The 115343-nt window shown below is 43.3% G+C and carries 71 protein-coding genes, 2 pseudogenes and 1 riboswitch (1 of these 74 running past the window's edge); of the genes and pseudogenes, 50 read left to right on the forward strand and 23 right to left on the reverse strand.

Annotated features, from left to right (window positions below):
- The 3 genes and pseudogenes from L1070_RS00005 to L1070_RS00015 form a co-directional block, all read left to right on the forward strand.
- A pseudogene (locus tag L1070_RS00005) lies at positions 1 to 295 on the forward strand (transposase); the annotation flags it as partial.
- Positions 296 to 452: 157 nt separating this feature from the next.
- A pseudogene (locus L1070_RS00010) lies at positions 453 to 1106 on the forward strand (IS256 family transposase); the annotation flags it as partial.
- 285 nt (positions 1107 to 1391) lie between these two features.
- Complete coding sequence (locus L1070_RS00015) at positions 1392 to 2738, forward strand: DUF2254 domain-containing protein (RefSeq protein WP_237123972.1); 1347 nt, start codon at positions 1392 to 1394, stop codon at positions 2736 to 2738.
- Here the strand turns inward: L1070_RS00015 and L1070_RS20285 are convergent.
- From L1070_RS20285 to bioA, 5 genes are all read right to left on the reverse strand, one after another.
- On the reverse strand, positions 2721 to 2849 hold the full coding sequence (locus L1070_RS20285; protein WP_275423217.1) for a hypothetical protein: 129 nt from the start codon (positions 2847 to 2849) through the stop codon (positions 2721 to 2723). The two genes, L1070_RS00015 and L1070_RS20285, sit on opposite strands and share 18 nt — an antisense overlap.
- 409 nt (positions 2850 to 3258) lie before the next feature.
- A complete protein-coding gene (locus tag L1070_RS00020; RefSeq protein ID WP_237123973.1) occupies positions 3259 to 4089 on the reverse strand; it encodes an acyl-CoA thioester hydrolase/BAAT C-terminal domain-containing protein in 831 nt (276 codons plus the stop codon).
- Between the two features lie 57 nt (positions 4090 to 4146).
- Positions 4147 to 4518: a hypothetical protein gene (locus L1070_RS00025; RefSeq protein WP_237123974.1), complete on the reverse strand. Its 372-nt coding sequence runs from the start codon at positions 4516 to 4518 to the stop codon at positions 4147 to 4149.
- Positions 4519 to 4595: 77 nt separating this feature from the next.
- On the reverse strand, positions 4596 to 5933 hold the full coding sequence (locus L1070_RS00030; protein ID WP_070985616.1) for a 4Fe-4S cluster-binding domain-containing protein: 1338 nt from the start codon (positions 5931 to 5933) through the stop codon (positions 4596 to 4598).
- A gap of 130 nt (positions 5934 to 6063) precedes the next feature.
- Positions 6064 to 7353 (reverse strand): adenosylmethionine--8-amino-7-oxononanoate transaminase, encoded by a 1290-nt coding sequence (gene bioA, locus L1070_RS00035; protein WP_237123975.1) that lies wholly within the window; start codon positions 7351 to 7353, stop codon positions 6064 to 6066.
- A gap of 120 nt (positions 7354 to 7473) precedes the next feature.
- Between bioA and bioB the strand changes: the two genes are divergently transcribed.
- Genes bioB through bioD form a run of 4 tightly spaced genes read left to right on the forward strand, consistent with a single transcriptional unit; the run spans position 7474 to position 11121 of the window.
- Positions 7474 to 8517 (forward strand): biotin synthase BioB, encoded by a 1044-nt coding sequence (gene bioB, locus L1070_RS00040; RefSeq protein ID WP_237124237.1) that lies wholly within the window; start codon positions 7474 to 7476, stop codon positions 8515 to 8517.
- Positions 8517 to 9656, forward strand: a complete 1140-nt coding sequence (locus tag L1070_RS00045; RefSeq protein WP_237123976.1) for an 8-amino-7-oxononanoate synthase — start codon at positions 8517 to 8519, stop codon at positions 9654 to 9656. The genes bioB and L1070_RS00045 overlap by 1 nt, the downstream gene beginning before the upstream one ends.
- Complete coding sequence (locus tag L1070_RS00050; protein WP_237123977.1) at positions 9653 to 10441, forward strand: methyltransferase domain-containing protein; 789 nt, start codon at positions 9653 to 9655, stop codon at positions 10439 to 10441. Before L1070_RS00045 ends, L1070_RS00050 begins: the two co-directional genes overlap by 4 nt.
- Entirely contained in the window at positions 10438 to 11121 is a 684-nt protein-coding gene (gene bioD / locus L1070_RS00055) for a dethiobiotin synthase (RefSeq protein WP_237123978.1), read from the forward strand. Before L1070_RS00050 ends, bioD begins: the two co-directional genes overlap by 4 nt.
- 23 nt (positions 11122 to 11144) lie before the next feature.
- Here the strand turns inward: bioD and L1070_RS00060 are convergent, their stop codons facing one another.
- The gene (locus tag L1070_RS00060; protein WP_070985526.1) at positions 11145 to 11357 is read right to left on the reverse strand and encodes a hypothetical protein; all 213 of its coding nucleotides are present in this window, start codon (positions 11355 to 11357) and stop codon (positions 11145 to 11147) included.
- A 78-nt stretch (positions 11358 to 11435) separates the two neighbouring features.
- Here L1070_RS00060 and L1070_RS00065 point away from each other — a divergent pair, with 78 nt between their 5' ends.
- Positions 11436 to 11924 (forward strand): GNAT family N-acetyltransferase, encoded by a 489-nt coding sequence (locus tag L1070_RS00065; protein ID WP_237123979.1) that lies wholly within the window; start codon positions 11436 to 11438, stop codon positions 11922 to 11924.
- A gap of 33 nt (positions 11925 to 11957) precedes the next feature.
- On the opposite strand, the gene L1070_RS00070 is transcribed toward L1070_RS00065, so the two are convergent.
- Positions 11958 to 12479 (reverse strand): TetR/AcrR family transcriptional regulator, encoded by a 522-nt coding sequence (locus tag L1070_RS00070; protein WP_070985524.1) that lies wholly within the window; start codon positions 12477 to 12479, stop codon positions 11958 to 11960.
- A 137-nt stretch (positions 12480 to 12616) separates the two neighbouring features.
- On the opposite strand from L1070_RS00070, the gene L1070_RS00075 reads away from it, so the two are divergent.
- The 20 genes from L1070_RS00075 to L1070_RS00175 all read left to right on the forward strand — a co-directional run bounded on the left by L1070_RS00075 (position 12617) and on the right by L1070_RS00175 (position 65331).
- Complete coding sequence (locus L1070_RS00075; RefSeq protein WP_237123980.1) at positions 12617 to 12814, forward strand: hypothetical protein; 198 nt, start codon at positions 12617 to 12619, stop codon at positions 12812 to 12814.
- 64 nt (positions 12815 to 12878) lie between these two features.
- Complete coding sequence (locus L1070_RS00080; protein WP_083330504.1) at positions 12879 to 14471, forward strand: ABC-F family ATPase; 1593 nt, start codon at positions 12879 to 12881, stop codon at positions 14469 to 14471.
- A 249-nt stretch (positions 14472 to 14720) separates the two neighbouring features.
- Entirely contained in the window at positions 14721 to 15203 is a 483-nt protein-coding gene (gene purE, locus L1070_RS00085) for a 5-(carboxyamino)imidazole ribonucleotide mutase (RefSeq protein ID WP_237123981.1), read from the forward strand.
- A 1-nt stretch (position 15204) separates the two neighbouring features.
- Entirely contained in the window at positions 15205 to 16353 is a 1149-nt protein-coding gene (locus L1070_RS00090; protein ID WP_237123982.1) for a 5-(carboxyamino)imidazole ribonucleotide synthase, read from the forward strand.
- Positions 16354 to 16406: 53 nt separating this feature from the next.
- Positions 16407 to 17339, forward strand: coding sequence for a putative sulfate exporter family transporter (locus L1070_RS00095; RefSeq protein WP_237123983.1), 933 nt, complete (start codon positions 16407 to 16409; stop codon positions 17337 to 17339).
- Positions 17340 to 17573: 234 nt separating this feature from the next.
- On the forward strand, positions 17574 to 20057 hold the full coding sequence (locus L1070_RS00100; RefSeq protein WP_237123984.1) for a prolyl oligopeptidase family serine peptidase: 2484 nt from the start codon (positions 17574 to 17576) through the stop codon (positions 20055 to 20057).
- A 112-nt stretch (positions 20058 to 20169) separates the two neighbouring features.
- The gene (locus tag L1070_RS00105) at positions 20170 to 21633 is read left to right on the forward strand and encodes a metallophosphoesterase (protein WP_237123985.1); all 1464 of its coding nucleotides are present in this window, start codon (positions 20170 to 20172) and stop codon (positions 21631 to 21633) included.
- A 192-nt stretch (positions 21634 to 21825) separates the two neighbouring features.
- Positions 21826 to 22608, forward strand: a complete 783-nt coding sequence (locus L1070_RS00110; RefSeq protein ID WP_237123986.1) for a sporulation protein — start codon at positions 21826 to 21828, stop codon at positions 22606 to 22608.
- An 877-nt stretch (positions 22609 to 23485) separates the two neighbouring features.
- Positions 23486 to 33553 (forward strand): non-ribosomal peptide synthetase/type I polyketide synthase, encoded by a 10068-nt coding sequence (locus L1070_RS00115; protein ID WP_237123987.1) that lies wholly within the window; start codon positions 23486 to 23488, stop codon positions 33551 to 33553.
- A gap of 2 nt (positions 33554 to 33555) precedes the next feature.
- Positions 33556 to 43452 (forward strand): non-ribosomal peptide synthetase, encoded by a 9897-nt coding sequence (locus tag L1070_RS00120; RefSeq protein ID WP_237123988.1) that lies wholly within the window; start codon positions 33556 to 33558, stop codon positions 43450 to 43452.
- The gene (locus tag L1070_RS00125; protein ID WP_237123989.1) at positions 43452 to 55526 is read left to right on the forward strand and encodes a non-ribosomal peptide synthetase; all 12075 of its coding nucleotides are present in this window, start codon (positions 43452 to 43454) and stop codon (positions 55524 to 55526) included. Before L1070_RS00120 ends, L1070_RS00125 begins: the two co-directional genes overlap by 1 nt.
- Positions 55527 to 55585: 59 nt before the next feature.
- The gene (locus tag L1070_RS00130) at positions 55586 to 56548 is read left to right on the forward strand and encodes a TauD/TfdA family dioxygenase (protein WP_237123990.1); all 963 of its coding nucleotides are present in this window, start codon (positions 55586 to 55588) and stop codon (positions 56546 to 56548) included.
- Between the two features lie 112 nt (positions 56549 to 56660).
- Positions 56661 to 58028, forward strand: coding sequence for a serine hydrolase domain-containing protein (locus L1070_RS00135; protein ID WP_070985513.1), 1368 nt, complete (start codon positions 56661 to 56663; stop codon positions 58026 to 58028).
- Positions 58029 to 58236: 208 nt separating this feature from the next.
- On the forward strand, positions 58237 to 58788 hold the full coding sequence (locus tag L1070_RS00140) for a DUF697 domain-containing protein (RefSeq protein WP_070985512.1): 552 nt from the start codon (positions 58237 to 58239) through the stop codon (positions 58786 to 58788).
- Between the two features lie 71 nt (positions 58789 to 58859).
- Positions 58860 to 59033: a hypothetical protein gene (locus L1070_RS00145; protein WP_170829132.1), complete on the forward strand. Its 174-nt coding sequence runs from the start codon at positions 58860 to 58862 to the stop codon at positions 59031 to 59033.
- Positions 59034 to 59164: 131 nt separating this feature from the next.
- The gene (locus L1070_RS00150; protein ID WP_237123991.1) at positions 59165 to 60823 is read left to right on the forward strand and encodes a cyclic peptide export ABC transporter; all 1659 of its coding nucleotides are present in this window, start codon (positions 59165 to 59167) and stop codon (positions 60821 to 60823) included.
- Positions 60820 to 61992 (forward strand): prohibitin family protein, encoded by a 1173-nt coding sequence (locus L1070_RS00155; RefSeq protein ID WP_237123992.1) that lies wholly within the window; start codon positions 60820 to 60822, stop codon positions 61990 to 61992. Before L1070_RS00150 ends, L1070_RS00155 begins: the two co-directional genes overlap by 4 nt.
- A 315-nt stretch (positions 61993 to 62307) precedes the next feature.
- Positions 62308 to 64152: a glycoside hydrolase family 16 protein gene (locus tag L1070_RS20290; RefSeq protein ID WP_275423219.1), complete on the forward strand. Its 1845-nt coding sequence runs from the start codon at positions 62308 to 62310 to the stop codon at positions 64150 to 64152.
- A 186-nt stretch (positions 64153 to 64338) separates the two neighbouring features.
- The gene (locus tag L1070_RS00170) at positions 64339 to 65016 is read left to right on the forward strand and encodes a hypothetical protein (protein WP_237123993.1); all 678 of its coding nucleotides are present in this window, start codon (positions 64339 to 64341) and stop codon (positions 65014 to 65016) included.
- Between the two features lie 63 nt (positions 65017 to 65079).
- A complete protein-coding gene (locus L1070_RS00175; protein WP_070985508.1) occupies positions 65080 to 65331 on the forward strand; it encodes a hypothetical protein in 252 nt (83 codons plus the stop codon).
- Between the two features lie 106 nt (positions 65332 to 65437).
- Here L1070_RS00175 and L1070_RS00180 read toward each other — a convergent pair whose 3' ends face one another.
- A complete protein-coding gene (locus tag L1070_RS00180) occupies positions 65438 to 66064 on the reverse strand; it encodes a cohesin domain-containing protein (RefSeq protein WP_237123994.1) in 627 nt (208 codons plus the stop codon).
- A gap of 67 nt (positions 66065 to 66131) precedes the next feature.
- Positions 66132 to 68192, reverse strand: a complete 2061-nt coding sequence (locus L1070_RS00185; protein ID WP_237123995.1) for a dockerin type I domain-containing protein — start codon at positions 68190 to 68192, stop codon at positions 66132 to 66134.
- A 320-nt stretch (positions 68193 to 68512) separates the two neighbouring features.
- Here L1070_RS00185 and ggt point away from each other — a divergent pair, with 320 nt between their 5' ends.
- On the forward strand, positions 68513 to 70255 hold the full coding sequence (gene ggt, locus L1070_RS00190; RefSeq protein ID WP_237123996.1) for a gamma-glutamyltransferase: 1743 nt from the start codon (positions 68513 to 68515) through the stop codon (positions 70253 to 70255).
- A 188-nt stretch (positions 70256 to 70443) separates the two neighbouring features.
- Here ggt and L1070_RS00195 read toward each other — a convergent pair whose 3' ends face one another.
- The 5 genes from L1070_RS00195 to L1070_RS00215 all read right to left on the reverse strand — a co-directional run bounded on the left by L1070_RS00195 (position 70444) and on the right by L1070_RS00215 (position 76492).
- Positions 70444 to 71148: a transporter substrate-binding domain-containing protein gene (locus L1070_RS00195; RefSeq protein WP_237123997.1), complete on the reverse strand. Its 705-nt coding sequence runs from the start codon at positions 71146 to 71148 to the stop codon at positions 70444 to 70446.
- Between the two features lie 126 nt (positions 71149 to 71274).
- Positions 71275 to 71826 carry a DUF4136 domain-containing protein gene (locus L1070_RS00200; protein ID WP_237123998.1) on the reverse strand — a complete coding sequence of 184 codons (552 nt, stop codon included), beginning with the start codon at positions 71824 to 71826 and terminating at the stop codon, positions 71275 to 71277.
- Positions 71827 to 71890: 64 nt separating this feature from the next.
- Complete coding sequence (locus L1070_RS00205; protein ID WP_237123999.1) at positions 71891 to 74683, reverse strand: ATPase; 2793 nt, start codon at positions 74681 to 74683, stop codon at positions 71891 to 71893.
- Positions 74680 to 75231, reverse strand: coding sequence for a hypothetical protein (locus L1070_RS00210; RefSeq protein WP_237124000.1), 552 nt, complete (start codon positions 75229 to 75231; stop codon positions 74680 to 74682). The genes L1070_RS00205 and L1070_RS00210 overlap by 4 nt, the downstream gene beginning before the upstream one ends.
- Complete coding sequence (locus L1070_RS00215) at positions 75218 to 76492, reverse strand: hypothetical protein (RefSeq protein WP_237124001.1); 1275 nt, start codon at positions 76490 to 76492, stop codon at positions 75218 to 75220. The genes L1070_RS00210 and L1070_RS00215 overlap by 14 nt, the downstream gene beginning before the upstream one ends.
- Before the next feature lie 150 nt (positions 76493 to 76642).
- Here L1070_RS00215 and nhaD point away from each other — a divergent pair, with 150 nt between their 5' ends.
- From nhaD to L1070_RS00230, 3 genes are all read left to right on the forward strand, one after another.
- Positions 76643 to 77890, forward strand: a complete 1248-nt coding sequence (gene nhaD, locus L1070_RS00220; protein ID WP_070985499.1) for a sodium:proton antiporter NhaD — start codon at positions 76643 to 76645, stop codon at positions 77888 to 77890.
- A 119-nt stretch (positions 77891 to 78009) separates the two neighbouring features.
- A riboswitch (Lysine riboswitch) is annotated at positions 78010 to 78184 on the forward strand.
- A gap of 86 nt (positions 78185 to 78270) precedes the next feature.
- Positions 78271 to 79617: a lysine-sensitive aspartokinase 3 gene (gene lysC / locus L1070_RS00225; RefSeq protein ID WP_237124002.1), complete on the forward strand. Its 1347-nt coding sequence runs from the start codon at positions 78271 to 78273 to the stop codon at positions 79615 to 79617.
- Between the two features lie 206 nt (positions 79618 to 79823).
- Positions 79824 to 81146: a sodium-dependent transporter gene (locus tag L1070_RS00230; RefSeq protein WP_237124003.1), complete on the forward strand. Its 1323-nt coding sequence runs from the start codon at positions 79824 to 79826 to the stop codon at positions 81144 to 81146.
- A 55-nt stretch (positions 81147 to 81201) separates the two neighbouring features.
- On the opposite strand, the gene L1070_RS00235 is transcribed toward L1070_RS00230, so the two are convergent.
- The gene (locus tag L1070_RS00235; protein ID WP_237124004.1) at positions 81202 to 83352 is read right to left on the reverse strand and encodes a DUF5916 domain-containing protein; all 2151 of its coding nucleotides are present in this window, start codon (positions 83350 to 83352) and stop codon (positions 81202 to 81204) included.
- Between the two features lie 248 nt (positions 83353 to 83600).
- Between L1070_RS00235 and L1070_RS00240 the strand changes: the two genes are divergently transcribed.
- The 4 genes from L1070_RS00240 to L1070_RS00255 all read left to right on the forward strand — a co-directional run bounded on the left by L1070_RS00240 (position 83601) and on the right by L1070_RS00255 (position 87456).
- Positions 83601 to 84959, forward strand: a complete 1359-nt coding sequence (locus L1070_RS00240; protein WP_237124005.1) for a DASH family cryptochrome — start codon at positions 83601 to 83603, stop codon at positions 84957 to 84959.
- The gene (locus L1070_RS00245; RefSeq protein ID WP_237124006.1) at positions 84956 to 85114 is read left to right on the forward strand and encodes a DUF2256 domain-containing protein; all 159 of its coding nucleotides are present in this window, start codon (positions 84956 to 84958) and stop codon (positions 85112 to 85114) included. The genes L1070_RS00240 and L1070_RS00245 overlap by 4 nt, the downstream gene beginning before the upstream one ends.
- The gene (locus L1070_RS00250) at positions 85107 to 86681 is read left to right on the forward strand and encodes a cryptochrome/photolyase family protein (RefSeq protein WP_237124007.1); all 1575 of its coding nucleotides are present in this window, start codon (positions 85107 to 85109) and stop codon (positions 86679 to 86681) included. The genes L1070_RS00245 and L1070_RS00250 overlap by 8 nt, the downstream gene beginning before the upstream one ends.
- Before the next feature lie 151 nt (positions 86682 to 86832).
- Positions 86833 to 87456 carry a LysE family translocator gene (locus L1070_RS00255; RefSeq protein WP_237124008.1) on the forward strand — a complete coding sequence of 208 codons (624 nt, stop codon included), beginning with the start codon at positions 86833 to 86835 and terminating at the stop codon, positions 87454 to 87456.
- 13 nt (positions 87457 to 87469) lie between these two features.
- Here the strand turns inward: L1070_RS00255 and L1070_RS00260 are convergent, their stop codons facing one another.
- Complete coding sequence (locus L1070_RS00260; protein WP_237124009.1) at positions 87470 to 88054, reverse strand: hypothetical protein; 585 nt, start codon at positions 88052 to 88054, stop codon at positions 87470 to 87472.
- Between the two features lie 277 nt (positions 88055 to 88331).
- Complete coding sequence (locus tag L1070_RS00265) at positions 88332 to 89057, reverse strand: transporter substrate-binding domain-containing protein (RefSeq protein WP_237124010.1); 726 nt, start codon at positions 89055 to 89057, stop codon at positions 88332 to 88334.
- Between the two features lie 310 nt (positions 89058 to 89367).
- On the opposite strand from L1070_RS00265, the gene L1070_RS00270 reads away from it, so the two are divergent.
- The 5 genes from L1070_RS00270 (at position 89368) to L1070_RS00290 (ending at position 95807) form a co-directional block, all read left to right on the forward strand.
- Entirely contained in the window at positions 89368 to 91407 is a 2040-nt protein-coding gene (locus tag L1070_RS00270; protein ID WP_237124011.1) for a winged helix-turn-helix domain-containing protein, read from the forward strand.
- 17 nt (positions 91408 to 91424) lie between these two features.
- Entirely contained in the window at positions 91425 to 92153 is a 729-nt protein-coding gene (locus L1070_RS00275; RefSeq protein WP_237124012.1) for an NAD(P)H-binding protein, read from the forward strand.
- Positions 92154 to 92325: 172 nt separating this feature from the next.
- Positions 92326 to 94467 carry an ATP-binding protein gene (locus L1070_RS00280; protein WP_237124013.1) on the forward strand — a complete coding sequence of 714 codons (2142 nt, stop codon included), beginning with the start codon at positions 92326 to 92328 and terminating at the stop codon, positions 94465 to 94467.
- Positions 94468 to 94587: 120 nt separating this feature from the next.
- Positions 94588 to 94803: a hypothetical protein gene (locus L1070_RS00285; protein WP_070985487.1), complete on the forward strand. Its 216-nt coding sequence runs from the start codon at positions 94588 to 94590 to the stop codon at positions 94801 to 94803.
- 14 nt (positions 94804 to 94817) lie between these two features.
- Positions 94818 to 95807, forward strand: a complete 990-nt coding sequence (locus tag L1070_RS00290; protein ID WP_237124014.1) for a sterol desaturase family protein — start codon at positions 94818 to 94820, stop codon at positions 95805 to 95807.
- 16 nt (positions 95808 to 95823) lie between these two features.
- Here the strand turns inward: L1070_RS00290 and L1070_RS00295 are convergent, their stop codons facing one another.
- Positions 95824 to 96636, reverse strand: a complete 813-nt coding sequence (locus L1070_RS00295) for an AraC family transcriptional regulator (protein ID WP_237124015.1) — start codon at positions 96634 to 96636, stop codon at positions 95824 to 95826.
- A gap of 139 nt (positions 96637 to 96775) precedes the next feature.
- On the opposite strand from L1070_RS00295, the gene L1070_RS00300 reads away from it, so the two are divergent.
- The 3 genes from L1070_RS00300 (at position 96776) to L1070_RS00310 (ending at position 101169) form a co-directional block, all read left to right on the forward strand.
- Positions 96776 to 97168, forward strand: coding sequence for a hypothetical protein (locus L1070_RS00300; protein ID WP_237124016.1), 393 nt, complete (start codon positions 96776 to 96778; stop codon positions 97166 to 97168).
- A 16-nt stretch (positions 97169 to 97184) separates the two neighbouring features.
- Positions 97185 to 97694 carry a GNAT family N-acetyltransferase gene (locus tag L1070_RS00305; protein ID WP_237124017.1) on the forward strand — a complete coding sequence of 170 codons (510 nt, stop codon included), beginning with the start codon at positions 97185 to 97187 and terminating at the stop codon, positions 97692 to 97694.
- Between the two features lie 325 nt (positions 97695 to 98019).
- The gene (locus tag L1070_RS00310) at positions 98020 to 101169 is read left to right on the forward strand and encodes a TonB-dependent receptor (protein ID WP_237124018.1); all 3150 of its coding nucleotides are present in this window, start codon (positions 98020 to 98022) and stop codon (positions 101167 to 101169) included.
- Positions 101170 to 101270: 101 nt separating this feature from the next.
- Here L1070_RS00310 and L1070_RS00315 read toward each other — a convergent pair whose 3' ends face one another.
- Both L1070_RS00315 and L1070_RS00320 read right to left on the reverse strand, forming a co-directional pair.
- Positions 101271 to 102548 carry a hypothetical protein gene (locus L1070_RS00315; RefSeq protein WP_237124019.1) on the reverse strand — a complete coding sequence of 426 codons (1278 nt, stop codon included), beginning with the start codon at positions 102546 to 102548 and terminating at the stop codon, positions 101271 to 101273.
- A 226-nt stretch (positions 102549 to 102774) separates the two neighbouring features.
- Positions 102775 to 104871, reverse strand: coding sequence for a hypothetical protein (locus L1070_RS00320; RefSeq protein ID WP_237124020.1), 2097 nt, complete (start codon positions 104869 to 104871; stop codon positions 102775 to 102777).
- A 74-nt stretch (positions 104872 to 104945) separates the two neighbouring features.
- Between L1070_RS00320 and L1070_RS00325 the strand changes: the two genes are divergently transcribed.
- Positions 104946 to 106679: an MFS transporter gene (locus L1070_RS00325; RefSeq protein ID WP_237124021.1), complete on the forward strand. Its 1734-nt coding sequence runs from the start codon at positions 104946 to 104948 to the stop codon at positions 106677 to 106679.
- Positions 106680 to 106921: 242 nt separating this feature from the next.
- Here the strand turns inward: L1070_RS00325 and astB are convergent, their stop codons facing one another.
- On the reverse strand, positions 106922 to 108274 hold the full coding sequence (astB, locus tag L1070_RS00330; protein WP_237124022.1) for an N-succinylarginine dihydrolase: 1353 nt from the start codon (positions 108272 to 108274) through the stop codon (positions 106922 to 106924).
- Positions 108275 to 108416: 142 nt separating this feature from the next.
- On the opposite strand from astB, the gene L1070_RS00335 reads away from it, so the two are divergent.
- From L1070_RS00335 to L1070_RS00350, 4 genes are all read left to right on the forward strand, one after another.
- Entirely contained in the window at positions 108417 to 108767 is a 351-nt protein-coding gene (locus L1070_RS00335) for a metalloregulator ArsR/SmtB family transcription factor (protein WP_237124023.1), read from the forward strand.
- Between the two features lie 15 nt (positions 108768 to 108782).
- Positions 108783 to 109793 carry an ArsJ-associated glyceraldehyde-3-phosphate dehydrogenase gene (locus tag L1070_RS00340; RefSeq protein ID WP_237124024.1) on the forward strand — a complete coding sequence of 337 codons (1011 nt, stop codon included), beginning with the start codon at positions 108783 to 108785 and terminating at the stop codon, positions 109791 to 109793.
- 5 nt (positions 109794 to 109798) lie between these two features.
- Positions 109799 to 111016: an organoarsenical effux MFS transporter ArsJ gene (arsJ, locus tag L1070_RS00345; protein ID WP_237124025.1), complete on the forward strand. Its 1218-nt coding sequence runs from the start codon at positions 109799 to 109801 to the stop codon at positions 111014 to 111016.
- A gap of 363 nt (positions 111017 to 111379) precedes the next feature.
- Positions 111380 to 113563: a phosphatidylinositol-specific phospholipase C domain-containing protein gene (locus L1070_RS00350; RefSeq protein WP_237124026.1), complete on the forward strand. Its 2184-nt coding sequence runs from the start codon at positions 111380 to 111382 to the stop codon at positions 113561 to 113563.
- Between the two features lie 62 nt (positions 113564 to 113625).
- Here L1070_RS00350 and htpX read toward each other — a convergent pair whose 3' ends face one another.
- Together htpX and L1070_RS00360 are read right to left on the reverse strand one after the other, a co-directional pair.
- Positions 113626 to 114483, reverse strand: a complete 858-nt coding sequence (gene htpX, locus L1070_RS00355; RefSeq protein ID WP_237124027.1) for a protease HtpX — start codon at positions 114481 to 114483, stop codon at positions 113626 to 113628.
- A gap of 183 nt (positions 114484 to 114666) precedes the next feature.
- Positions 114667 to 115194 (reverse strand): NAD(P)H-dependent oxidoreductase, encoded by a 528-nt coding sequence (locus tag L1070_RS00360; protein WP_237124028.1) that lies wholly within the window; start codon positions 115192 to 115194, stop codon positions 114667 to 114669.
- 147 nt (positions 115195 to 115341) lie between these two features.
- On the opposite strand from L1070_RS00360, the gene L1070_RS00365 reads away from it, so the two are divergent.
- Positions 115342 to 115343, forward strand: a 2-nt sliver of a protein-coding gene (locus L1070_RS00365) for a LysR family transcriptional regulator (protein ID WP_237124029.1). Its footprint extends 901 nt past the window's final position; a 2-nt sliver of its 903-nt coding sequence is all that appears in the window; the start codon is cut by the window's right edge — 2 of its three bases fall inside, at positions 115342 to 115343; the stop codon falls past the right edge of the window.

Below are 115343 nucleotides of genomic sequence, written 5' to 3' on the forward strand. Positions count from 1 at the left end.
TCCAAGAAAACACATGCCAAAGGGTTTACCTTTTGAGCTTAAAAGCTACCTTGAACTTGTTGAACTCACAGGGAAATGTATACGTACAGACAAACGGGGCTACATAGCACAACACCAAGCACCAATCTTAGAGAGATTAAACATCAAAGCAGAGAATTGGCTCAAACTGACCACCCAATTTGAACAGGTGTTTAAAGGTGCTGTAGGCAAAGAAAGAGCACTGGATATGTATTTTGAACGAGCCACTCTGAAGCGACGACGAAATATCAACAGTAGCAAAGCGTTACTGGCCTAATCGACAATTACTTCACTAAATAATATGTTCAGATGCAAAAAAGAAAGTGTCCACTCCCCCGTTAGTGAGACACCTGTAAACTAGAGTTTTCCAACTTTGCTGGTAGTGTTTAGAAATCTGTGTCATTTCAGTATTATATATAAAACAGGAATGACACATGACCAAAGACTTCGATTTAGAACAAGCCATTAAAGCCCTTCAGTCAGGGCAAGACCTGACAGGCAAAGATGGCTTTTTAACCCCTCTTATCAAACAGATCACCGAAGCTGCCTTGAAAGCAGAGCTGGAACAACACCTTGTAGATGACGAGCAGCCTAACCGTAAAAATGGTTCCAGTAAGAAAACCGTTAAATCTTCAGTGGGCACTTTCGAACTGGATACTCCGCGTGACCGTGCAGGCTCATTTGAGCCAAAGCTAGTTAAGAAAAACCAGACTAAGTTAACTGATGAGATTGATCGTAAGATCTTATCCATGTTTTCGCTCGGCATGAGCTACCGTGATATCCGCGGCCATGTTGATGATATGTATGGCATTGACGTTTCTGAGGCTACCATCACAGGCGTTACCGACCGTTTGATACCCGAGTTGAAAGAGTGGCAGCAGCGACCGTTAGATGCGCTGTATCCGTTTGTCTGGCTTGATGCTATCCACTACAAAATTAAGGAAGATGGCCGCTATGTCAGCAAAGCGGTGTATACGATATTGGGCTTGAACGTCGAGGGCAAAAAGGAGTTGCTTGGCTTGTACCTATCCGAGTCAGAGGGTGCGAACTACTGGCTATCTGTGCTAACGGATCTGCATAACCGTGGCAAAAAATCTTGGACAGCCACTCCAACTTGTTGCTGTAGAATTTGTAGAGTTTAAGTGGACAGCCACCCCAACTTGGCCACCCCAACTTGGCAGGTATATGGCTAACGGGGGCCATTGGTATTTCGGTCGCTTATAGCCGATATGAGATTGCGATTGTTCTGAGCTTAGTCGGGAATATGGTTTTTCCGCTATTAGGGCGTTTTAAAGGAAAATTAAGTGAGTAGCACGGTGTGAAATGAATTCATCTATGCTTTAACCTGTTATCTGTCATTCGGTTTCAAAAATATGATTATTCTGAAAAGATTAGCCTACACCTATAGAGAAGTGTTAAATAGTATCGCGTTTTACCCTAGTTTGTTATCGACAGCAGCGTTATTGCTGGCTGTAGCTTCTATATCTATCGAAAATTTGGCAGTTATCAAACAGGTGAAAGAACATCTCTCTTTTGTTCTTGTAGAAGATCCCAATAATGCTCGTACGATACTGAGCGTATTAATAGGCAGCATCATCTCATTAGCAGTATTCAGTTTTTCTATGGTCATGATTGTACTTAACACTGCTAGCAGTAACCTGTCACCGAGGATGCTTCCAGGCATTATTACAAAGAACTCACATCAACTTGTCTTAGGTGTATACCTTGGAAGCATTATTTATTCAACAATCGTATTGATCAATGTCGATAAGATAGATATAGAACTCTATGGCAGTAAAGTTCCTTCATTAGGGGTGTTTTGCGCTTTAATATTAGGGTTAATGTCGCTTATATTTTTTGTTTTTTTTATCCACTCGATCTCAAAGGAGATTCAGGTTGACCATGTTCTCAACACGCTTTTTAAGAATACAATGGAAGCGCTTGAAGATTTAATAGAACAGCAGCAAGAATGTAACAACCCGAGTGATGAGCAATTACAAGGGTGGCATGAGATAAAAAGTGTTGTTGAAGGCTACTACAAAGGCATAAAAATTAATAAGCTAAAGAAAATTTTGGAAAAGGAAAGTCTCGCTATTTATGTCTCGGTTAAGCAGGGATATTTTACAGTTAAAGGCCATCCTTTTTTGCGTTGTAATAGATCGTTAAAAGGAAACCCCGATTTAGAAAAGCAAATATTGGATTGTTTTATTTTCTATATTGAAGAGTTCATCAGCGACCACTATAGCTACGGACTGAAACAAATATCTGAGATTGCGGTTAAAGCGATGAGTCCCGGTATTAACGATCCAGGCACCGCAGTGAAAGCAATAGATATGATGAGTATATTACTGATAAAACGCATGTCGCTAGCAGAAGTGGATTGCATTTTGTTAGACCAAGATTCAGAGCCGCTATTGTTTCTTCACGAAGTAAAGTTTGAGGAATTATTGCATGATAACTTTTCTCCAATCAGACATTATGCCAAAAGCGATGCGCTAGTCATGCTAAATGTACTTGAAGCGCTGAAGAATATTCTCTTTGTTGCACGTGAAAATGACAAAATGAGTCAGCAAATATTCTCCTATTTAGATGGTGTTATATACGATTTAAATCGGAATATTCACAATCCCTATGATAGAGGTTTACTAAGAGAGATGCTGCTTTCAATAGTACATATAAATAATTCTCATGAAAATGATATATTACATAAATTCAAATAAGGGCATATCTTTAGTTTTTACAATGTAGGATATAAGCACTTCTAAGGTAGCATCGTAAAAACGCTTCGAGCTATCGAAGTCATTTGCACCGATCATAATGTAGCTATACATTTTATTCTCCTTGAAAAACACCGGTTTTCACTTTGCTACACAGCGGTAAATCATGGACACATATGGACGCTCAGCCGTCGTCAAACAATACTCACAAATCGAGGTGGCTTTTGGTCGCCTCATGTCGTTTTTATCTAATCTATCTTACTTAAAGTATTTACCTGTTGTGCAATAAAAAGCTGCTCTGACACTATTAGGGCTTAACTATGTCTATCAGCGCCTCTAATGAGCTTCGAACCTGCATTCCCAAGAAAGTTATTCACCCACTCGGGCTAGTTTGCCCTTGACCACTACAACCAAACGGGTAGAGGTTAAGTGTCATCATTACTAAGGTTTTGGCAGACTTTACGACATTGAGATGGTTGAGTAATTAAATGGCGCCAACATAATGATGTTGGCCCTTAAATGCTTAAAGCGTTGTGACAATGTGTTGTACAATTGACTGTTTGATTTTTGGCGCGGTTTGTTGGCTAAACCCGTGGCCTGTGGCATAGGTGTCATGCCCTACAGGGTAGGCAAATTCTTTGTTATTTAAGTATTGCTCTATATCTTTTGCCATTTGATACGACGGCCAGACTTGGTCTTTCTGCGCAGAAATCATCAGTAGCGGGCCATTGATTTGTTCAAATTTGAACTGTGACTGCGCCACATTTTGTTTATTCTGCAATGACACGCTAAAGCGCTCCAGTAAATTGGCTTTGTTATCAAGTGCTAAGCCCAGAGCTGGAATGTCTTTGCCTTGGTAGGTCCACGCTGACTTTGCTTGTGTTAATCCGTTCCATGCAACTTTACTGGGTGTGGTAACCACTATTGACTTGATACGTTTATCAAGCGTAGCCATTAAAAACGCAGCTTCAGATCCTCTTGAGCCACTGACAACGCCAATTCTGTTAGCATCTATTTTTGAGTGGGATGCAAGATAATCAATGGCATGAATAAAATACTCTATGGGGATTTGATCAAGTGTTTTGGCAATCCCTGGTGAATCAAAAAACGCAAGTCCAAGCACGGCAACACCGTGAGGTGCAATCATTTCACCGTTAGCTCTACCAGCGCTGAGTCCACCTTCTGAACCGCCAAAGGCGATGACTGCTGGGAGTTTATTTTGTGCTTCAGGTAGGTATAGCTCAGCTACTAAGTTTTTATATTGGACTTTTTCAATCGCGTAGTCAGCGCTTTTAGCGAAGGCTTTTACGAACAAAAATGGGGTAAGTAGTAAAATGGTAAATATTTTACGCATTATAAGTCCTTTTAAAGTTTGAGTTTTGGGTACACTTAAATCCAAGTTTTTATTATCTTACAACGAGCTGTAACTAACAACTATACACAGTAGCGTAAAAACAACACCAAAGGTGTAAGAAAAAATTGCGTACCAGCGGGGGATTGTGACCTTAAACTCATCATCTTTTTGCCTCGCGGCTAATATAAACCCATATGCCCAGCCGATTAGATTATGAGTGATGTACAGAGTCGGCACCAAAACCTGTACTGCAGACAGCGGTAATTTGAATAGGGCAGTAATACTAATTACCATCCAGGTAAACTCAATCAACGATGTGATGATGGCGACTCTGTTGATTGGGACTGAGGCGGTATTAAGAATGTAGCGGGCTTCATAAATAACTACTAAGCCAATCAATATACTTAAGTCGAGGTATAAATTGAGCATTACTTTACGCCTGTATATTTAACTCAATGATAAAAGCGGGATGGAATGGTTTGTACTCATCCCGCCATAACGCCTGTTTACATAGCGTTATATTCATCTTCCCAGAAAAACTTCTCTTGCCCAAACGCGGGCTTTAAATCACATAACCATGTTGCCTTTTCATCATATTTAGCGAAAAAGGGCTGTTGCACCCAATCAGGGTTGCGGGCTTGAATAAAACGTAGCACAAATACCTTTTCACCATTAATATCTGCAACGCCGCTCACCTCTACTTTACCTGGGCCTGCACTCATAGATGGGCCACGAACCGTTCTACTCACGCCAGAGACTTGTTTATAGGCATCGCGAAATATTTCCCACGTTTTATAAAGTGGTATTTCAAAATACCTTTTCGCACCGGTATCGCGTTCGATGAACATGTAGTAGGGGATCATGCCCAGTTGAGTTTGCTCTTTCCACATTTGTGACCACATATCTGCATCAACATTTATATGGTTGAGCAAAGGCGCTTGTGTGCGGATCTGCACGCCGGATTTTCGCAGCAGTCGAATTGCTTCTTTTGTCACTTCAGAGCGAAGCTCTTGCTTGTGATTAATATGCGCCATGATTGACACATGTTTGCCTGCATCAACCAGCTCCTTGAGCAATGCCAGTAGCTCTTTGGCATCAGGGTCTGTCACATATCTAAACGGCCAAAAAGTGAGAGACTTGGTGCCGATACGAATCGTTTTAATATGATCAAAACGCGACTCTTTAAGTGCTTCTAAATACTTACGCAACTTAACGGTACGCATCACCATAGGGTCACCACCGGTCATCAACAAGTCTGTGACTTCTTTATTGGTACTTAAGTAATTGTGAAGTAAATCTGCGTCATTATTATTAAAGCGGGTTGCTTTGCCTACAAACTGTGCCCATCGAAAACAAAATGTACAGTAAGAGTGGCAGTATTGCCCTTGAGAAGGGAAAAATAATACGGTTTCTTTGTATTTGTGTTGGATGCCTTCAACACGCTCGCCTTCAAACTGTGGGACGTTTTTCTCCATCTGCCCGGCTGGGTGAGGGTTGAGTTTGTGGCGGATCTCAGTGGCAAGCTCGAATACTTCATCAGGTGTGTGCGAGCGCTTCAATAAAGCGGCCATTTGCTCGTATGATTCGTCATCTAACATACCGCGTTGTGGGAATGTCAGTTGAAAAATTGGATCATCAGGTACTTTATGCCAGTCAATTAGCTCTTCAATAACAAAGTTATTCACGCGGAATGGAAAGACGTTTGCAACGACCTTCATCTCAAAGCGCAAATGCTCAGGAAGTTTATCTAGTTGTTCAATTTTGTCGATTTGGCGATGTTGATAAACTTTAAACCTTGGCGCTTGATACGCTTGTGCAGGTTGTAAATGAACGGTTTGCTGCATATATCCTCGTACTTTTACTGGTTGCTGTGTAAAAGCAATACATTGTAACAGCTTTTGCCAAGCAAGTTTACCTAACTGTACCAAATAAGCTAACAATTAGGCGAAGCAAAGTGATTTCGCCTAATAACAGTTAATATTGCTGTTGCTCTATAGCTTGGTATATGGCGTTAGCTAAACGCTCGATATCCTCAGTGGGCGTTATGTAAGGCGGCATAATGTAAATCAGCTTGCCAAATGGCCTTACCCATATTCCCTGTTTAACAAAAAACCTTTGTATTTTAGCGACATCAACATTTTTGTCTATTTCAACAACACCAATTGCGCCTAATGTTCTAACATCGACCACTTCATCTAATGCTTCACAGCGCTTTAACGCGCTCATAGCTTGGTTGATACGGGTAATTTGTTGCAGCCAGTTAGTTTCAATCAGTAAGTCAATACTGGCGTTTGCAACTGCACAGGCCAAAGGGTTTCCCATAAAAGTAGGACCATGCATGAGCACACCCGCTCCGCCTTCACTGATACCAATGGCTACTTTTTCAGTTGTGAGTGTTGCCGACAATGTCATTGTGCCACCGGTAAGTGCTTTACCAATACACATAATATCAGGGCTAATATTGGCGTGTTCACAGGCAAATAGCTTTCCAGTTCGGCCAAAACCTGTGGCTATTTCATCCAATATAAGTAACACATCATACTTATCACATAACTCTCTGAGTTTGGTTAAATAAGTAGGGTTGTAGAAATTCATGCCGCCAGCGTTTTGCACAATCGGTTCGATGATGAAGGCTGCAACTTCATGATGGTGTGTATGAAACGCTTGTTCTAACTGTTCAAGTTCGGCCAAATCAACAGGGCCGCCGAACTTAGCCCGTGGCGCGTTTACAAAAACGTGTTCAGGCAAAAAGCCTTGATACATACTGTGCATTGAATTTACAGGGTCGCAGACACTCATCGCAGCAAAGGTATCACCGTGATAACCTTTTTGTGCGGTCATCAACTTATTCTTTTGCGTGTTGCCTTTGCTTATCCAATACTGCAGCGCCATCTTTATTGCCACCTCTACACTCACAGAGCCACTATCAGCGAGAAACACTCGATTTAATGGTTCTGGCGTGATTGCAACGAGTTTTTTGCATAATTCAACTGCGGGCGCATGAGTAATACCACCAAACATAACATGGCTCATAGTTTGGGCTTGTTGAGTAATTGCGCTTACCAATTTAGGATGGTTATAGCCATGAATTGCACTCCACCAAGATGCCATACCATCGATTAACACCTCGCCAGTATCAAGGTATAACTTATTCTGGTCTGTATGTGTTACTCCGTAAGATGGAAGGGGGTTGAGCATGGAAGTATAGGGGTGCCAGATATATTTTTTATCAAATTCTTTATCTATTGCTCGAAAATCACTCATTGGTAAACCTTTGCTAACTGGTTGGCGTTGACAATACTACGCCAGAAAGTAGACTAAGCCAATCACCGTCAAGTTAACTGCATCATTTTTAAGCAGTGATGTTTTACAATAAAAGAGAAAATAACAATGGCCACAGTTCGTCACGATTGGACTCATGAAGAAGTAAAAGCACTATTTGAAATGCCGTTTAATGATTTGCTATTTAAAGCGGCCAGCATTCACCGTGAGAACTTTAACCCCAACGAAGTGCAGATCTCGACACTGTTATCTATTAAAACAGGTGCTTGCCCAGAAGATTGTAAATATTGTCCACAGTCAGGGCATTATAAAACGGATCTAGAGCGTGAGCGCTTGATGGAAGTTGAAAAGGTAGTTGAGCAAGCGCGTTTAGCAAAACAAAAAGGCGCAACGCGTTTTTGTATGGGCGCTGCGTGGTCAGACCCAAAAGACAGAGATATGCCATACATAGAAAAGATGGTGCGCGAAGTAAAAGATCTAGGCTTAGAAACCTGTATGACACTTGGCATGCTAGACAATGATAAGGCCCATGCGCTTAAAGATGCGGGTCTGGATTACTACAACCATAACCTAGATACGTCTCCTGAGTACTACCAGCAAATCATCACAACTCGAACTTATCAAGACCGTTTAGATACCATTGATAACGTACGTGATGCAGGCATGAAAGTATGTTCAGGTGGTATTGTTGGTATGGGCGAGCAAGCAGCGGACCGTTTTGGTCTGTTAATGCAACTTGCAAACCTACCACAACAACCTGAAAGTGTGCCAATCAACATGTTGGTTAAAGTCAAAGGCACGCCGTTGGAGGATGTTGAAGATTTAGATCATTTCGAGTTTATTCGTACTATCGCTGTTGCACGTATTATGATGCCGAAAAGTTATGTCCGTTTGTCAGCAGGGCGTACAGCAATGAATGAACAGATGCAGTCAATGTGCTTTTTCGCGGGCGCAAACTCAATCTTTTATGGCGATAAATTGCTAACTACTGAGAATCCTGAAGCAGATGCAGATATGAACCTGCTTAAAAAGCTAGGCATGAAACCTGAAGAGCGTCACGATTATTCAGATGAAGCGTACGAAGCATCGCTCTCGTCAGCCATTGCGGACAAAGCAACTTCTGAGCTGTTTTACGAAGCAAATTAATGGCGTTTGAGTATATACAACAAAGCTTAGCTGCGCGTAAAGAGCAAACTTTACTTAGAAGTAGGGTATTGGTTCAGCATAGCAATGCGCGCAGCATAACGATTGCTGACAAGTCATATTTAAATTTTGCCAGCAACGATTATCTAGGGCTTGCTGATCAATGTTTAGAGGGTAATCACGGTACCACGGGCAGCAGAAGCTCAGCCTTGGTCACGGGCTATCAGCAAGTACACAAGCAGCTGGAAGGTAGATTGTGCGAGTTACTCGGCTATGAGTCTGCGCTGCTATTTAGCACCGGCTTTAGCGCTAACTCCAGCGTATTAAAAGCGTTGTTTAATGACAGCGCGCCACTGCAAAACTGTGCTATTTTTCAAGATAAACTTAACCATGCCAGCTTAATTGATGGCGCTTTGCAAAGCACCGCAAAGCATATCCGCTTCAATCACAACGATATGGGCCACTTGCGTTCTCGATTAGAAAAATCAGCAGCAAGCAATAAGCTTATTATCAGCGAAGGTGTGTTTTCAATGGATGGCGACAAAGCACCACTGGAAGCTTTGTTTAAGCTCAAGCAGCAACATAATGCATGGTTGATGTTAGATGATGCGCACGCTTTTGGGGTGGTTGGGGAGCATGGTTTAGGCTCTTGTGAGCGCTATCACGAGAAACCAGAAATACTGGTGATCACCTTCGGAAAAGCCATGGCTAGCCAAGGTGCGGCAGTACTGACTAGCAAAGCTGTGGCTGACTATATGTTGCAGTATAACAGGGACTATATTTACTCAACCGCCATGTCACCTTTGATGGTCGATGCCGCTCGTTTTCAGCTCGAGCGTCTAGTGAAAGCTGGCAATGAACGAGCGAAGTTGAATGAAAATATCACCTTGTTTAAATCGCTGGCAGAGCAAGCGAACATCGCATTGATGTCGTCAGATACCGCGATCCAGCCTGTTGTGTTAGGGAGCGCTGAAAATGTTCTCAATGCGCAGCGCGCGTTACAACAAAAAGGCATTTGGCTTGGTGCAATTCGCCCACCCACCGTGCCAGCGAACACTGCTCGGTTGAGGATCACGTTGACCGCGGCACATACGCACGATGATATTCGTTTTCTGGTCCAGCAACTTGAGGGTTTGCTATGAATGCAATATTACAAGATGTGCAACTTGCTTCCTCGAGCCTCAAGCAAAACACTGCACACAGGTTTTCAAAAGCTGCACAGTGTTACCAGCATCACGCTAGAGTACAACAGCAAGCCGCCAAACAACTTTTTACAATGCTGCAAAGTGGTCATGATTACCTATTGGATTTAGGAGCTGGGCCTTTATTACATCATGATAGTCTTGCACGACATGCGTCCCATGTTGTGAATATGGATTTAAGTCATGGTATGTTACAGCAGGGCCATAGCGACGCATGGCGCATATGTGCAGATATGGACCGTTTACCCTTGCAAGAAAAGAGTATCTCTGCGGTATTTTCAAATTTTGCGATACAGTGGAGCAGCTCACCCGCGCAGTTATTTAAAGAGTTGAGCCACGTGTGCAAACCCGGTGCTCAATTGGTTATGTCTAGCGTGTTAGATGGGTCACTCAAGGAGATTGCACAAGCGTGGCAAATGTTAGATAGCCGCTGTCATGTAAATCAATTTCTTAACCTTGAGCAGCTGCAACAGTTTGCAACCAGTGCAGGCTTTGAGGTTAAAACAGCACAACAGGTTTGTTTGAAAGACCGCTTTGCAACGCCCAAAGAGGCGTTTAAATCGGTAAAACATATCGGTGCCAACCAAATCCAGTCACGAGATGGTAAACCAAGCGGCTTAATGGGTAAAAAACGATTTGGCCAGTTGTTGTCTGGTTATCCGCTTGAGAACGAACAGGCCGTGGTAAGTTACGAGGTCGCAATTATGGAGCTTATCAAGCTATGAGTGCATTTTTTATTACTGGTACAGATACCGAAGTGGGTAAAACCCATATCACAGCACTACTGCTAAAGTTTTTAGCACAGCACAAGCGCCAAGCGATTGGCTTTAAGCCCATCGCCGCAGGAGCTGAAGAGGCATTTGGTCAGCTAGTGAATGATGACGCGCTAACGCTTATGGAGTCAGCCAACGTACATGGCAAATACGAGCAAATAAACCCAATTTGCTTAGCGCCACCGATTGCACCACACATTGCAGCCCAGCAAGCAGGTATAGAAATCACCCTAGACGAGCTAAGTCATCACTATCATGAGCTTGCAAAACTAGGTGCTGAGTTCACCTTGGTAGAGGGCGCTGGTGGCTGGGCTTTACCGATCAACGATAGTCAATACTTGTGTGATTGGGTACAAAAAGAACAACTGCCTGTGATCTTAGTTGTCGGGATGAAGTTGGGGTGTTTAAATCACGCTATATTGACCACTCATGCTTTAAAAGCACAAGGTGTAAAGTGTGTTGGCTGGGTTGCAAACCAAGTTGACCCGAACATGGCTAATTTTGACGAAAACCTTGAAAGCCTTCGTAAACGTATTGATGCGCCGTTACTTGCGGTTGCTCCTTACAGTGAAGAAAAAGCAAAATTACAAATTTACGCGGCATTAACGGATTTATTTGGTATTCATTTATAGGCCAACACATGTTGGCCTATATGCTACTCAGTTGATGCGTTTTCGCCATGCTGTTTTAAATAATTAGGTAGTAAATGCTCAACGATTTCTTTGGCGGCAATGGTGTAACGAACACCATTGAACATTACTGATGTGTGTTCATGAATACCTGTGATCCCTGTTAAGGTCCAACCTTCACCGCGCTCAGGGCACAGCACCTTGGTAGTTGGGGGAATAACTTTAAATTCGTCTGACATACAGCACTCCACGTTAGACTTATTTTTGCCTGCTAGTTTATACTATTTTGGCAAATTGCCAATCAGGACCTACCAACAATGCGTTTTACCACATCAAGGCTTGTCCTCAAGTCTATTACCCATAAAGACGCATTGGCATTGTACAGTGTTCTAAACGACCCACTGGTTGCCCAATACAACGATTATGGTGACTCTTTATCTCATGAGCAGATAAAAGACTTGATCCAATGGGACTTGGAGCAGGGCTACTTAGGGTTGGGGTGCCGCATGGCGATTACCAATGCTCAAGGGCTATTGCTTGGCACTGTTGGGTTATATGACTTTGATGCTGATAAGCAAAGCGTAAACATTGGCTTTGAGTTGGCCAGTGTCCATTGGCGGCATGGTTATATGAGTGAAGCTGTTCAGTGTATACTGGTAAATATCGGTCAATTGTTAAATATATCTTCTGATATCAGTGTGTTTGCGCACCTTGATGAAAACAACGAGCGCTCAGCAAAATTACTATTGAAATTGGGATTTAGCAAACAATCTGACAATTTATATCGCAAATTATTAACTGCCTAACCATACTAAATAGCGCTTCTAGAACACATCTTACTATTGGATTGATTGTAGCTTATTACTGAGCAAACGTACCAGTGAATCAACATCCGAATGCTCATCGTTCAAACCTACAATCAAGGTCATGAAATAACAGTCCATCATGATATCGGCTTTATATGAGTCATAGGGTTGACCTTCGAATAGGGTATGCTTGAACGCTTCCAGCTGCTTACTGAAATAGTCGTGCTGCCACAAAATACCACCGATAAGCTCCTTACTAAACTCTCTATTGCTTAAGTAAAATTGATATAGAAATTTAGCATAGTGCCTAAGCCTCAGGCGTGGAGTGTGGAGCTTTTCAGATTGTGCAGCTTGGGCGAGTGTATCCTCGATTTTATCGTGCATAGCAGTTTTTAGAATATCTAACTTGGTAGGAAAGTGAGAAAAAACAGTGCCAGTGGCAACACCTGCCAGTTGAGATATTTGTCGCGTAGTCGTTTGTGCAAAGCCTTGTTCATTAAAAAGCTGCCAACTGGCCTGTAGTATTTTATGTTTGGTTGATGTTTTTTTATTCATTTCATTACCAAATAGTTAGAGTTGAAGAGCATAACATAACGATAAAAAAATACCCAAAACACTTGAAATTGAGCGTGCTCATAAATAATAATGAGCGCGCTCAATTTTGTATTTCTTATCATTATGGAAGGTGTAATATGAATTTCGTAGGTTATGTGTTGTTTTTACCATTTATTGTTTTTTACAGCTACATCTTGGGGCCTGTGCTTAAAGCTGTGTTGATCCCTGGCGGCTTGGCAATTTTACTGCTGATCATGGGGCCGAAGGCGTTTATATATCATATCAAACTGGCCCTTGATGATTACAAGGCAAACAAACCCGTAGAACTTACGTAGTTTTACAGCGCAGATTAGTTTAAAATTGGGTTTTTAGGCTTAGACAACTTCCTAGGAGCCCACTATTTTAAGCGCAGCTAATGTCACCATGCAGTTTGGTGCAAAACCTCTTTTTGAGAATATTTCAGTAAAATTCGGCGACGGCAACCGCTATGGTCTGATCGGAGCAAACGGTTGTGGTAAGTCTACCTTCATGAAAATCCTTGGTGGTGAACTTGAACCTAGCACTGGTAATGTCAGTGTATCTCCAAACACCCGTTTGGCTAAGCTGAATCAGGATCAGTTCGCGTACGAACAATACAGTGTTATTGATACGGTAATTATGGGCCATAAAGAGCTGTGGGCCATCAAAGCTGAACGTGATCGCATCTACGCTTTGCCAGAAATGAGTGAAGAAGATGGCATGAAGGTCGCTGACCTAGAAACTGAATTTGCCGAAATGGATGGCTACTCAGCAGAGTCAAAAGCGGGTGAGTTGCTACTTGGCGTGGGTATCCCTACTGAACAGCACTATGGCCCAATGTCTGAAATTGCGCCGGGTTTTAAACTGCGCGTGCTACTTGCGCAAGTGCTATTTGCAGACCCTGATATCATGCTGTTGGACGAACCAACCAACAACTTGGATATTTACACCATTAAATGGCTTGAAGATGTATTGAACCAGCGTGATTGCACCATGTTGATCATCTCGCACGATCGTCACTTCCTAAACTCTGTATGTACGCACATGGCTGACATAGACTACGGTGAGTTACGCGTTTATCCGGGTAACTATGACGAATACATGTTTGCTGCAACGCAGGCCCGTGAAAAGTTACTGAACGAAAATGCTAAGAAGAAAGCGCAGATTGCTGAGTTACAGCAGTTTGTGTCGCGATTCTCAGCAAATGCCTCTAAGGCAAAACAAGCAACATCACGTGCTAAGCAAATTGATAAAATCCAGCTTGATGAAGTGAAAGCATCATCTCGTCAGTCACCATTTATTCGTTTTGAGCAATCAAAGCAACTATTCCGTAATGCATTGGAGATCGGTGGCCTATCTCAGGGTTTTGAGAACACCTTGTTTTCGGGTGTGGACGCGTTAGTTGAAGTGGGTGAACGCATTGCGGTTATCGGTGAAAACGGTGTGGGTAAAACAACTTTGCTAAATACCCTAGCAGGGCGCTTGGCACCGAAATCGGGGGAGTTTAAATGGTCTGAAAATGCCAACATTGGTTACTACGCGCAAGACCATGCCGATGAATTTGAAAAAGACCTCAATGTGTTTCAATGGATGGAACAATGGCAACAAGAAGGCGATGATGAGCAGGTGGTGCGCAGTTACCTTGGTCGTATGTTGTTCTCACAAAATGACATTAAAAAGTCTGTAAAGGTGCTATCAGGTGGTGAACAGGGTCGTATGTTATTTGGTAAGTTAATGATGCATAAGCATAATATTTTGCTTATGGATGAACCTACCAACCACATGGATATGGAATCTATTGAAGCGCTTAACTTAGCGTTGGAACAATACGAAGGCACTTTGTTCTTCGTTTCTCACGATAGACAGTTTGTATCTTCGCTTGCCACCAGAGTGTGGGAGATCAAAGACGGTAAGGTTATTGATTTCAGAGGCACCTATGAAGAATATTTAGCGACCCAAGAGCAAGCTAAGTAATACTCGAGAAAACCGCGCCAACAGCGCGGTTTTTTTATTTATTTTTAATTTATAAAATGTGCTAAACCGAAATCAGTACGCAGTGACATCGCAACACATAGGCGGTGTTGATCAGCCTTAAAATAATGGTATTACGTGGCTGATTAGGTATAATAGCGCGCAAAAATTTAGGTCATATTGAGTACCCCAATTATTGCTCAAAATGACGTATCGTTACTGTATCGTTTAACTTAACACCGAGGATTTATTATGACGGTTGGCATTATCATGGGTTCAAAGTCAGATTGGCCTACTATGCAGCACGCAGCAGATATGTTGGACAAATTTGGCATCGAATACGAAACAAAAGTTGTTTCAGCACACCGTACTCCTCAACTATTAGCTGACTATGCCTCAAGTGCTGCACAGCGTGGTATCAAAGTGATTATTGCCGGTGCCGGCGGCGCTGCGCACTTACCTGGTATGGCTGCGGCGTTTACTAGCCTGCCAGTACTAGGTGTACCAGTTAAATCAAAAACACTTAATGGCGTAGATTCACTGCTATCAATTTGCCAAATGCCAAAAGGCGTAGCGGTTGGTACTTTGGCAATTGGTGATGCAGGTGCTGCAAACGCGGGTTTGTTAGCTGCACAGATCCTCGGTTGTCAGCAACCAGAGATTTTTGCCAAAGTTGAAGCGTTCCGCAAAGAACAAACAGAGACAGTGTTAGCCAACCCAAACCCTGCTGAGTAATATGAATATTCTTGTTTTAGGAGCGGGGCAACTTGCTCGCATGATGAGTTTATCTGCTACTCATTTAGACCTACATGTGCTTGCGTATGATGTAGGATCAAAGCAGGTAATTGATCCAGTAACTTTTGTAACAACAGATTTTACACTGGAACACGCTATTTCTCGAAGCCATGCCATTACTGCGGAGTTTGAGCACATCCCACATGATGTACTGACGCTGTGCGCGCAAAGTGGCAAGTTTTACCCAGGTGCTGAGGCTATCGCAACAGGTGGTGACAGAGCAAAAGAAAAAGCACTGTTAGATAAAGCCAAAGTTGCTTGTGCACCTTATCAGTTGATCACACAAAAGAGTCACTTTTTGAGTGCGATTGAGCGTTTAGGTATGCCCCTGGTTGTAAAAACCTGTCAGGCAGGCTACGACGGTAAAGGCCAATGGCGTGTTAAAAGCCAAAATGATGTGGAACAGATTTGGTCAGAAATGGCTGAGTTTATCGCCTCTGGTACTGAGCTTGCACCGCATTCTATCATTGCTGAGAAAATGATCCCTTTTGACCGTGAAGTGTCAATCATAGGTGTAAGAGATAAGCAAGGACAGTGTAAAACCTATCCACTGACAGAAAATCAGCATACAAATGGCGTGTTGACCCTGTCTATTGCTGGCAAAGAGAAACACGAAATTGAGCAGCAAGCACAAGATGCATTTAATGCCATAGCAAATGCCTTGGATTATGTTGGTGTATTGGCAATTGAGTTTTTTGATGTGCAAGGCACCTTGCTGGTGAATGAAATTGCGCCGCGCGTTCATAACTCGGGACACTGGACGCAACAAGGGTGCCATGTGAGCCAGTTTGAAAATCATATGCGTGCCGTGGCAGGTTTACCACTAGGTTCAACAGAATTGCTAAGGCCTACGGCGATGATCAATGTGTTAGGGCAGCCTGCAATTGCACATTCAGTACTCGCGGTGCCTGACACCACCAGTCATTGGTACTCCAAAGCGGCCAAACCAGGTCGTAAGATGGGCCACATCAATGTTTCAGGTAAAGATCTTAAGCAATTGGGTGAGCGCTTGGATGAGTTAGCTGCGATTTTGCCCGAACAAGATTATCCCGGCGTTAAAGCCACCGCGCGCAGTTTAATTGGCGCTTAAGTAACATAAAACCGAGCTTTTGGCTCGGTTTTTTTATAAATAGTGATGTCGCTATGCTCCCAATACAAGCTGTTCAATACGTCTTTATTGGCTTATTTATACTAAGCTTTGCACCTTTTGTTAGCCCAACTTTGGCATTGGGGCTTGGTGTTGGCTTTGCTTGGCTTTTGGGCAACCCATTTGAGCAGCTCAGTAACCTGTTGAGTAAATGGTTGCTGAAAGTAGCGGTGATAGGCCTTGGTTTCAACGTTAATATCCTAGAAATCATTGAAGTTGGTCGCAGCTCATTGGTTTTAACCATTGTTAGCATAACAGCCATCATTGGCTTGGGAGAAATCCTTACACAGGCATTTCGACTCAATCGCAATACCGGGGTGCTTATTTCTTTTGGTACTGCCATTTGTGGAGGCAGTGCCATAGCTGCTATGGCGCCGGTGATAAAAGCCAAACAACATGAAATAGCAGTGGCACTAGCCGTGGTGTTTTCTCTTAACGCGATTGGATTAGTGTTATTTCCATGGCTTGGACGTGCACTTATGCTCAGTGATGAGCAATTTGCACTGTGGGCAGCATTGGCAATACATGATACCAGTAGTGTGGTGGCGGCTGCAGCTACATATGGCCCTGTGGCGGTTGGTATTGCCACGACGATAAAACTGACTCGCGCCATGTGGATCATTCCGTATACAGCGGCGGCAGGTGTATTTTGGCGCAGTGAAGAGCGTGCCAGCATTCCACTTTTTATTTTTGGCTTTTTATTGGCTGCGCTGTGTAACAGCTATTTTCCTCATTTTAATGAACTATGGCAGACGCTATACATCGGTGCAAAGCATGTATTAGTTGCAACCTTATTTTTGATTGGCGCAGGGGTATCAAAAGCAGTTATAAAACAAACTGGTTGGCGAGTTTTTGCCATGGCAATCGTGCTATGGGTCATCGTTAGTGCGGTGCTGTTACTACTCATTCTTGACGGTCTAATACAATAATTACGAATTTTTTTGAACTGTTTTATGTTTCTGTAGTCCTATACTTTGAGGCGTGGATAGGCCTCATTTCATAATCGTTGTCCATCAACGACTATGTGAGCGCAGAGAGTATTTGGCCAGTATCACTTACTGGCCTTTTTTTGTCTCGAAACTCGGTCATTAATCTTAAATTACATGAATTTCCACGCCACATTTGATTTAATGGTAACAATATTACAATCAATAAGAAGCGCTATGATCAAACAATCAATCCTTTCGATTGCCGTGGCATCAAGTTTACTGCTCACGGGTTGTCAAACGACTCACCAAGCTGCAAAAAGCAGCGAAACAAAACAAAACTTTCAGCCTGTAGTTGCAACACCTGTAGATTTTGGTGGCGAGAATATCACACTTGAGCAAGCTATGGCGCACCCTGATTGGCTGGGTCGACAGCCAGAAAGCGCCTTTTGGGCAGCTGATAGCAAGACGGTAATTTTTGAGCGCAAGCAACAAGGTAATGAACTTAGGGATACCTTCTCTGTTACTGTTGATACAATCAGTGGCTTTACGCCAAACCAAGTTCAACTTAGCCAGCTACATACCATCGGCGCTGACGATGCAATTTACTCTAAAGACGGTAAATATCAGGCCTACACCTTTGAAGGGAATATATTCTTAAAAACCATTGCTAGTGGCGCAATCACGCAGCTAACCCATAGTTCAGAGCGTGAGTCTAGCCTACAATTTTTACTCACAGGTGAATTATCTTATCGTATCGATAACACCTTCTATAAAATTGACTTAGCGACCGGGCGCTCTGTGGAACTTGTTAAGTTGCACTTGAGTGATGAGCCTGCCGGTTTAAAAGAACCCAGTAGCTATATTGCGAAAGAACAGCACAAGTTAATAGAGTTTGTTGCGTTACAACACAAGAATAAAGTGGATAAGCAAACACGTGCAGAGCAACTTAAAGCGCAAAATAGCACGCTGGCTAACAATCACATCTATCTTGGTAAAGCTAAGCAAATTTTTGATGTTAGTCTTTCTCCGAAAGGTGACAAGCTAATAGCGGTAATTGGTGATAAACGCACTTGGCGAGATGAGGGCGATATCATGCCGAACTACGTCAGCCAAGATGGACATATAGAATCTGTACCAGCCCGACGTAAGATAGCAGATGCGAAAAGTCACTCATCAGAAGTCGTCTTCATCGATCTTTCTAAACAGGCACAAACCACACTGGCATATGACACTTTGCCTGGTTTTGACGAAGATGTACTTGCTGCGGTTAAAAAAGAAAACGCAGCTCGTGATGGCAAAAAGTATGAGTCTAAAAAGCAGCCCAGAGATATCAACCTGCTACGCCAAAGAGGGCAAGACGCGATACAGTGGAACAGCACGGGTGAGCAGGTAGCATTGATGCTTGAAGCATGGGATAACAAAGACCGCTGGATAGCAACAATTGACTTTGCGAAGCAAGCGCTTGTGTCGCAGCATCGTTTACATGATGATGCCTGGATAAACTACGCCCATAATGACTTTGGTTGGTTTAATAACAGCGATACGCTGTATTACTTATCAGAGCAAAGTGGCTATAGCCACATCTATACTAAGCCGTTACAGGGCAAAGCTAAACAACTGACCAAAGGCCAATATGTTGTTTCAGATCTGACCTTGAGTAAAGATGACAATCACATCTATTTTAAGGCAAATATTGAGCATCCTGGGTTGTATGAAATCTACCGTGTAAATACCCAAACGAACCAACGCGTACAGCTCACCAACTTAGATGGCATGACGGATTACAGCCTAAGCCCAGATGAAAGCCAGCTTTTACTTACTCATTCTAAAATCATGATGCCGCAAGAGTTATATGTGGCAAAAGTGGCGCCAAATGCGACAGCTACACGTGTGACAAACACGGTGTCCGAGGCGTTTTTAGAGAAGAAGCTGATAGCGCCAAAAATTGTTGCTGTTCCTTCGAGCCATGGTGAACAGCCAGTGTATGCCAAGGTGTATTACCCTGCAGACTATGTGGAGGGTGAACAGGGTAAAAAGCGCAAAGCGGTTATCTTCAATCACGGTGCAGGCTATCTGCAAAACTCTCACATGGGTTGGTCAGTTTACTTTAGGGAGTTTATGTTCCACTCACTGCTAGCAAGCGAAGGCTATGTGGTCATGGATATGGACTATAGAGCGTCAAAAGGCTACGGCCGTGATTGGCGTACTGCAATATATCGCCATATGGGTAAGCCTGAAGTTGAAGATTTGGCCGATGGTGTAAAATGGATGGTTGAGAATGCGAATGTTGACCAACAAGCCGTGGGAACTTACGGTGGATCGTACGGCGGTTTTATGACCTTTATGGCGTTGTTTACTCAACCTGATTTATTCAAAGCTGGGGCTGCTATCAGACCTGTAACAGATTGGGCGTATTACAATCGCGGTTATACATCGAATATTTTGAACCATCCAGATGTAGACCCAATCGCCTATGAGCGCAGTTCGCCAATTTACTTTGCTGAGGGCTTAAAGAACGAGTTGCTGATCAACGCGCCTATGTTGGATGATAATGTGTTCTTCCAAGATGTTGTTCGTTTAGTACAGCGCTTGATAGAACTTGAGAAAACGGGTTTTGAAACCGCAATTTATCCAGTAGAGCCTCATGGTTTTAGACAGCCATCGAGTTGGTTGGATGAATACCGACGCATTCACAAGCTGTTTAAAGAGAACCTTTAAACAATGAATGATCTTAACGCCAGCATATAAGCTGGCGTTTTTTATACAAAAGCGTGTGAAAATGGCATTGTATATTAGACTCTATACGAGATTTTATTAAAGGAATGCTGCGATGCGATTACCCACACTAATTATCACCTCATCTTTTTTACTTGGCTGCATGGAACAAAGTAACAACCAACCATCAGCATCTAACCAAGATACAACCCCCGTGGCAGCTTATGCCATGCTGGCACCTGGAAAGATTGGACAGACCTTAATATATGGACGGGTTGTTGTCCCGCAGGTGTTGAATGATGACAAGTCCTGCCCAGCCTTACAGGGTGATGATGGACGGATTATTCGAACCAAAAGGCGAAACTTTAGGCCTGATGTAACGTTATTTCCTGTGACTGTATGTGAGGCAGTATTAGCGCCAAATACGAGTTACACAGTACAGGGTAGTACCTTGCGTCTTGCTGAAACGACACTCGCGCCGAAGCACATTCAAGTGTTTGGTGACACTGGGTGCAAGGAAAAAGTGTGCGACAACACTCCTGCCGAGCCGTTCAAAACACTGGCGGATCTAGCTTCACAAAGCAGCAAAGATCTTATATTGCACATGGGTGATTTTAACTATCGTGGCACTTCAGGCAGCATCAGCGCAGACACGTATGCATATGACGCAGGTGATGGAGGGTATGGGGGGCCAACATGTGGGCTTGAAACTACTTACTACAGTCAAAACGCCAACAATAGCCCCAGACCAGACAGCTGGAACAGTTGGCAGGTGGACTTTTTTGAACCTGCTAGCAAATTAATGACAACCGCACCTTGGGTATTTGCAAGAGGAAACCATGAATTATGCTCAAGAGCTGGGGTGGGGTGGTTTTATTTTTTTGGACCCGGGGCGCAATTTGATGACTCAGTTACGCAACAGGCTTGTCCAGATCAAGGGAATTATAATAACCCGCCAAAAACTGCTGCGCCTCATATTGCCATGATAGAACCCTATGGCTTAGAACTGGACGGTTTGAACTTATGGGTATTCGACTCTGCCAATGCCTGTGATGCGCTGGCAACAAATGATTTAACCGCGCAATATACAGCACAGTTTGAACAACTAAACACCTTTGCTGATTCTGACAATGCAACTTGGATGATGACTCACAGGCCCATATGGGGACTTAATAGCGCCACACCTTTGGATACGCTTAATATTCAACTGCAAACCGCACTCGCTAAAACGAAACAAGGTGTATTGCCTTCTCAAGTGGAATTGTCTCTATCCGGTCACATGCATATTTATCAGTCGGTTACATTTGAGCAAAACAGTCAAAGACCACCGCAAATCGTTGTGGGCAATAGTGGCGTTAGTTTGAGCAGCGACAGTGGTAACGAAAGTGTGACTGCCACTATCGATTCGCTGCAGGCAATGACCAATACGCAGGGTAAGTTTGGCTACCTTTCGTTGACAAAAGTCGCTAATACAAAACAATGGACAGGTGAGTTCATAGATACGCAAGGCGCTGTATTTATTACATGTAGTCTCGAAAGTGCCAAGCAAGGGCTACCTGTATGCGATAAAGTTAATTAACCCTTAATGATCACAGGTAAATAGCGCAACAATCATGGCTATAAAAATATTTATTATTGAATTTGATGTGCTCAAACATAGTGTATTCAAAGCTTATACCATGTCTTGTTGCGCTTTAAACTTTGCTATATGACAATACCTTACGAGAAGGTAGACCCACATACACGATATTTTTAATATAGAAGGATGAATATGTCGTTTTTTAAAAAAGTCTTAAGTAGCGTAGGTATTGGCGCCGCGAAGATAGATGCCGTATTAGAACACCACCAAGCAGCTCCAGGAGATGAATTAACTGGGGTGATTAAAGTGGTTGGTGGTAGTGTTGCACAGGAAATCAATAAAATTGACCTGGATGTGGTATGTAATTATACCGTTGAAGTTGAAACAGAAAATGATGACGTTGTCACTGAAGTGCGAGAGTACACTTTGGCGCGTTTTGTGTTGGACGAGAAGTTTACAATTGAGAGCGAACAGCACAAGGAATTTCCCTTTGTATTGGAGCTTTCTGAGGATACGCCACTTACTGTTGGTCACTCTAAAACTTGGTTAGAGACCAATCTCGATATAGATATGGCGCTTGATAAGTCAGATAAAGACTATGTGCACGTGGTGCCAAATACGCTCCAACAGGCGGTAATAGATACATTAGGAAGCCTTGGTTTTAAGTTGTATGAGGCTGACTGTGAAGGTATCGATTCAATGTCTTTTGCAAAGCTTCCATTTGTGCAAGAGCTTGAATTTAAAACCATTGGTGGTCAATTTCATGGTCACTTCGACGAAGTTGAGGTAGTATTTTTTAATCGAGGTGAACAATTGGAAATCATTTTTGAAATTGATCGTAAAGCCAGAGGATTGGTTGGGTTCTTCAAAGAAGCGATGGACTTGGATGAGTCAAAAGCTAGATTACTCATCAGCTTTGATGATCTCCCTCACTTAGCTGATATGATAAACCACCTATTAGAGCAGCACTGCTAGATTAAGGCATCAAACTAATCGGCGGACTTGCCTAACCTGAACTCGGATAAGCTGCATGCTATCGCACTATGCTTTTGTTTATTTCTGCATCTTGAGTTCAGGTGACCTAATTTAATAGCGGGTTTTCACTTAGTACCCTATAGGTCAGCTTTGATAACATTAAACGCTCAACAAGACTCCCCCATAGTTAGAAAATCTACACGTTCAAAAAAGCCAAAGTACATTAATTGTCACATGATTACGGCAATCTCTTAAAAACTAAAAAACGTCTACACGAGCATCGCCGATCTTCAATATCAAATTATTAAAAATTTCATAAGCCTGAAATAAGCTAAGCAAAATAATATAGTTAGGCTACACTTTTCTAAAAACAACGGCTAAAGCTGGTTGATGGCGAAATTTGATTATTTTTACAAGTGGTGTGATCAACACGGACGGCTGGTATAACAACCGTGTAAGACACTGTAATTTACCTAACCTTAGTGATTTTATACTATATAAAGGTAAACTAAATGCACAAAGATTTCCTTGGTGTTAATTTTTTGTATTTATTTCTTTATTAGTTTTCTGGGTGTGGTAACATTCTGTTCTAATAGGTAATTTTTTAGACCGTTAAGTTTTCGAAATTGTTTGTGGTGCCGTAGCAGTTTAATACGAGATTTACGATTTCTGCTTAGCAAATATTGTAATTAACACGATAGTTTTACGTGTTGATTGAAGTAGTTGTAGTAATAAGAAGCAGTTGATTAGAGAACACTTTCTCTGATTATTCTTAGTTAGCACTCAATGGATGTTTTGCATATATGCATTTGTTGATCTAAATGAATTAGTTGATTTTTATCAATTGTAAGATCGTAAATGTGCGGTGTTGCCATTGATGTCACTTGGCGGTAGCCACAGTGATCTATGTGGTAATACGGTACTTATCGTTGATGGGCATGGAATGAATACAAACATAGTAGCGTCTTTAGTTTCATTGGCTAAAACGCGTGGCGATGATGTCGCATATCAATATTTCTTCGAAGATGAGCAAGCAAGCAAAACCCTTACCTACGCACAGCTAGACCAAAATGTAAGAGAGATTGCATCTCAATTAAAGATCCACTTTAAAAAAGGCGACCGAGCCTTGCTGCTTTACAACTCGGGTTTTGAGTTTGTTGAAGCATTCTTTGCCTGTTTATATGCGGGCGTTGTTGCAGTTCCAGCGTACCCCCCGAAGAAAAATCAGAATATTGATAGACTGCGTAGCATTATAGTAGACGCGGGCGCCACAGGTGCGTTGACCACAAGTAGGATCAACGACATCGCAAGACCGCTTTTTGAATCTGAATCAAGCTTGACGGCATTACCCATTTACACAACAGATGTGCGAAATAGCGAGTTTGTTGAACCACTTGCTTGGCAAGACATTGATATTAAAGATAGCGATCTTGCCTTTTTGCAATATACATCAGGCTCTACTGGCAACCCAAAAGGGGTGATGGTCGACCACGCAAATATCATTGATAACGAACAAATGATGAAGCTTGCATTTGGCCACGATGAAAACACGCCGATTGTGAGTTGGCTCCCGCACTTTCATGACATGGGCCTTATCTTTGGGATCATGCATCCTATCTATATCGGTGCACCTGCCGCATTGATGAACCCAACTTACTTTTTGCAAAAGCCAGTACGTTGGTTGAAGTTACTTAGCGAAACAAAAGCTTTAACCTCCAGTGCGCCTAATTTCGCATATGATTTGTGCGTTGATACGGTTAAAGATGAAGAACTCGCTACACTAGATTTATCACACTGGCGCTGTGCGCTCAATGGCGCTGAGCCTGTTCGAGCCAGTACGCTTGAGCGCTTTTATCAAAAATTTAAACGTTGCGGCTTAACGCGTCAGAGCATTTCCCCATGTTATGGCATGGCTGAAACCACATTATTTGCCACAGGTGGACGCCTGTCACAGCTGACCAAGGTACTAAAACTCGATGCGGAGCAAATGCACCAAGGTAAGGCGGTGTTAGCCGAGCAGTATCAACAAGAACAGCCTTTTTACGATTTGCAGGCTGAGGATAACGAACAAGCATACCATGCTATATCTTGTGGCGTGAGCTGGCAAAATCACACAATTGTTATTGTTAACCCAGAATCAAAGCTGCGCTGCGACGAAGGTGAAATCGGTGAAATATGGGTAAAAGGGGCAAGTGTTGCCAAAGGGTATTGGCAAAACGAGCAAGCAACCGAAGAAACCTTTAATGCCTTTATTGCTGATGAGCATGATGGCCCATATTTGCGTACTGGCGATCTTGGATTTATGTATCAAGAAGAGCTTTATGTGACTGGTCGTTGCAAGGATGTGCTGATTTTCAGAGGGAAAAATTATTATCCTCAGGATATAGAGCTGACCGTTACAGAAGCACACGATGCGCTAGATAACAACGGAGGCGCAGCATTTTCGATAACGACCGATAATGGTGAGCAAGGGTTGGTGGTTGTGCAACAGGTTAAGCGCACAGCACTTAGAAAGCTCGATGCACAGCAAATATTTGCAGCGGTGACTCAAGCTATCATCGAGCAGCATGGCATTACCCCTTATGAGCTTGTACTTATTAAACCTGGAAGAGTGTTAAAAACCTCTAGTGGTAAGATTCAACGCCAAGAAAATAAACGCCACTATCTAAATAACGGCTTCGAGAGCGTGGCTCGAAGCCGTGATATACCGCATACACAGGCCAACACATCGTCAGTTTCCGTCAACGGCGCAAGCGCTAACAAAGCAATGCGAGATGCAGTGCAAAAGGTGCTAAAAGAGGTGATAGCGCTTGAGGTGGATAAAGACCCTAAGTCTCTTGATATTGATGCAACGTTTCAGTCGTTGGGTATTGATTCTATGAAAGCTGTGCGTATTTCCGGTGAATTAATGGAAATTCATAACATAGAACTTGAAGCCACAGTGTTATATGAATACCCAAGTATTGCGCAGCTGACGCAATACCTTTGCGAATTTGAGTCGATACAACAGGCATTCCAACACTCTGACAGGCAAGTAAAAAGTGAAAATGAAACGGCTAAGTCAGATATCACTCAACCAGCAAAGCAACAAAACATATCTGACGATGCACAGGGTGATATCGCCGTCATCGGTATGGCATGTCGCTATCCACAGGCAGAGGGCTTAGCTGCGTATTGGCAGTTACTGGTTGATAAGGTTGACGCCATCAGCAAACCCTCTGTAGAGCGCCTTTCATTGTGTCAGCAATTGGATGCACATCGTATGGGCGGCTATCTGGACGATGTCGATTGCTTTGACCCAGCGATGTTTGCGCTCTCCCCAAGCGAAGCGAAATTTATCGACCCCCAGCACAGAATACTACTTGAGACCACTTATCATGCTATGGAAGCGGCGGGCTATCGACCCGAGGAATTAGCGGGCGAAAATGTGGGCGTGTATGTTGGTATTTCACAAAATGACTACTTTCTATTGTCACGACAAGCTCTGTCAGAAAACCCTTATTTAGGCACGGGGACGGCGCTAAGCATTGCTGCTAACCGTTTGTCATACACCTACAACTTTACAGGTCCAAGTGTCGCTGTCGATACGGCGTGCTCGTCGTCTTTGGTGGCTTTACATCAAGCGATGCAAGCGATACGTAATAACGAAATCCCACTGGCGTTGGTATCTGGTGTCAATTTGATCTTAAGTAATGAGGTGACTGATGCCTGTGAAAGCGCACAGATGCTCTCAGCCGACGGACATTGCAAAACTTTCTCACAAAGCGCCAATGGTTATGTACGAAGCGAAGGGGTAGGGAGTGTTTTACTAAAACCTTTGGCTCAGGCTGTAAAAGATAATGACCCAATCTACGGTGTACTCAAAGGCAGTGCAGTCAATCAAGATGGCCGCAGCAATGGCTTAACAGCGCCTAATAGCGGTGCCCAGCAAAAAGTGATCAATGCTGCTTTGGACAATGCGCTTGTTTCAGGTGGCGATGTCCAGTATGTGGAAACTCATGGTACGGGTACAGAGCTTGGAGACCCTATTGAGGTCTCTGCGCTAAATAAAACATATGGTGTTCATAAAACCAGTTCTCAGCCGCTCATACTCGGCTCAACAAAAGCCAATATTGGTCATTTAGAATCTGGTGCGGGTATTGCTGGGCTTATCAAGGCGTTACTGTGTTTAGAAAATAAACAAATCCCTGGGCAAAGATACGTAGAGCAACTTAATCCTCATATCGCGTGGGATAAAATGTCGCTGACGGTAAAAAGTGATCTTACTGCTTGGCCTGAACACCCAGGCAAGGCAGCAATGGCAGGGGTTAGTTCATTTGGATTTGGTGGTACTAACGCCCATGTGATCTTAAGTGAAGCACCTGTGCAAAAGGCTGCCAAGTTGGATTTATCAGCAACAAACACGCCTTATATTTTGCCGTTGTCAGCCAAATCTGAAGCATCACTTGCAAAACTCAGCGATAAATACGCACAAACATTAAGCACCCTCAGTAACGAACAGTTTGATGCTTTAATTTATACCGTAGCGCATAGGCCTTTTATAAAAGGCTTCAGGGCTGGAGTGTACGCAACATCGCGTACGCAATTACTTGAGAACTTAAAACAAGGCGTACACCAAGCATCAAAAGATAGTGCCAACAAACCAGACCTTGTCTTTTTGTTTACTGGGCAGGGGGCACAGTACCACGCGATGGGCAAGGCGCTTTATGATACGCAGCCCGTGTTTAAAGCGGCGATAGACAAATGTGATGCGCTGTTGTCTGACAAGCTCGGTGAGCGCCTGTTGGATGTGTTGTATGGTGATGACACAGATGAACTGTTAGATCAAACTAAGTGGACTCAGGTTGCTATTTTTGCCATTGAATATGCACTGTGTGAGCTTTGGATAAGCCTAGGAATGACGCCAGACAAGCTAGTCGGCCATAGTGTGGGGGAATACGCAGCAGCCTGTATTGCAGGTGTGTTCTCACTGGCAGATGCGATTAAGCTCATAAGTGCACGCGCGCAACTTATGCAGCAACTTGAAGCAACAGGGAGTATGGTGTCAGCCCGTTGCGAAGAGTCGCTGGCTGAAGAGTTAATTAAACCTTTTAGTCAAGAAGCTGCCATTTCGGCCTATCACGGTGAAAGTGGAGTGGTGTTCTCTGGTAGCGATGAAGCCATACAGAAAATTAGTGAGCAACTAACGCAGCGAAGCATAAAATATAAGGCATTGAACACGGCGCGGGCCTTTCATTCTCCGTTGATGCAACCTATGCTTGCAGATTTTAAAGCCGTTGCCGAAACGTTGAATTATGCACCGCCACGCTACGAGTTTATATCGAGCGTAACGGGACAGAGCGAACACGAAGCATTGTGTCAGCCAGCATATTGGGTTGAGCAGATAACCCAGCCTGTTCGTTTCGCTAAAGCGCTTACACCTCTAGCATCGTTTGAATATTGCTGTTTAGTCGAGGTAGGACCAAAACCTGTACTTAGCACCATAGTTCAAGAAAACCTACCAAGAGCAAATTGCGAATACATTAGTGTTTTACATCCCAAAGGTGATGGATTTGAACGCTACGGCGCGGCTATTGCTCGAGCGTTTGAACTTGGCGTGGATCTTAACTGGTCCACAATATACCCCGCTTGTGATGTACAAAGGCAACCCATTCCTAGCTATCCTTTTGCTAAATCGCGCTTTTGGGTCGTGGGGGATTCATCTAATCAAGAGATTGCTGACTCACAAGTACAGCCTCAAGGTTCTACGCAGTCACGCCATGAGGCTATCAGCGGGTTCGTTCTCAATACGTTGTCATCGCTTTTATCTATGCCTGTAACTGATATTGATACTCAGCAGCCTTTGTTAGAAATGGGCGTGGACTCTTTGATGATCATGCAGGCGGTTAGAACTTATGAAAAAGAGTTTTCGTTAGAGTTCAGTGTTAGGCAGTTTTATGAAGAGTTAAGTACTGTTGAGCGCTTAGTCGATTACATAGAACGCCACAGCGACTATCAAAGTACGCCAGAACTGTCGGCACCAACAGAGGTGGTTGCACAGAGTCATAACGACATTACCGCAGCGAGTAACAATTCGACGCATGCTGTAAACGAACAAATTTTGACAGCAATCTGTAAAGAGCAATTGCAGGCTGCGGCAAGCGTTACCTCAGAGCAGGCAAGGTTAAGTGTTGATGCTGTAAGCGCTAGACAACTGCAAATGTTGCAGGGTTTTGCGCTCACACAAACGGCTTCTACAGAGATGCAAACGACAAATCTAGCAACTGCAAAGCCCAAAGTTTCTAAAATCGCCGCTTCGGTAAGCCCACAAAACACCAGTGTGCTGCCAGGTTTTGCATCAAAACAGCTAAGTGCACAGCAAAGCGGTGAGGTTAGCAAAAGTTATCAAGCGCAGTTGGCAAAAAGCTATTGCGAAAAAACCTCTAGCTCAAAACAGCTGGTTGGCGAGCACCGTACACATCTGGCAGACTGCCGTGCTTCGGCAGGGTTTCGGTTGTCGAGTAAGGAAATGCTGTACCCAGTGTTTGGAAAACGCTGCCAAGGTGCGCGTATTTGGGATATCGATGACAATGAATATATTGATATTACCATGGACTTTGGGGTTAACCTGTTCGGTCACAAACCGGAATTTATCACTCAGGCGATGTACGAACAAATCGACTCAGGATTACAGCTGGGTTTGGCAAGTCCTTTGGCCTGCGATGTGGCTAAGCTTATCAGTGAGCTGACTGCTTTAGAGCGGGTTACATTTTGTAATTCGGGAACCGAGGCGGTGATGACTGCGGTTCGTTTAGCCCGTACCCACAGCAAAAAAGACAAAATTGTTCAGTTTAATGGCGCTTATCATGGCCATTATGATGGCACGCTGGCCCACCCAACGCCGGCTGGTGATGATGTTGAGCCAATGTGTTCAGGTGTACGCCATGGGGCAATTGAAGATAATTTAGTGCTTGATTACGGCAGCGAACATGCTTTGGACGTTATTCGTGCTCAAGCGGATTCTATCGCTGCGGTGTTGGTGGAGCCTGTGCAAAGTCGTCACCCTGAACTGCAGCCTTGGGCGTTTTTACATCAGCTACGAGCATTGACCAAAGAGTTGGGGATAGCCTTAATTTTCGATGAAATGATCACCGGCTTTAGGGCACACCCAGGTGGGGTACAAGCATTGCTCGGTATTCAGGCTGATATGGCGACCTATGGCAAGATTGTTGGCGGCGGAATGCCCATTGGTGTGGTTGCAGGCAGTGCACAATACTTAGATTGTATTGATGGGGGGGCTTGGCAATACGGCGACCAGTCATACCCACAAGTTGATACCACGTTCTTTGCGGGTACATTCTGCAAACACCCATTGGCGATGGCGAGCGCAAAAGCAGTACTGAGTGAAATTAAAAAGCGCGGCGCACAATGTCAGGAGCAAATCACTGAAAAGACCACGTATTTAAAACAAACGCTGAACACATTTTTTGAATCTAAAAATATCCCCATTAGTATTGAGTCGTTCGCGTCTTTGTTCCGTTTCAGATTTAACCAAAACTTGGATGTGTTCTTCTATGAAATGCTCAACCGTGGGGTGTTTATTTGGGAAGGCCGTAATTGCTTCTTAAGTGATGCTCACAGCGATGCCGATGTAGAGGCTATCATTCAAGCGGTAAAAGACAGCGTATTGGCGCTTCAACAAGCGGGGTATTTCGGGCCGGTGGACTTGAAGGTGTCCGCTGGGGCTAACGAGTTTGCGCTCACCGAAGCTCAGCAGCAGCTGCTTGCTTTGGCCCTTCGTAGTGAAGAGGGCGCTAAAGCGTATCACCTGCAAGCGACACTCAAGCTCCAAGGCGAGCTTGATAAAGCACAGCTTCAAAACGCGGTTGCTCGAGTATATCACACTGTGCCGATCCTCACTTATGGTGTAAATACCGACAAGCTGTGTCATCAGAGATTGGAAAAGCAAACACCACAACTTGACGTTATTGAACTCGGCCAGGGAGATAAAATTGGCGAACAATTGCAAATGCTGCGCTATAGGCCGTTTGATTTTGAGCGCTCAGGCTTATGTCGTTTTACATTAATTGCAACTGATGAAAACACCCACTATTTAAGTGTGGTTGCCCACCACTTGTTGTTTGATGGCATTGCAATGGCGCAGTTACTTGAGTATGTCGCCAAGTTTTATTGCCAATCTTTCACCGCAACTAGCCAGCAAGTCGTACACTTTAGTGATTATGTTGAAGCCTTGGAAGAGTATCGTGCATCACCAAGTTTTACGGCAGATGAGCAGTATTGGCGAAAGCAATTGGCGGATTGCCCAAGTGTGTCTTTACCAAAAAGTGCTAACAACATTCAAACAACACACTATGCGGTAGATAGCTTAAAGTACATAGTTGGCAGTGATGCTATCAATAACATTGCTACATTGGCCAAACGCCAAGGCTGTGGTCAATTTGCAAGTTTGCTTGCGATATACATGTTGTGGCTGCACAAACTCAGTACAGAATCCGTTGTTACTGTGGCTATTCCCGTATCAGACAGACAATTGCTAGCAGGGAGGCGTGACTCTGCGTTACTAGACCAAGCGCTTGTAGGGTATTGCACCAATATTTTGCCTATCTCAGTGAATGTAGGTGCATGCCAAGACGTTGGAATATTGATAAAAACTGTTCAAGCTCAACTGCTTGATGCGTTTGAACATCAACACTATCCGTATTCGGCACTCACTCAGCAAGCGGTTAATTTACCAGCAACATTGTTTAATTTAGACAAAGTACAGAGCTTGCCTGATTTTACTGGTTTGATGACTCAAGATATAAGTAGTTCGGCTCAATATGGACAATTTGAACTGAGCTGTAATCTAGTTTGTATCGAGCAACAATGGTCATTACACATAGAGTTCAACCAAGGCAAATTTGAACGAGATATGGTTGAGTGCCATGTGCAAAGCCTGATGTCACTGCTAAGTGAATTACAATGTGATGATGCTTTGTCGAGCAGGACTTGTTCATTACTTGGCAAACAGGAATATCATTCGGTGTTGCTTGAGCCATTGCAACACGGTCAACATAAGTTCCCAAGCAATAGCAGTGTTATCAGTGACTTTGATAAAGCTGTAACACGTTTTCCCAAGCACATAGCACTACAAAGCGAGCTACAGAGCCTGAATTATCAGGAGCTTGATGAGCGAGTTAATCAAATGGCTCATTATCTGGCGCAAAAAGGAGTATCGGAGGGACAACTAATCGCCATAGCGTTGCCAAGACGCAATGAATTACTGATCACTTTGCTGGCGGTTATGAAGCTTGGGGCTGCGTACTTACCTTTAGACTTAGCTTACCCAGAATCGCGTATCAAAGACATTCTTGAGGATGCTACCGTCAGCATGCTGATATGTGACAGCCAAAGCGCTGACAGTGTTATCCAGCAAAGCGACTACATCATAGCGGATATCGACAACGATGCGCAGTTGATAGCAGCGCAAAACAGCACGTCTTGTTCGGTAGATTTAACTCCTTCGCATCGTGCGTATGTTATCTACACGTCGGGCTCCACAGGTAAGCCAAAAGGCGTTGAAATTAGCCATGGTGGTTTGGTTAACTTGCTTCGAGCTATGCAAGCTGAGCCTGGAATAAGCGCTAACGACAAGCTGCTTGCCGTTACCACTATCGCGTTTGATATCGCCATGCTTGAGCTGTTTTTGCCGCTAACGGTTGGGGCCACAACGGTCATTGCGAATGAGCAAGTTTGCAGCGACCCACAGGCAATTACTGCACTTATCAAAAACAATGACATCTCCGTCATGCAGGCAACGCCAACGCTTTGGCGACTACTACTCAATACCGAGCCTAGCTGCGTCAACGGGTTAAAGGTTTTGTGTGGTGGAGAGCCATTAGATCAAGCGCTTGCCTGGCAGGTTATGGAAAATGGTGGTGAGCTTTGGAATATGTATGGGCCAACAGAGACAACCATTTGGTCAGCGGTCAGCCACATCAATGATGCTCAACACATCACCATAGGTGATGGCATAGCTAATACCAGCCTGTTTGTTATGGATGAGCAAGCACAAGATCAGGCATTGCCATTACCAATTGGTGTATGGGGTGAGCTGTGGATTGGTGGCGCTGGTGTTGCTATGGGCTACCTCAACAGAGCGGCGCTTACGAGTGAGCGTTTTGTTAATCATAATTTTGCAGCACAACTTCAACAGCGCCTTTACAAAACAGGTGACAGGGCAAGGCGTTTAGCAGATGGTCGTATTGAACTACAAGGGCGACTTGATCAGCAGGTCAAACTCAACGGGCATCGTATCGAGTTGGGGGAAATCGAATACCATATTTCTCAGTTGCTTAGCAGTTCATACGTCAAGGTACTCATTGTTGAGCTGAGTGTCGGTCACAACGCACTGTGCGCTTATTGTCTGGCGTCTGAAGAACAGCAATCACAGTGGACGTTACCTATGCTGCGTCAGCAGCTCGCACAGTACTTACCGAGCTACATGCTGCCTGAATACTTGTGCTGGCTCGAACATTGGCCAACCACGGCCAATGGCAAGCTCGACACGAAGGCGTTACCCGAGATACAGGTGCAGCAGGCGCAAGATGTTGAGATGCGATTGCCACAAACCCCCAGTGAAGAAACGCTATTGCAATGCTATGCAAACATTTTGCAGCGCGAAACCCTAGCTACCACCCAGAGCTTTTTTGACATCGGTGGTAATTCGGTACTTGCCATGCAACTGGTATCAAGTATCAACGCGGCTTTTGGGGTGCGTATAACGGTTGCTGATGTATTTGATTACCCGAGTATTTTGCAACTGGCTCAGCGTATTGATGATTTATTAAGTGCACGAGCTGCCGCAGGTGCTTCTGTGAACGTACAGCAGGTGAGCGATGTGGTAAGCGGCCGTGATATCAGCGACGCGTTAGCGGATCAATCCATGACGGAGATGGACTTGTAATAATGGATAACTTAGCGATTAAAGATTTGTTGGCCGAGCTAGACGGCCTAGGCATCTATGTGTATCTACAAGATGGTAAGTTAAAGCTCAGAACCAAATTAGCCAGTGTGCCAAGTGAACAGCTAGAGCGAATTAAGGCACATAAAGAGCAATTGATTGCTTACATGCAGCAGCACAACAAAAAGCAGGGACGATTATCATCGGCACAGCAGCGGATCTGGTTTATCTCACAATATGAAGGTCAATCCAATGCCTACAATATGGCTGGGGTCGTAAAGCTTTCTGAACCTGTGACTACTATTCAGGTTAAAGACGCAATCGATAGTTTGCTCATGCGCCATGAGGTACTTAGGAGCAATTTTATTTACCATGATCAAGGCACTATCCAGCGCGTAAACGAGCAACCAGAGTTTACTTTGCACACGCAACACGTTGCTCACAATGAAAGTAAGGCTGAGATCATTGAGCGTTTGGATACAGAGCTCAATTACTGCTTTGACCTTGAGCATGATTTGTTGCTTCGCGCGACTTTGTTTGTGGATGAAAGCGCCCAACGAGGACAGTGGCTATATGTTGCGATGCACCATATTGTTGCCGATGGCTGGTCAGTTGGCTTGTTTATTAAAGCCTTGTTGGTTGAACTCAGTGGACAAAGTGATACAACTGCTAATCACGCTTTACAATACTTAGATTACGTACACTGGGAGCAGCAATATCAGCTTAGCGATGATTACCAAAGTCAGCTTAACTATTGGCGTGAACAATTAAATGACCTTGAGCTGTTCGAGTTGCCTACCAGTTATCCACGTACTGCCAGTAAAAATTATCATGGCAGCACGTATCACTTTGAAATTAATAATCAGCAAGTAGCGGCGTTTGAGAAGCAGTGTCAATTATTCGAAGTCACACCATTTGTGGGCTTGTTGAGCGTATTTTATGCCGTATTGCATCGCTATAGTCAAAAGTCAGATATGACTTTAGGCGTGCCTGTGCTGAATCGTTCTATGGCCGAGTTTGAGTCCATGATCGGTTGTTTTATTAATACCTTACCGCTGCGGGTTAAGTGTGAGAGCAACGTAACGCTTCGCGGGCTGTCTGAACAGATCAAAGAGGTGGTCAAGCATGGGCTGGCAAACCAAAGCGCCGCAGTTGAAGATATTATTCGCTCGCAAGATTTAGCCAAATCAAGTGCGCATTCGGCACTGTTCCAAGTGTTGTTTAATTACAATGGCGTTGCACTCGATACCCTGTCGCATGGCGGCTTATCGGCTCAGTTATTCCCTGTTGATAACCATAGCGCTAAATTTGATTTGACCTTGAATATTGCAAATAGCGAGGCTGGTCTCGCCGTTAATATTGATTATTGCAACAGCCTGTTTGATGCACAACTTATTCGAGACTTTAGCGATGACTTTGTGGCGTTAGTTGCTGCATTTTATCAACATGCGGATGATTTTATCGCTCAGTTACAATTGCCAAGTGTTACGAGAGTCAATCAGTTATTAGCAAGTCAAAACAAAACGAGCAACCAATCCGTTGTAGAGACAATGCTAGCCCACGCTCAAACTCAGCCGCATAAGGTTGCCTTGCTTGAAGAGAGTCGGCAGTTAAGTTATGGAGAGCTTGATAGGCAAAGTGCTTTAATTGCAAATTCTATTGGCGCGCTAAGCGAGCTTGTCGCTAACACACCCATAGCCATATTGGTGCCGCGCTCAATCAACAGTGTAGTGGCAATGCTGGCGGTGATGCGTTCAGGTCACGGGTATCTACCGATAGAACAAGGCACGCCTGTTAATCGTGTGATAGAGGTGTTAGAGCAAGCTCAGTGCGACCAGTTAATAATCATTGATGATGCGCCGCTATCCAATGCTGATTTAGAGTCATTAAACAGCGCAAAAGTAAAAATGCATCATTTTGCAAACTTGTGTGAAGGGGATTTAGTCGCCAACCAAGCTGCACATATCGAACAAAACGATTGCGCTTATGTGATGTTTACCTCAGGCTCAACGGGGACGCCTAAAGGCGTGATGGTTTCACATCAAGCACTAAACAATTATGTTGCGGGCGTGAGTGAAGTGTTAGCGTTTTCATCTGAAACTCGCTCGGCGGTGGTAACGGGTCTGGCTACTGATCTATGCTTAACAGGGCTCTATCCGGTGCTCGCACAAGGCGGCAGCGTAGCGTTGATAGCTGCACAGTGTGAGTATCCAGAACCACAACAAATCGTGGCAGAGCTTTGTCACTGTCATGCGAATTTTATTAAGATCACACCATCTTTCGCTAATGAGTTATTGCCACAAATAGCCGAGCTTGAACAAAAACCAAACATAGAGCAGTGGGTGCTCGGAGGTGAGGCGCTCACAGGCAAACTGGTAGAGCAGATCCGTGAAAATTTTCCACAGGCAAATATCATCAACCATTACGGCCCGACAGAAACCTGTGTCGGCGTTACGTGTAACAAGCTTACGTCACAAAGTAGTGAGAATTGGGGGAGCTTTGCCATAGGTAAGCCGCTTTCTCATGTTGAAGTGAGAGTGTTGGATGCCAACCAACAGAGTGTCCCCATTGGAATGCCTGGAGAGCTTTATATTGGTGGCCATAGTGTAGCTTTAGGTTATATCAATGCACCAAAGCTCAGTGAACAAGCTTTTGTGACGTTGGAAAACGATAAACGGTTTTATCGCAGTGGTGACAGAGTCCGGTTGAACCAAGTGGGTGAGATTGAATACCTCGGCAGATTAGATAATCAACCCAAAGTAAGAGGCTACCGCGTAGATCTGGTGGAGATCGAAGCAAAACTTAACGCATTAGCTGAGGTTCAGGTGGCTGCGGTGGTGTGCCAAATGAGCAACGAACAGGCAAGCGTGGTCGCGCATGTTGTTACAAAGCCTAGTGTGTTAAGTGCAAAGCAGCTTAAGCACAGTATCAAGTCTGCGCTTAAGCTACGTTTGCCAGAACCTATGCTGCCAAGCGTAATCGTGCTTCATGACAAGTTGCCTATGCTTGCCAACGGTAAGATAGACCGTAATCAACTGCTACAGCATAAAACAGCTCTGTTGGGCCTTAATGAGGCTGAAAACATCCCACAAACACCGCTGCAAAAAGATCTAGTGCAGTTGTTTAAGCAAATTGTTGTAACTCAAAGCGTGGGAATTCACGATGATTTTTTCGCCATCGGTGGCCACTCGTTGTTAGCAATGCGTTTGCTAAACCAAGTTAGAACCCAGTTGGGTTATGTATTATCACTTAAAGAAATCTTTGCTAATCCAACCGTTGCCGAGCTGGCAAACATCATTGAGTGTCAGAGCAATCAAAGCAAAGACTTGCCACAGAAGTTAGAGGAGCATGCGTTGGTGGGCGAGCACCCATTGTCGTTTTCTCAGCAACGTCTTTGGTTTGTTGACCAGATGCAGGGGCACAGCAGTCAATACAACTTACAGGGCGTTTTTAAGTTAACTGGTCTGTTAGATGTTGATGCACTGACTCGTGCTTTTAAATATGTCATTGAGCAACAAAGTATTTTGCGTTTTAACTACCGAATGGGTTCCAAAGGACAAGCGGTTCAGTATCTCAATGATGCGCTAGAGTTTCGTATTATCGAGCGCTCACTCAGTGAGTATGACGCGCAGACGCAGGCGTATAAACTTGAAGAAATGGTACTGGCGGACTATCAACGAAGTTTCGATTTAACATCAGACTTGATGTTACGCGCGACGTTAATCAAGCAAAGTGAAACTCAGCACTCGTTGATAGTGACGATGCATCACATTGTCTCAGATGGCTGGTCTATAGACTTGTTATGTCGCTCGTTATCACAGGCTTATCAAAGTATTCGCAGCGGCCAACCGCTACCACCAGCGCAGCATTACAGCTATATTGACTATGTATATTGGCAGCGCGAAGGCCAAGGTACACAAAGCACAGCGCGAGACCTTGAGTATTGGCAAGCACAGTTAGCTGATGCGCCTAAGGTACATGAGTTGCCAACGGATCGTGAGCGTAGCAACAAGGTGATTGCAGGCGGTGCGCTGTATTGCCAATACATACCAAGCGCTTTAGTACAGCAACTTAGAGAATTTATAAAGCGTTCAGGTCATACGTTGTTTGTGACGTTACAGAGTGTTTTTGCTTTGTGGCTGAGTCGCGCGTCTAATCAGAACAAAGTTTTAATAGGAACGCCTGTTTCGGGCCGAACCAACACTGAATTTGAAGCCATCATCGGAAACTTCATCAACACCCTTGTTTTAAGTAGCGAGTTTGACGCTCAGACAACATTTGAACAGACCTTAAATCGCGCTAAGGCAACGCTGAACGACGCACTAAACCACCAACAGCTTCCGTTTGATGTGTTAGTTGATGCGCTCGCAACAGAGCGAAGCTTAGCCATTCACCCATTGATGCAAATTGTGTTTCGCGTGAATAATCAAGTCAATGAGGCGCTTAAGCTTGATGGTTTGCAAGTTGATATTGAAGACTCGCAAATACGCAGTGCCAAGCTAGATTTAGAGGTTAGCGTCATAGATGATGGTGAGTGCATGGTCATGGAGTGGCTCTATGATACGGCGCTTTGGGATGAAAATAGTGTCGCGCAGTTTTTTGAGCAATATTGTCATGTGCTTACGCAATGTATTGAAAATCAATTATGTCAGGTCAAGCAGCTGGAGCTATGTTCACCTGCAAAGCAACAACAGTTATTAGCTTATGCACAGGTGTTAGAGGTTGAGTCAAAAAATCAACATTGGCACCAGCGTTTTAGCGAGCAAGCTAAGCGTCAACCCCATGCCATCGCGCTACGAGATGGCGCGTTAACGCACAGCTATGAACAAGTCGATAAGCTATCAAATCAGCTGGCCCAATGCCTTGTAGAAATGGCGTTTGAACCACAAAGTCGGATTGGCATTTTATTACCATCGTGCGCGCAAATGGTGGTTGCGGTACTGGCGATTCTAAAGGCACAGCATGTGTATGTGCCGCTGCATAAAGATATGCCCGCCAGTGGTCTTGCTGACATTGTAGAAGATGCCGACATGGTAATGATATTGGCTTTTAGTGACGAAACTGAAAAGTTGATAGACAGTGGCACAGACTTTTTACTGTTGGATGATATTTTTGATGAAGCGTCTAACTTCAGTGGCTACAGCGACATGCCACTGGACATCGAAAATGGTGAGATAATGGCTCAAACGGGCCACGACGCTCTGTGTTACATCATTTATACCTCAGGCTCCACAGGCAAACCCAAAGGCGTAGCAATTACCCATACAAATCTCAATGCCTACTTGCAACACGCATGTGATCATTATCTTGGCAAGACAGCTTTGCGTGAAGCTGTGGTAAGTACGCCATTGGCTTTTGACGCCACCGTTACGTCATTAATCCCCATGTTAACGAGAGGTGGTACCGTTACGCTCATCAATGAGGGCGCTGAGCAACTATCGTCATTGGTTCAGATCATGTTCTGCGCACCGACCGATAAGCTGTTTAAATTGACGCCTGCACATCTACGTATTGTTCTAGCGCTATCAGAGCGCTTGGAAGCGAGCAACTGTGCGCACACCATGGTGGTCGGTGGTGAAGCATTAAGTGCAGACTTGCTGTTGGCATTGTCAGAAAAGCTCCCGCGCTGTCGATGGATAAATGAGTATGGACCCACGGAGACCACGGTAGGCAGCAGTGTATATGTTGTCGAATCAAGTGATGAGTTGGCGCAACTGACTCAAGCGCAAGATGTACCAATCGGATTGCCAATAGCACAGGCCGGCATGTTGGTTGTGGATCAATATGATCATATTGCCCCTGTGAATGTTGAAGGAGAACTGTTGATATCTGGCCCAGTTTTGAGCCCAGGCTATATCAATCGAACGCAGCTTAACAAAGAAAAGTTTGTTGAACTGACTCTACCTACAAGCAAGGGTGGTGCTATCAAACAGCGCTTTTACAGAACGGGAGATAAGGTACGCTGGCAAGCGGATACCGATGGCAACCCTAGTTATTTACGCTATTGTGGCCGCCAAGATAACGTCGTTAAATTGCGTGGCTATCGCATCGATGTGGGGGCAATATGTCACCATTTACTCACGATACCTGAAGTTGTCGACTGTGCAGTCACATTAGATGACGAGCAAGGTTCGCTGTGTGCACATTATGTATGTGCTAAGCAAAGCCAAGATAGTGAGCAACAATACAAAAGTCATTTAGCGCAGTTTTTGCCCGCTTATATGGTGCCAAGTCAGTTACACCGCGTTGATGCACTGCCGCTTACCAGCAATGGAAAAGTAGATGCTGATGCACTAAAAGAAAGCGTTAAGCTGGTGTCTCGTCAGGTAACAGAGCGCATAGAGCTTACTTCACTAAGCCCGTTGCAGGCGTATCTACTACAGCTATTTAGCGAAACATTAAAACGTGATGACATAGGCTTAAATGATAATTTCTTTGAGCTTGGTGGGCACTCATTGCTGGCTATTCGTTTGATAAGCCATATTCGTGATGAAAAGCACCTTGATGTCACGCTGGAGCAGCTTTTTAAAACCCCAAGCATTTCAACGTTGTCTGAGGCGCTTGAGCATAGCCAGCAGATTGCGTCTGCAGAGGGAATTGTGCCAGTAGTACGAACACAGCGCTTACCTCTGTCGTATGCTCAGCAGCGTTTATGGCTGATTGAACAAGTACAACAAGGCTCCATGCAGTACCATATGCCAGCCAGCTTTAAGTTTAATGGTCAACTGGATATCACAGCCTTTGAACAAGCTTTGCAGGCTATTGTTCAGCGCCATGAGGTGCTGCGCAGTATTATTTTGCCAGGCAGCAGTGGCGAGCAGCCAGAACAGTTGGTAAACGACCAATTTAATGTCCCGCTACAGGTTGTTGACTTATCATCGTTTGATGCGCACACCCAGCAGCAAAAGTGGCAAGAGTTAGTGGCTCACGCTCAGCAACAGCCGTTTGATCTCTCTGCGGACTTGCTCATCAGGGTGCTTCTTGTGCGCTTTACAGAACAAGATCACAAAGTGCATTTCAATATGCATCATATTGCCAGTGACGGCTGGTCGATGGCTATCTTAGTTAAAGAGTTTATTGCTTTTTATCGTCACTTTAGTAATGAGTCAGGCTATCAATTGGCTGCGCAATATGTGCAATCACTGCCCGTTCAATATGCAGATTTTGCCCATTGGCAACGCCAAGAAAAGCATCAGCAAAGCATCACTCAATCATTACGTTATTGGCAGTCGCAACTGAGAGACTATCCACCTTTACATCAATTGCCATTGGATTACCCAAGGCCCGCTGTACAACAGCTATCGGGCGATACATTGGTACAAAACTTATCAATTGAGCAGCTTGCGGCAATTAAGCAACAGTGTGCGCAGCAGGGGGTGACCCTGTTCATGTGGTTACACAGTGTATTTTCATTAACGGTCATGCGTTTTAGTCAAACACGAGATGTGATGACGGGCTCTCCCGTTGCGGGTAGAGAACACAGTGAACTGTCAAACCTCATTGGTCTTTTCGTTAATACACTGGTTATCAGGGCGCGTGCAGACGAGACAATGGGTTTTGTTGACTTTTTAGCTCAGCAAAAGCAAGTCGTGTTGGATGCATTTAAACACCAAGCAGTACCGTTTGAGCAGTTAGTTGAAACCTTAAACCCAGCGCGTGACTTGGGTCACCAGCCACTGTTTCAAATTCTGTTTGCTTTACAAAACAACGAAGTCGTCGACTTGACCCTACCGGGAGTTGAAATAGCGCAGTTGCCCGATGATGGTCATAACATGAAGTTTGACTTAGAAGTAAATGCTATCGAATCTGCATCAGGGATTAGCTTGCAATGGAACTTCGCCACATCATTGTTCAAAAAGTCCAGCATCGCTTTGATGGCAAACTCGTTCAATGTGATGATCAATGCGTTACTAGAGAACCCTCATCGTTCGGTTGATACAGTTCCCGTGATGACTGAACAACAGCAAAGCAAACTGCTACAGGCACATACCCATGAGCAAGTGATTGACGACAATCGCACGATTGTGGAGCGCTTTGAGGATGTTGCAACACGCTACAGTCAAGAAACGGCTGTGATTGGCCCTGATAATACTCAGCTTAGTTTTAGCGAACTTAGAGTGCAGGCGCAAAAATTGGCAGCCCTGATTCACTCACAAGGCGTGAATCAAGGTGACAACATTGCCATTTGTTTACCAGCGTCAAGTGAGATGATCGTTGCGATGCTGGCCGTGTGGCAGCTAGGTTGTGCGTATGTGCCTATCGACCCTAAATTACCAAAGCAACGTATACAGTTTATTTTAAATGACAGTCGCGCTCGTACTTTGCTGGTAAGCAAAGCCTCGTCTGAGTTCGCACTCCAGAGTCAATGCAATGTTGTAGTGGTTGATGATGTAACACGTTGGCAAGGAGTGCCTGTGCTTGATGTACTGCCAAACATAACTGCGCAGACATTGGCGTATGTAATTTACACCTCAGGTACAACAGGCCAACCAAAAGGGGTAGAGATCAGCCATGCAAATCTGGCGTTGTACTTGGCACATGTACGGGAAAATTACCTAAACAATGCGCTCACATGCTCGATAGTCAACACACCATTAGCGTTTGATGCAACCGTAACCTCAATATGGGGCGCGTTGTTACACGGTTTGAGCGTTAAGGTTGTCACCTATGATGACACGCAGTTAGATGTACTGTGTGAGGAATTGTTCTCACCGTCGGCCAAGTTGTTCAAGGTCACGCCTGCACACTTGCAAGGCATCCTCAGTATGAGCGCAGGCAAAGAGGCATTCACTGAGCATACCGTGGTGGTCGGTGGTGAGGTTTTAACCACTAAAGTACTAGAACAACTAAGTTACAGACTGCCCAATGTGTTATGGGTTAACGAATATGGCCCAACGGAAGCTACGGTTGGCACCAGTGTTTACTATGCGCGAACGGCGCAGATCCAAGCGTTAGTTGCCCAGCAGGCGCATAGTGTGCCGATTGGCCGAGCTATTGCAAACACACAACTTGTGGTGCTAGATGAGCAACACAACCCTGTACCACAGGGCGTGGTCGGTGAGTTATACATTGCAGGTGACAACCTCGCCCGTGGCTATTTGGGACAACCCTCATTGAGCGCACAGAAATTTGTATCCTTACCTTTGTCTGCAAATGGCGCGCCAGTGAGGTGTTATAGAACAGGCGATAAAGCAAGGTGGCTGAGTTGTGACGCAGGCAAAGCGGATCAGTTACAGTACTATGGTCGAACAGATCATCAAGTTAAGTTACGTGGTTACCGTATTGAATTAGGTGATATCAGCCATTATTTAAACGCACTACCGGATATTAAAGAAGCCGTTGTAGCACTTAACAGTGATGCATCAAACCTTGAAGCTTATATTGTTCTGACAGCAGGCGACACCCAGCAGTTGGCTGATAAACAAGCCAAAGTGATGAGCGCTCAACAAGCCGCACCATTATTGTCGCAATTGGCCGAACACCTACCCAGCTATATGTTGCCGCAAAAGTTTGTGGTGCTTGCGCAATTGCCGCTGACAAATAACGGCAAGGTGGACGTTAAAGCCCTGCAAGAGATTGCGGCCGAAACGGCCATTGATACCGAAAATGTTGCACCTAGAAATGAGTTTGAACAAGCACTACAGAGTATTTTTGCAGCGCTGCTAAACGTCGAAACTTTAGGTATTACCGACAATTTCTTCGCGCTTGGAGGGCACTCATTGTTGGCAACGCAATGTGTCGCTTTGATAAAAGAGCAGTTAGAAATAGATATGCCCGTGCGGGTATTGTTTGAACGGCCAACGATAGCGGCTTTATCACAATGGTATGCAATTTCTGAGGCGGTGAACAACGCCACACCCAGCGATAGTCAAACTGACACTTCTGAAGAGATGTTTTTGTAATGAATGAGCAAACCTTATTAATTGAAAATCTGATTGGTGAAGCACTGGCCGCAGGTATTACCTTATATGAAAAAAATGGTGGCTTGGCATTTAAGCAAAATGGTGAATTTCCTGATGAGTTGAAGTCTCGTATTGTCGCAAACAAAGCTCAGATCATTGAATATTTTGTACAACAAAAGTTTGCGAAAAATAGCAATAAGAGTAGCAACAAAGATCTGCTTATGGTGTCTCGCAGTGAACCTTTACCACTGAGCTTTGCACAAGAAGGCTTGTGGTTTATAGAGCAGTTACAAGGTTCAAAGCAATATTACATGCCTGTAGAGTTCAAGTTGTATGGCTCAATCGACGTTGGCGTCTTTAAGCAAGCCATTGCTGAGGTGATCAGCCGTCATGAACTGCTGCGTACCCAGTTTGTCGCAGATGGCAAAGGCATCCCGCAGCAACATATACAATCGCAAATAAGTACGCCATTTACGTGGATAAATGCCAGCGAATTTCCATCTTCCTTGCGCCTTGAAAAAGTACAACAAGCGCTGATAGATCATCAACAACAAGGATTTGATTTAGAACGTGGCCCTTTATTGCGTGTACTGTTGGTGTCGGATGCCAATGAACACTGGCTAGCGTTTAATATGCATCACATAATTTCAGATGGCGCGTCAATGGTGCGCCTAGTGATGGAAATAGAAGCTATCTACCGTGCACGTTTGGCGCATGTTGAACCATCTGTACCAGAGCTTGCGATTCAATATGCTGATTATGCACACTGGCAGCGCGACACGCTCAGTGATGAGTATTTGACAAATGCCATAGGTTATTGGCAAAGCCAGTTAGCGGATTTAGACCCGATCCAGTCTTTACCAACAGATAGGCCAAGGCCTGCCGTGCAGGCGTTAGTAGGACAGGTACTACGCCAGCAGCTGAGTGTGGCATTTAAACAAAGCTTACTCGAACAAAGCGCTAAGCAAAATGTTACCCCATTTATGTGGGTGCTAAGCTGCTTTATGTTATTCATTGGCAGGCTCAATCAAGCCGATAAAGTGTTGGTTGGCACGCCCGTTCATGGGCGGATTCACCCTAAACTTGAGCCGCTCATTGGTTTATTTGTTAATACCATAGTGATCCCCGCACAGCTTAAAGAAGACAGCCCCTTTTCTGATTGGCTGCAAAAGCAAAAAGAGCAAATATTGCAGGCATTTGAATATCAAAATATGCCGTTTGATAAGCTTGTGGATGCGCTGCAGTGCAAACGAGATTTAAGCCATCATCCTTTAGTTCAGATCTTATTCACGTTAGAACAAACCCAACAAGACTCATTTACTCTACCTGGGCTTGCCATTGAAGAAGTTCGAGCGCAACAAAGCGATTGTGCGATTAAATGTGATCTTGAGCTAAATGTACAATTGAGCGAGCAAGGGGTGTTGCTTAACTGGAAATTTGATAGCGCCTTGTACGAGCGTGCGACCGTTCAGAATTGGGCAGACAGCTTTGCCTTACTGCTTGAGCATGTCAGCGCTTGTCCAGATACAGTCTGCGCGAGTATTCCCGTAGTGACGTCGCAGCAACAGCAGGCATTACTTGCTCAACCGCAGTGTAACCATGTTAGCTGGCCGAAAAATACAAATCTAGTCAATGTGTTTGAGTCGTGTGTAGAGCGCTTTGGCCAGCGCATCGCACTCACTGATGAAAAGAGTACCTTAACATACGAGGAACTGAATGTACGCGCTAATAAATTAGCTCGGGTGTTGTTGGCACAAGGTGTCAGTAAAGAGCAACTTATCCCAGTCAGTGTGGGTCGCAGTGGGGACCTTGTTGTAACACTATTGGCTATTCTAAAGGCTGGGTGTGCATACGTGCCGATTGCCCCTGACTACCCACAAGATAGAATTGATTACATCATCAATGATGTGAACGCTGCTAGGGAGAGCACCAGCTTACTAGTTTGTGATGAACTCAGTTATACACGCCTTCATACGTTAGCTGACAATGTTATCAACATTCATGACCCTGAAATTTATCGTGGCCTTGACGATACATCGAACCCAAATATCGATATTCAGAGCACACACTTGGCGTACATGATTTATACCTCAGGGACCACAGGGCGACCAAAGGGCGTGCAGATAGAGCATCGTCAGGTCGTGAGGTTGTTATTTACTGAGCCTAGCTTATTCGATTTTAATGAACAGGACGTTTGGACGTTATTTCATTCTTTTTGCTTCGATTTTTCAGTGTGGGAAATGTATGGCGCGTTGCTATTTGGTGGCCGCTTAGTGGTGGTGAGTGCCGAGCAAAGTAAAGACAGTGATGCATTTGCAAAGCTATTAATCGAACAACAGGTGAGTGTACTGAACCAAACACCTAGCGCATTTTATGTGCTACAAAGCGCTATGCTGGCACTGGACGAAAGTCAGCTTGCCAAAAATCAAATACGCTATGTGATATTTGGCGGCGAGGCGCTTGCGCCTGCGAAACTTGCGCCGTGGGCTAAGCGTTTTGCCGATTGCGCGCTTATAAATATGTATGGCATTACCGAAACGACGGTACATGTTACTTATAAACGTATTACTGAACATGAGATATCCCAAGGTGCCAGCAATATCGGGCTTCCCATTCCTACCACATCTTGTTATGTATTAGACAAACAGCAACAGCTGTTGCCTGTGGGGGCGATTGGTGAGCTGTACGTCGGTGGTGATGGGGTTTGTCGTGGTTACTGGCAACGAGCAGAACTCAATGCTGAGCGCTTTATTGCAGACCCCTTTTCAAGTGGTGGCAAGCTTTATAAAACTGGTGATCTAGTTCGCTATTTAGCAAACGGTGAACTGCTTTATATAAGCCGTATAGACGATCAAGTCAAAGTACGAGGCTATCGTATTGAGCTGGGAGAAATTGAGAACCAACTTCGTGGCCACCCGTGGCTTGATGAAGTTGTGGTGTTGCTCAATCGTGATGACACGCTAGGGGCGAGAATTTGTGCTTTTGTGGTTGTTAGCAGCCAAGCACAATTTGATGATTTAACATCGCAGGTGCAGCAATATTTACGCCAGACACTGCCCGAGTTTATGCTGCCAAGTAGTGTAATTGCTGTGTCCGAAATGCCGTTGACCGTTAATGGTAAGGTCGATAAAAAAGCACTATTGGCGCTGGACATCGTGAGCTCATCAAGTGACACGTTTAGCGAACCCAGCACACCCATTGAAAAGCTCATCGCAAACTGCTTTTCTGAGGTGTTGCAAGTGCCTAAGGTTGGTCGCGACTGCCATTTCTTTAGATTGGGCGGCCATTCATTGTTGGCAACGCAGGTCATAACCAGATTACGTGAGCAGGCCAAACTTAATCTCACTTTAAAAGACTTATTTCAGCAACCCAAAGTCAAATCTCTCGCTGCTGTTGCACAGAACAACCAAATTCAGCGTGATTCGGGCTTTGAAATGATACCCATTGATCGTAGCGAGCAATCTATATTGCCGTTGTCATTTGCACAGCAACGTTTGTGGAGTATCGATCAAATTCAACAAGGCAGCCTTGAGTATCATATGAGCGCGGCGTTTACGCTCAAAGGTATGCTGAACATTGATGCATTTTCGCAAGCTTGGCAGGCAATTGTTGCACGCCATGAAGTATTAAGAACCTGTATTGTTAAGCTCCAAGACGGCAAACCGAGACAGAAAATCAATGAGGTACGCGATAACATCGTCAATTATGTTGACGCCAGTGCGCTCAATGAAGAACATAAGAATAGACTGTGGCTAAAGGTGTTGCGTGATGACAGACAAACGCCATTTCGGTTAGACAGTGATGTAATGATCCGCGTTGTGTTGGTGAAGTGCAAAAGTGACGATTACAAACTGTTAGTTAATATGCACCACATCGCATCAGATGCTAAGTCTCTAGACATTCTGGTTGCGGAGTTTACCCATTTTTATCATCACTACGCCCATACTCAGGCGTTGCCAGAAAACTTGAGAAATGCGTTGTCTGTGCAATATGCCGACTATGCACTTTGGCAAAGAAATACCCTAAGCGGTGAAACTCTAGAACAGCATAAAGCATTTTGGGTCAAGCACTTGGAAAGTGCGCCACCTTTACACCAGTTACCGCTGGATAAGCCCAGAACGAAACAACTGGCGACACAAGGCGCGTATGTGACGCAAAGATTCAATAAGGCAACATGTGAAGCTATCCGTGCTCACTGCCAACGTTTGGACATTACCACATTTACTTGGCTACACAGCGCTTATTCGCTATTGATAGCACGCTTTAGCAACAGCCGAGATGTAGTAATTGGGTCGCCTTTTTCGGGTCGAAACCACACGCAACTTGAGCCGTTGGTTGGATTTTTTGTCAATACTTTACCGATCCGAACAGTTTTGACGTCCAATATGAGTTTTGAAGGGCTAGCACTTGCACAAAAGAATTTACTGCAAGAAATACATCAGCATCAACATATGCCTTTTGAGCAAATTGTTGAGCAATTAAAACTCAGTAGAGACTTAAGTCATCAAAGTGTATTTCAGCTAACATTTTCGTTGAATCCCCAGATTGATACGCGATTAAAGCTAGCTGGCCTTGAAACGAGAGCAATAGAAACCTTAGCGGATCAGGTTAAGTTTGATATTGAACTAAGCTGTACCGAAGAGCTGGATGACCAAGGACAATCGCAGTTGCGTTTTACTTGGGCGTACAACACTCATTTGTTTAGTGAACACACCATACATGCCATGAAAAATGCGTTTGCGGTACTTGTAGAGCATATTATTCAGACGCCAAATCGCAACGTGTTTGAATTACCTTTGCTAAACAAAACTCAGATACCCAGCCATATCATTCATGGCAAATATAGCGAGGGTGGCCATGGGCAAACCGTGATTGATCAAATCGCCAGTGTTGCCTTCAATAATGTATCGAAAAATAACATCGCACTGATAGACCCAAATAGTACCCAAACCGCTAGCTATCAATGGTTGCAGCAGCGCAGTACAGAGTTGGCGCAGTATCTACTGGCAAAAGGACTGTTAGCAGAGCAGTGTGTGATGGTCAGTATGACCTCGGGAATAGATCTTGTGGTGAGTATGCTCGCGGTATTGAAAGCTGGTGGCTGTTATGTACCAGTTGACCCGGATTACCCGCAAGCAAGAATCGATTTTATCGCCTCTGACTGTCAGGCAAATTGGTTAATTACTCGCAGTGAAAATATCGATAAATTTTCGTCTACTTACCACGCTGACTGCCACGTATTGTGTATTGATGACTACCACTTAGAGCATGATGTTATGGTTGCCTCTAAAGAGGTTATGGGTTTACCTGTGGTGAAGCCAGAGCAACTTGCATATGTGATTTATACGTCTGGCACTACAGGTAATCCTAAAGGCGTGATGATCCCGCATCAAGGTTTAATGAACCTGTGCCTGTGGCATCAGCGAGCGTTTAGTGTGTCACAGCAAAGTGTTGCCAGTCAAACTGCCAATATTGCGTTTGATGCCGCAGCGTGGGAAATATGGCCTTATTTGTGCAGTGGTGCCGCAGTATTGACCATTACCAGAGACACGTTAAATTCGCCGTTGGCACTATCTGACATGTTGACGCGTCATAAGGTGACACATAGCTTTTTAGCGACCCCAATCGCTGAAGTTATGTTGGCTGACAAAGAATTTTCGCCGCAGTATTTGCATTACTTGCTGGTAGGTGGGGATAAGCTTAATCAAGTGGATGTATCCGATCACCCCTTTATTATTGTCAATAACTATGGACCAACCGAAGCGTCGGTTGTGGCTACCTCGGGTGCTGTGATAACCAAAAATCAAGCGCCTGATATTGGCTCCCCAATAGACAATACGAGTTTGTATATTCTTGATAATTTGCAACAGCCTGTACCTAAAGGCATGGTGGGTGAACTGTACGTGGCAGGAGAAGGGCTAGCCCGAGGGTACTTGCATCAAGCGCAATTAACACAACAACGTTTTGTCACACTTAATTGTGGACAAGGCAAGGCGGTCAGAGCCTATCGTACCGGTGATTTGGTGCGTTGTGTGGATAACGACAGGATTGCGTATATTGGTCGCAATGATGAACAGGTAAAACTACGTGGCTACCGAATTGAACTGGCAGAGATAGAGCAGGTATTACTAAACCATGACTCGATTGATGAATGTGTTGTCCAGATCTGTTCTTCATCTAAGCAGATCAAACAGTTGGTCGCGTTTATTGTTGCTAACGAGAGTACCAAACAGGCATTACAACATGGCGTGAGCCAATTGGTCACCCGTAAACTTCCTGTATACATGCACCCGCATCGCTATGTATTTTTAGCGCAGTTGCCACTAACAGCGCACGGTAAAGTTGATCACAGAGCGTTAAATGAATTGGCCCTCGAGGGTGAACAAGTCGTACAAAACAGCGTGAGTAATATCAGCGAACCACTTGACAGCACACAGGCGCAGCTTTTAAACATTTATCGTGATGTGCTCAACAGTGAGATGTTCTTGGCAAACGATGACTTCTTTGCCCATGGTGGAGATTCAATACTGAGTATTCAAATTGCCAGCCGCGCTCGTGCAATTGGTTTATCAATTTCGGTTGCGGACGTATTTAACTACAGTAGCGTTGAAGCACTGGCCAAACAAGTACCACAGTTAAACACTGGACAAGACGCATTGTCACAAGTACAACCTTATGCTGGCAAGTTTACTGCACTGCCTATCCAGCAGTGGTTCTTTGAACAGCAGTTTTCACAACCGACCCATTGGAATCAGGCGCTGATGCTGTCGCTGGATAAATCGGTGTCTTTACATCACATTGAACAGGTGATGCATACGCTGATAGCTCATCATGACGGCTTGCGTATTGTGGTTGATGGCACACAGCTTGAAGTGGCCAAAGAGGTTGCGCTTGATGAAGTGATGGAGCATATTGATCTTACGTCAGAGCCTAACTGGCGCGCAAAGCTCGTTAAAACAGCTCAGCAACTACAAACGAGCTTTACATTTGAACGTGGCAGTTTATTACGCGCATGCTATATCACAACGCCAGAGGACGAAAGTGCTAACCGACTTCTACTCGTCGCACACCATGTGTTAATTGATGGCGTGTCGTGGCGTATTTTGCTTGAAGACATGCAACATGCAGTTGAAAATGTATTGAGAGCGCGTGCGCCAAAGCTGCCTAAACTCACCACAAATTTAAAGCTTATCAGTGATTTTTTTGCAGCTCAGGGCCAAGTACTGACGCATTTACAAAAGTGGCAGAGCTTGGCGCAACATGCTAAAAGTCCCAGTGTTTTAGCGCTTCCAGACAATAGGAAAACACAACCTGCGAGCTGTGCAAACTACAAGTTTAGCTGTTCGGCAGAGGCAACGAGCACGTTGCTCAAAGAGGCGAATCAAGCCTACGGCACTGGTGTGCAAGCATTGTTGCTCAGTGCATTGCAGTGGTCGATGATGCGCCATTATCAAACCAAGTCCCAGATCATTATGCTTGAGGGGCATGGCCGTGAATTGCTACAGCAACAGTTTGCGAGTGATCGCAGCGTTGGTTGGTTCACATCATTGTTTCCATTGCATTTATTCAGTAACGCAAACAACCTAACAGAGGTTATCTGTAATGTTAAAGAACAGCTCGCCACTACAACTCATATTGCAAGTAGTTATGGCGCGTTGCGATACAACCACTCATCAAAAGCTGTACGTGAGTCATTACACATAGACACCCAAGATAAGATATTTTTTAACTACCTAGGCCAGCTCGATGGCGCGCTTAATAAAACAGGGTTGATAGCGGATGCACAAGAGTCGGTTGGTGACTTACACAGTGATTTAAATCACCTTTATTATGGTCTGCAAATTACAGCAGCAGTAAGTCACTCGCAGCTTACATTATCGTTTGATTTTGATAAGAATCGCATCAGCGAACAGCGCGTTGAAGCATTTTCAGAGCACTTTGTACAAAGCTTGAACGAGGTGGTCGGTCACTGCATGGCGCAAACCGATAGGCACTATACACCGAGTGACTTTAGTTTATTGAAGGATGTGTCAAGGCTTCAGCTACAAAACCTGATAGCGCCATTTGCGAAACAACACATCGAAGATATCTACCCGATGAGCATGTTGCAACAAGGCATGTGGCTGCATGCACAGCGACACACGCAACATGCACCGCCATATCTAGAGCAAGCTGTCATGAGGTTTGAAGGTGAGCTTGATATAGAAGCGTTCGCCTATGCTTGGCAGCAAGTGATTGCTACACATAGCATACTTAGAAGTGCCTTTGTCAATGCAATGGATGAGCCGCTGCAGTTAGTTTTCACACAATGTGAGCTACCGCTGCACATTGATACACCTGTTTTAGCGCAGCAAACCGTAGAGCAAATGTCAGCGTATATTGCCAACATCGCTGAGCAAGAGTATGACGCGGGCATTGATTTAACACACGCACCGTGTATGCGCTTACGTCTTATTCCCTTTGTTGATGATCAATATGGTTTTATCTGGACTTACCATCACTTGATTATGGATGGCTGGTCACTACCCATTTTGTTTGCCAATTTAATGACTTTATACAATGGACGTATAAAGGGGCAGGCAATACAAATAGTAAAAGATAATTATCGTGATTATATTGCTTATCTGTTAAATAAAGACGCAGATGGGGAGCGCGCATTTTGGCGAGATTATCTGTGTCACGCTAGTGAGCCAACCTTATTAAGCGCACATATTGCCACGCATACTCTAAGTGAACCGCAAACAATTAGAGAGCTTGAGGTAGAACTTGAGCCCGAGAAATATGAGCAATTGAGACAGTTTGCTCAAGCTCATGGCTTTACTCTCAATCACGTGTTGCAAGCGGTTTGGGGATACTGGCTTAGCATCTGTTGTGATAAAGACTATGCATTGTTTGGGCAAACCATTTCAGGCAGGCCGAGCGACTTTGTCAATGTGGAGCAAAAAGTTGGCTTGTATATTAATACTCAAGCCGTGAAATTGAATATACCGACCTCAGGCACTGTTACTAATTATATCTCTTCGGTTAAACATAACCATTTGCGCCTAGCAACGTATAGCCATAGCGCGCTGACTTTGGTGCATGACTGTAGCGAGATTGAAAATGGCAGTGAACTATTTGATGCACTGTATGTTTTTGAAAATTATCCAAGCGACCCTTTAGATAATACTGAACATACGCCGTTTAAGGTGATTCAACAGTCACACAAAGATGAGACTCATTACCCAATTACCTTTGTGGTAGGCACTGGGCAACGTTTGTCGTTGACATTGTGCTATGACACAAGTCTGTTTAGCCATTGCACAGCAAAGCAAAGTTTAGAGACCATCCAATGGCTGCTAAGTGCCTTTATCAGCGCGCCACAAACTCAGTTGAACACAATACCTTTAATAGCAAGTGATAAACGCTTTTTAGACATAGATACATTCAGCTTTGCTGTACCAAGCAATTCAGACTTTGTGCCGTTTAGCAACCAGAGCACCATACAGCAAAGGTTTTCTGACATTGTTGTGCGCAGCCCACAGGCCACTGCGATAGAGTATTATGCTGATGACCAGTTACAAACCATCAGCTATCAAATGCTCGATAAAAAGGCCAGTGATTTAGCGTGTTATCTCAAACACCAATTACCAGAGCGCGATGCACAGCCCATCATCGCGGTGTGCTTAGCGCCGAACTTTGAGTTGATAACGGCGATTTTGGCGTGTTTAAAGCTAGGAGCCGCCTATTTACCTGTATCACCACAGCTACCATCCGAGCGCCGTCATTTTATGGTCGATAATGCTAAAGCGGCAGCGCTTATTACTAAGTTAGATGCTTGGCAAGATGAGTTACCTGAATGTTTGTGCATTGACATGCAAAGTGCTGACACTGACGCATTTGAAAACAACAACCTTGAGGGTGTGGTTCATCATCAACACGACGTGTGTTACGTCATTTATACCTCAGGTACGACAGGCGTGCCCAAGGGTGTAATGGTAGAGCAGCGCAGTGTATTGAACTATGTGTCATTCTTGAGTGAGTGTTACACCATCACTGCTCAAGATAACTATTTGCAATTTGCCAGTTGTAGTTTTGATGTGTTTGCTGAAGAAGTGTTTTGTACGCTGTTGAATGGGGCCACGTTGGTGATGAGTGACACCAATCAGCTGTTATCGGCAAGCGGCCTAGCAAAAGTTGCCAAGCGCTGCGAGTTGACTTTGATGAGTTTACCGACGGCCTATTGGCACCAGTTGGCATTAGAGCGTGTTGATTTGGGAGAGCAGTTGCGAGTGATCACCATAGGCGGCGAGCAAATGCAATTGTCAGCGTTATCGGCCTGGCAACGTAATTACGGCAGTCGAGTCCGGTTGATTAATGCTTATGGTCCGACTGAGGCGACTATTTCAGCAACTTTGCAAGATGTCACCAACCACATCAAGGGTGATATTTCCATTGGTAAACCGGTTGCGGGTGTGCAACTGGCAATCTTAGACAGGCACTTAAGAGCACTGCCAAGTTACATATGCGGCGAACTACACATCAGTGGTCACGCCTTGGCTCGCGGTTACCTGGGCGATACTGAAAAAACTAACCGAGCCTTTATTACGTTACCTCACTCCCAACAAAGACTTTATAAATCAGGCGATAAGGTACGTTTGAACGAAAGCGGAGAGATTGCCTTTATGGGTCGATTGGATGAGCAGGTTAAAATTAGAGGCTATCGTGTAGAGCTTGCGGAGATTGAGCGCAATTTGCTGTTGGATAATAAAGTTGCAGCGTGTGCCGTGGTGATCCGTGATGACGCATCAGGCTCAAAACAATTGGTGGCGTGCTTGGTGACTCACAAGCCTGTGACTGAAGCACAAGTTTGTGCTGAGCTTGCATGTAAAGTGCCTGAATATATGGTACCTCAGCATATCGTTTTCCTTGAGGAACTACCGTTAACCACCAATGGTAAGGTTGACCGTAAGCGCTTGGTCGAGCAGGTCAAAACGCTTCAGCAGCATGTAAACACCAAGATGAGTGAAGTACATACCCCGTTGCAAAGTGCGTTATCAAGTCAGCTCAAAGCATTACTGAGTTTAGAGCACATTGGTCTTGACGATGACATATTTTCCCTAGGTGCTCATTCTTTACTCGCGATGCGCTTGGTGGGTCAGCTTGGGCATATATTTAATTTATCTGTGCCTATTGATTTTGTGTTTCAACATCGCACCATCAGAGCGCTCAGCGATGCCATAGAATCGCTTTTACACGCCAAAACGCACAGTAGTGAGCCATCTGCGTTGAGCACTTTGATGTGTTTACAAGCTGGGCAAGCAGGATATGCACCGATTGTATTAATTGCTGGTGCTGGTGGCCTACTCATGGCATTTCAGACACTAGTGCAAAACTTAGATGAACGCATCCCAGTCTATGGTTTACAGCCTGATGAGATTGCTTGTGAGTCTCATATCATAGCGTCGGTTAATGCCACTGCAACTTACTACTTAGATGCACTTAAACAAGCAGGATTGACCGAACAGGTACATTTAGTTGGACATTCATTTGGCAGCTTTATTGCCTATGAAATGGCACAACACCTACAGACGAACCACTTGGGTGTCACTTTGACTGTTTTGGATACACCAGTACCAACATCCCAAGTCGAGCGCTTTGATGATAAGCAGTGCGCGTTGTTCATTCTAGAAAACTTTAACCAATTTTTCTCCTTACAGATGAGCGCCGAGCAGTTATCACATTATCAATCGTTAGACTCACAGCAACAGCTTCAGTGGCTGAGCAACTACTTGGCTCATTCTGGCTATCGTTTTTCAATCGAACAATTGGATAGATTCAGACGGGTGTTTAGCGCTCAGATTAACGCACCAGTTCAGTGTGACTACAAACTGGATGAAACCCCAGCATTGGTGATTAAGGCCAGTGATACATCAAGTTTTGCCGGTGAGGCGTTAAGTTCTGATATGGGCTGGGCTCGGCTTTGTGAGCAAATACAAGCAGTTGAACTGTCATGTAATCATCTAACAATACTTCAGCACGGTAATGCCCGTGAAGTTGCCCTGTTATTGGAAAAGAATTATGTACTCAATTAACAAATGTAAAAAATATGTTCTACATTGTAGGCCTTATCTAACAAAAGGATGGGATTAAAATGGATCAATTACTATCAGTAAAGATGGACAAAAGCTCCGGGGTTATCGATCATCGGATCCATGACCTGTCGTCACAAAAACAAAGTGGTTTAGCTTGGGTGAAGGACCATGTCGAACAGATTAATCACTGGGTTAATTCTGATGGTTTTGCGCTGCTAAGAGGGTTAAATATTGTTAGCAGTAATCAATTTAGCACCATATTGGAAACCATATTTGGTGAGCCTTTGAGTCAATATGTATATCGCTCATCACCACGTACGGCAATGAGAAACAATATCTACACCACAACTGAATACCATGCCGATCAGGTGATCTTACAACATAATGAAAATGCCTATTCAAACCGCTGGCCGATGCGAATGGGCTTCTTCTGTGTTGTTCCGGCAAAAAACGGTGGTGATACGCCGCTTGCAGACAGCCGTGTGGTCTACCAGAACATACCCGAGTCTATACGCGACAAATTTGAGCGCCTCGGTGTGATGTATGTTCGCAACTATGGCGAGATAGATTTGCCTTGGCAGGAAGTTTTTCAAACACAAAGTAAAATGGAAGTAGAGGCTTACTGTAAGGAAAATGATATTGAGTTTGAGTGGCAAGGTGACAGGCTACAAACTCGCCAGCACCGTCCTGCAGTAGCAACACACCCGCAAACGGGCGAAAAGGTTTGGTTTAATCAAGCGCACTTGTTTCACAGCTCCAGTATTGATGGACAAATGCCTGACTTGATGCGCGCCAGTATCGGTGAACAGCGGCTGCCAAGAAATGCTTATTATGGTGATGGTAGTCCCATCGCGGATGAAGATATTCAAGTGATAAATCAAGTCTATAAAGACGCAACATTCTCATATCAATGGCAAAGAAATGACATTTTACTGCTAGATAACATGCTTTATACCCATGGCCGGCAGGCATACAGTGGTGTCAGAAAGGTGCTGGTCGGTATGGCAAAAATTGTTAGTTAAGTATTCACGTACAGACTAACGCGTGCTCAGCTTGTTTACTCAAGCGCGGTTAGGTTTTGTTAGTAGTTATGTAGTTAGCAAATAACAAATACTCATTGAAGGAAACATAAAAATGAAACGGCTAATGCATTCAAGATTTAAAATTATGGTGCTGTGTTTTATCAGTTTGATACTCGCCTCCTGTTTACAGAAAAAGAGTGTTGCGAAAAACACCACCATTACAGCCAGTCAGATAGAAATGATTGAAACCACGGTAAATGATTACTGTAACAAGATGGTATTTTTTGGAACCATCTACGTGACAGCTGCTGATAAAGTTGTATATGAAGCTAACTGTGGACCTCAAAACATGCAGTATGAGGTTGACAACACAGTTGAATCTAAATACCGGATCGGCTCGAACACCAAGGCGTTTGCTGCAGCGATTCTCATGCGCATGTTAGAGGGCAAAGACTTGCGCACTGAAACAATAGGTGATTATTTGCCTTGGTATCCAAAAAACCAATGTGCTGATGTGTCACTACATCACTTGCTTACAATGTCATCGGGCATCGACAATTACAGTGATAACGAGGAGGTGTACGACAACTACGGGTGGCGTCCTTTCCTCTACGACAGTAAAACCAACTTAAATGGCCCTGAAGGCTTCAGTAACCGCTTTTGTACATGTACACAGCAAGGTGATGCGCCTTCTTTTACACCAGGCTCTCAGTATCAATACAGCAACTGTAATTACTACTTGATAGGTAACATTATTGAGCAGCTAGCAGCGGGCCAACAGGGGGATATTAATCGCGAGTTCTGGTTTGAAAATATTTTAAGAGAACAAATCTTAGACCCGCTTAATATGACCGAAAGCGGCACATTCAGTGCTATTGGCATCTACAAAAATATGACAACAGGTTATATCTACAAGGATAACCAATATTTGCCGTTGGCAAATGGTCGTCCACCTGCAATAGGTGGGCCCGCACCATATGAAGATATTTTAGTCAACCCATACAGTAACCCGCTGGTGTTGTACTCGGCAGGTGATATGTATTCAACAGTTGAGGATATGCATAAGTGGGATCAGGCGTTGTATGGCACGCAGGTTTTGGACGATGTGCAAAAGCTGGCGGCATTTGCACCTTACTCAAACACTGGTAGCACAGAATCTTGCGAATATTACGGCTATGGCTGGTTTGTAACATTTATCGACCCGAATCAATACGGAAAGGTGGCTGACTGTCCACAGAACCCCAATGACACAAACTTAAGGCAGTATGAAAAATTCTTACAGTATTCAGGCAGCTATCCATATTCATGGGTCACGAGCTTTAACCGACTGCTAGAGCGAGATCAGTCAGTCATGGTGTTTAGCAATTACGTTAAAACGGGTACTGAATCTGACTGTATTTCAAGTGAGATCAGAAACATCATTTTCTATAGCGATAGCCATAGAAGTACGGCTTGTCAGGGCGTGTTGGACGGGGCCTAAGTTTTTAATTGGGCGAAAGGGAAATAGAGCAGTTGTATTTCGTTTTCAATAAATGTGCTGAAAAGTTTTAGTACATACAAAGGATTACTGTTCACGTCTTACAGAGGTGAACAGTGAAAAAGGGCAAGCTAAAGACTAAGCTTAAACGGCTTTGACGTAGTTTGGTAAGTTTAACAACTGTTTAATTCTAAATCATAGAGGACTTAATATGACAGCGACAAAAACAGCAAAGGAAGAAAAGGCAAACGAAGTGAAGACCGAGCAGGATGCCAATCATGTCGAGGTTGAAAATCGTGAAGCCGTTGCACAGCTAATTGTCGATAAGTATACCAAGTGGTCGTTTGGCAGTGGATTGATCCCAATTCCAGCTGTCGACTTGGTTGCTTTGACAGGCATTCAAATGAAGATGATCGGCGAAATCGCCAAGGTGTACGGTCAATCGTATAGTGAGAACAAACTACGCGGTACGATCACTGCGGTTATTGGTGGTTCATTCCCACAAACCCTTGGCGGTGCAGGTCTGAGCAGCTTTTTGAAAGCTGTGCCTGTACTTGGCACTTTGAGCGCTTTGGCATTTATGCCAGTTGTTTCAGCTGCTTCTTCACATGCGGTCGGCACGACTTTTATCAGACACTTTGAACATGGCGGAACTTTGTTAGACCTTAATCTTACAAGTATTAAGGGCGACATTTCTGAAATGGCAGCGAAGTATCGTAAAGATAAAGGTAATGAAGACGCTCAAGTGAATGCTGCTAGTTAGTAGTAACTTGATAAACCAGCAGATTTCTGCTGGTTTATTTCTCACACACTTGTTAACTTAAGGAATTGAAGATGCTGGTAATACTGTATTTAGGGTTGTGTATTTTATCTGGTTACTGGGGGCGAAATACGTTTGCAGGACCTGTTGGATTCTTTCTGATCTCTTTGGTATTTACGCCTTTAGCAGGTTTGCTAATTTTGTTTTTAGCGAAAAGAAGAGAACCTGTAGAAGAGGAGGAAGAATAGCTAAGCGCAGTGTACGAGTTTGTAGTTATGCAACGCCCAAGCGTAGTACCTACATTAAATTACATGGAATTTAGGCATAGTCTCAGGCACATAACAATCTGCTGAGTACAAAAACAAGAAAAGATAATGAGATGGTATTATACGATTTAATTAGTCGAAATATAAAAATAAAGAGAAGGACCTTCGTTGCTTTAGGCTGTATCTCGGGCCTTGCGAACGCCTTGGTACTCGCTTTAATCAATAATGTAGCTGAGAACATTTCTGATATAAATCGCGAAAATCACATACTTTACTATCTGGCTTTATTCAGTTTGACGATCGCAATTTATGGTTTAACCCAGCAGCGACTCATGACCAAAGCTGCAAGAACAGTAGAACGTGCCATTGCAGGCTTACGTGTCGAGTTGTTTGAGTGTGTGCGTTATACCGAACTATCAACGCTGGAAAAAATCGGTAAAGAACGTATTTTCAATACACTGAGTAAAGAGTTACAGACTATTTCTCAGTCTGCTCAATTATTTGTGATCATTGGTCAATCTATCACGCTGGTATTTTTTACGTCCCTGTATATTGCTTATCACTCGTTTGTGGCTTTTTTGGTCATTTCTGTGTTGATTATGCTTGGTGCCAGCATTCACCGTTTGCGTGCGAATGAAATCCAAAAAAACATGCAGCTTTCATTCGAAAGCGAGAACATGCTGATCCAAAGGTTATCTGATTTGTTAGATGGCTTTAAAGAGGTGAAGCTAAGTGTTCCTCGGGCAGATGATCTAGAGCAAGAGTTTATTGCAGATTCAACGCGTGCCAGAAAAGCCAAAACGACCACCCAAACATTGTTTGCTACGGACTTTGTGCTGTCACAAATCACTTTCTTTGCTGCAACGGGGGCCATGGTGTTTTTAGTGCCAATGTTATCTAACGTTTATACCGAAGTTGTGATCAAAGTGACGACCGCGTCATTGTTTTTAATCGGTCCAATTACCAGTATTGTAGGGGGGATTCCGATTTATACCACAGCTACGGAAGCCGCCAATAACGTATTAGCGCTAGAAAATGAGTTAAAACAAGCTACCCAGCGTGGCAAAAGTAAAGAGGCACGTGCTACAGACATTCGTACCTTTGAGGAAATACGCCTCGAAGGTGCCTACTATCAGCATAATCGTCCAGCAGGAGACAGGCCATTTTTTGTTGGCCCTGTTGATTTGTCTATCAAGCCTGGACAAATCACCTTTATCACAGGCGGCAACGGTAGCGGTAAAACCACGTTCATTCGTATGTTAACTGGGTTGTATGAGCTACAAGGCGGTCAAATCATGCTCAATGGTCACGGTGTGTCCAGTGCTGAATTGGACAGTTATCGAAGCCTGTTTACAGCGGTATTTTCTGACTTTCATTTGTTTAAGCAATTGTATGGCATTCGAGTGAGTTCCCAGCAAGAGATTGATGATTGGTTAGTCTTTTTAGAAATGAATAATAAGGTTAGTGTAGAAAACTCGGAGTTTAGTACCACCGACTTATCCACGGGTCAACGCAAGCGTTTAGCGCTGTTGAGCACTATTTTGGAAAACCGACCGGTGTACATTTTTGACGAATGGGCCGCCGATCAGGACCCAATTTTTAGACGTAAATTCTATGAACAGGTATTACCTAAGCTTAAAGCACGAGGTAATACGGTCATAGCCATAACCCACGATGACGCATACTTCCATTTGGCAGATGTACATTTAAAAATGGTAGAAGGACAACTAATGGAACACCATACCGTTGAAAATGAGGGGGCGCCCTCATGAACATAATTATTCCACCGGATATAGGCTTATTGGTACTGGGCGGAGTTTGCCTAGTAATCGTTATTTCAAACCTGTTCATGCGGGTATTAAAGCGGTACTCCCCCAAGTTACGCAAGCGCATTTTATCTTGGCGTTTTAGAGCAGGTGTCACCTTATTGATCATGCTGTTTTTGATTATTGCGTTGGTGCCTGTTGTATTTATCAAGGTCGACTCGGGTGAAGTAGGGGTGCTATGGAAACGACTTGGCGGTGGTACATACTTGGACAAAACCTTCACTGAGGGTACCGTGCTGGTGATGCCGTGGGATAAGCTGACCATATACTCCAGCCGCTTTCAAACAGCAGACAGGCAAATACATGCAATCACTAATCAAGGTTTGAAGATCACTTTAGATGTGACGGTACGGTATCGACCGGTGGTTGATCACATGCCTTATCTTCATCAACTTGTCGGCCAAGATTATGTCAACGAGATGGTGGTCCCTGAGATAAGCTCAGCAGTACGTGTCATTGTATCGAACTACACTGCGGAAGAAGTGTATGGTGAACAACGAATGGATGTACAAGGCCAGTTACTTGGTAAGGTACTCGAAGAGTTAAAGCTACAGGAACAAACCATACTCAAAGATGCCGCTAGCAACATGAAAGGCCATGCCTTGGTTAACTTAGATGATGTATTGATCCGCAGAGTCAATGTACCTGATAAAGTACATAATGCGATTATCTCCAAAGTTAATCAGCATTATTTGCAGCAAGAATATGACATGCGCTTAGAAGTGGCTCAAAAGGAGGCTAAACGTAAAGAGACTGAAGCGCAGGGTATTGCTGCATTTCAAAAAACAGTGGCAGGCGGCATTTCAGAAACATATTTGAGATGGCGTGGTATTGAGGCGACCATTGAACTTGCCAAGTCTAATAACAGTAAAGTAGTGGTAATTGGCGGCGGCAAAGACGGTTTGCCACTTATCTTGAATACCGAAAATAGCTTGGGCCCTACAGCTGTGCCAACAAGCGCACATGCTACAAGTCAAGCACATCCTAAAGAGGCGGACCCCGCCAAAACAAATGACAGCAGTGGACATGCCAAGACGAACTCGAAAGACAGTTTATATCGCAGTCCAACCGCCAGCGCGCATATTCCACTTGAAGAGGTGGGTGAACCGCGTTAATACGTTAATGCCACCGAGCATCATACCTCGGTGGCATCTTGCTAGGCTCACAAAGTATTTCTATATTTTTTCCTTTTAAAATCAGTGTTTTTTATATTAATTTAAAATTACAATGAATCTTTTACTTGCTTGTGTAAGCGCTTACATGTTACGTTTTTGTAAGTTGCCTGGCTTGTTTGTTTACAACTTTCCGTATCCGGTATGTGGTCTTAGAGAAGTGGTAAAGCTGGGCTTATGAATATAACAACAATCTGTGCTGGCAGTATGGTGAGGTTTGCTTAAGCACAAAATTACAACATGTTAAGGAACCAAAGAATGAGTAAGTATATTTCACGGAACACCCATCTAGTTGCTGTCTCTGCAGTTGCGCTCACGCTGAGTGCCGTTGCGCCTGCGTCGGCATCGGTAGGGAAGCTACTATGGGAAGATAACTTTGATTCATTTAATAACGAAATATGGAATGTTGATATTGGGGATGGTTGCGATCAAGGAATATGTGGCTGGGGTAATCAGGAGTTACAATGGTATCACTCCGATAATGTGTCAATTACTGACATTAGCGGTGAACCTGGTAATCGAGGCTTATTGATTGAAGCACGTAAAGAGAACATTGGCTCTAAGGCGTTTTCGTCGGGCAAGATCCACAGTAAAAGTAAGTTATCAGTTCAATATGGTATGGTTGAAACGCGTATGAAAGTATCAAGCGTTGATACGGGTCTGTGGCCAGCAATTTGGATGTTGGGGACCAGCACTGCATCGTGGCCTGCAAAGGGTGAGATAGATATTATGGAAATGGGGCAGTCAGAGCAGGCAAGAATTGATGCCGGCTTCCCAAATGCCGATATCGACAGCTACACAGGTTCTAACCTGATTTTCTACAGTGATGCTGCCTGTAACAGCGCTAACCCCACGTGTGCTGCAAGCGTAGCGTGGCAAACCGACAACGCACACTTGTCGACGATGCCGCTCACTGACCGCTTTGTTACTTATCGCTTGTATTGGACCGATACTACTATCCGTTTTACGGTTGAAGATCAGGGGATTGAATACGCGATGTTTGATCAGCCCTTTACCATCAGCGAAGAATCAGACGAATTTCAAGCCCCGTTCTACTTGCTCATGAACCTCGCGGTAGGGGGTAACTTTACCGATGCAAAAATGAACCATCAAGTCACAGCGCCACTGCCAGGTAAAATGGTGGTCGACTATGTACGAGTGTACGAGTACAACGGTATGGGTGAGGTTAAAGTGGGTAATAGCAGTGATCCTGAGCAGGGGACATTTGGCGTATTTACCGACTTAACGCAAACAGACAATAAGCTGACAGCAGGTGTTGACTCGGATATTTATGTTTGGAATCAAAATTCAATTTCTCAAGGCAACATTGCTCCATTTGAAGGTGAGCAGGTAATAGCGTGGGACTATAGACCCAATCAATGGTTTGGCGGTGGTATTCAAGCACGTCAGCCAAGTAACATGAGTGCCTTTGCCGAGGGTGAACTGCGTTTTAGAATTAAGATCCCGGCAAATGTCGCTTTCAAAGTCGGTATTAGCGATACCTATACCAATGAAAACTGGCTAACTTTTCCCGCTAATGAAACGAAGTACGGATTGGTTAGAAACGGTGAGTGGGCACAAGCTGTGATCCCGGTGAGTGAGCTGGCTGGGCCTTTAATCGCGCTCCAGTCACTAAAAAGTCACTTTAGTATCCTATCTGTTGATGGACAAATTCCCAAATCGCCGTTTTCTATGGCCATTGACGACATCATTTGGACTGGAGGTGGAGCGAGTACAACGCCAGATAGTGACAATGATGGCGTAAGCGATGAGCTAGATCAGTGTCCAAATACAGCGCCCGGTACTCAAGTAGATGCTAATGGCTGCGCTGTTGTGAGCGCCGAATATGGTATTACACAACTGAACACCCAAAGCGTTCAGTTTTATGTTAATACCAGTGACTGGGCCGATGTGCATTATCAAATTAATGGTGGTGTACAACAAAACGTACGCATGACTCAAAATTCCGGTCGTAACGAGCTGGTTATTGATGGTTTAAAGGTGGGTGATGAAGTGAGTTATTGGTTCACCTACTTAAAATCGGGCGGTGCGGTCGATACAGCGCAGCAAAGTTTTATGATTTCCCCAGCAACTTGGATGTAGTCCTTTTGTAGGCATCCTCAGGGCAGCTATCAGCGCTGCCTTTTTAACTGCTAATCACACCCTAAAATTTCAGCATCAATGTGGTTATACTTTTGTGCCTATTTACTAGTCAGGTATGTTCAGTCTATGATTAAAACTGGCACACCCCATTTATTGGCCAATAAGTAGGAGCGCTTTGATTTAGATATGAAATATGGTTTGTTATTTATACTACTTTTTGCCTGCCACTATTCGTTCTCAGAAGAAGCCTCAGTAGGGCAAACATTCGTGATAAGTTACGTAGAACATGAAGGCATTATTAAATACTATGTGCCATTGTTGGCAAGTGCCTACAAAAAGATTGGCATTGAGCCCAAATTCGAATTAATCAATGATAAAAGAGCGTTGAAATTGCTCGACCAAGGAGCAATCGACGCGGACACCGCTAAATCTTTAGAGTTTGTCGACCATTATCAAAATATCATTGTTGTCCCCACCCCAATCAGTCAAATTGACGTCGTGTTACTATGTCAAAGCAAGCTACCTTGTGACTTATCTGTGTTAAAAGACGCTAACCGCTCATTAGGGATCATTGCAGCGGATGAGTTTTATGCCCAATTGTTAGAAGGAAGTGAGATTAGCATTTTGGAATTGACCAGCTTTGAAACACTTTTGAAAATATTTGATCAAAATAAGATTGATTATGCCATCGTTGTTTTTGATGATTACACCAAAAACACGATGCTGAAATACAATAACCGATTCTTAATTCAGCAGAAAATTGGCTATCATTTGCTTAGCAAGAAGCATCAGGGGTTAGTTGAAAAGTTAGACAAAGCAATCATACAGACCCGCGCAGAAGGTGGTTTTTTAACGGTGCAGTAATGTAGTTAGAAAATACTATGAAAACTGCTACAATGTGGCGCTTTATTGTCAGGGTAATGGTTTATGGAATGTCGTTTACATTGCGGTGCTTGTTGTATCGCGCCAAGTATTAGTTCAAGTTTTCCAAATCACCCCGATGGTAAACCCGCAGGTGAGCGTTGTAAAAACCTCACCGACGATAATCTTTGTAAATTATTTGGCAAACCAGAAAGACCCAAGGTCTGCCATGACTTTAAAGCAACCGAGTGGGTGTGTGGTAACAACTCACAAGAAGCGCTTAGCATACTTAATGAACTAGAAAGTCTTACCAACTAGAGATGTAGCCACACATCGAATTGCCACCATAATGTTAACTCACTAGTTTACCATTACGTAAGAATCCAAGCCGTTATGAAAGTTGTTACGTTTACGTAAAAGTAAATTATTTGTTTCTACCACGACGGATAAACCAGATAAATATGAACGCAATAACCAACAAGCTGAACAATAAAATAGTGGTGGTAAAGGAGATGCCTTGCTGAGGCTGTGCTGGCACTCGGTATTCAGGTTTAAAGTCAAATAATAGAGCAGGTCCGAGTGAAAACTCCTTAAGTTGACCTGTTTTTGTACCAAATTGCGCAGAAACAATAGTAAAATGCGCTAGACCAGATTGGTTGGTTGACTTTAATTTCACTCGGGCAATACGGCCACTGCCTTCGACCTCATTAGCCGGCGCTACTAGGCTTACAACATAAGCGGCGGTGCCTGTTCCTGCATCAGCCGAGTTATGGAGGATAAATATGTTGTCGTTGTCAAAAAAGTTGCCATGTTCGATTTGAACGCCTTCTTTGCGTGGGTTTTGATCAATAAGCTCAAACTTGTGGGCGTCGAACTCAAGCTTTAAATCTACGCCATATAATGCTGGTAGATTATCAACCTGTATATCGATATAAAACTCGCTACCTAGCTTGACTTGCTCACTCGGTGTCACTAGATATACTTTGCCCTTTTCAGTCGCCCACGCATTCATGGCTGTTATCATTGATAGAATAAATACGATGCTTTTCATTAGATTCTCGTTATAGAAATAGAGGGCTTTTGCGCTGATGCACAGCAGCCCAAATCCAAGTTTGAAGTTATAACCCTTGAGGGCCAGACTTACCGTAGTTGCTACCCAAAATGGTTAAGTCCTGAATATTTATTTGCTCGTCACGGTTATAATCAGCTGTTGAGACATAATTAGGGCCGTCGGCTTTTGTGCTACGGTACGCAGCTAACAGCAAGGTTAGATCTGAAATATTTATCTGTTCGTCGTTATTCGCATCTCCGCCAACCAGAGTTATTGCACCTAACTCTGTTGATAAGTCACTTTCAGCCAGTAGTAGCGTTTTTTCAGCAGGTAAAAAGCCATTAACCTCAATGCGAATAATTGCTTCGCCCGGTTTAGTGTGTGCCTCAAAACTGCCATCGGCGTTTATGTGTACAAGTACGCCGTTAATATAAACACGCACACCATCATAATTGCCGTCAGTAACTAAGTGCGCGACATTTCCAGTCACTCGCAACGCTTCTTTAACCGTTATTGCATGTGTGGATGTTTTATCTAGCAATAGGGTACCTTGCTGATCAACTAACTGTGTTCTTAATGTTAGGTTGGCAGTACCTGCTTGGTCGGTGCTTAGTACAACGGTAGCAAAAGTGCCTTGACCTGTTTTAGGACTGTCAGGTGCCTTCAAGCTCCGTGCACCAAGCCACTGCCCATTGGTAAACTGGCTTGGTGGGCCAATGCTGTCATTTTCATCAATAAAGTCAGCATAGCTAGCATCGGTGATTTTTAGTGTATTAGTGTTATCCAAGGTTAGGACTGCATCGACGCCATAGAGATTTTCACCACTAACATCTATGTTCATGGCAATGCTGTCTCCTTGATACAGTTGATTGGGTAAGTTACTAAAGTCGGAGTTTAGGTCAACTGGTAGCGCATCGCCGATAAACTTTCGGATACGATAAGCGGTGTCTCTATTGCCTGAACTATTGAATACTCGCCAGCTTGTTACGAAGCCATTGTTGCGGGTTTTTACTACGGATGGAGCGTGAAATACACCAGAGGTACTTTGATTCATTCTGAACTCTTCACCATCTCGAGAACCATCTAAATGAAACTTTTGAGCAAAAACACCATCACCGGACCAAGCGATCACAAACCCACTATCTGAGGTGCTGACAACATTTGGATAGATTTGCATTCCATCAACATCTATGTTGACGCGAAACTTATCAATGTTTGTCGTGCCATCACTGTTATACACCTTGGCGTATATATCAGAGTTTTCATTCCAAGTGACAACGTAATTACCATTAGCCAATGTCGCGTTATCATATAAGACTCTATCATCAGGGGTAGTTATCGAATCTAGTGGTCCTTCTTTTGACCCATCCGCGGATAAACGCTGGGTATTAACTATGTAGCCGCCGTTGCCTGCACGCCACGAGACAATAAAGCTGTCATTAGCAAACTTACGTATAATAGGATCGGTTCCCTGATAATTTCCAGCATCTACATCTACCTGAAAAACATTGCCATCAGGTGAACCATCGGCGTTAAAATATCGTGCATATATGTGCTGAGTATCATTACTGGTTGGTTGACCTGCCCAAGCTACCATAAATCTTCCGTCGCTAAATGTTTCAACATAAGGATCATTGGCGCTGTGTTCAGAAGGCTGGCTCACTAAAAACTTGCTGCCAATACTGCTACCAGTCGCGCTAAAACGCTGTGCATAAACCCGCTCTAGACCTGATTCCTTAGAACTCCATGTGAATATGAGTGTACCATCAGCTTGTTCGACAACAGAGTACAAAGGATTAGCGGTCGATACTCTGGTCCATTGATCAATTGTTAGGACAATTGAGGTACCAGTAGCACTGCCATCTTGCTGAACCCGTTTTGCATAGATACGCAGTTCTCCGCCACCTGAATCTCCTAGGTATTCCATCCATGAAACCAATATATGTCCGTTGTTTAACGCAGTGGAAATAGGCATTGATGAAGTGTAAACCGAAAAAGTTCTATATACCGTAGCCTCATCGCCATCTGGGGTTGGGGTTGCTGCGTGTGTCATCAATGACAAAGTAACTGCTGACGTAGCTAGGATAGGGGTTAATACTGAGCACAAAATGCGTGGTAAAGTGATCATAAATAAAACATTCCTTATATTTTTTATGATTTAATTATATTGATACAAAAAGAACCGAGAATATAAGCTGTTAGCCTTGAGCATAGGGTTCATTTTGTGAATGAAAATATACCATAGAACGCCCTGTTGTTTCCATAATAAATACAAATGGCTGGGATTAACCTGTGTTGCTTCACTAACGTAGTGGCACTGTTTTTTAATAAATATTTTGAATTAAGCTGCCTTTTCGCTGTTTAAGAGGCTTAAACGCAAGTACATTGTTTAGGCAATTTTTTCGTGCCACACTGCTTGGCAGAATAAAAAACAAATAGGAAGTCGTTATGCATCAGTTAAAGGCATTACTTTGGTGTTGCGCAGTATTGCTATGCGTGGGTGAAGCGATTGGTAGTAGGGCGTTTGCCGATGAGTCACCGATTTACAGCTCAATGGCAACAGCTCAGCCAGTTTGGGCTGAGCATGGTATGGTGTCAAGCCAAGAGGCACTGGCCAGTCAGGTCGGTGTTGAAATACTCAAACGAGGTGGTAATGCCGTAGATGCAGCGGTAGCCGTGGGTTTCAGTCTGGCTGTAACGTTACCAAGGGCAGGTAATCTCGGCGGTGGTGGTTTTATGTTGGTGTATTTAGCAAAAGAAAACAAAAGCATAGCGATTGACTACCGAGAAATGGCGCCAAGCTCAGCACATAAAGATATTTTTATCGACGAAGCGGGTAAAGTTAACCCCAAACTTAGCCTTGCTCACGGTCTTGCAGTAGGCGTTCCCGGAACAGTGATGGGTATGGAGTTAGCACTCAAAAAATATGGCACCATGAAGCTCAGTCAGGTTATTCAACCAGCGATACAGCAAGCCAAAAAAGGTATCAAGGTCACGTCCAGTCTAGCCAATTCTCTTTCTCATCCATTTATAAAAGAACGTATGTTAGAGGTTCCCGCTTCAAAGGCGGTATTTTACAAGCAAGATGGTGCTAACTATCAACCAAATGAGTGGCTGGTGCAAGGTGACTTAGCGCGCTCATTGGAGCTGATTGCCAAACATGGCAGCAAAGGCTTCTACGAGGGTGAAACCGCAGAGAAAATTGTTGCAGCGGTCACAGCTGCTGGCGGTATTATGACCTTAGAAGATATGCAAAATTATAAAGCTGTGGAGCGGCAACCTGTGTCGGGTACTTATCGCGGCTATGAGGTTATTTCTATGCCGCCCCCATCATCAGGTGGGGTGCATATCATTGAGATGCTCAATATGCTTGAACTATATCCAGTGGGAGAACTTGGCCATAACAGTGCGGCCAATATCCATCTACTGGCTGAGGTTATGAAACGTGCCTATGCGGATAGAAGTGAATACTTGGGCGACCCAGATTTTGTTGACGTACCCCTCAAAGCACTGACAGATAAAAACTACGCCAAGCATCTGAGCAAACAAATTCATGCGGACAAAGCAACGCCCAGCGCACAGATCAAGCCCGGCAAACTACTTCCCTATGAGAGTGACCAAACCACTCACTATTCGGTAGTTGATAAATGGGGGAATGCGGTCAGCAACACCTATACGCTCAATTTCAGTTATGGTTCTGGCATCGTTGCCGCTGGTACGGGGATTTTGTTGAACAACGAAATGGATGATTTTTCTGCAATGCCAGGTGTGCCCAATGGCTTTGGTTTGGTAGGGGGGGATGCCAATGCTGTGCAAGGCAACAAGCGCCCACTAAGCTCAATGACCCCGACCATCGTAATGAAAAATGGCAAGCCTTTTATTGTCACAGGCAGCCCTGGTGGCTCTCGCATTATCACCACGACCTTACAAGTTATTAGCAATGTTATTGACCATGGGTTAAATATTGCAGAAGCGACGGCTGCACCGCGCATTCACCATCAATGGCTACCTGATGAAATTCGCATAGAAAAAAGCTTAAATGTTGATACGCGTAGGTTGTTGGAGGCTAAAGGCCATCAACTGTCAGAAAAAAGCGCCATGGGGTCAACACAAACTATCATGGTAACCGACAAGGGGTTGTTTGGGGCATCCGACCCGCGCCGAGCTGATAGCGCTGCTTTAGGATATTAAACCGTTTGGTCAGAGGGATTCGTTCTGACCTAGACTTCAATTACTTACTTTGGGGTTGGGTCGGTTAAATACGTACCTATAATGACTGCGGTGTATAGACAAAAAATGTAAGCATGTTGAATAGAACCCTTAAACTAACAACACAGCGTCTAAATATTTCCGTTTTAGAACCGCAAAGTTATGAGGTGTTAGTCGCTTTTCATCTGAGCATGTGCCAGAAGTAGCGCCTGCTTGAGTTTATTTACAGTGCTGATTGGTGTGCTTAAGCTTGCAACCACATAAAGCTCTTGGTTGCGTACTACTTCATTGTGGCGAAAATAACTGATCTTGGCTGCGGTGTGTCGATGATTTGGAATGTGAGAAGCATAGATGGTTTTTACACGCCCTTTGTCCAACATTTGCCACGCACTGTCCATATCGGTGACGAGCACTAGATTAATGCCAACAACAAATCCCATGGACTGCAATATTGTTTCTTCGTAGCTGCCTCTAATGGCAACTGTGCTATAGGTAAGTGCGTCTTTTACCGAGTTGATTTCAACATCTGTATCACGATCGGAATAAAAACTATATTCAAGGGTTGTGAACTTGTAGAGCCAATTGAACAAAGGCGCTCGCTGCTGGGTTTTAGCCATTGAAAAAAGCACCACATTGGATTGTGTAAGTGTGAGTTCATAGGCTCGCGCCCATGGAACTACATCAATTGAGCTATCAAATTTCGCAATGTCTAACGCATTTTTAACTAACTCATAGGCAATGCCTGAGTGGGCCTGTCCATCGGTAACGATGGTGTAAGGAGGGAAATGCTCAGTAAACACACTCAGTTGCGAATTAGCGCAATAAGAAGGTGAAGAGAAACAGCACACTAAAGCAACACCGAGATACCTAAACATAACAAACTCATAGCAGTAAACATCATCAAGTGTAGTCTGATGTATTCAAGTAAGCTAATGTAAATGTGTGGCGCGAGAAAATGTAGAATAAACCAGACAAGCTGCCTGGTTTATTCTGTTGTGGTATTAGTACTGAGGTTTTGGTGGAAAGTTTTCTAATATTTCAGTAACCGTTTTATTAATTGAAGCATCTCGCTGTTCAGGCGTTTGTTTGGTGCGTAATCGACCTTCTTTAGCACCGCGCCAAACGAGCTGTTTTGAAGCGTTATCGATTACGTCAATAACCAATGTACCAACATCATACTCTCTGGTTGTGGTATGCGTTTGTACACCCCAGCCCCAGTAATTCCAGCGCACGCCATAGCTGGTGCTCAGTGTGTCTGCTTCTATTTTGCTCTCAACAGACGCATGGTAATTAACTAACATATCAGCCTTATCAGCGGCAACTAAGGTAATGCCTTGGGTTGATAAGTTTTGTGTGATGGCGTTGCGCACACGCTTTTCCATCAAGTCATTGATTTGATAGTCATTAGTTGAGGCTTTTAAATTAGCATCTGGTGCCCATGCAAAGGTTTTATAGTTGGCAAATTCGACCGATTTATCATAGTCCCAATCAGGTAAACTGGTACAGGCACTCAGTAGCAACAATGCCGATGTCATAAATAACTTTTTAAACATAATGATATCTCCTTGGGCCAGCCTATATTTTTGTAACTGGCCTAAACAATCTTGCCTTGTAAGATCAGACTGCCTGAGTTGTGCTATGTTCCACTTCAATCCAGTCTTTTTCATCAACCCAGTTTTGACTGCCATTTTTAACGCTACGAATAGGAACGATATAATCGCAACTAATCTGCGGTTTAACCGACGCAAAAATTGGTACAAAGCCAAAGCTTAACGCGGTTTCAATAATCGCTTTTTGGTTTTGTGGATCAATGTCGGCTGCTTCATCGATATATATGGGTATACGATAAAGCGCCTGCTCTTGATCTGACAGCAAGTAACGTATAAACAACATACCACATAACAACTTGATTGTAATACGTGTTCCGTTAGAACCCGCGGAGTCAATCTTGTCAAAATGCTCTGTTTCGCCAGCGCGATTAACCACCTCAAAGCGAATATCAAATAAATCCGTTAACGTTAGACCAGCTTTGTCACTGGCGAGCTTAATCAAATGATCCTTAGCCTCATTAAGCGCTTTTTCATCACTTGGTTGCGAAGACAAGAGATCAAAATTATCGCCTTGCTCGTAATTATCTGAAGTGCTGATGATGGTATCTATACTGTCTACAAGCATTTTACGAGGAATAATATTAATCTTGAATGACTGTAAATTTGAGATACGATGCTGGCTTATGCCACGGTTGAAGCTGTTCATTTCGCGGCGCAATCTGTCCAAATCTTCACGCAGACCTTTGATGGTTGCTGCAACCTCAGTTAAAGCCACTCGTGCTTGACGGTCTACAGCATCACGTTCATTGTCCAGGTTATGATACGCACTGATTAGTTTGGCATATTTACTGTTTTCGTCTGTTTCATTGTCAAACTTGGTAATGCCAGCGTTATAAATGTGCAAATAGGTATTACGCACGTTTACCGCAAGGTTTCTTAGCTCATTGCATTCTTTGTTGAATTGGTGAACCACCTCAGCCAAATTATCAAAATCTAACTGCACATCGACAGGATAGGGCGCTTGTTTGCCGCTGAAGATATCCAATGTGTGATCAATACGTTCTGACTTAACCTGTCGTAAACGATCGCTTTGACGTGATAGTAAGTCTTGCTTACTTTTAATGATTGAACGTCTATCTGAAATTGACCCTGCATTACGCTGAACGTCTTGTAAATACTCATCTACTTGCTCTCGCTCCGCCGTCAGCTGTTCACGCAATAGCTCTTGTGCTTCAACCGATTGCAACATGGTTTGATATTGTTCAAAGCGTTTCAAAGCGCTTTCTAATCCCATCAACTCGTCATACAAGGCATCACGCTCTTGTTGCTTTTGCGCGACGTTTGCAGCCACTTCTCGCTGTTGTTTAAACTCAACAAGCGACTGTTGTAGAGCATCTAACTGTGCTTTGAGTTGCTCTTTATTTTCACCACTTTGCATCTGTACTGGACTGAGCTTTTTGAGCTTGATAGTCGCGCCTGGCACATTTAACTCACCACCTTTAACGTTTGCAGAGAGTTTCTCTAAAAACTCACTAAACGCCTCGTCATCGGTAATGGTGATATCCCCTTGATTTGTTGTGGCAAAAGACAGCAAATCAGGATTGAGAATACGAGAGATCTCTTCTACTTCTTTCAAAGACAGATCTTCACGCATTCGCGTAAACAGATTGAACTCGAGGTTTTTGAGTTGTAGTTTCAAGCTCTTGATCTGTTTTTGCGTTTCATTGATGCGATAGTCTAGGGTGTGAAGGCTTTGGCCTTGCGCACTGTTGATTGAAAACGACAACTGCTCATATTCTTTTTTCAACAGTTGTAAATTGGTTTTCAATGTAGCGTGATTAGTCAGCTCAAACTCTGACTTGAGGGCATGGTAATCAAGAAACCATTGCTCTATTTGCGTTTGACGGCGTTCAATGTCTCTAGATTGTTGCAAGTAAAGCTGTTGTTTTTGCTCAAAGTCATGCTTTTCTTGCTCTATATCTTCTAATTGAGCATTAAGTTCAGCCATATGTTCTTGTTGATATTGATCATACTCAACCAAGGCCACGTCAATCTTTGGCGCATACGCTGCAAGTTTACCTTTGATTGTGGCTTCGCTTTCAAGCATGGTTTCAAGTGCTGAAATAGGCTCTTGCATGGACTCAAGCGCGGCTAACTCTCTACGTGATCGATTTACTTTATCGAATGCACGTCGCCACACTTCATAAAAGTCTACCCGAGAATTTGACATATGACGTTCAAAAACTCTCAACATAAAGCGTTTTACATCGCTTGCGCCTAGCTTGTGCAGGTTTAAAATGCGGCGGAATATCTCTTTATAAATTGCTGCATCCTGAACATTGTTAAGTGGGATCATCTTAAGGTTCACGTCGCCGTCAAATGGAGTCGCACCACCTGTTAACAGCGCATTGAGCTCTTGGGCTTTAAGTTCGATTGGCTTCTTGCCTTGTGATTCAAGATGCTTGAAAAGCTTTGTATACTTTATGATGCTTTTGCCTTCGGTAAAGTCATCTAATGACAATTTGCCTGAGTAACAAAAGAACTGGTGCGCAAATCCCGCTATTTTACCAAGGCCGGCTACGCCTATCACCACATCACCATGGGGCAGGTTGGCTTCTAATAAAATATAGGATTGATCGGTTGAGAAGTAGAACTTTCTGGTTTCTTCTAAATCGTGGCCATCCCATTCGGTTAAACGTAAATCATTGATAAGCGGAAACTGCAAGGCATTGATAACGGAGCTTTTACCCGTGTTGTTTGGCGCGCAAATCGAGGCGCTTTTATCAAGCGGAATAACGCATTTTGCATAGCCTGCTGTGTTCAATAACGCTAATTTACTTAGCCCGTATAATTTACTCATACTTCATCCTCAAGGGCATCAAAACCATCTTCGTTCACTTCCATCAACGCGTCGATATAGCGATAAATGGGTGCCAAATGCATGAAACCTTGTTCAACCTCTTTGGCAAGGCCTAACCTGACCATTCTCAAATACACATCTTTACGCAAGTCTGAACCAGAGAAAATCTCTAATTGATCAAATAAATGTTTATTCAATTGCACCAGAGTTTGCATCAATTCAAGATCTGCCACTTCGTCAAATAGCGCGCGTAATGGGTCTTTGCCCTGATTCGCGTAATGTTCGATAAGAATAAACACCGTCAGCGCGATAGCGCGCGATATCTTCCCCATATTAGGTGTGCTTTCATCACTTGCGAGATAGTAAAAACCGCGCCCATCGTGCTGTAAATCATGTCCTAAGGCGCTAAAAAGTGCTTGATAGGCATCAATATTTTGATCAAGCTGTTGCCACAGCGTGGTGTCTTGTTCACTGATGTGATAACCGCCCACTAGCTTTTTATTGATAGCGTGCAGTTCTGTCAGTTCTGATAAATTAATCTGTGTCATGGTGTGTTTCTTGTACTGTACTGGCGTTGAACGGGTAAAGTGCAAAGGTGTGTTCATTAATAGTCACCTTGGCGCGTTCATTATCTTGTTGTAATTCAAAATCTTGGTCACTGACTAGCTTTTGATACAAAAACAGCATTTCGTCAGCGTCGAGGCTTGGGTATTGGGATGTTAAAAAGCCCAGCAAAGCTTGGCGTTTATTGCCATTGTCTGCAAATGTACGGGCGAATGCGGTGCGTACATCTTGATAATCTGGAATGTTCGGACTGTGATAGGCTGGCACATCTGTTTGGTCTGGTAACTGGTAATCGTCGTGCTCAAATTGGGCCAAGCTTGCCATATAAGCAACCATATGACGCTTTTGTCCAAGTGAAAAGCGTTGTATATCAGAGACAAATTCAGGTTGAACTGATGTCAGCATTCGATCAACGCCATTTTTGCGGATAAGCCCCAATACTTTAGCTGCTTGCCTTGTTATTAACGTGTTACGACGCAATTCTTCACGCAACGGCATCAACATATCAGCACTTTTACGCAAGCTTTCACGGCCGATTAGGTGCATATCTAAAATGCGTGTGCGTAACTGTTCTAACATGCGCTTGTCGTGAGCGCCTCGTCCAAACAGCTCAATGCTGTCTATTTGGTGACTAATCTGCGATTCGATAACAGCGAAGCAGGCATGAAACTGTCCGCGAATGTCGACCATTTCTAGCATGGGTTCGATGTACTCATCAAACGCTTCAATCACAGCACGATAACGTTTTTGCAAAGACAGGTTGCTGTTATCTGACTTTGCTTGTTCAACAATATTAAAAATAGCGCTTTCATTATGTTGAAATAATTTCACGATCTTACGAACTCGTTCATCCATAATGCGGCTAAAACGGCGTAATTCGCTAAAATCACCTTCGTCTCCGGCTTGCTGTAAGCGTGTTCCTAGGCGCTCTAAATCCTTAACTAAAACGGTAATTTCTTCGGCTAAACCTAAGTCTTCTTCTTGTAACAAAAAGCTGGCAAAATCAGCCACAGCTCGGTTGATCTCCAGTTGTGAAGACTTCGCCAATGGAATTATTATTTCTTGATTTAACAAGCGGTTAGTTTCTTTAAATATTCGCTCGCTGGTCCACTGAGGGTTTTTATGCTTTATGATGTTTTGAACATCTTTCAGGCTGAAATCGGTCATTTTAAACCGTTTAAAAAGCAGCTCTAACACACCCCAGTGTTCATTGAGGGTATTCAATACTTTTTTTGCTGGGATCATAACTTTCCAGTTTGTATCAATTTTGTGACATGCAGGGTAAATTAATTACTTCTAGCCGTAGCGCATAAATGTAGCAAATGCTATTCTTCGCGCCGACTTACACGTTACCTTCAAATTTATTTACTTTTACTTACAGGTTGTTTACGCAATATGGTTACGCCCATTATCCTTACCCTGATAGCGATTGCGTTCTTGCTTATCGTTATAGAGGATATCATCCATGTAAACAAGGCCAAAACTACCCTTTTTTTTGGTACTTTATGTTGGATTATCGCTTTTATCTCCCCAATTCATGGTCAAAGCCCAGAAACTGTACAACATCAGCTAGATCATAACATTCTTGAAATCGCCACTCTATGGCTTTTCTTGATGGCTGCGATGACATTTGTGGCCTATTTGAACTCCAAAGGATTTATTCAAAACATTGTACATCGCGTAATGCCAGCTCAAATCAGCGAGCGGAAACTGATGTTTTTGGTGGGGATTTCTGCTTTTGTGTTCTCGTCGATTTCTGACAATATTACCGCCACTTTGATTTCGCTGGCAGTTGTTATGTCTTTGAAATTAGACCCTAAAAAACTTATTAAGTATGCCACTTTGATTATTTTTAGTGTCAACAGTGGCGGGGTATCACTGATCACAGGGGACGTAACCACGCTGATGATATTTTTAGCGGATAAAGTAACTATTCCTGATTTGTTGTTATTGATAGCGCCAGCCCTTGTGAGCGTAATAGCACTGGCTGCTATGCTGTCGATTGGTATGAACAATACCTTAGAGTTTCAAAAAGCGGAGCTGCGTCGCATAGAAAAAACCGACATTACAATCGCGGTTATTTTTATGACGACCATTTTTGCCACTTTATTTCTGAGCGTTCAATATCAAGTGCCACCGTTACTAACATTTTTGTTTGGTCTGTCATTGATGTTCTTGGTAGCGCAGTTCCTAATGCGAAAAAAAGATGTAAACAAAAAAATTATCGATTACATTCGAGAGATTGAATATGACACCTTGCTGTTCTTTGTTGGTGTATTGCTATTAGTTGGGGCATTAAAAGAGGTGGGTGTGCTTGCAATGTTCACAGATTTGTATGTTTACATGAGCCCTGAGTATGCCAACTATCTAATGGGACTACTCTCTGCAGCGGTTGATAACGTACCACTTACAGCCGCTTTGTTAAAAGCTGATATTACCATGACCGCGCAGCAATGGTTGATGTTTACCTATGCAACGGGTGTGGGTGGTTCAATGTTGGTGATTGGCTCTGCGGCGGGTATTATCGCGATGAGTAAAGTTAAGGCGCTAACATTTATGAGCTATTTGCGCATGTCACTGTACCTGCTGATTGCTTACAGCATTGGTTATGTTGGTGCATATCTGTCTGGCCAGTTTATTTAACGTTTTTTAGGTGTCTCGATAATAAAAACTTGACACCTAGACGGCTAAAAGATATTTTTTACAAGCCCGCTCTGTGAGTGGGCTTTTATTTTGCTGTTATTCAGGTTTAATAACGCAAAATAAACAGAAGAGGTGCGATGCTTAGGTATTTAGCGGTAGGTGACGAAAGCCTGTGACTGCTTTAGAGGGAAGTACTCGCCGAGGAAAGTTGTAGTACGTCGCTGTGACTTTTCGGTTTACGAGGCTGAATCCTCGGAACTGTCACCGTTTTAATGGTGGAGAGCTTCTGGCAAAGGTCATTTCACATACTTTTTGTACCTTCAATTGCCAAGTTCTCCTTTTTGAATTGACCCATCGAAATGCGGTCACAAGGAGATATAATGAACTCGCAGTACACAGTCGCAAAGTTTGGCGGAACCAGTGTAGCCGATTATCCAGCCATGCAACGCTGTGCAAAAATCATTAAAGATGATACACAAGTACGTGTTGTGGCAGTCAGTGCCAGTGCTGGTGTAACCAATCATCTTGTTACACTTACGCAGCAAAAAGCCGATGAGCAACAGCGTTTAGAGCTCGTGCAAGCCGTACTTGATATTCAAGATGCGATTTTAGCAGAGCTGTCGCTAGATGCTGATCTTGCACAAGGGTTTGAGCAAACCATCACGGAATTTAAAACGTTGGCGGCATTACCAGCACTCAGCGCACAACAATGTGACGAAATGCTGAGTTTTGGAGAGCGTTTATCTTCATATCTGTTCACACAGGTGTTGAGAAATTTAGGTGTTTCAGCGCAGCGTTTTGACGTGCGAAAAGTACTTAAAACAGACAATCGCTTTGGTAAGGCAACGCCTGATATTGCTGCTACTGCGGTTGCTGCGCATAAACACTTAATGCCATTGCTTGGTGAGCATGTTTCCGTCACGCAAGGTTTTATCGGTAGTGACCAATATGGGCAAACAACAACGCTTGGCAGAGGGGGATCGGATTACAGTGCAGCCTTACTCGCAGAAGCTATAAAAGCCAAAAGTGTGCACATATGGACCGATGTAGTGGGGATATTTAGTACCGATCCGAGACTATGTAACAAGGCAACACCGATCGCCCGATTAAGCTTTGATGAAGCCGCTGAAATGGCAACGTTCGGTGCGAAAGTATTGCACCCAGCTACGATATTGCCTGCGAGTCGAAGTGGTATTTCGGTGTTTGTGGGTTCTAGTCGAGACCCTCAAGCGGGCGGTACATGGATTGAAAAAGAAAAGTCTAGTGCGCCGGGCATTCGCGCTGTAACTCAGCGAAAAAACCAAATACTGTTGACCTTAAAGAGCCCTGAAATGCTACTCGCGAGCGGCTTTTTAGCGCGTATATTTACAATTTTAAGTGCATATAACATCTCTGTTGACTTAGTTACAACGTCAGAGATCAGTGTTGCGATTACGCTTGATAATGCCCAAAACGCATCGCGCCCTGAGCTGGACCAGGCGTGTTTGGAAGAACTCAGTGAGTTTTGCCACGTAACGGTTGAAAATAATCTGACGCTTGTTGCGCTGATTGGGTCTGAAATTCAGCTAAAGCAGCATGAAATAAACCTAATGCAAGTGTTATCCGATTTCAATATACGTTTGATCTGTCACGGTGCAAGTAAACACAACTTGTGTTTTCTAGTTGAGCAACCCCATTCAGATCATGTCGTGCAATCTATTCACGCAAGGTTATTAGAGACGGCGTAAATAACTCACACTATGGCAATCATATGGTTGCCATAGCTGGTATTTGTTATTTGTCACATTGAGTAAGTATCAACGCTTTATTAATCAGACCATTAGCTACTTTGACAGGGCATAATTAAAGTGCTGATCTGGACCTATTATATTCGCATTTTTTAACAACTTGAGTATAATCGGCCCCCTAAAACAATAACTAAATTAGACTTTCTATGGCTCAATTGCGAGATGGTTTTCAAAGCCGAATTGGCTTTGTACTCGCTGCGGCAGGTGCTGCGGTAGGACTAGGTAATATATGGGGATTTCCCACACAAGCGGCGAACCACGGCGGTGGGGCGTTCTTACTTGTTTACTTTATTGTTATTTTTTTGTTAGCGCTTCCCGCGCTTTACACTGAACTCTATCTTGGCCATCAGGCACAATCCAACCCTGTTAATGCACTGCGTCAAGCTTGGCAAGAAAAGGCCCCTAAAGTAGGCGCTGCGGCCGGCTATCTTGGTCTGAGTGGTGCGATTGTGATGCTTAGCTTTTACTCAATTGTTGCAGGTTGGATGCTAGCCTATTCACTAGAGCCTATTAGCAGAGCAATGGGCTTTGAACAAATAAGTGCATTTTTGCAGGGTGATTCGACGGCACGCAATTTAATTTTTACACCACTGATGCTACTACTAACTGCCAGCATTATTCTCAAAGGTGTTAAATCTGGTATAGAAGCTTGGTCACGGCGCTTGATGCCAATGCTGCTGTTGTTGTTGGTTGCCTTAATTGCTTACATCGCCACTCTAGATGGGGCAGCCGAAGGGTTTAGTGCTTACCTAAAACCTGATTTTGCAAAAATTACAGACCCTGATCTGATCATTGCCGCGATGGGACAAGCGTTTTTCTCATTGTCGCTCGGGGTTGGCTGTATGATGATCTATGGTTCATACCTCAAGCCGAATGAGAACTTGCCTAAATTGACCTTTAGCGTTGCAGCGTTAGATACTGGCGTTGCATTCTTAGCTGGGTTATTAATCATTCCGGCGGTATTTGTAGCGCAACATAACGGTGTTCAAGTATTCCAAGATGGTAAGCTAATAGGTGAGGGGCGTTTAATTTTTGCCGTGTTGCCAGAGCTATTTTCAAGTATGGGGGCAATTGGTTTATGGGTGGGCCTGACGTTTTTTGTCCTGATGTCGATTGCATCACTCACATCTACCATTTCTTCAACAGAAATACCGGTTTCATTCCTTGTTGAAAATCATGGTTTGCAGCGCAAAACTGCAACTTGGTGGGTGACGGTGGTAATAATGGTGGTGGCTACAACCATAATCTTTAACTTTGACTGGCTATTTGGGTTGGTAATTACCTTGTTTACGCAGTATCAGTTACCGCTGATGGGGTTGTTTTATTTTATTACTGTAGGTTGGATGTGGAAGCGTGGTAATCAGTTACGTTCAGAAAGTAAAGGCAAGCATTATTGGTTTGCACAATATGTACGTTTTGTGTGTCCAGTCTTGATGAGTGCTGTTTTTCTTAATGTTGCGGTAAAATAAATACACATGAAAAGGCGCTAATAGCGCCTTTTTACGTTCCATAGGCCTAATCAAATTACCAGCGATTGATGTAATTAACCTTAATGGTTTTTTCATCAAAATAGCTTTGTCGCTGATGCCAACCATCTTCCAAGTCGTAGCCCTTATTGATACTTACTTGGTATAATTCATCAGGCGCACTTTGGTAGCGTAATCGACTAAAAATCGATAGGTTGTCAGAGCGTGTATTGTGCTGAATCATGGTATTCCAAGACCACTCCTCATTAAATGAAATATTTGCCTTTAACCGTGTACTGTACATATTTTCACTTAGTACACTTTGTGCGTAGTAGTGATGGTTTCTACTGAGCTGTAGCATGACATGTTTATTAGGTTTGTAGTTTAGCTCAGCAAGCACTTCTTGCCTGTCACTGTCATAAAATTCACCTGTTGTCAGTTTAATGTTACCAAATACACTTTGGTTAGTTGAAGTTTGGTAAAATACTGACCATTGGTCGAAGTGATAATCCTTTGCTGCAAAGCCTATGCGTCGGCCCATAGCATAGCGATTTTTTAACCGCTCTGTGCGAGCGTCATACTGTATTTGAAATACAGAGGAATCCTTCATCTGTATGCGCATTGGTCGAATGGTGTACATCTTGCTGAGCCAGTTGTTGTCTACATCGTTGCGCTGAAAATAGTTGTAGTTAACTTGATAGTAGTTAATGTAGTTGCTAAGAAAGCCAGTTTTGGGGCGGTGTCTAAGGTGGGAGACCCATTCGTAATAGTTAATACCATTGCGGTTAACAAAGCCCAATGCGGGGTTAAAGTCTTCGCCTAAATAGCGATATATTGCGCTGGCATAAATTTTGTCATTCGGTAATGTAATTTGTGCGCCATAGGCTACCGTATCGTCGTCATGGTGTTGTTTTTCAGTTTCCTGATACCACGCGTAGGCTCGAATTTGTTGATCGCCAAAAATGCTATTTTCATAACGATAATCAACTCCAAATAGCCCAGAATTATCACCGCCATCTGCGCTGCCATCGGTGATAATGGCACCTACTTGATGGTGTTGGCCTAGCTGTTGTTTAACTCGCGCTACACTCAGTTGGGTCGTATCATCAACTGAGCCATCTTTTTCTTGGTTAACGCTTAATACTCCAAAGCTGGTACCGTCTACCTTGCCTGTAAACTTGGTTCCCCAATCTATATCTAATACACCACTTTGTGGCCCTTGACCGATGCGACGAGAATAAAATGGCATGCCGTTATGGTCATAGTTACTAAAATCACCAAAACTAAACACTTGGCTGTCTTGTAAAAAAAAGTCGCGTTTTTCCTCAAAAAACTGACTAAATCGCGTCATATTGATATCTACTTCATCCACATCCGTTCCCGAGAAATCGGTGTTCAACGTCAGCACGCCGGTGATATTCGGAGAGAATTTATAAAATGCATCGAGCGAAGGCGTCCACTTACTTGATTCTTGGTTGTCTTTAAAGCTTAGCCCCGTTTTGATTTCAACTCCTTTACCTTGTGTTAGGCCATGAATGTTAGTGATTTTACCAACTTGTGGTGCTGTCCAGCCCCAGTTCGAGGGGTCATTCACGTTCCAATAGATTTGTTTATAGGGTTTTGACAGTTTGTGCCTAAGTTGAAGTCCCCAGTCTGATTTACTCGGGTCAAATGAGAGTGATTGCATAGGAATGGCCATTTCAACGCTCCATCCATTTTGTGTGCGTTGGGTTTTGGCATACCAAATCGTACTCCATTGTCCAATGTACTGGGTACCATCGATAAGTCCGTCTTCTCTCACACCTGAAGGAGAAACATGAAACAGGTATGCATCACGTTTGTCAAAGTTTGTATCGAGTGTAATACCGAAATAGTCTTCGTTCCAAATGTTATCGCCTTGCGTTAAGACTCGGTCTGTAATGCTCTGTTGAGGTTGTGATATTTCGGCTGCGACATAAAAGTAAGACTCATCATACGCGACCCACGCTTTGATTGGGTATAGAGGGGTGTCACCTAGATTAGGACGAAATTCAACAAACTGTTCAATGACAGCTGCGTCCCTCCATTCGCTTGCGGTGATATTGCCATCTATGATCGGTGCTTGGGTAAGTTTGGCAATCTCGATGGGAGCGCGTTGATTTGTTTGCTCGGCATTTACCGATAGGCTTGGTAATGCTATTGCCAAGCAAACGTAGTTTGCATATTTCATATGGTTATCCTGCAAAAAAACTTGCTGACTATGTTCTTGGCAAAAGCAGATAAAGGCATGAAAAAGCAAGGAAATCTGGTGACAAAGATGTGATGATGCACGATATTTTTCGATAACTAGTTGAAAAGTAGGGTTTGTTTTTTGTTTTGGAACAAATAAAAAACCTTAGTTGTGAACTTTAATTAACAGTAATTCGTAGTGAACACACAGAAGGTAATAATTAGATATCTGAGGGAGCACAATTATCTATGAGTAGGGCGCTTTATTGGTTTACGCAAGATCTTCGACTTACCGATAATCAAGGTGTTGATTGGGCTACAAAGGCTCACGATGAAGTCGTTTTTGTTTATGTGATTAACCCATCATGGTTTGCGCAAAACAACTACAATCATATGGCTTTGGGAACACATCGATGGCGCTTTGTATGTGATGCCCTGAAAGATTTGAGCGAACAACTGAGAAAGTTTGGCCATCACCTGCATTTGCTAGTGGGTGAGCCGAGCGAAAAGCTCACAGGGTTTATTGAAAGTTACAATATTGAGGCCTTGGTACTTTCGCAGCAATTCGGTATTTACGAGCAGCGCATTTTAGAGCGCATATGCCAGCGTAATGAATCGGTTACGGTAAAGCAATTTAGCCAAACCACATTGTTCAACAATGACCAAGTTGAAGAGTTAGAGATACCAATGCGGTCATTTTCTACATTTAGAAACTTCGTCGAAAAACGGCCTTTAGAAATTTTTACAAAAAATGTGTTCCAACATCCTACGGGGTTGCAAGGGACTGCTTTTCTTTGCCCAGAACACGCCGGGCACTGTAGTGAAGTCTTATCAAAAATGAACGATAGTATTGTACCATTTGATACTAATGGTGCTGGCTTTATAACTGGCGGAGAGCACAGTGCACAGCACCATCTAAAGACGTATTTTGAATCCTATGCCCCGTCTACCTATAAAGAAACCAGAAACGAACTAGATGGCTTTAGTAAATCCACAAAATTCAGTGCGTATTTAGCCATTGGCAACCTTTCACCTAAACAGATTTGGCTCGCGATAGAGGAATATGAGCGTAATCGACATAAAAATGACTCAACTTACTGGCTTAAGTTTGAACTATTATGGCGCGAGTATTTTCAATGGTTAATCAAGGTAAAAGGCAAGTCCTTCTTCTTGTTTAACGGTGGCGGAAACAGCAAGCCGTTGACTAGCTTCTACTCTCGCAGGTTTGCAGCTTGGTGTGCAGGGCAAACGTCATTTCCTTTGGTGAATGCCTGTATGAGGCAATTAAATGAAACAGGGTATATGTCAAATAGAGGGCGGCAAATAGTTGCCAGTTGTTTGGTGAATGAACTGAGCGTTGACTGGCGCTATGGGGCCGCTTACTTTCAACAGCAATTGATTGACTATGATGTTGCATCCAATTGGGGGAATTGGCAGTACATCGCGGGCGTTGGCGTAGACCCTCGTGGTGGTCGCCATTTCAACATTCCAAAACAGGCGCAGTTATATGATCCTGATGGTGAGTTTGTAAAGAAATGGCGCGGTCATGCACAAAAGGAAATAGCATATGACGGTGTAGATGAATCCGACTGGCCATTACCGAAATGAACAAGAGTCAACTGAGCGTCAAACTCTGCCCTTGTTGCAAGCGGCCATTCACTTGGCGAAAAAAGTGGCAAAAGGATTGGCCACATGTCAAATATTGCTCTAAGCGATGTGCCAGTAATAAGCGTTTAATTGATAGGGATAGCAGTAATGAATAATAACTCATACAGGTGCATAAGGCTTATTCTTGGAGATCAGCTAAACCCACAGCACAGTTGGTTTAAAGATAAAAATGAACACACGCTATATGTTATAGCAGAGCTTCATCAAGAAACAGCATATGTACAGCACCACATTCAAAAAGTGTGTGCATTTTTCTGTGCCATGCAACATTTTGCACAAGCGCTCAGTCAAGCTGGGCATCATGTCCTTCACTTGACGCTCGACGACACGCAAGCTTATTCATCTTTACCTGAATTGCTTACTTATTTGATAGACCAATACGGGGCAAGTCATTTCGAATATCAGTTACCTGACGAATATCGATTGAGGCGACAGTTGCAAGCGTTTACAACTGAGCTCAATGTCACCAGCATGTATTATGAGACGGAACACTTTTATCTTAATGAAAGTTCAATAAAACAAGAGTTTACAGCCGGTAAGCATCATCGGATGGAAGCTTTCTATCGTCGCATAAGAAAGAAATTTAACATTCTAATGAATGGTAATGAACCGCAAGGGGCACGCTGGAACTTTGATGCTAACAATCGAAACAAATTAAAACCACAAGACTTCAACGCCGTGCCATCGCCTTTGTTATTTGAAAATGATGTTAGCGAAATACTGGCACGGCTAAAAAGGCATTCCGTTAAAACGATAGGTAAGAGTCAAGATTTTATTGGTTGGCCAGTAACGAGGGCGCAAGCAAAGCAATTGGTGAATTTCTTTTGCAAGCAATGTCTACCGAGATTTGGAGAATATCAGGATGCAATGAGTTGCCAAATAGATAACGCCTTTGATAAGCGACAATGGAGCTTGTTTCACTCCCGTTTGTCATTTGCTATGAACGCTAAAATGATTAGTCCTGCCTATGTCGTTAATGCAGCATTGGCTTACTATGAACAACACAAGGCAAAAATATCCTTATCTCAGATTGAAGGGTTTGTTAGACAAATAATTGGTTGGCGAGAGTTTGTCAGGGGGATTTACTGGGCCAATATGCCACACTACTCACAGTTAAATAGTTTGTCTGCCACTCGTAAGCTGCCTGATTTCTTTTGGACTGGTGAAACACAAATGAACTGTCTGAAACACGTTATCAGTCAGTCTTTAGATGAAGCTTATGCGCATCATATACAGCGTTTGATGGTAACAGGTAACTTTTGCTTACTCGCAGGAGTAGACCCAGACATGGTGGATCATTGGTACTTAGGTATTTACATTGATGCGATAGAGTGGGTAGAAATGCCAAACACTCGTGGTATGAGCCAGTTTGCTGATGGCGGTATTGTGGGTTCTAAAGCCTACGCAGCAAGTGGTAATTATGTAAAAAATATGTCTGATTACTGCTCACAATGCCACTATAAAGTGAACCAAGCCTCTGGGCTAAATGCGTGTCCATTGAATTCGCTTTACTGGCGGTTTATGGATAAAAACCAGCAGGGTTTTGCAAAAAATCCTAGAAATAGAATGATATATGCTAATTGGCTAAAAAAATCAGATGAACAACGCAAGGAAATTCTTGCGCAAGCCGATGACTACATATTGAATATTGAGAACTTATAATTATTTAGCTCTATCGCCCACTATAGAAGCTGTAAAGGGGCTTGACAGTTTAGTTTAGCTCGGTGAACAGTGTTAATTATTTAGTTAGCGCAAAAAGCTGATTTCCAATTTCAGATGGCTTACCATACGGTTTTTTGCGAAAAGGATTACTATGGAACTGTCAACTTGGTTGAGTTTGGCCACCATCTGTATTCTGGGTGCTATGTCACCTGGTCCAAGTTTAGCTGTGGTACTTAGGCATTCACTATATAACAGTGCTTTACATGGTATTGTTGCAAGTGTATCTCATGGCATGGGAGTTGGGCTCTATGCGGTTTTGTCGCTCCTTGGCCTAGCTGGGCTTATCACTCATTACCCATTACTATTTCAGGGGTTAGTTATAGGCGGCGCTATTTACTTAGCATATATGGGCATTAAAATTCTTACCAGCACCTCTAGTGGTATTAATGTTCAACAGTCTATTAGCCAAGTTAATTTCAAACAAGCTGCGCAAGATGGATTTGCGATTGCATTTTTGAACCCTAAGCTGGCGATATTCTTTTTGGCCCTATTTTCTCAATTTATTGATCCAGACAAAATGACCGTGTACACCGCAGCCATAATGTGTGCAACGGTGCTGGTGATAGATACCTTATGGTACTTTTTCGTATCGGTATTAACAGCAAGGGCCAAACAAAGGTTCGATTTGGCTTCTAAACAGCAAATAATCGATAAAGCCTTGGGAGTTGTATTCTTGTTGTTAGCGTTAAGGGTAGTTGTGACGCAACTCTCTTAAACAACAGAATTGGTTAAGCTAAATTTTTACTATATAACTCAAAGATAACCTGTTTTAACTCCTCTAGTCCTTCGTGAATGTCCATGATTTCTAACGACACTGTGGTGTCGTTAACTATTTTTGAGATGTCTACTTCAAACTGAGCGCTTCGGTTATTGGGTAGGTGAAGAGTGACTTTTCCTTGCGTCAGGGCATCATATAGAGATATGGCCATGAAGGGGTGTGTACGGATCACAAGACCTGAAAATGACAATGATAAAACATTAAAGGGCGTACTGACTGTGTCGCTCTTAAGTACAATGCCGGTGAGTCTCTTAGTTATCCAGTGGCGATTACTCGACTGCGCGGCAAAAATATTTGGTAGATCACATGAAAAGGTCGGCAGTCCAGCCTCGGATGTGTGCAAATGGGCGGGAAAATAAACAACCTCTGAGTTTACCTTAGCAACCACTTGAATATCAGTGGCTTGACGAAGTGTATGTAACCATAGTTTTAGCTGTGAAGCATGCTTTTCTTCGAGGCAAACATCAAAATGAGGCTTACTTTCTTCTTGTAACACTTGATAGATAAATTTTGTTTCTTCCTTTGAAAGCTTCATAGTGTTATTCCGCTAAAAGTGTTGTAGGTAAAAATATGCATACTTTGTACCGCTTATAGCACTTAAAATGAGTGTACGACCATTCACAATAATTGGCGATTACAGCCTATTACAGACAGCTAAATATAAAAATTACTCATTAAGTCTTATGCGTTTACAATCTTATCGGCAGAATTAAGCCGAGATTTAGCTTAGAATTGAACTGAAAATGGCAACAATATAGAGCAACGTTACATGAGAGTTTGCAATATGGGCAATAAACGAGCCATGAACAGGCTTAGAAAGTGGGCGTATGGTTGGCTTTTAGTTTGAAAACCTGTTGTTCAGCTCGTTCAATAAGTTTGTCCAGTTCACCACTTTGTTGCAGCTCCTTGAGCTTACAGTCTACCTTGTTTATGAGTTCAACATGTTCGTTGCGAATATAGTGATAGAGGGTCTGTCGGTTTAGACTTTTTGGGTGGGCTACTACACCAGAAATGCCAAGACTTCTTAGCGTGACTAAACCATCCATTTTATTGGTCAAAGCCACGTCTGCAAGACCAGTGTTGACCAATCTTAGCATCTGTGCGGTGTTATCAGTGTCGGTAACATTCTCCATACCCCGAGTAATATTTTGTGTGTGTTTAACGCCTCGTACTTTGACTACCTGATACCGGCTGAGATCATTTGCTGTATTTATGACGATACCACTGTCTTTTCGGGTAAATACCATGGTTTCTAAATAGTAGTAGGGTGTGGGTACGCGTGTCACGCTGGGTGTTTCTTCGCCATAGCTGTAAATACGCATGATCTCTCCATCGTATGACCCCATCGCTGCTTTATAGTGAGCGCGTCTTGCTGGCAGAGGAGTTATTGTTATTTGAATGCCAAGTTGTTGGTAAACTTCAGTTAAAACAATTCTACCAACTTCTTGTTCAATAAGGTGATTTATAGCAGCAAAATGATACTGCTGGGCAAAGCAAGTAAAGGATAAATGTAATAGAAACAAAATAATGTATTTCATGAAGCTGTGAAGGTTTAAAATGCACCTCCAAGAATTATAGCGCAATTGGGCTTAGAGTCTGAGCGCAAACCGAGAATCCATGGGCTTTGTCTTGGCCAATTCATTGTCATTTAATAAGCTGCACAATTCATGTAAACACAAGAGCATAACTGCCGATATAGACCTGTTGTGTACAAATGGGGCAATGTTTTATGTGAGATCCTGCATAAATATGGTGCAATTCACAATTTAATACATATTTACGTTTGCATTAATTTTTTAAAAACCTAGTATGCTAAAGCGCGCAAAATAAGAAGTATAAGAAAGATAAATGTCAGTCATAGAATTTGGTGAGTTTCAGTTTAATTTAGCTTTATCCCAATTAACGAAAAACCAGCAAGAAGTTGTGCTTGATCCAAGGCAACTAGCTTTACTGGTTTTTTTAATAGAAAATCCTCAACGCGTAGTCAACCGTGACGAGCTACAAGAGCATATTTGGCAAGGTGTAATAGTCACCGACAACGCCATAAACAAGCTAGTAGCAAATTTGCGAAAAGCTTTGGGCGATGACGCAAAAGAGCCCAAGTACATCCAAACTGTTACCAAATCAGGGTATCGATTTGTAGCCCCCGTTAAGGTTGTTGAGCATACAAGCAGTACAGCGAGTGTCGTTACTTCTGGAAAGCGAAACACGACGTCGTTAATCTGGCTGTTTACCGGTACATTGTTAGTATTCATTTTGGCAATGTTTGCAATATATACAAATACGTCCAATAAAACCTTTGGTGACACCGCCACACTTTCAAGGTTCCACGGCTCAAAGTTGACACCGATATTTGTTGACGGTTCAGATAGTTTACTATTTATAAATTCGACACTACGTGGCAAAGAGCTATGGATAAGTGAAGGTCTTGCCAATACGGGAACTTTGCCAATTGAAATAGACACACAAGGAAAGTTCTTAGAGCAGCTTGTTGGTTATGAAAATGGCAAACTCATATATTATGGCTATGAATCGGAACAGTGCGGCTGGCATAGTGCTGAGCTTGATGTTCAGGCTAAACGCTTTACGGGAGATGTCACGACGTTAGGCTTATGTGGTGACTTGACTGTTCATCAAAGTATTATGGCTAAAGATATTGATAGTTTGTACATTTTAGCACATCCCAAAATGCACGAGCATAATAACCAGTTGTATATGGTTGATGCACAGCGAAAGCTTGAACGGGTCAATATTGAACTGGATAGGCAATGGCGCATTATCTCAATTGATTTGCATCCACATAATGAGCAAATATTACTAAATGCCCATTCTTTTGATGGTCGAACGGCCGCATTTGTGTACGACCCAAGCAGTCAACAGGTTAGTAAAGCCAAAGAATTCGATACTGTATTGGATCGAGTGATATGGGACCACAGTGGTGAAGGGCTGGTTTTTGTGAGCCCAGCTCCAAATAGCCGCCTATTATACCAAGCACTTGATGGCGGGGAAGTCACATTGCTTGGCAACGTTAATGAAAGATTATGCTGTGCTATCGTACGACACCCCAATGCGCAAGACTATGTGTTTACAAGTAGTGACAAGAATATAGATTTGAAATGGCTCACGCCTAATTATGCGCTTGATAACAGTAGTGTGATAGACCGCTCGCCACAGTTTGCCCATACTAAAGAGGGCCACTACTTTTTGTCTAATCGCGCAGGGCTTAGCCAAATATATTTTCAGGCTCCGGGGCAAACATCGCAGTTAGTGTCTGAGCTTGAACACAATGTTCAAATAGAGTCCATGAGTTTGTCCAGTGATGATACGTTTTTGTTGCTAAGAGAAAAACATCGACTGTGGATTGTACCAACAAGTGAGCAAAGTGAAGCGAAAGACATTTTTATTGACGGTTATGTGTATAAGCAGCACTGGCTGAGCAATACGTTGTTTTCCGTTACACTAAAATCTAAAACTGCTAAACAAGTCAATATTTACAATAGTGATCTACAAAAAGTAGCGGAGTTGGGCGATGGGATTGTAATAGTTTTGGCAGATCAAAAGAATCCATCTAATCACTACTACGTAGACAAGCACAACAAACTATATAAAGCATCACCTGATACATTATTCTCATCACCTGCGTTAGCGGACTTGAATGCCGTAGGGGAGGTTCCTGATTTTTCACAAATATTGATAGAAAATGATGTGCTGTACGTGGTGAGTAAATATGGTGAGACGCTGACAACTTATAAGATTTCGGACTCACTGCAATTGCTGTCAAAGCAGCCTCTTAATACTTATTTGGGCTTTGATGTTGCTGACGGAGTCGTACTTTTCGCTGGCAAAACCCATTACCGAAGTGAAGTATACCGAAGCATAGCAAAGTAAAATAGCGGGAGAGAGTCATGAGCAAGGTGCTCATAATTGGCGCAAGCGGAGCAACAGGCAAACACGCTGTGTCGCAGATGCTAAGCGATAATGTCGAAGTCATAGCGATTGTTCGACCACAAAGCTCATTACAACGTGTATATGGTCATCATGAAAAATATTCAGAGGTAAAAGCCGAGATTTCGCAAATGAGCGTAGCACAGCTTGCAGATTGCATTAGCCAATGCCACACGGTTATTTCTTGTCTTGGGCACAATCTGAGTCTTCAGGGCATATACGGCTCACCACGCAAGTTGGTAGCCGATGCAATCAAGAAAGTAACAGCTGCCATTTGCTCGTTAAACAGGCGAGCAAAAACTAAGGTTATCCTTATGAGTACCACAGGGGTGAGCAACCTCAATATTCAAGAATATGTGCCTTTATCACAAAGAGTTGTTGTTGCTGTGTTAAGGCTGGTGTTACCTCCTCAAGTAGATAATGAGCTGGCCGCGGCTCATCTGAGAGTTCACGTAGGTAAAGAGCATCCACATGTACAGTGGGTATGTGTTAGACCTGATTCGCTTTTTGATGAGCAAGAGGTGACTACCTACTATTTAGAGCACTCACCGACGAGTAATGTGGTATTTGATGCACTCAGAACGAGTCGCATTAATGTTGCAAATTTCATGAAGAGATTGGTCACGGAAGATGAACTGTGGCGTCAGTGGCAGGGTAAAATGCCTGTAATCTACAATAGTGGACCCTAAAAAGTTTACCTGAATTCCATTGTGTAATTATTTGTAATTTTGGAATAGCTCCATTATTGGTGTATTTAGGTTAAACTAATATCATGTTTGCCTTTATTGTGTTTTTGGTTCTGTTTTGTGTAAATTTATTTATTTATGTAAAAAAATTGTATTGCTTTCTTTGTTGTTTAGTATGAGCTTGTCAGCTGAGGAGGCTTGGCAGTCGCTAGAGCAACAGTTGAAAAAGCAACTCAATCAAGACCCAAATACTTCTTTGACCCATGCACAGACTTTGCTCAAAGATCCCCAATATAGCCTTGAAAACAACAGAACAGCGTGGTTTACGTTTAATCTTTACCTGACCTATTCGCAAATCAACTTGGGCCTATTCGATGAAGCCATAGAAAATGCGCAAATGTTGTATGCGCTCAATAGCGCTGAAGAGTACCCAGTGCAAAGAGCAGAGTCGGCGTTGCTGGTTGCTATGGTTGCAGATAGAACAAGTGACATCAAACTTAGTAGGGCGAAGGCCGATGAAGGCTTACGACTAATCGGTGAAAATAAATCCCAGCACGCAATGCTGAGCGCTGATCTTTATTCCTTGTTAAGTGGCAGCTATCGAAGAAACGCTGATTATGGACAGGCGTTAGTGTATGCAAAACTTGCGTTGGAATATAGCTGGGAAGATAAGGCCAAACGCGCGACGATGCATAACCAAATCGGGGTATTGTATGATTATATGGGTAACCTTGAGTTGGCCCTCAAACATCATGAATCTTCTCTTATCATTCGCAGGGAAAATTCAAATCAACAAGGTATTTCGGACTCACTATACAACATCGGTGAAATCTACCGAGATATGAAGCAATATTCCGCCGCACTATCGCATTTCAAACAGGCATTACAAGTAGACCAATCTCTTGGTAATCCGTACCACATAGCCAATAGTCACGGTAAGCTTGGGCAAGTTTATCTGGCTCTAAATCAACTCGAACTTGCCAAAGAGCACATTCAAAAAGGGCTAGAGTTAACACGTAAGATGGAGGCGAAAAGCGATACCAGTTGGCAGCTCAGTAATATGGCACAAATCTATGTAGCAGAACAAAACCTAGCGCAAGCCAAACGTTTGTCCGAAGAGGCTTTACAACTGGCATTAGAAACGAGCGCGAAGCGTACCGAGCATACCGTTCGTATGACATTACTGGATATTGCTGTGAAACAACAACAAGTTGACGAAGCGCAAAAACAAATCTCAACTTTATTGGCGATGAAAAACTTAGGTTTACAGTATGAGCAACAACTTCACAAAATTAGAGCACAATTATATGAAGATTCGGGAGATATCAGTGCAGCTCATCAAGCAACTAAAGATTTTCTCGTGACTCAACAAAAGTTATATGATTATTTGGAAAAACAGCAGACCGAAAAGCTAAAACAAAATGTTGAAGTTATTCGACAAGAGCAAGCACTGAGCTTGCTACAAAAAGAAAAAGCACTGCAACAAGCCCAACTAGATAATTTAAAATTACAAAGAGGCGTGGTGATGTTGGTGATGTTGTTGGTCGTTGGCATCTTGCTGATGATCTATTTTAGACAGATGGCCAAACAGCGTATGGCTAATTTAAAAGCGCAAATGCTGACAAACAGCCTAGAAGAAAAAAACCAACTTCTTTCTGACGTTGCCCACGAACTTCGAACGCCTTTAACAGCATTAAAGCTTTCTATTGAGCTGTTAGAGCATAATATTGAACCAGATATAAATAAGGCTTACGCAAAGGTACATGGTAAAATCTCGCAGTTGGATAATCTGATTCGCGATATTTATCACTCCGCTCAGTACGAAAATAACGTTATGCAATTGTCCAAGAAAACATGTGATCTGGGCGAGTTGCTCGATGATGTTATAGGTGATTTTGACGCGCAGTTTAAAGAGAAAAATCAAGCACTGTTGATACATAAACCAATAACGTCTGTGATGTGCAACGTAGATCCTGAGCGGTTCAAGCAAATCGTTATAAATCTACTCAATAACAGCTTGGCGTATACCTATGAAAACGGACAAACACAGGTTTCACTGCAAACAGTAACCGATGCTGGCAATCAATCAGTGCAACTCGTTGTGTCTGACTCTGAGCCTGGACTTGAAGAGCCAGAGCTCGACAAAGTGTTTGATAGGCTATATCGCGTTGAGTCATCTAGGGCTCGGGATTTAGGAGGATCAGGACTGGGTTTGGCTATTTGTAAGCAAATTGTACTTGCACATGGCGGAAGTATTGCTGCTAAACAAAGCGAGCTCGGTGGAGTCGAGTTTACAGTAACTTTTGAAGGCATGTAGTGAGAACAAAAAACGTGGTTTTAAGCCATGAGTCTATTCAAAAATAGAAACTGCCATTTTTGGGTACATGTACTATAATGGCGACCAACAACTCTGACACTAGAATAAGAAGGAATAAAAATGCAATTAAAAAAGAAAGCGATAGCAACGGCCTTTATGGCACTGTCATTATCTTTAGTGGCGCTTGTCGGCGTTTCTAAACAATCAGAAACAGTGAATATGACTAAGCTGAGCGATGCTAAACCTTACGCGCTGTTGTCTGGTCGCTCACAAAAAGGCGGCCTAGAAGAAAATAACTTGACCATCGAGAGTATATTTAACTTCTTCTTTTCTTAATATCAGCAATATCCATGGATTTTGTTGTTCGTTTTATTAATAACCTATTAATTGAACTGAGCGAGGCCACTATGCAGTGGCCTTTTTTGCTGGGTGCGTTTTCAATGGCACTTTGTTTTGTGTATGTATACAAAGATAAGTCGTTAATTGATTCAATTAGGTACATATTTAATAGCAAAGTTTGGCTTCATAAATCAGCATTGGTTGATTATAAAATAGGACTTATAAACAGTTGCATATATGCGGCAATCATTCCAACGTCTATTTTTTCATCGATAGAAATCGCCACGTTGGTAACTGAGTCCTTAGCGAGTACCTTTGGTGGTAAGACACTCGAAGAACAAACGGATGCAGCGCTTTGGGCTACGTTATTGTTCTCTCTTGTTGTGATACTTATCGTAGACTTTATTAGTTACTTTGTGCACTTTTTATATCACAAGGTGCCTTTTTTGTGGGAGTTTCACAAGGTTCACCATTCAGCCCGTGTATTGACGCCGTTTAGTTCATTTAGAACTCATCCTGTTTCAAATTGGGTGGGTTTGGTTATCAACGCTGTGCTGATAGGTGTTGTATTTGGGCTACTTAAGTACTTTGTGACGTTTCCAGTCTCAGAGCTTTCCTTATTTGGGCTTAATGTCTTTTCCTTTTTTATAAACCTATTTGGTGGATTATTAACCCACTCACATATACGTATTCAATGGCCAGGGAATCTATCTAAGATCATTATTAGCCCTCTCAATCATCAAATACATCATAGTAATAATCCAATTCACTTTGATAAAAACTTTGGGTTTTGGTTTTCTATCTGGGATGTAATGTTTGGCACATATTACAAAGGAACAGATCAAGATAAGTTTACCTTTGGCATAGGTAAAGAAACGAAAGACTTTTACTCTTTAAAAACTGTATACGGTCGACCTGTGAAAAATGCGTTAGCTATCATACATCGTTTTTTTCGCTCAGGGAAAGCATACCAATTGTTAGCGAGACGAAGATCTAAGTGACGTTGTAACACCAAATTTACCGGATTATATTCTGCTGACTTTTCCTCCATGATGCAGGTGTAACGCCGTATGCTTTTTTAAATTGGCGGATGAAATGGGTCGTGTCATTCCACCCTAACTCATAAACAACCGTGTTTACAGGTTTATCTGTGTGTAAAAGCCTTGCACACGCTTGAGCTAAGCGGTTTTTAATAATCCACTCACCAACCGAGTAACCCGTTTGTGCTTTAACCTTGGTTGCAAGGTAAGACGGGCTACTATGTACCGCTTTTGCAACATCCTTGAGTGAAATGCTCTTAGCATAATGCTGATGTATGTATTCAAGTGCAGCAGTGACCTTATCTGAGCGAGTATGATTTGACGCGAACACTTTGCTGGCGTTGTTTACTTCAATCAGAATTAGGTTCAACAGGCTAGAAACGTGAGTGATTTGGTTGTTGCCAAGATTATTCGCTACAAGTTGCAACTCATGAAACAGCGATATAACCCATTTAGCACGGTCTTTGCTTAGTTTGAAAGCTGGGAGTGCGCCTGTCCTTATCTGTGCAAATGGTTGCATCAATGGGTCATTTTCTGTCATGCCCATACAAGTCGGACAAAAACTCATCCACCATACTGCCACTTTTTCACCGCTAATTAATCCATGAGGCATCCCCGCGGGAACCAAGGTAAACATGTTAGAGCTCAACTTTACAGGCTCCTTATAATGCATTGTTAAATTGCCTGAAGTAATAAAGCTAAGAATATACTGTGTTTGTGAACCATGTGATTCGTTACCGAGTGTTTCAAAAAACTCATGCCCCACACTAATAATGTGATCTGAATGCATAGCGCTTACCTAAAAACAAACAATAAGCCGATTATATAGTAATACGCGCGCTACTAAAGCAGTTATAGCTAAAAGATAATATCCATATCGAAGAATAGGCCGATGTTCGGCTTTTTGAAGCTAATGTTTAGGAGGAAGCATGAATATATCTTTAGCGCTGATAGGCTTGTCATTGCATATCTTGATTTGGGAGAAACTCCCTGACTGGGGAAATTGGTTCAATTGGATTGTTGAGCATTTACCTAGGCCTTTTAGGTATCTTTACGATTCATGGAGCTGTCCATACTGCTTTGGATTTTGGGTAGCGTTGTTATTGCACGCGTTAACATCTACGTACACGCTTGAAAGTCTGCAGCATATGCCAAATTACTTAGGTGTGATGTCACAGCCTGTGGCGTGGGTGTTAGACTCTTTAGCAACCGCACTGTTAATTATGGTTGGCAGTTTGGGCCTTAAAGCCTTAGCGGTGCCCGCAATCAAAGGGCATGAGATGACCCAAGCGTTTCGTTCCGCAAGAAAAGAAAAAAAATAGCTTAGGAGTATTTAGTATGGACAAAGAATATATATCTTCAAGACTGGTACTTGCGCTTGCAGAGCCTCAATACGATGAAGCGCCGGATAAGTTTGCACAAAAGATTCTACAGGTATTGGAGCCCACAACATGCGGTGCGCTGCCGCAAAGCTGGCAAAACATAAAAACGCTCGCAGATGTGCATCATTGGTTACGTACTCAACTAAATGATGCACAACTATTCACCGTTACACATTGCCATAATAGAGCGTTACTAGGGTTGGCGGTGGTCCATGAGCAAGGTGATGAAGCGTACGTAGGTTACGTTATTGCCAAACAATACTGGGGTCGGGGCTTTGGCAGCGAAGCATTAAAAGCCTTAGTCGCCCAGTATAAAGAACAAAATAGTATAACAACGCTATGGGCTGGGGTAGAGAAGGACAATATCAGTTCAATTAAGGTGTTAACAAAGTCGGGGTTTTCCCTCTCAGAGGGTGGGCATCGCGACTCCAACACACTACATTACAGGCTATTGCTTTCCAACTAGTAGGAGATGAGCTATTGCTACTTTGTAGCAATAGCTTCTACATTTGATGCAAAATTTGAAAAACACAAAGAAATAATTCTAAATAATATTGAGCGACAAACACGATTAATTTCACTATCTCATTTTTTCTATGTGAAAAAACTGCAGCCTTTTCAATCCACTAGATGTTTCCTAGGTCACTCTCTTAATTTTACGCGAAGTTGTTTTAATGTTATTAATAAAAAAAACAACAAATATATTGTATACAGTATATTGAATTTAACTCCAATGGGGCGTTACTATAGCGGTGAGTTTTAATAACAATAAAAGTTCAAGGGGAATCCAAATGAACAAAAACACCAACAGAATGTGGCAACGAAGTTTGATTGCCGCTGCGGTAGCAGCCTGTTTAAGCTCACCAGTTGCAATCGCTCAAGGCAAAACTACGGGAAGTATTGAAGGGAGTGTGTTACTACAAAGTGGTCAAACACTGGCAAATGTACAGCTGACGCTCAAGCACAATACAAAAGGCTTTGTAAAAACAACAAAGACCAATGAGCGTGGTGAATTCGACTTGAAAGGCTTACCAATTGGGTCGTACACCGTTACCTTTACTAAAGATGGTTATCACAACGTTTCAGAGTCTCAACTAGAAATTGTTGCAGGCAGTACAGCATCGTTTGATGTCTCAATGTTTAGCAGTGATATAGAGACTATTCAGGTAAGCGGTACGGCTATTCGTAATATCGATATGCAAAGCTCAACTGCCCAAATGACATTCACAGCAGCTGAGTTAGACAGATTGCCAGTGGCACAAGATTTGTCATCAGTCGCGTTATTATCACCCGCAGCCTCTTTGGCGGCAGATCCCGAGCAGGACTACGGTCGCGGCGTTTCGTTTAGCGGCGCATCTGTTGCTGAAAATGGCTACTTCCTCAATGGTTTGAACATTACCGATATCCGTAAAGGACTGGGGTATCTTGAGTTCCCGTGGGAAGCAATTGCTCAAACTAACGTGGTAACAGGTGGCGTACCGGCAGAATATGGTAACTTTATTGGCGGCGTTACTGATGTTGTTACAAAATCGGGTGATAACGAGTTTAAATTTGGTGCCAAGTTTGATTATCAACCAGGTAACTTTTTACGTAGTCAAAGTCCCGATATTTGGGGTTATGATACCGGGCATCCTGAGACGGATGACGAAGGTAATGTAACAGGTTATCCCCACACCATTAAAACCTACAATGGTGCCGACTCAAAAAAAGATACGCGTTATAACATCTGGGCAAGTGGTCCAATTATCGAAGATACTTTGTTCTTCTATGCGCTTTATAATCCACAAGAAGTTACTACTCGATATGCAGACACTACCACTTTAACGCAGCGTGTTGATGAAGCTGACTTTTGGCTTGCTAATGTAGATTGGTACATTACCGAAGATCATAGCGTTTCATTTACGGCCATGAACAATGAATGGGAGCGCAATGAATACCATGCAGATTACCATTTCAGCCCTATTGGAACGCAAAAGTCCTATCAAACAGGTGAGTTTGGTGAACCTACAACGAGCGAGTGGGGTGGCTCTGTCATTACAGCTAACTACAACGGTTATATTACGGACGATTTGAGTGTTTCTGCGATATACGGTGTGACTAAGCAAGACACTCTAGAGGCGAATCCCGTAGCGCACTTAAGCCGAGTTTGGGACAGCCGTAGCGGAAGCTGGCAACGCAGAGGTGATTGGCAAGGTTGGTCAAAAGGCGCAATTAGTGAAGATAAACGTACTCAAGCAAGAATTGACTTTGATTGGGTGATGGGTGATCACACTATTTCATTTGGTTACAGCCATGAAAAAGTAGAAACATCAGACTTGTCGGAGTACTCGGGTGATGGCTGGCGTTACGACATTTATGTTGCGACGGAGTCTCGCATAGAGAATATTAACCAAATCATTCAGCGCCAAGCCAATCGTCAAGGGGTCGCTTATCAACCGTCGCCGTTAGAAGTCGGTGATGCATATTTTTGGACCAAGCAATACAAAAAGAGTGGTACAACTGAGCAAAACTACCGCTCAATCTATCTCGAAGATACATGGGAGGTGACTGATCAACTTACCCTTAATTTAGGCGTTCGTAACAGTGCGTTCGACGCTTTTACTGGCACCAATGAAGAATATGTTTCAATGGAAAACCAGTGGGCACCAAGATTAGGTCTTAACTATGACCTATTCGCAGATGGTGCGACTAAGTTGTTTGCCAACTACGGTCGCTACTATATGCCTATTTCACCTAACACCAGTGCTCGTATGACGTTACCTGAGGTGAACATTACCGGCTATGGTTTGTTCGATGGGACCTTCAACGAGGAAAATAACACGCCTAATCGAGTGGGTGATCTGTTTGCCGTAGAAGTGAACAGTGACGGTGAGCTGGCTCAACCAGTGTCTACATACGTAGATAAAGATCTCGAGCCTATGTACAGTGATGAGTTTGTTTTGGGTGTTCAACATGAGCTAAACGATGATTGGGTGCTTGGTGTGCGCTATATTCATCGCGATCTTAAATCCTCGATTGAGGATACCAATTTACGTTTTGCCTTGGTTGAAAAGTGGGGTCGAGAAAACCCAGAGCAGTTGGCGGTATTACAAAACCTAGGCCTCAATACCAACGTAAGTTGGCTGGCTTTGGTTATCAACCCGGGCAATCCCGTAAAACTTGCATACGATAAAAACCAAGATGGCGTCGTTGCTGATGATGAATATGTGCAGTGGGATGCTGATTACCTCGGCCTACCAAAAGCTGAGCGAAAGTACCATGCTTTGGAGTTCACAGCAAAAGGGCAAGTCTGGGATGGCTTTACGATAAATGCCTCTTACACTTGGTCTAAAAACGAAGGTTCAACGGAAGGTTTAGTCAGTGGTTCGCATTCACAAGCAGATCCAGGTTGGTCTGGCTCTTACGATGCACCTGAGCTTACCGATCATAGCTATGGTCGTACATCCAATGACATTCCACATAAAATCAAAGTGTTCGGTTCATACGAAATTAACGACGAATTCGCCATTGGCTTTAATGCACAAGCGCAACAGGGCAGACCTATCAATAAATTTGGCTACCATCCACAAGGTGTAGGTTCGTGTTCTGAGCCTATGTGGCTAGATGATGAGCAAACGCAGTTCAACCCGAATGCAGTCACTGACTGTACAGACATACGTGGTACGGATTTTTACTATAATGGAGAACCTTCACCACGTGGCTCGCATGGTCATAGTAAGTGGATTTACAACCTTGACCTAAGTGCAAGCTACAACACGCAGCTTGCAGGCGGAGATTTACTGATTTCAGCAACCATATTCAATGTGTTTAACTTGGCAACGCCTACATCCTACTATGATGAAGCTGAGCTAGAGCAGGGGATAGATAATCCAAATTACCGTCTGGTTGAAGAGTATCAAGCACCTAGAAGTGCCCAGCTTACGGTTCGTTATGAATTCTAAATCGAAAAGATAACAATGCTCTGACAGTAAAAGCCCTACTTGAAACGTAGGGCTTTTTTGATATGTTGTGGATAGTAGGTGATACTTCCACAATATTAGCTTTATTTGATTTCTATTCTTACTTGGGTATTATCATTTGGAATGTCTACGCTGCCTTTTGATGCGACCGCTTTATAGTTTGCCCCCCTAACTTTTCTAATGTACGCGTAGTTGCCTCTAACAGTGCTATCGTATTTCCAAGCGCCATTAGAAAGAGAGTAGTAGTTAATATCGCCACCAAAATATGGCTTTTCATTATTACCGTTAACCAAGACCCCTTTTACCGTCCAAGCGAATCTATCGGTGATATAAGTTGCAGCGGAGTAGTTGTGATTTACCTGTGTGATAGAAGTGAGTTTTATATTGTCATGCCTTTGGATATCAAGATCCTTGGTAAATCTTACTCCCTGTGTTGGATCATAAGAAGTACTCTCAGTAAACAGTACATGCACGCCACCGCCGGTGCCGCTTTCTTCAACAACAATATCTTTCATGTAGATATAGGTGCCTTTGGCTTCGGAATCGTATACCAATGTACGGGGGTCATTCTCTGCCAGTGGCAAGGTTAGTTTTTCACCCTTAATGTTATACCAAACGGATGGGTTCCAAGTGTAAGATTTGATAACGTGAATGTTGGAACGTCTGTCTAAGTTATAGCCTGGATGGTAGTTATAGGCTACATAGAGTGCACCATCATCATTGGTGTCACTTACGGCATAGTGTCCGCCCTGTGCTAGCTTAATTTCAGAGCCGTTATTATCTACCCAAAGAGTACGAACCGATTTTTGCCCAACGTATTCATAACGTGAAAATATTGCAAGTCTTTTAGACGTATTGCTTAAGTGGAGTTGCGGATATGATTGATTAAAACTGCCATGAGAAGGGGTACCTTTTAGTTTTACAAAGTCAGTACCGTAGGGCGTTGTTGATTTATATAAATGTCCGCTACGGAACTTGTGAGATAGTCCGCGAGAAGATAACTGCACGTAAACATAACCGTTATGATCGATGTCTACTACAGCATTAGTGTGTGGGTCATCCCAGTTTTCTTCAGTATGCACTTTTACGCGTGTATTGTAGTTCTTAATTATATAGGTGACTAAATTACCGCCTTCATTTGCTGAATAAACTTCAAAGTGCGTGTTGTTTTTTTCGACAGCAACAGGAATGTGCTTATAGCTGTATGTCCCTGTTGCGCCACAGTATTTTGGAACGCCATTATATAGTTGATTGTTTAAACAGAAGGAGCTCGATTGGTAACCACTGTCATTAACTTCAATATTTGCTGCGAGTGTAGAGGTGCTGGTAGCAAGCGCTAACAGAATTAATTTTAATTTCATAAAGATCCTTTTTAAATTAGGTATGAAAAAGCAAATTTCATACGCTTTTTAATGTTATGTTGTTGTGATTTTGGTGTTAATATTCACTCGAAGTTATATTAACTGGTGCTAGAGCTAAGGCTGTTGAGCCTAGATTTTTACACGCAATATAAACTGACTCAACTGTGCTGGAAATGCAAGAGGGAATGTTGAATCCACAGAGCGTGGACTCAACATTATAGATACGTTATAGAACAATAGACTTTTGTAGTCTAATTGGCTCTCCATCTACTTCCATAATGGCACTTATAAGTAATATTCCCTGTGTTAATTTGCTTAGATTTTTGATATTTGGCTGCCATAGTTTTGTTTCATATGGTGCAATGTCAATTTTCTCTGACCATAGTTGTTGACTATGTGTAGTTTCTTGAAAGGAATAGAATGAAACATCTAGCATGCCTTGTGTGTTACCGGAGTATGGACCAGTAATATTAATCGTCAATGTGTTGTTATTACTCACGTTAAGATAAACGCCATCAAAGCTTTTGCCCACAACTGACGAGGGTGAATGGGTTGGCATTTTTTTAGGTAACTTAGCACTCCAGATTGCAGATAAATTGTGTAGCTGTGTTTTGAGTTGTTGGTGCTGCTGCCTGTCAGCTAGTTGCGAAACCATATTTTTAAGAGTTTTATCGCAATCGTTAAGTATGGTTTTAAATTGAGCACACTGCATCACAAGCTCAAGCAGGTCATCTGCGTCACTGAAATACCATGGATTTGCATTATCAGCCGCCAACTTAGGTAAAGTGAAAGTATGTGCTTTGATGTATGGAGTCAATTTATGATTCATACCTTTACCCAACAAACTCATCTCGTTGGTATTCATAGAAGAACCGTCAGGGAGTGCAAAAACCATAGTTTGTGACTGCGATTGTGTATCGAGCTTGATGAAAAGTTGCTCTGCGTATTGCTTTACACCAATTACTAGGTGAGAGCCTGTCATAATGCCTTTACGAAGCTGTGGAGTGAGCGCAAGCTCTTGGGTTTGCTGTGAGTCTGCTAATTCTAGTTTAAAACGGTTTCCATCAATAAGGGTTAGTGCAGCGACAAAACCACCACCGTAAAGAGATATACCGATTTCTCCCCTTTGAAGTTGAGCTGGCTCAAAGTCAATTTTAGCTGCCAAGTCCCAGTCATTATTTTTTAATGGATCAGGTAGCGTTGGTTTTGGAAAGTCCATGACGGGGTGAACAGTAGTTGGAGAAGGGAAGATGTTCAGTTGATGCAAAGCGTTGGCATTATCACTGCGAAGCCAATAAGCATTACCATTTTGCTCCCAAGGCCCAGACACGATATCGAAAGTAGGTTTAATACTTGCGACAAACTGGGCAAACTCATGTTCAAGCTGTTGCCAGTCACTAAACACGGTTTTAAGTAGCTTATTCGCTACGGGGAGCGTTTGATCTGAATGTGGGTTGAGCTGCATTAGCTCTTTTAGATAACGTTTAAACTGCAGCTGACGCATTGGGTCGTTCATCAAAAAATGAATAATAAAGAAGTTCAGACCGCGCTTTAAAGCCGGATCATCGTTAATCTGTTCTATCGTTGGCGAGTCTCCTTGTGCGTATTGCTCAAGTCCAGTGGTAATATAGTTCATTGGCGCTCGGTCAAATACCATCACAGTTAGCTGTTTTTTCTCTGGGTCGTAAACATGGCTGGCGATAGAGTCGGCAAGCCCCTCAGTTATCCAGTTGGGTGCCCAAGTAGAGTGACCATTTAAAGCCATGTGAAACGCGTGCATGGTTTCATGTATCACGATATATCTTTGGTGGTGCTGTCTGTGGCTTGGAAAATTATATCCAGCCCGATTGTAAAACATGGTTTCGCCACCTGCATTGTCGTGTACTCCGCGTAAAAAGCCATCGTCTAGCATGGCCTCTTGCACACGTGTGCGTGAGCTGCCATAAACAACCGCTATACGTTGCTTGTCAATATTGTCAGGTGCCATTGAAAACAGTTCCACGTAGTGTGGATACGACATTTCCAGTAACTCTAAATAAAGCCTTACTTTGTCCTCTGGTAAGTCGCTTTTTAAAGCAAAGTGCTTGCTCGCCCACCAGTTATAACCACGACTATTTGTTATTTTTCCGTTGCTATAAGTGTTGGGGATGGTTTTACCCAAAAATGCAATATCAATGTGGTTGAGTGTACTGGTTCGGCCAACTACGGTGATATCGACATCTAAACTATCGAGATTAACAGTGTTGTGTTTAGGCTCTGAAGGAGAGTGGGTCTGTGCGCATCCAGTAAGGATTAACGCGCAAAATAACAATATCGTTCGCATTTTATCTTCTCATTATTGTGGTTAAAGTATATTGTATAAAATATACTTTAACTTTTTGAGGCGCGATAATCAAAATGAAAAATAACAATACAGGGCAGCACAAAGGGTTTGGCTCCCTTTTTTATGTTGCAAATTTAATGGAGATATTTGAACGCTTAGCCTGGTATGGTTTTTTTGCGGTATCGTCTATTTATATGACAACCCCAGTCAGCCAAGGTGGTGTGGGCTTTTCAGATACTGAGCGTGGTGCGATTCAAGGTATTATTCCGTTCTTCTTATATCTATTGCCGGTTCTTACTGGAGCGCTGGGTGATAAGTTTGGCTATCGGCGTATGTTTATTTTGTCGTTTTGTATTATGACGCCAAGTTATTTTTTGTTAGGGCAAGTGACATCGTTCAGCTTGTTTTTTATCGTTATGGGCTTTGTCGCATTCGGAGCGGCCTGTTTTAAGCCTATAGTGGTGGGTACCATAGCCCACAGTACCAACGATCAAAATAGAGGGCTTGGCTTTGGTATCTTTTATACCATGGTCAATATTGGCGGCTTCCTTGGGCCTTTGATCGCAGGAGCGATGCGTGCCATTAGCTGGGATGCAGTGTTTATGATGTCGGCGTTTTGGATAGCCATTAATTTTATTCCAGTGCTGCTCTTCTACCGAGACCCAGACACCTTAAATAACTCATCAAGCAGTTTGAAGCAGGTACTTAGAGAGGCCCAAACAGTGCTTGGCAACAGCCGTTTTGCGCTATTAATGTTTGTTGCCATCGCACTGTTAATGGCCGCAGGTGTTGGCTGGCTGAGTTATACGCAAAGCTTTGTTGGTATATCAGTTTGGTTGGTATTCAATTTCGTCTGGCACAAGGCTGCAAAGCAAAATACCTCTCGTTGGTGGCAACAAAAAATAGTTGTTAGTAACGGTAAATTCACCGTCTATTTGCTGATCTTATCGTTATTTTGGACGGTGTATAATCAGCTATTTTACACCTTGCCGTTATTTATTCGCGATTTTGTAGACACCCGCGATTTAGTGGCGTTTATTGGTATCTTTGGCAGTGGCGCCGTGGAGTTTTTTGCATATGTCGATCAGCCAGCATTAAAAGACGCGCTTAATGAGTTGTTTAACAGCCTATCAACAGTAGAAAATGTAGATATTGCCGCGCTACGTCTCGAATGGGTTCACTTGAAGGTCAATGTTCCGATAGAGCAACTGAGTGATATAGTCAGACAGTTACAAACCTTGGCTGCAACACAAAGTAATTTAACGAGCGCTCAGTTAAACGAGTTAACCGAAACCCTTTTAACGTATAGACAAATAAACCCTGAATATCTTATCAATTTAGACTTTGCTGCCATTGTGATACTACAAATCGCGGTTAGTTACTTCTGCCAACGCTTTAAACCAGTCTCAATTCTGGCGGTGGGCCTTGTGATCATTGCCTGTGCATTTTTGTTATTAGGCCAAGGCGGAACGATGATAAGTGGGCTGGTTGTTACTATTGTTATTCTGCTAATAGCAATGGGGGAGATGTTTACCTCTCCTAAGAGTCAAGAATACGTGGCCTTTATCGCACCAAAAGAGCAAAGCGCTCTGTACATGGGGTATTATTTTGTGTCTATGGCGCTGGGCTTTTTGTTCGCTGGGTTTTTATCTGGTTGGAGTTATAGCGAACTGGCCCTGAAAGCACAAAAACCCGAATTGATGTGGGGAATGTTTGCGCTGATTGCACTGCTAGCGTGTGTATTGATGCTGCTCTTTAGAGCCTACACAACTAAACATGGCTACGCATTGGCGCAGCAACCCCGTTAAAGAAGTGCAAAATATCACCAATTAAATATTGATTGTATACAATATACAGTGTACTGTAGTGATTCGTTTCAAGGTTAGCAATAGTCGCTAAAATGAAATGGTTTGAATAACCAAAATATAATGCTGATTGTTGTTAACCAAATGAAGCGAATCGCTTTGTGAAAGCAAAGTGTTTAGTTATTATTTTCCCTGAGTTGTGAAGCCCAGCCTAGCTGGGCTTTTTTCTAAATACTACTCTTGGCTTAACGCTGAAATTGATAGACGCTACCAAGGGCAAGAATTTTGGTCAGTTCATCCAACGCAGCATGGCTTTCTTGTAAAAGCTGAGGGTCCGCTAAATCAGCATCGCTTAGCTTATCTCGATAGTGTCTATCCACCCAAGTGATAAGCGCAGCAAATTTTTCATCGCTCATTATTACCTGTGGATTAACAGCGTTTAGCTCATCCTGTGTTAAAGCAACACGTAAACGCAAACAAGCAGGGCCGCCACCATTTTGCATGCTTTGTCTTAAGTCAAAAAACTTTACGGTATTTACAGGGTTACTCTCGCTGAGCATACGTTCTATGTAGCGGCTAACACTGGTATTGTTTTTACATTCTTCAGGTGCAACCAGCATCATTGAACCATCGGGTAGCGTAACTAATTGGCTGTTAAATAGATAGCTGCCTACGGCGTCTTGAACGCTGACCTCATTTGTTGGCACTTCGATTATGTGTAGTGGTTTTTCGCCGAGGTAAGCGTGTTTAATTTGCTTTATTGATTGCACTTGATTGATAAAGGCTTGCTCATGGCAAAGCAATACGTTTTCATTACCCACAGCAATCACATCATTATGAAATACACCTTGGTCAATAACATCGGGGTTTTGTTGTATAAACAATGCGTGACTGTCTTTTATACCGTGCAAGCGTGCAATAGCCTCACTGGCTTCGAGCGTTTGACGAGCTGGATATTTTACTGGCCCTTTCGCACTATTATTTAAGCTGCTTGCGCCATAAACAAAAACCTCCAAACCCTTATCGCTATGGTTATCACATAACCTAGTGTGGTTTGCAGCACCTTCGTCACCAAAAAATGGTTGTTCTGGTAAATGGCTATGATGGGTAAAAAAAGCATTATTTGTAAACATCGCTTTTAGTAGGTTGGTGGTGGTCGTTGGCTCTAAAGAACGGTGAAATTTATTATTCAAATTCGCACTCGTAAAATGCACTTTACCATCTACAGTATCTTTTGAAGGCGAAACGGTAGCCGCATTGGCTGTCCACATAGAAGAAGCTGAATAGACGCTTCTAAGTAGAATAGGGGATTCTTTAGCGGCTTTGTTGAGTACCTGCTTATCATTTCCGCTGAATCCAAGTCTTCTCAGTGCATCTATGTCGGGCCTAGCATGAGGGGCAAAAATACCTTGCTTTAAGCCCATGTCATGCATCGCTTTCATTTTCGCAAGGCCTTGCAGCGCCGCCTGTTTAGGATTGGAAATGGCATCAGCATTATTAAGCGATGCGACGTTGCCGTATGACAGTCCGGCGTAGTTATGCGTAGGTCCAACTAGACCATCAAAATTCACCTCAACGCTGGGCTCATTGTTATTCATGTTATTTCCTGTTTGTTTTGATGATGTAAACGTTAGTATGACAACTGTAGGGCTAATGGCAATGACATTCGATTTCATAACTAAATATTGAATATATGGAATTTCGAATATATGATTTACCATATATTCGATGGGGGCCTGAATGGATCTATTAACATTTTACAAAGCGCTTGCTGATAGCACACGATTGCAATGCCTGCTGCTAATTGAACAGGAGCAAGAGCTATGTGTATGCGAATTAATGGCTGCACTTGAGCTGAGCCAGCCAAAAATCTCTCGCCACCTTGCACAGTTAAAAAAGGTAGGGATTTTAACTGACCGTAAACACAAACAATGGGTTTACTATCGCATTAATGAACACCTCGAAGATTGGGTTAAAAACATCATCACCCAAACTTACGAGCATAACCAAACATTTTTACAAACAGCGACAGACAAGCTTAACGGTATGGGTTCGCGCCCTGAACGCGTGGCCTCATGTTGTAACAATTAAAAAAGGAACACAGCAATGACTATCAAAGTTGGAATAAATGGGTTCGGTCGTATGGGCCGCCTTACCATGCGCGCGTTGTACGCAAGTAACAACATCGAGATTGTGCACATCAATGACCCTGCAGGCGATGCACCCACGTTGGCGCATTTAATGAATTTTGACTCTGTTCATGGCCGTTGGAATTTTGAGGTAGATGCTGATGACAAGTGTATGATTTTCGACGGTCACAAGATTAGTGTGTCTCATAACAAAGACATTGCTCAAACCGACTGGTCAACATGCGATTTGGTGATAGAAGCATCTGGTAAAATGAAAACCAAAGCAGTGCTTCAGGCATACTTAGAGCAAGGCGTAAAACAGGTTGTTGTGACCGCTCCGGTAAAAGAAGACGGTGTGCTCAACGTAGTTTATGGCGTTAACCATCAAGATTATAATAAAGCTGAGCATGATATAGTAACGGCTGCATCTTGCACCACCAATTGCTTAGCACCCGTTGTTAAGGTGCTACAAGACAAAATCGGTATAGAACATGGCTCTATGACGACCATTCATGATATTACCAATACTCAAACCATCTTGGATGCACCACACAAAGACTTACGTCGAGCACGCGCATGTGGCATGAGCCTAATTCCAACAACCACAGGTTCTGCAACCGCTATCACACATATTTTTCCAGAGTTAAAAGGTAAACTAAATGGTCACGCAATCCGCGTACCTTTGGCTAATGCGTCCATTACAGATTGTGTGTTCGAACTAAGCCGCGCGACTACCATTGAAGAAATCAACGGTTGGATGAAAGAAGCCGCTGAAGGTGATTTGCAAGGCATTTTAGGCTTTGAAACCCGCCCATTGGTGTCAATTGACTATCGCACTGACCCGCGAAGCGTTATTGTTGATGCGCCATCCACTATGGTGGTAAACGGAACACAAGTAAAAATGTACCTGTGGTATGACAATGAGTGGGGCTATGCAAACCGTACTGCCGATTTGGTACGATATGTCGTCGCGGAGCGCTTTGCGTAACGGCTATGTTGCTGAATAAACTTTCAAGCGAAATTAAACAGTATCTAGTTATCACGGGTAACTATTGGGCCTTCACCCTCACTGATGGTGCACTTAGAATGCTGGTTGTGCTGTACTTTCATCAATTGGGGTATAGCCCGTTAAGCATTGCCATGTTGTTTTTGTTCTACGAACTGTTTGGTGTGGTAACTAACCTAGTTGGTGGTTGGTTGGGCGCTCGACTTGGGCTCAACAAAACCATGAATCTTGGCCTATCACTGCAAATTTTAGCGCTGATTATGTTAGCGGTGAATCCACAATGGCTCAGCGTCGCTTATGTCATGGCGGCACAAGCGCTATCGGGTATTGCTAAAGATCTCAATAAAATGAGTGCCAAGAGCGCGATCAAATTACTGGTGCCAGAAGATGCTGATAGTACCTTGTATAAATGGGTCGCTCGTCTGACCGGTTCAAAGAATGCGCTAAAGGGTGTTGGCTTTTTTATGGGCGGTGTGCTGCTTGGTGCATTTGGCTTTGCTGGTGCGCTTTGGGCGATGGCATCGTTACTCCTTGTTGCTTGGATAAGCTCTCTTGTATTGCTGAAACAAGACTTGGGAAAGAAAAAGTTCAAGCCTAAATTTAGTGAATTGTTTTCAAAGAGCCGACAGATCAACATTCTCTCAGCGGCACGTTTATGCTTATTTGCCTCTAGAGACGTTTGGTTTGTTGTAGCACTACCTGTGTTTTTAAGCTCAACGCTTGGGTGGGATCACACACTGATTGGCAGCTTTATGGCGCTTTGGATTATTTTTTACGGGATAGTTCAGGCCAATGCGCCAAAAATTACCCGTAACCTGCAAGCACCTGCTAGACAACTCACTTTTTGGGCTGCGCTGTTAACAGTCATACCCGTATTGATCGCTATTGCGCTTTATCAACAACTTGCTGCAACTTGGGTGATTGTACTTGGCCTGCTGTGTTTTGGCGGCGTATTTGCGATTAACTCTTCGCTTCACAGCTATCTAATCGTTAAGTTTGCTGACAGCGACGGCGTATCATTGGACGTTGGCTTTTACTATATGGCCAATGCGATGGGGAGATTGCTCGGCACTGTGCTCTCTGGCGCAATTTATCAAGTATATGGCCTTGAAGCCTGCCTGTGGTTTTCAAGCTTGCTATTATTATTTACGGTTTTTATTAGTAAACGTTTAACCACTGATGAACAGATATACTCCGGTGAGTAGATATCAGAAAAGCTGATCTTGGTCAGCTTTTTTTTCACCAAATCCAGCAAAACGGATAACTGGCGGCATTACACAGAATTACAACCAATGAACTTTATAAAATAATTCATATACCGATTGTAGCAACAAAGGGTGATTGCTGCTGCCTGTTACTCTCTGATAAATGGCTACTTTTTCTTTGGGACCTATAAATCTAGGGCCTATTATGCTGGTTGGTATTGTTGCTATATGCAAGATTGTCGTAATTTACATGTCCACATTGCTTGCACTTTTGACTCCTACATTTTCCTCAGGTTGCTGGTACTGAATAATACATTCAGCTTAAGGACCAACATCAAACCGTAAAAGGAGAGGAATTTCATCATGAATCACATTAGTAAAGTACGTAAACTAGCGCTGATATTGGCAGGGGGATTAATTGTTTCCGCTGTTATACCCGTTGTACACGCAGCAATAGATACCGACGATGACAAAGTCACACGCTTAGATTTACAAGGGCAAATTGACAACTTTGCACCTTTTTCAAAAACACTCTGGGCGGGTGCGCATAACGCTTATGCATCCTATTCTTGGAGCAAGGGCACCTACACAGACGTAAATCAATACTATTCACCCAAGAGTCTGCTTAAACGCGGCATTCGCGTGATGGAGTTTGATATTTATCCAGAAGGGACTTTTGATTCAACCCCCATGTTGTGCCATAACTCGTTGGAAAACAAAGCGCTGTGTTCAAGCTTTCACGCAAAGCTGTCTGAAGGGCTAGATGATATAAAAGACTTTTTGCAAGATAACCCCGACGAAGTGGTGCTCCTTAAAATTGAGGCGTATAAACACAATGACCACAATAACTGGCACAACAAGATTGGTGAGCGACTCCAAAATGATGTGGGAGACTACTTATTGCTGCCAGAAGATTGGGGCTATGCCGATAAAAGCTGTGCTTCATTGCCTGTATCGCATTTGACTAAGCGCGACATTCTAGCTGCGGGTAAGCAATTAGTTGCGGTTGTTCAAACTCCAAGGGATAAAAGTGATCTCTGTGCCTATCACAGCTCAGGCAACTACTCGAAATTTTGGAACACAGTCTTTATCGGGGTCGATGCCTTTGACGCAAACGGTAACTTACAAAGTAACCAGCCATTTTGCCAAAACGGTAACGATGAATGTGTGAGTAATGATCAAACGGCTCACTATAACGCTAAAAACATGACCGTGGTCATCGATGATGCCACTCAGCTCAATACAGACGGCCCAAGTTCAAGCAAAACTGGCAGTAACGTGCTAAACAAGTGGGGTAAAAAGGGCTCGCAAATACTTGAGCTTGCATTGGTTGAAGCAAATAACACCAGCGCAGCGAGTGGCTATGGCGCTAATGAAGTGCAAATTGAGGATTACATTTGGTCCTGGAAATCAAATCGTCCTAATGGTACGGGCGATTGTGCCAGCTTAGAAGATGATCAGACTATTGCCGACAAAGCCTGTACAACATTCCAATATCACGCCTGTGTAGACAAAGACAGAAATTGGCAGCTTTCAGCTACTAAGGGCACATGGCATATGGGTTTTGAATACTGTAAGAGCCTAGGGGGAAGTTATACCTTCGGCATGCCGTTTAATGCGTATGAACAGGTGCAGTTGTTGGCTGAAATTGGAACTAGCAGCAATGATCATTGGGTGAATTACTACAACGCCTTTGACGATTTTTGGCTGTCTAATTCAAAAGAATACATAGATTGGAAATTTGTAGAAAAGAGCACGGTTGGCTCTGTGAGTAAAGGGGATTCATTTGACGATATAGGTCTACTTAAGCGCAAAGCGTTAGTTGGCGGTTCGTTTAACTTAAGCTCTGTGCAGATCCGCTCTGGCAGTCGTATTGATGGCTTTAAGGCGTGTTACGAAACCACGCAAAGTGTGAGTCACGCAAGCGTCGGTACCTCTGAATTATGCGTTACCTATGGTGGTAGCGGCGGCAGTTGGGGCAATGCGCTGACATTCGATGCAAGCAGTGGTCAGTATTTAAAGGACATCAAAATCTGTAAAGAAGATGCAAAATACGGTTACGATACGGTCTATTTCTTGAAGTTTACCTCAAGTACTGGGAGCGCAATCTCTGGTGGCGCGACAACGGGTAGTTGTACAACTTATTCTTCAACGTCATCGCAGCAAATATTTGCATTTCACGGTTCTGAGGGTAGTGAACTTAACTCAATCGGCATTTACAAAATCGAAAACTCATTGGTTAATGGCGGGTTATATGCCACTGATTGGTTAGATAGAGATGACCCTCAAAGTGGTGACAACGAGCTATTCAATGGCCATAAATCATCAGGCAACATTTCAGCAAGTTGTGAGTCGTCGGATATCGCTGCAATTGTCGCCCGTGTCGTTGATACCAAACTAGACTCAAGCCTAACAGGGCAAAACCTAGTCAACAATGGATCTGGTTTTGCCTGCTGGAACTCAAGCAATGGCGGCAGTAGCAGCAACACCACCTGTGAAGATTATGAAGTGCGGTACTTCTTTACCAAAGCGAGTTGTTTACCTTAAACCATGATGTTTGAATCAATAAAAAAGCGCCCCGAGGGGCGCTTTTTTGGGCTAGTAATAAATTATCTCAACGCTTGAATACGCTGCTCAAGCGGTGGGTGAGAGGCAAAGAAGTCGGCAATGCTTTTACCAGAAGCAATACCGAATGCCATCATCGACCCCTCAAGTTGTGACTCATGATTGTGCTTTAAACGCTCAAGCGCTGCGCGCATCTTATGTGCGCCAACTAAATCAGCTGCGCCTTTATCCGCTGCAAACTCGCGTTTACGGCTAAAGTAGGCGACGACGATAGAGGCCAAAATACCAAATAGCATTTGGAAAATTAGGTCAAACACAAAGTATGCCCAGCCGGTGCCTTCTTCATCTTCACCACGGAAGAAGTTATCAACGATACCTGCAAGTACCTTGGCCAAGAAAATAACAAAGGTATTGACCACACCTTGGATAAGGGTAAGCGTTACCATGTCGCCATTGGCTACGTGTGATACCTCGTGCGCAAGCACCGCTTCGGCTTCGTCTTGGCTCATGTTGTGAAGCAACCCCGTACTGACGGCTACTAAGCTATTGTTCTTACTTGGGCCAGTGGCAAATGCATTCATTTCGGGGCTGTCATAAATAGCCACTTCCGGCATTTTGATATTAGCTTGTTTTGCTTGACGAGCAACGGTTTGCAATAACCAATGTTCCGTTTCGTTACGAGCCTGTTCAATAACCATGGCACCGGTTGATTTTTTGGCAATCCACTTTGACATAAACAACGAAATGAATGAACCACCAAAACCAAATACCAGTGCAATGAGCATGATACCGCTATAACTTCTGCTGGAGATCCCAAGTACAGACATTAATACAGATAAAACCACACCTAACACTAGCATTACAGCTAGGTTAGTTAGTAGAAATAACACAACGCGTTTCATAGTCACCTCAGTGAAAAAATATAAATTCTGCAAACGATGCAGCATCGAAATCCTAATACGTAAAATGGGGGAGTTTGCGTCACTAATCAATAGTAAGAAGGGTAACAAAGTGTGAAAATATGCGTTTTTGAGAGCAATAATTTTTGTCAAGAGCCAAACAATGTGTTTGGCTCTGATTATTTCTTATGATTGCAAAGAAAATACCGATTCTTTGAGTTGTTGTTTAAGTGTTTCATCAGTCAGTTCGCCTTTTTCTGAGTCAAACACATCATAAAAACTGGGTACTGACATACTCGCTTTTACGTCCATCGCGAAAAATGGTGCAGACCCTGTTGCGCTGCCTAACACGCTTTTTGCGCCACCGGGACCTGGTGATGTTGCCAGTAGTACCATTGGCGTATCTTGGTATACCTTTTGGCTGATCCTCGATGTCCAATCGAACAGATTTTTATATGCGGCGGTGTAAGACCCGTTGTGTTCAGCAAACGACACGATGATTGCATCAGCTTCAGCGATTTTTTTGTAAAACATTTGTGCCTGAGCTGGAATACCCTGTTCGTTCTCACGATCTGAGCTGTAGATTGGCATTTCAAAATCGTTTAAGTCCAACACTTCTACCTGTGCGCCCTCTACCAATGAGGCGGCATACGTTGCCAGTTGTTTGTTAATTGACTGACGGCTGCTGCTTGCTGCAAATGCTAAAACTTTCATAACTCTCTCCTAAATCATTACGATGTGTACGAGTTGAAGCATCAAACACCACATCTACATCAACTCGCCGTATTTATTTGTTGATAACAAGTATATATTAGGCTTCAATAATCATTAATAGCGTGAAAGTAAAATTACTATTTCCATAT

Source organism: Pseudoalteromonas sp. MMG022, from assembly GCF_021654245.1.
Classification (GTDB): domain Bacteria; phylum Pseudomonadota; class Gammaproteobacteria; order Enterobacterales; family Alteromonadaceae; genus Pseudoalteromonas; species Pseudoalteromonas amylolytica.

What these genes read in the sequence shown, in the direction of transcription:
- L1070_RS00015 (WP_237123972.1), top strand. Translation starts at nt 1,392, where the DNA reads ATGATTATTCTGAAAAGATTAGCCTACACCTATAGAGAAGTGTTAAAT.
- L1070_RS00030 (WP_070985616.1), bottom strand. Translation starts at nt 5,933, where the DNA reads ATGCAGCAAACCGTTCATTTACAACCTGCACAAGCGTATCAAGCGCCA.
- L1070_RS00150 (WP_237123991.1), top strand. Translation starts at nt 59,165, where the DNA reads ATGGTATTATACGATTTAATTAGTCGAAATATAAAAATAAAGAGAAGG.
- L1070_RS00275 (WP_237124012.1), top strand. Translation starts at nt 91,425, where the DNA reads ATGAGCAAGGTGCTCATAATTGGCGCAAGCGGAGCAACAGGCAAACAC.
- L1070_RS00090 (WP_237123982.1), top strand. Translation starts at nt 15,205, where the DNA reads ATGAATATTCTTGTTTTAGGAGCGGGGCAACTTGCTCGCATGATGAGT.
- ggt (WP_237123996.1), top strand. Translation starts at nt 68,513, where the DNA reads ATGCATCAGTTAAAGGCATTACTTTGGTGTTGCGCAGTATTGCTATGC.
- arsJ (WP_237124025.1), top strand. Translation starts at nt 109,799, where the DNA reads ATGTTGCTGAATAAACTTTCAAGCGAAATTAAACAGTATCTAGTTATC.
- htpX (WP_237124027.1), bottom strand. Translation starts at nt 114,483, where the DNA reads ATGAAACGCGTTGTGTTATTTCTACTAACTAACCTAGCTGTAATGCTA.
- L1070_RS00200 (WP_237123998.1), bottom strand. Translation starts at nt 71,826, where the DNA reads ATGTTTAAAAAGTTATTTATGACATCGGCATTGTTGCTACTGAGTGCC.
- L1070_RS00295 (WP_237124015.1), bottom strand. Translation starts at nt 96,636, where the DNA reads ATGCATTCAGATCACATTATTAGTGTGGGGCATGAGTTTTTTGAAACA.
- L1070_RS00145 (WP_170829132.1), top strand. Translation starts at nt 58,860, where the DNA reads ATGCTGGTAATACTGTATTTAGGGTTGTGTATTTTATCTGGTTACTGG.
- L1070_RS00155 (WP_237123992.1), top strand. Translation starts at nt 60,820, where the DNA reads ATGAACATAATTATTCCACCGGATATAGGCTTATTGGTACTGGGCGGA.
- L1070_RS00245 (WP_237124006.1), top strand. Translation starts at nt 84,956, where the DNA reads ATGAACAAGAGTCAACTGAGCGTCAAACTCTGCCCTTGTTGCAAGCGG.
- L1070_RS00120 (WP_237123988.1), top strand. Translation starts at nt 33,556, where the DNA reads ATGGATAACTTAGCGATTAAAGATTTGTTGGCCGAGCTAGACGGCCTA.
- L1070_RS00185 (WP_237123995.1), bottom strand. Translation starts at nt 68,192, where the DNA reads ATGATCACTTTACCACGCATTTTGTGCTCAGTATTAACCCCTATCCTA.
- L1070_RS00260 (WP_237124009.1), bottom strand. Translation starts at nt 88,054, where the DNA reads ATGAAGCTTTCAAAGGAAGAAACAAAATTTATCTATCAAGTGTTACAA.
- astB (WP_237124022.1), bottom strand. Translation starts at nt 108,274, where the DNA reads ATGAATAACAATGAGCCCAGCGTTGAGGTGAATTTTGATGGTCTAGTT.
- L1070_RS00255 (WP_237124008.1), top strand. Translation starts at nt 86,833, where the DNA reads ATGGAACTGTCAACTTGGTTGAGTTTGGCCACCATCTGTATTCTGGGT.
- L1070_RS20285 (WP_275423217.1), bottom strand. Translation starts at nt 2,849, where the DNA reads ATGTATAGCTACATTATGATCGGTGCAAATGACTTCGATAGCTCGAAG.
- L1070_RS00135 (WP_070985513.1), top strand. Translation starts at nt 56,661, where the DNA reads ATGAAACGGCTAATGCATTCAAGATTTAAAATTATGGTGCTGTGTTTT.
- L1070_RS00205 (WP_237123999.1), bottom strand. Translation starts at nt 74,683, where the DNA reads ATGAGTAAATTATACGGGCTAAGTAAATTAGCGTTATTGAACACAGCA.
- L1070_RS00025 (WP_237123974.1), bottom strand. Translation starts at nt 4,518, where the DNA reads ATGCTCAATTTATACCTCGACTTAAGTATATTGATTGGCTTAGTAGTT.
- lysC (WP_237124002.1), top strand. Translation starts at nt 78,271, where the DNA reads ATGAACTCGCAGTACACAGTCGCAAAGTTTGGCGGAACCAGTGTAGCC.
- L1070_RS00175 (WP_070985508.1), top strand. Translation starts at nt 65,080, where the DNA reads ATGGAATGTCGTTTACATTGCGGTGCTTGTTGTATCGCGCCAAGTATT.
- L1070_RS00045 (WP_237123976.1), top strand. Translation starts at nt 8,517, where the DNA reads ATGGCGTTTGAGTATATACAACAAAGCTTAGCTGCGCGTAAAGAGCAA.
- L1070_RS00315 (WP_237124019.1), bottom strand. Translation starts at nt 102,548, where the DNA reads ATGAAATTAAAATTAATTCTGTTAGCGCTTGCTACCAGCACCTCTACA.
- L1070_RS00070 (WP_070985524.1), bottom strand. Translation starts at nt 12,479, where the DNA reads ATGAATAAAAAAACATCAACCAAACATAAAATACTACAGGCCAGTTGG.
- L1070_RS20290 (WP_275423219.1), top strand. Translation starts at nt 62,308, where the DNA reads ATGAGTAAGTATATTTCACGGAACACCCATCTAGTTGCTGTCTCTGCA.
- L1070_RS00130 (WP_237123990.1), top strand. Translation starts at nt 55,586, where the DNA reads ATGGATCAATTACTATCAGTAAAGATGGACAAAAGCTCCGGGGTTATC.
- L1070_RS00140 (WP_070985512.1), top strand. Translation starts at nt 58,237, where the DNA reads ATGACAGCGACAAAAACAGCAAAGGAAGAAAAGGCAAACGAAGTGAAG.
- L1070_RS00075 (WP_237123980.1), top strand. Translation starts at nt 12,617, where the DNA reads ATGAATTTCGTAGGTTATGTGTTGTTTTTACCATTTATTGTTTTTTAC.
- L1070_RS00280 (WP_237124013.1), top strand. Translation starts at nt 92,326, where the DNA reads ATGAGCTTGTCAGCTGAGGAGGCTTGGCAGTCGCTAGAGCAACAGTTG.
- bioD (WP_237123978.1), top strand. Translation starts at nt 10,438, where the DNA reads ATGAGTGCATTTTTTATTACTGGTACAGATACCGAAGTGGGTAAAACC.
- bioA (WP_237123975.1), bottom strand. Translation starts at nt 7,353, where the DNA reads ATGAGTGATTTTCGAGCAATAGATAAAGAATTTGATAAAAAATATATC.
- purE (WP_237123981.1), top strand. Translation starts at nt 14,721, where the DNA reads ATGACGGTTGGCATTATCATGGGTTCAAAGTCAGATTGGCCTACTATG.
- L1070_RS00290 (WP_237124014.1), top strand. Translation starts at nt 94,818, where the DNA reads ATGGATTTTGTTGTTCGTTTTATTAATAACCTATTAATTGAACTGAGC.
- L1070_RS00100 (WP_237123984.1), top strand. Translation starts at nt 17,574, where the DNA reads ATGATCAAACAATCAATCCTTTCGATTGCCGTGGCATCAAGTTTACTG.
- L1070_RS00095 (WP_237123983.1), top strand. Translation starts at nt 16,407, where the DNA reads ATGCTCCCAATACAAGCTGTTCAATACGTCTTTATTGGCTTATTTATA.
- L1070_RS00335 (WP_237124023.1), top strand. Translation starts at nt 108,417, where the DNA reads ATGGATCTATTAACATTTTACAAAGCGCTTGCTGATAGCACACGATTG.
- L1070_RS00195 (WP_237123997.1), bottom strand. Translation starts at nt 71,148, where the DNA reads ATGTTTAGGTATCTCGGTGTTGCTTTAGTGTGCTGTTTCTCTTCACCT.
- L1070_RS00320 (WP_237124020.1), bottom strand. Translation starts at nt 104,871, where the DNA reads ATGCGAACGATATTGTTATTTTGCGCGTTAATCCTTACTGGATGCGCA.
- L1070_RS00285 (WP_070985487.1), top strand. Translation starts at nt 94,588, where the DNA reads ATGCAATTAAAAAAGAAAGCGATAGCAACGGCCTTTATGGCACTGTCA.
- L1070_RS00125 (WP_237123989.1), top strand. Translation starts at nt 43,452, where the DNA reads ATGAATGAGCAAACCTTATTAATTGAAAATCTGATTGGTGAAGCACTG.
- L1070_RS00270 (WP_237124011.1), top strand. Translation starts at nt 89,368, where the DNA reads ATGTCAGTCATAGAATTTGGTGAGTTTCAGTTTAATTTAGCTTTATCC.
- L1070_RS00065 (WP_237123979.1), top strand. Translation starts at nt 11,436, where the DNA reads ATGCGTTTTACCACATCAAGGCTTGTCCTCAAGTCTATTACCCATAAA.
- L1070_RS00350 (WP_237124026.1), top strand. Translation starts at nt 111,380, where the DNA reads ATGAATCACATTAGTAAAGTACGTAAACTAGCGCTGATATTGGCAGGG.
- L1070_RS00050 (WP_237123977.1), top strand. Translation starts at nt 9,653, where the DNA reads ATGAATGCAATATTACAAGATGTGCAACTTGCTTCCTCGAGCCTCAAG.
- L1070_RS00235 (WP_237124004.1), bottom strand. Translation starts at nt 83,352, where the DNA reads ATGAAATATGCAAACTACGTTTGCTTGGCAATAGCATTACCAAGCCTA.
- L1070_RS00360 (WP_237124028.1), bottom strand. Translation starts at nt 115,194, where the DNA reads ATGAAAGTTTTAGCATTTGCAGCAAGCAGCAGCCGTCAGTCAATTAAC.
- L1070_RS00340 (WP_237124024.1), top strand. Translation starts at nt 108,783, where the DNA reads ATGACTATCAAAGTTGGAATAAATGGGTTCGGTCGTATGGGCCGCCTT.
- L1070_RS00265 (WP_237124010.1), bottom strand. Translation starts at nt 89,057, where the DNA reads ATGAAATACATTATTTTGTTTCTATTACATTTATCCTTTACTTGCTTT.
- L1070_RS00325 (WP_237124021.1), top strand. Translation starts at nt 104,946, where the DNA reads ATGAAAAATAACAATACAGGGCAGCACAAAGGGTTTGGCTCCCTTTTT.
- L1070_RS00305 (WP_237124017.1), top strand. Translation starts at nt 97,185, where the DNA reads ATGGACAAAGAATATATATCTTCAAGACTGGTACTTGCGCTTGCAGAG.
- L1070_RS00250 (WP_237124007.1), top strand. Translation starts at nt 85,107, where the DNA reads ATGAATAATAACTCATACAGGTGCATAAGGCTTATTCTTGGAGATCAG.
- nhaD (WP_070985499.1), top strand. Translation starts at nt 76,643, where the DNA reads ATGGTTACGCCCATTATCCTTACCCTGATAGCGATTGCGTTCTTGCTT.
- L1070_RS00115 (WP_237123987.1), top strand. Translation starts at nt 23,486, where the DNA reads ATGTCACTTGGCGGTAGCCACAGTGATCTATGTGGTAATACGGTACTT.
- L1070_RS00215 (WP_237124001.1), bottom strand. Translation starts at nt 76,492, where the DNA reads ATGATCCCAGCAAAAAAAGTATTGAATACCCTCAATGAACACTGGGGT.
- L1070_RS00300 (WP_237124016.1), top strand. Translation starts at nt 96,776, where the DNA reads ATGAATATATCTTTAGCGCTGATAGGCTTGTCATTGCATATCTTGATT.
- L1070_RS00110 (WP_237123986.1), top strand. Translation starts at nt 21,826, where the DNA reads ATGTCGTTTTTTAAAAAAGTCTTAAGTAGCGTAGGTATTGGCGCCGCG.
- L1070_RS00170 (WP_237123993.1), top strand. Translation starts at nt 64,339, where the DNA reads ATGAAATATGGTTTGTTATTTATACTACTTTTTGCCTGCCACTATTCG.
- L1070_RS00105 (WP_237123985.1), top strand. Translation starts at nt 20,170, where the DNA reads ATGCGATTACCCACACTAATTATCACCTCATCTTTTTTACTTGGCTGC.
- L1070_RS00060 (WP_070985526.1), bottom strand. Translation starts at nt 11,357, where the DNA reads ATGTCAGACGAATTTAAAGTTATTCCCCCAACTACCAAGGTGCTGTGC.
- L1070_RS00240 (WP_237124005.1), top strand. Translation starts at nt 83,601, where the DNA reads ATGAGTAGGGCGCTTTATTGGTTTACGCAAGATCTTCGACTTACCGAT.
- L1070_RS00180 (WP_237123994.1), bottom strand. Translation starts at nt 66,064, where the DNA reads ATGAAAAGCATCGTATTTATTCTATCAATGATAACAGCCATGAATGCG.
- L1070_RS00230 (WP_237124003.1), top strand. Translation starts at nt 79,824, where the DNA reads ATGGCTCAATTGCGAGATGGTTTTCAAAGCCGAATTGGCTTTGTACTC.
- L1070_RS00310 (WP_237124018.1), top strand. Translation starts at nt 98,020, where the DNA reads ATGAACAAAAACACCAACAGAATGTGGCAACGAAGTTTGATTGCCGCT.
- L1070_RS00020 (WP_237123973.1), bottom strand. Translation starts at nt 4,089, where the DNA reads ATGCGTAAAATATTTACCATTTTACTACTTACCCCATTTTTGTTCGTA.
- L1070_RS00210 (WP_237124000.1), bottom strand. Translation starts at nt 75,231, where the DNA reads ATGACACAGATTAATTTATCAGAACTGACAGAACTGCACGCTATCAAT.